Source organism: Pseudomonas gregormendelii (genome assembly GCF_017114825.1).
In the GTDB taxonomy this organism is placed as follows: domain Bacteria; phylum Pseudomonadota; class Gammaproteobacteria; order Pseudomonadales; family Pseudomonadaceae; genus Aquipseudomonas; species Aquipseudomonas gregormendelii.
In genome coordinates this window covers 1-111056 of record NZ_JADEVO010000018.1, presented here as the reverse complement: position 1 = coordinate 111056, position 111056 = coordinate 1, and the positions used below count along the sequence as shown (strand labels likewise).

Annotated in this window: 103 protein-coding genes and 4 pseudogenes; 54 read left to right on the top strand and 53 right to left on the bottom strand. The window is 59.6% G+C overall.

Annotated features, from left to right (window positions below):
* Positions 1 to 279: 279 nt before the first annotated feature.
* A complete protein-coding gene (locus IMW75_RS14605) occupies positions 280 to 1185 on the bottom strand; it encodes a TIR domain-containing protein (protein ID WP_205893022.1) in 906 nt (301 codons plus the stop codon).
* 902 nt (positions 1186 to 2087) lie between these two features.
* Between IMW75_RS14605 and IMW75_RS14600 the strand changes: the two genes are divergently transcribed.
* Together IMW75_RS14600 and IMW75_RS14595 are read left to right on the top strand one after the other, a co-directional pair.
* Positions 2088 to 2417 (top strand): hypothetical protein, encoded by a 330-nt coding sequence (locus IMW75_RS14600; protein WP_205893021.1) that lies wholly within the window; start codon positions 2088 to 2090, stop codon positions 2415 to 2417.
* A gap of 1785 nt (positions 2418 to 4202) precedes the next feature.
* Positions 4203 to 4484 (top strand): DUF3077 domain-containing protein, encoded by a 282-nt coding sequence (locus IMW75_RS14595; protein ID WP_205893020.1) that lies wholly within the window; start codon positions 4203 to 4205, stop codon positions 4482 to 4484.
* Between the two features lie 372 nt (positions 4485 to 4856).
* Here IMW75_RS14595 and IMW75_RS14590 read toward each other — a convergent pair whose 3' ends face one another.
* Positions 4857 to 5225 (bottom strand): PH domain-containing protein, encoded by a 369-nt coding sequence (locus IMW75_RS14590; protein ID WP_045062660.1) that lies wholly within the window; start codon positions 5223 to 5225, stop codon positions 4857 to 4859.
* A gap of 53 nt (positions 5226 to 5278) precedes the next feature.
* Positions 5279 to 5413 (bottom strand): annotated as a pseudogene (locus tag IMW75_RS14585) (potassium channel family protein); the annotation flags it as partial.
* A gap of 103 nt (positions 5414 to 5516) precedes the next feature.
* Between IMW75_RS14585 and IMW75_RS14580 the strand changes: the two are divergent.
* From IMW75_RS14580 to IMW75_RS14560, 5 genes are all read left to right on the top strand, one after another.
* Entirely contained in the window at positions 5517 to 7430 is a 1914-nt protein-coding gene (locus IMW75_RS14580; RefSeq protein ID WP_205893019.1) for an alkaline phosphatase D family protein, read from the top strand.
* A gap of 54 nt (positions 7431 to 7484) precedes the next feature.
* The gene (locus IMW75_RS14575) at positions 7485 to 7919 is read left to right on the top strand and encodes a bleomycin resistance protein (RefSeq protein ID WP_205893024.1); all 435 of its coding nucleotides are present in this window, start codon (positions 7485 to 7487) and stop codon (positions 7917 to 7919) included.
* Positions 7920 to 8109: 190 nt separating this feature from the next.
* Positions 8110 to 8364 carry a type II toxin-antitoxin system prevent-host-death family antitoxin gene (locus IMW75_RS14570; protein WP_205893018.1) on the top strand — a complete coding sequence of 85 codons (255 nt, stop codon included), beginning with the start codon at positions 8110 to 8112 and terminating at the stop codon, positions 8362 to 8364.
* The gene (locus IMW75_RS14565) at positions 8361 to 8615 is read left to right on the top strand and encodes a Txe/YoeB family addiction module toxin (RefSeq protein WP_205893017.1); all 255 of its coding nucleotides are present in this window, start codon (positions 8361 to 8363) and stop codon (positions 8613 to 8615) included. The genes IMW75_RS14570 and IMW75_RS14565 overlap by 4 nt, the downstream gene beginning before the upstream one ends.
* A gap of 161 nt (positions 8616 to 8776) precedes the next feature.
* The gene (locus IMW75_RS14560; RefSeq protein WP_205893016.1) at positions 8777 to 9274 is read left to right on the top strand and encodes a GNAT family N-acetyltransferase; all 498 of its coding nucleotides are present in this window, start codon (positions 8777 to 8779) and stop codon (positions 9272 to 9274) included.
* Positions 9275 to 9276: 2 nt separating this feature from the next.
* On the opposite strand, the gene msrA is transcribed toward IMW75_RS14560, so the two are convergent.
* Entirely contained in the window at positions 9277 to 9981 is a 705-nt protein-coding gene (msrA, locus tag IMW75_RS14555) for a peptide-methionine (S)-S-oxide reductase MsrA (RefSeq protein ID WP_205893015.1), read from the bottom strand.
* 24 nt (positions 9982 to 10005) lie between these two features.
* Positions 10006 to 10530 carry a peptide-methionine (R)-S-oxide reductase MsrB gene (msrB, locus tag IMW75_RS14550; RefSeq protein ID WP_205893014.1) on the bottom strand — a complete coding sequence of 175 codons (525 nt, stop codon included), beginning with the start codon at positions 10528 to 10530 and terminating at the stop codon, positions 10006 to 10008.
* 151 nt (positions 10531 to 10681) lie between these two features.
* On the opposite strand from msrB, the gene IMW75_RS14545 reads away from it, so the two are divergent.
* The 5 genes and pseudogenes from IMW75_RS14545 to IMW75_RS14525 all read left to right on the top strand — a co-directional run bounded on the left by IMW75_RS14545 (position 10682) and on the right by IMW75_RS14525 (position 16271).
* A complete protein-coding gene (locus IMW75_RS14545) occupies positions 10682 to 11398 on the top strand; it encodes a response regulator transcription factor (RefSeq protein WP_205893013.1) in 717 nt (238 codons plus the stop codon).
* A complete protein-coding gene (locus IMW75_RS14540; protein WP_205893012.1) occupies positions 11395 to 12909 on the top strand; it encodes a sensor histidine kinase in 1515 nt (504 codons plus the stop codon). Before IMW75_RS14545 ends, IMW75_RS14540 begins: the two co-directional genes overlap by 4 nt.
* 142 nt (positions 12910 to 13051) lie before the next feature.
* Positions 13052 to 13570: pseudogene (locus tag IMW75_RS14535) on the top strand (DUF6622 family protein); the annotation flags it as partial.
* 234 nt (positions 13571 to 13804) lie between these two features.
* A complete protein-coding gene (locus IMW75_RS14530; RefSeq protein ID WP_205893010.1) occupies positions 13805 to 14509 on the top strand; it encodes a hypothetical protein in 705 nt (234 codons plus the stop codon).
* Between the two features lie 340 nt (positions 14510 to 14849).
* A complete protein-coding gene (locus tag IMW75_RS14525) occupies positions 14850 to 16271 on the top strand; it encodes an aminotransferase-like domain-containing protein (RefSeq protein WP_045062680.1) in 1422 nt (473 codons plus the stop codon).
* 54 nt (positions 16272 to 16325) lie between these two features.
* Here the strand turns inward: IMW75_RS14525 and IMW75_RS14520 are convergent, their stop codons facing one another.
* The 10 genes from IMW75_RS14520 to IMW75_RS14475 all read right to left on the bottom strand — a co-directional run bounded on the left by IMW75_RS14520 (position 16326) and on the right by IMW75_RS14475 (position 25576).
* Positions 16326 to 17147 carry an N-acyl homoserine lactonase family protein gene (locus IMW75_RS14520; RefSeq protein ID WP_205893009.1) on the bottom strand — a complete coding sequence of 274 codons (822 nt, stop codon included), beginning with the start codon at positions 17145 to 17147 and terminating at the stop codon, positions 16326 to 16328.
* Between the two features lie 15 nt (positions 17148 to 17162).
* Complete coding sequence (locus tag IMW75_RS14515; RefSeq protein ID WP_205893008.1) at positions 17163 to 18122, bottom strand: diiron oxygenase; 960 nt, start codon at positions 18120 to 18122, stop codon at positions 17163 to 17165.
* Positions 18123 to 18189: 67 nt separating this feature from the next.
* Entirely contained in the window at positions 18190 to 18945 is a 756-nt protein-coding gene (locus IMW75_RS14510; protein ID WP_205893007.1) for a TauD/TfdA family dioxygenase, read from the bottom strand.
* A gap of 18 nt (positions 18946 to 18963) precedes the next feature.
* A complete protein-coding gene (locus tag IMW75_RS14505) occupies positions 18964 to 19839 on the bottom strand; it encodes a branched-chain amino acid aminotransferase (RefSeq protein WP_045062685.1) in 876 nt (291 codons plus the stop codon).
* A gap of 24 nt (positions 19840 to 19863) precedes the next feature.
* Entirely contained in the window at positions 19864 to 21204 is a 1341-nt protein-coding gene (locus IMW75_RS14500; protein ID WP_205893006.1) for a KamA family radical SAM protein, read from the bottom strand.
* A 29-nt stretch (positions 21205 to 21233) separates the two neighbouring features.
* Positions 21234 to 21878: a glutathione transferase gene (yfcF, locus tag IMW75_RS14495; protein ID WP_205893005.1), complete on the bottom strand. Its 645-nt coding sequence runs from the start codon at positions 21876 to 21878 to the stop codon at positions 21234 to 21236.
* 203 nt (positions 21879 to 22081) lie between these two features.
* Positions 22082 to 22549, bottom strand: coding sequence for a cupin domain-containing protein (locus tag IMW75_RS14490; protein ID WP_045062689.1), 468 nt, complete (start codon positions 22547 to 22549; stop codon positions 22082 to 22084).
* An 81-nt stretch (positions 22550 to 22630) separates the two neighbouring features.
* Positions 22631 to 23125, bottom strand: a complete 495-nt coding sequence (locus IMW75_RS14485) for a RidA family protein (protein WP_045062691.1) — start codon at positions 23123 to 23125, stop codon at positions 22631 to 22633.
* Positions 23126 to 23152: 27 nt separating this feature from the next.
* Entirely contained in the window at positions 23153 to 24433 is a 1281-nt protein-coding gene (locus IMW75_RS14480; protein ID WP_205893004.1) for an ATP-grasp domain-containing protein, read from the bottom strand.
* A 42-nt stretch (positions 24434 to 24475) separates the two neighbouring features.
* Entirely contained in the window at positions 24476 to 25576 is a 1101-nt protein-coding gene (locus IMW75_RS14475; protein WP_205893003.1) for a hypothetical protein, read from the bottom strand.
* Between the two features lie 149 nt (positions 25577 to 25725).
* Here IMW75_RS14475 and IMW75_RS14470 point away from each other — a divergent pair, with 149 nt between their 5' ends.
* On the top strand, positions 25726 to 27144 hold the full coding sequence (locus tag IMW75_RS14470) for an aminotransferase-like domain-containing protein (protein WP_205893002.1): 1419 nt from the start codon (positions 25726 to 25728) through the stop codon (positions 27142 to 27144).
* 136 nt (positions 27145 to 27280) lie between these two features.
* Here the strand turns inward: IMW75_RS14470 and srmL are convergent, their stop codons facing one another.
* Complete coding sequence (srmL, locus tag IMW75_RS14465; RefSeq protein WP_205893001.1) at positions 27281 to 28429, bottom strand: PheS-related mystery ligase SrmL; 1149 nt, start codon at positions 28427 to 28429, stop codon at positions 27281 to 27283.
* A gap of 283 nt (positions 28430 to 28712) precedes the next feature.
* On the opposite strand from srmL, the gene IMW75_RS14460 reads away from it, so the two are divergent.
* The gene (locus IMW75_RS14460) at positions 28713 to 30077 is read left to right on the top strand and encodes a hypothetical protein (protein WP_205893000.1); all 1365 of its coding nucleotides are present in this window, start codon (positions 28713 to 28715) and stop codon (positions 30075 to 30077) included.
* Between the two features lie 331 nt (positions 30078 to 30408).
* Here IMW75_RS14460 and cyoE read toward each other — a convergent pair whose 3' ends face one another.
* From cyoE to IMW75_RS14400, 12 genes are all read right to left on the bottom strand, one after another.
* Positions 30409 to 31296 carry a heme o synthase gene (cyoE, locus tag IMW75_RS14455; RefSeq protein ID WP_045062703.1) on the bottom strand — a complete coding sequence of 296 codons (888 nt, stop codon included), beginning with the start codon at positions 31294 to 31296 and terminating at the stop codon, positions 30409 to 30411.
* A gap of 11 nt (positions 31297 to 31307) precedes the next feature.
* A complete protein-coding gene (gene cyoD, locus IMW75_RS14450; protein WP_028623533.1) occupies positions 31308 to 31643 on the bottom strand; it encodes a cytochrome o ubiquinol oxidase subunit IV in 336 nt (111 codons plus the stop codon).
* On the bottom strand, positions 31644 to 32270 hold the full coding sequence (locus tag IMW75_RS14445) for a cytochrome o ubiquinol oxidase subunit III (protein ID WP_045062707.1): 627 nt from the start codon (positions 32268 to 32270) through the stop codon (positions 31644 to 31646).
* Between the two features lie 3 nt (positions 32271 to 32273).
* Positions 32274 to 34304 carry a cytochrome o ubiquinol oxidase subunit I gene (gene cyoB / locus IMW75_RS14440; RefSeq protein ID WP_045062708.1) on the bottom strand — a complete coding sequence of 677 codons (2031 nt, stop codon included), beginning with the start codon at positions 34302 to 34304 and terminating at the stop codon, positions 32274 to 32276.
* A 3-nt stretch (positions 34305 to 34307) separates the two neighbouring features.
* Positions 34308 to 35252, bottom strand: a complete 945-nt coding sequence (gene cyoA, locus IMW75_RS14435) for a ubiquinol oxidase subunit II (RefSeq protein ID WP_045062710.1) — start codon at positions 35250 to 35252, stop codon at positions 34308 to 34310.
* A gap of 825 nt (positions 35253 to 36077) precedes the next feature.
* Positions 36078 to 36587, bottom strand: a complete 510-nt coding sequence (locus IMW75_RS14430) for a disulfide bond formation protein B (protein ID WP_045062712.1) — start codon at positions 36585 to 36587, stop codon at positions 36078 to 36080.
* Positions 36588 to 37134: 547 nt separating this feature from the next.
* Positions 37135 to 37911 (bottom strand): ABC transporter substrate-binding protein, encoded by a 777-nt coding sequence (locus IMW75_RS14425; protein ID WP_045062714.1) that lies wholly within the window; start codon positions 37909 to 37911, stop codon positions 37135 to 37137.
* 296 nt (positions 37912 to 38207) lie between these two features.
* Entirely contained in the window at positions 38208 to 38660 is a 453-nt protein-coding gene (moaE, locus tag IMW75_RS14420) for a molybdopterin synthase catalytic subunit MoaE (protein WP_205892999.1), read from the bottom strand.
* A 3-nt stretch (positions 38661 to 38663) separates the two neighbouring features.
* Positions 38664 to 38906: a molybdopterin converting factor subunit 1 gene (gene moaD, locus IMW75_RS14415; protein ID WP_045062719.1), complete on the bottom strand. Its 243-nt coding sequence runs from the start codon at positions 38904 to 38906 to the stop codon at positions 38664 to 38666.
* Positions 38903 to 39376 (bottom strand): cyclic pyranopterin monophosphate synthase MoaC, encoded by a 474-nt coding sequence (moaC, locus tag IMW75_RS14410; protein ID WP_045062721.1) that lies wholly within the window; start codon positions 39374 to 39376, stop codon positions 38903 to 38905. The genes moaD and moaC overlap by 4 nt, the downstream gene beginning before the upstream one ends.
* A gap of 235 nt (positions 39377 to 39611) precedes the next feature.
* On the bottom strand, positions 39612 to 41006 hold the full coding sequence (locus tag IMW75_RS14405; RefSeq protein ID WP_045062722.1) for a PhoH family protein: 1395 nt from the start codon (positions 41004 to 41006) through the stop codon (positions 39612 to 39614).
* A gap of 337 nt (positions 41007 to 41343) precedes the next feature.
* Positions 41344 to 42468, bottom strand: a complete 1125-nt coding sequence (locus IMW75_RS14400; RefSeq protein WP_205892998.1) for a polysaccharide deacetylase family protein — start codon at positions 42466 to 42468, stop codon at positions 41344 to 41346.
* Between the two features lie 242 nt (positions 42469 to 42710).
* Here IMW75_RS14400 and yaaA point away from each other — a divergent pair, with 242 nt between their 5' ends.
* The 15 genes from yaaA to IMW75_RS14325 all read left to right on the top strand — a co-directional run bounded on the left by yaaA (position 42711) and on the right by IMW75_RS14325 (position 62505).
* Positions 42711 to 43490: a peroxide stress protein YaaA gene (gene yaaA, locus IMW75_RS14395; protein ID WP_205892997.1), complete on the top strand. Its 780-nt coding sequence runs from the start codon at positions 42711 to 42713 to the stop codon at positions 43488 to 43490.
* Between the two features lie 800 nt (positions 43491 to 44290).
* The gene (locus IMW75_RS14390; RefSeq protein ID WP_205892996.1) at positions 44291 to 45607 is read left to right on the top strand and encodes a nucleotide sugar dehydrogenase; all 1317 of its coding nucleotides are present in this window, start codon (positions 44291 to 44293) and stop codon (positions 45605 to 45607) included.
* Between the two features lie 289 nt (positions 45608 to 45896).
* Positions 45897 to 47378 carry a mannuronan synthase gene (gene alg8, locus IMW75_RS14385; RefSeq protein WP_412548515.1) on the top strand — a complete coding sequence of 494 codons (1482 nt, stop codon included), beginning with the start codon at positions 45897 to 45899 and terminating at the stop codon, positions 47376 to 47378.
* 36 nt (positions 47379 to 47414) lie between these two features.
* The gene (locus tag IMW75_RS14380; RefSeq protein WP_205892995.1) at positions 47415 to 48584 is read left to right on the top strand and encodes an alginate biosynthesis protein Alg44; all 1170 of its coding nucleotides are present in this window, start codon (positions 47415 to 47417) and stop codon (positions 48582 to 48584) included.
* Between the two features lie 15 nt (positions 48585 to 48599).
* The gene (gene algK, locus IMW75_RS14375; RefSeq protein ID WP_205892994.1) at positions 48600 to 50102 is read left to right on the top strand and encodes an alginate biosynthesis TPR repeat lipoprotein AlgK; all 1503 of its coding nucleotides are present in this window, start codon (positions 48600 to 48602) and stop codon (positions 50100 to 50102) included.
* Complete coding sequence (locus tag IMW75_RS14370) at positions 50099 to 51586, top strand: alginate export family protein (RefSeq protein WP_205892993.1); 1488 nt, start codon at positions 50099 to 50101, stop codon at positions 51584 to 51586. The genes algK and IMW75_RS14370 overlap by 4 nt, the downstream gene beginning before the upstream one ends.
* Before the next feature lie 26 nt (positions 51587 to 51612).
* The gene (gene algG / locus IMW75_RS14365) at positions 51613 to 53187 is read left to right on the top strand and encodes a mannuronan 5-epimerase AlgG (RefSeq protein WP_205892992.1); all 1575 of its coding nucleotides are present in this window, start codon (positions 51613 to 51615) and stop codon (positions 53185 to 53187) included.
* 10 nt (positions 53188 to 53197) lie between these two features.
* Positions 53198 to 54646, top strand: coding sequence for an alginate O-acetyltransferase (locus IMW75_RS14360; RefSeq protein ID WP_205892991.1), 1449 nt, complete (start codon positions 53198 to 53200; stop codon positions 54644 to 54646).
* An 11-nt stretch (positions 54647 to 54657) separates the two neighbouring features.
* A complete protein-coding gene (locus IMW75_RS14355) occupies positions 54658 to 55788 on the top strand; it encodes a mannuronate-specific alginate lyase (RefSeq protein ID WP_045061378.1) in 1131 nt (376 codons plus the stop codon).
* 125 nt (positions 55789 to 55913) lie between these two features.
* On the top strand, positions 55914 to 57479 hold the full coding sequence (locus tag IMW75_RS14350) for an MBOAT family O-acyltransferase (protein WP_205892990.1): 1566 nt from the start codon (positions 55914 to 55916) through the stop codon (positions 57477 to 57479).
* Between the two features lie 11 nt (positions 57480 to 57490).
* Positions 57491 to 58666: an alginate O-acetyltransferase gene (locus tag IMW75_RS14345; protein WP_045061380.1), complete on the top strand. Its 1176-nt coding sequence runs from the start codon at positions 57491 to 57493 to the stop codon at positions 58664 to 58666.
* Between the two features lie 17 nt (positions 58667 to 58683).
* The gene (locus tag IMW75_RS14340; protein WP_045061381.1) at positions 58684 to 59340 is read left to right on the top strand and encodes an alginate O-acetyltransferase AlgF; all 657 of its coding nucleotides are present in this window, start codon (positions 58684 to 58686) and stop codon (positions 59338 to 59340) included.
* 146 nt (positions 59341 to 59486) lie between these two features.
* The gene (locus IMW75_RS14335; RefSeq protein ID WP_045061382.1) at positions 59487 to 60938 is read left to right on the top strand and encodes a mannose-1-phosphate guanylyltransferase/mannose-6-phosphate isomerase; all 1452 of its coding nucleotides are present in this window, start codon (positions 59487 to 59489) and stop codon (positions 60936 to 60938) included.
* 244 nt (positions 60939 to 61182) lie between these two features.
* Positions 61183 to 61647, top strand: a complete 465-nt coding sequence (locus IMW75_RS14330) for a multidrug transporter (protein WP_205892989.1) — start codon at positions 61183 to 61185, stop codon at positions 61645 to 61647.
* A gap of 33 nt (positions 61648 to 61680) precedes the next feature.
* On the top strand, positions 61681 to 62505 hold the full coding sequence (locus IMW75_RS14325; protein ID WP_205892988.1) for an SDR family oxidoreductase: 825 nt from the start codon (positions 61681 to 61683) through the stop codon (positions 62503 to 62505).
* A 178-nt stretch (positions 62506 to 62683) separates the two neighbouring features.
* Here IMW75_RS14325 and IMW75_RS14320 read toward each other — a convergent pair whose 3' ends face one another.
* Complete coding sequence (locus IMW75_RS14320; RefSeq protein WP_205892987.1) at positions 62684 to 63565, bottom strand: LysR family transcriptional regulator; 882 nt, start codon at positions 63563 to 63565, stop codon at positions 62684 to 62686.
* Positions 63566 to 63675: 110 nt separating this feature from the next.
* Here IMW75_RS14320 and IMW75_RS14315 point away from each other — a divergent pair, with 110 nt between their 5' ends.
* Together IMW75_RS14315 and IMW75_RS14310 are read left to right on the top strand one after the other, a co-directional pair.
* Entirely contained in the window at positions 63676 to 64896 is a 1221-nt protein-coding gene (locus IMW75_RS14315; RefSeq protein ID WP_205892986.1) for an MFS transporter, read from the top strand.
* Positions 64893 to 65291, top strand: a complete 399-nt coding sequence (locus IMW75_RS14310) for a DUF4440 domain-containing protein (protein WP_205892985.1) — start codon at positions 64893 to 64895, stop codon at positions 65289 to 65291. The genes IMW75_RS14315 and IMW75_RS14310 overlap by 4 nt, the downstream gene beginning before the upstream one ends.
* Positions 65292 to 65349: 58 nt before the next feature.
* Here IMW75_RS14310 and IMW75_RS14305 read toward each other — a convergent pair whose 3' ends face one another.
* From IMW75_RS14305 to IMW75_RS14290, 4 genes are all read right to left on the bottom strand, one after another.
* Positions 65350 to 66207 carry an efflux RND transporter periplasmic adaptor subunit gene (locus IMW75_RS14305; RefSeq protein WP_045061385.1) on the bottom strand — a complete coding sequence of 286 codons (858 nt, stop codon included), beginning with the start codon at positions 66205 to 66207 and terminating at the stop codon, positions 65350 to 65352.
* Positions 66208 to 66231: 24 nt separating this feature from the next.
* A complete protein-coding gene (locus IMW75_RS14300) occupies positions 66232 to 66432 on the bottom strand; it encodes a DUF1656 domain-containing protein (protein WP_205892984.1) in 201 nt (66 codons plus the stop codon).
* Entirely contained in the window at positions 66422 to 68614 is a 2193-nt protein-coding gene (locus IMW75_RS14295; protein WP_045061387.1) for an FUSC family protein, read from the bottom strand. The genes IMW75_RS14300 and IMW75_RS14295 overlap by 11 nt, the downstream gene beginning before the upstream one ends.
* 168 nt (positions 68615 to 68782) lie before the next feature.
* Positions 68783 to 70294 carry an efflux transporter outer membrane subunit gene (locus IMW75_RS14290; protein ID WP_205892983.1) on the bottom strand — a complete coding sequence of 504 codons (1512 nt, stop codon included), beginning with the start codon at positions 70292 to 70294 and terminating at the stop codon, positions 68783 to 68785.
* A gap of 259 nt (positions 70295 to 70553) precedes the next feature.
* On the opposite strand from IMW75_RS14290, the gene IMW75_RS14285 reads away from it, so the two are divergent.
* Together IMW75_RS14285 and IMW75_RS14280 are read left to right on the top strand one after the other, a co-directional pair.
* On the top strand, positions 70554 to 71522 hold the full coding sequence (locus IMW75_RS14285; protein ID WP_045061389.1) for a LysR family transcriptional regulator: 969 nt from the start codon (positions 70554 to 70556) through the stop codon (positions 71520 to 71522).
* 76 nt (positions 71523 to 71598) lie between these two features.
* Positions 71599 to 72573 (top strand): 2-hydroxyacid dehydrogenase, encoded by a 975-nt coding sequence (locus IMW75_RS14280; RefSeq protein WP_045061390.1) that lies wholly within the window; start codon positions 71599 to 71601, stop codon positions 72571 to 72573.
* Between the two features lie 73 nt (positions 72574 to 72646).
* Here IMW75_RS14280 and IMW75_RS14275 read toward each other — a convergent pair whose 3' ends face one another.
* Entirely contained in the window at positions 72647 to 73549 is a 903-nt protein-coding gene (locus tag IMW75_RS14275) for a DMT family transporter (protein WP_045061391.1), read from the bottom strand.
* Between the two features lie 136 nt (positions 73550 to 73685).
* Here IMW75_RS14275 and IMW75_RS14270 point away from each other — a divergent pair.
* Positions 73686 to 74558: pseudogene (locus IMW75_RS14270) on the top strand (helix-turn-helix domain-containing protein); the annotation flags it as partial.
* Positions 74559 to 74595: 37 nt separating this feature from the next.
* On the opposite strand, the gene IMW75_RS14265 reads toward IMW75_RS14270, so the two are convergent.
* The 8 genes from IMW75_RS14265 to IMW75_RS14230 all read right to left on the bottom strand — a co-directional run bounded on the left by IMW75_RS14265 (position 74596) and on the right by IMW75_RS14230 (position 82826).
* Entirely contained in the window at positions 74596 to 77025 is a 2430-nt protein-coding gene (locus IMW75_RS14265) for a TonB-dependent siderophore receptor (RefSeq protein ID WP_205892981.1), read from the bottom strand.
* A 166-nt stretch (positions 77026 to 77191) separates the two neighbouring features.
* The gene (locus IMW75_RS14260; RefSeq protein WP_205892980.1) at positions 77192 to 78181 is read right to left on the bottom strand and encodes a FecR domain-containing protein; all 990 of its coding nucleotides are present in this window, start codon (positions 78179 to 78181) and stop codon (positions 77192 to 77194) included.
* Positions 78178 to 78744: an RNA polymerase sigma factor gene (locus tag IMW75_RS14255; protein WP_205892979.1), complete on the bottom strand. Its 567-nt coding sequence runs from the start codon at positions 78742 to 78744 to the stop codon at positions 78178 to 78180. The genes IMW75_RS14260 and IMW75_RS14255 overlap by 4 nt, the downstream gene beginning before the upstream one ends.
* A 4-nt stretch (positions 78745 to 78748) precedes the next feature.
* Complete coding sequence (locus IMW75_RS14250) at positions 78749 to 79075, bottom strand: DUF3325 domain-containing protein (protein ID WP_205892978.1); 327 nt, start codon at positions 79073 to 79075, stop codon at positions 78749 to 78751.
* Entirely contained in the window at positions 79076 to 80656 is a 1581-nt protein-coding gene (locus IMW75_RS14245; RefSeq protein ID WP_205892977.1) for a PepSY-associated TM helix domain-containing protein, read from the bottom strand.
* Positions 80653 to 80958 carry a DUF3649 domain-containing protein gene (locus tag IMW75_RS14240; RefSeq protein WP_205892976.1) on the bottom strand — a complete coding sequence of 102 codons (306 nt, stop codon included), beginning with the start codon at positions 80956 to 80958 and terminating at the stop codon, positions 80653 to 80655. The genes IMW75_RS14245 and IMW75_RS14240 overlap by 4 nt, the downstream gene beginning before the upstream one ends.
* A 311-nt stretch (positions 80959 to 81269) precedes the next feature.
* A complete protein-coding gene (locus tag IMW75_RS14235; RefSeq protein WP_045061399.1) occupies positions 81270 to 81677 on the bottom strand; it encodes an HPF/RaiA family ribosome-associated protein in 408 nt (135 codons plus the stop codon).
* 201 nt (positions 81678 to 81878) lie between these two features.
* A complete protein-coding gene (locus tag IMW75_RS14230) occupies positions 81879 to 82826 on the bottom strand; it encodes a LysR substrate-binding domain-containing protein (protein ID WP_045061400.1) in 948 nt (315 codons plus the stop codon).
* Positions 82827 to 82961: 135 nt separating this feature from the next.
* Between IMW75_RS14230 and IMW75_RS14225 the strand changes: the two genes are divergently transcribed.
* The 3 genes from IMW75_RS14225 to IMW75_RS14215 all read left to right on the top strand — a co-directional run bounded on the left by IMW75_RS14225 (position 82962) and on the right by IMW75_RS14215 (position 86304).
* Positions 82962 to 84338: an L-serine ammonia-lyase gene (locus tag IMW75_RS14225; RefSeq protein WP_205892975.1), complete on the top strand. Its 1377-nt coding sequence runs from the start codon at positions 82962 to 82964 to the stop codon at positions 84336 to 84338.
* A gap of 63 nt (positions 84339 to 84401) precedes the next feature.
* Positions 84402 to 85703 carry a serine/threonine transporter gene (locus IMW75_RS14220; RefSeq protein ID WP_205892974.1) on the top strand — a complete coding sequence of 434 codons (1302 nt, stop codon included), beginning with the start codon at positions 84402 to 84404 and terminating at the stop codon, positions 85701 to 85703.
* Between the two features lie 283 nt (positions 85704 to 85986).
* Positions 85987 to 86304, top strand: coding sequence for a DUF3509 domain-containing protein (locus IMW75_RS14215; protein ID WP_045061402.1), 318 nt, complete (start codon positions 85987 to 85989; stop codon positions 86302 to 86304).
* On the opposite strand, the gene IMW75_RS14210 is transcribed toward IMW75_RS14215, so the two are convergent.
* On the bottom strand, positions 86301 to 86801 hold the full coding sequence (locus IMW75_RS14210) for a phosphate-starvation-inducible protein PsiE (protein ID WP_045061403.1): 501 nt from the start codon (positions 86799 to 86801) through the stop codon (positions 86301 to 86303). The genes IMW75_RS14215 and IMW75_RS14210 overlap by 4 nt on opposite strands.
* Positions 86802 to 87566: 765 nt before the next feature.
* Between IMW75_RS14210 and IMW75_RS14205 the strand changes: the two are divergent.
* Positions 87567 to 87821 (top strand): annotated as a pseudogene (locus tag IMW75_RS14205) (YebG family protein); the annotation flags it as partial.
* 158 nt (positions 87822 to 87979) lie between these two features.
* On the opposite strand, the gene IMW75_RS14200 reads toward IMW75_RS14205, so the two are convergent.
* Positions 87980 to 88999, bottom strand: a complete 1020-nt coding sequence (locus tag IMW75_RS14200; RefSeq protein ID WP_045061405.1) for a Glu/Leu/Phe/Val dehydrogenase family protein — start codon at positions 88997 to 88999, stop codon at positions 87980 to 87982.
* Between the two features lie 175 nt (positions 89000 to 89174).
* Between IMW75_RS14200 and IMW75_RS14195 the strand changes: the two genes are divergently transcribed.
* Positions 89175 to 89978 (top strand): SirB1 family protein, encoded by an 804-nt coding sequence (locus IMW75_RS14195; RefSeq protein ID WP_205892973.1) that lies wholly within the window; start codon positions 89175 to 89177, stop codon positions 89976 to 89978.
* A gap of 133 nt (positions 89979 to 90111) precedes the next feature.
* Here IMW75_RS14195 and maiA read toward each other — a convergent pair whose 3' ends face one another.
* From maiA to hmgA, 3 genes are read right to left on the bottom strand one after another with little or no spacing between them, the layout of a single operon-like run.
* Positions 90112 to 90747: a maleylacetoacetate isomerase gene (gene maiA / locus IMW75_RS14190; protein WP_205892972.1), complete on the bottom strand. Its 636-nt coding sequence runs from the start codon at positions 90745 to 90747 to the stop codon at positions 90112 to 90114.
* Positions 90748 to 90759: 12 nt separating this feature from the next.
* Positions 90760 to 92064, bottom strand: coding sequence for a fumarylacetoacetase (fahA, locus tag IMW75_RS14185; protein WP_205892971.1), 1305 nt, complete (start codon positions 92062 to 92064; stop codon positions 90760 to 90762).
* 3 nt (positions 92065 to 92067) lie between these two features.
* Positions 92068 to 93378: a homogentisate 1,2-dioxygenase gene (gene hmgA / locus IMW75_RS14180; RefSeq protein WP_205892970.1), complete on the bottom strand. Its 1311-nt coding sequence runs from the start codon at positions 93376 to 93378 to the stop codon at positions 92068 to 92070.
* A 164-nt stretch (positions 93379 to 93542) separates the two neighbouring features.
* Between hmgA and IMW75_RS14175 the strand changes: the two genes are divergently transcribed.
* Both IMW75_RS14175 and IMW75_RS14170 read left to right on the top strand, forming a co-directional pair.
* Positions 93543 to 94334 (top strand): IclR family transcriptional regulator, encoded by a 792-nt coding sequence (locus tag IMW75_RS14175; protein WP_205892969.1) that lies wholly within the window; start codon positions 93543 to 93545, stop codon positions 94332 to 94334.
* 209 nt (positions 94335 to 94543) lie between these two features.
* Positions 94544 to 94714 (top strand): hypothetical protein, encoded by a 171-nt coding sequence (locus IMW75_RS14170; RefSeq protein WP_205892968.1) that lies wholly within the window; start codon positions 94544 to 94546, stop codon positions 94712 to 94714.
* A 167-nt stretch (positions 94715 to 94881) separates the two neighbouring features.
* Here the strand turns inward: IMW75_RS14170 and IMW75_RS14165 are convergent, their stop codons facing one another.
* The 4 genes from IMW75_RS14165 to IMW75_RS14150 all read right to left on the bottom strand — a co-directional run bounded on the left by IMW75_RS14165 (position 94882) and on the right by IMW75_RS14150 (position 98211).
* On the bottom strand, positions 94882 to 95793 hold the full coding sequence (locus IMW75_RS14165; RefSeq protein WP_045061411.1) for an SDR family oxidoreductase: 912 nt from the start codon (positions 95791 to 95793) through the stop codon (positions 94882 to 94884).
* A 175-nt stretch (positions 95794 to 95968) separates the two neighbouring features.
* A complete protein-coding gene (locus IMW75_RS14160) occupies positions 95969 to 96871 on the bottom strand; it encodes an alpha/beta fold hydrolase (protein WP_205892967.1) in 903 nt (300 codons plus the stop codon).
* Complete coding sequence (locus tag IMW75_RS14155) at positions 96871 to 97653, bottom strand: class II aldolase/adducin family protein (protein ID WP_205892966.1); 783 nt, start codon at positions 97651 to 97653, stop codon at positions 96871 to 96873. Before IMW75_RS14155 ends, IMW75_RS14160 begins: the two co-directional genes overlap by 1 nt.
* A 102-nt stretch (positions 97654 to 97755) precedes the next feature.
* Entirely contained in the window at positions 97756 to 98211 is a 456-nt protein-coding gene (locus IMW75_RS14150) for a flavodoxin (RefSeq protein WP_045061414.1), read from the bottom strand.
* 102 nt (positions 98212 to 98313) lie between these two features.
* Between IMW75_RS14150 and IMW75_RS14145 the strand changes: the two genes are divergently transcribed.
* Positions 98314 to 98772, top strand: coding sequence for a PAS domain-containing protein (locus IMW75_RS14145; RefSeq protein ID WP_205892965.1), 459 nt, complete (start codon positions 98314 to 98316; stop codon positions 98770 to 98772).
* Positions 98773 to 98844: 72 nt separating this feature from the next.
* Positions 98845 to 99450 (top strand): hypothetical protein, encoded by a 606-nt coding sequence (locus IMW75_RS14140; RefSeq protein WP_122837544.1) that lies wholly within the window; start codon positions 98845 to 98847, stop codon positions 99448 to 99450.
* A 1-nt stretch (position 99451) separates the two neighbouring features.
* Here IMW75_RS14140 and IMW75_RS14135 read toward each other — a convergent pair whose 3' ends face one another.
* On the bottom strand, positions 99452 to 100411 hold the full coding sequence (locus tag IMW75_RS14135) for a MerR family transcriptional regulator (RefSeq protein ID WP_205893023.1): 960 nt from the start codon (positions 100409 to 100411) through the stop codon (positions 99452 to 99454).
* 211 nt (positions 100412 to 100622) lie between these two features.
* Between IMW75_RS14135 and IMW75_RS14130 the strand changes: the two genes are divergently transcribed.
* From IMW75_RS14130 to IMW75_RS14080, 11 genes are all read left to right on the top strand, one after another.
* Entirely contained in the window at positions 100623 to 101192 is a 570-nt protein-coding gene (locus IMW75_RS14130; RefSeq protein WP_045061418.1) for an antibiotic biosynthesis monooxygenase, read from the top strand.
* A gap of 225 nt (positions 101193 to 101417) precedes the next feature.
* Positions 101418 to 102128, top strand: a complete 711-nt coding sequence (folM, locus tag IMW75_RS14125; RefSeq protein WP_205892964.1) for a dihydromonapterin reductase — start codon at positions 101418 to 101420, stop codon at positions 102126 to 102128.
* 21 nt (positions 102129 to 102149) lie between these two features.
* A complete protein-coding gene (gene folE, locus IMW75_RS14120; protein WP_205892963.1) occupies positions 102150 to 102725 on the top strand; it encodes a GTP cyclohydrolase I FolE in 576 nt (191 codons plus the stop codon).
* Between the two features lie 2 nt (positions 102726 to 102727).
* Entirely contained in the window at positions 102728 to 103099 is a 372-nt protein-coding gene (gene folX, locus IMW75_RS14115) for a dihydroneopterin triphosphate 2'-epimerase (RefSeq protein WP_045061421.1), read from the top strand.
* 96 nt (positions 103100 to 103195) lie between these two features.
* Positions 103196 to 103492, top strand: a complete 297-nt coding sequence (locus tag IMW75_RS14110; RefSeq protein WP_045061422.1) for a DUF1244 domain-containing protein — start codon at positions 103196 to 103198, stop codon at positions 103490 to 103492.
* Positions 103485 to 103823: a HopJ type III effector protein gene (locus tag IMW75_RS14105; RefSeq protein WP_045061423.1), complete on the top strand. Its 339-nt coding sequence runs from the start codon at positions 103485 to 103487 to the stop codon at positions 103821 to 103823. The genes IMW75_RS14110 and IMW75_RS14105 overlap by 8 nt, the downstream gene beginning before the upstream one ends.
* 175 nt (positions 103824 to 103998) lie before the next feature.
* Positions 103999 to 105249 (top strand): 2-aminoadipate transaminase, encoded by a 1251-nt coding sequence (locus tag IMW75_RS14100; protein WP_205892962.1) that lies wholly within the window; start codon positions 103999 to 104001, stop codon positions 105247 to 105249.
* 189 nt (positions 105250 to 105438) lie between these two features.
* Positions 105439 to 106413, top strand: a complete 975-nt coding sequence (locus tag IMW75_RS14095) for an amino acid ABC transporter permease (RefSeq protein ID WP_045061425.1) — start codon at positions 105439 to 105441, stop codon at positions 106411 to 106413.
* Positions 106414 to 106419: 6 nt separating this feature from the next.
* Positions 106420 to 107211, top strand: coding sequence for an amino acid ABC transporter ATP-binding protein (locus IMW75_RS14090; protein WP_045061426.1), 792 nt, complete (start codon positions 106420 to 106422; stop codon positions 107209 to 107211).
* Between the two features lie 45 nt (positions 107212 to 107256).
* Complete coding sequence (locus tag IMW75_RS14085) at positions 107257 to 108090, top strand: transporter substrate-binding domain-containing protein (protein ID WP_082069232.1); 834 nt, start codon at positions 107257 to 107259, stop codon at positions 108088 to 108090.
* Between the two features lie 161 nt (positions 108091 to 108251).
* Positions 108252 to 109535 (top strand): NAD(P)/FAD-dependent oxidoreductase, encoded by a 1284-nt coding sequence (locus tag IMW75_RS14080; RefSeq protein ID WP_205892961.1) that lies wholly within the window; start codon positions 108252 to 108254, stop codon positions 109533 to 109535.
* 184 nt (positions 109536 to 109719) lie between these two features.
* Here IMW75_RS14080 and trxB read toward each other — a convergent pair whose 3' ends face one another.
* A complete protein-coding gene (gene trxB, locus IMW75_RS14075; protein WP_122837533.1) occupies positions 109720 to 110682 on the bottom strand; it encodes a thioredoxin-disulfide reductase in 963 nt (320 codons plus the stop codon).
* Positions 110683 to 111056 lie beyond the last annotated feature (374 nt).

The following is a 111056-nucleotide window of genomic DNA, read 5'->3' as shown; positions in this document are numbered from 1 at the left end:
GACTCAGTTCAATTTGTTCGTCTTCACTGAGCACGATGTCCTGAGAGTTCATGTGATCACTCCAAGCACTGACTGACCACATAAGCATAGCTCAGGTTAGAAACTTATTTCAGAGACAGCACACTAGCAAAAGCAACGTAAGTTTTATTTCGGTACGCCATAAAATCTCCATTCACAACGAATACAAAAAGCGTTATTAATTAAATGCTTTTATGCGCAACAACGCGCTGCGACTTCACTGATTAGCTTGCCTTACTTCACTGCATGACTCTTAAAGCTTTAGACTTTGTATTGAAGGCTGCGCATTTCTTTAATAAGCTCTTCTTTCCAGTTCTCTTGATCATCAAGCGATACATATACAACACCGCTAATATCATTAGGCGTTTCAGTGGCACCTTTGACCACTGCCACCACCCGATCTCTGCCAAGCTTACCAATTAAGTAGCCATGCTCAAAAACTACATTTTGACGGGCCCTGTAATTACTATTCAAGTTACCGACTTTATATCCAATATCGCATGGCGTATACAAAACAATACCAAATCCAACATTTGAATAATGCTCTATTTTTTCGATGATTGTACGGCCCGAACTCGCTTGCATATGTAAAATAATAGGCTCTAGCCCTAAAGCCGTCACAAAGCTTGCCATTTCTAACTTGGCAATTTCGTCGTGCCCATGAACGATAAACACTTGCGATCTGTTGAACGGCTGCTCTCCTTCAGCGGAGACTGGGGGCGGAGGACTTTCGAGCGCCTGCGAGGCAGTGAGTTGAGCGTTTGTTATAAGACCTTTGTTTAGTAGCAACTCAAAAAGCTGCTCATCTTTTACGGCCCAATGTGTGCGGTATAGCTCTAATTTACCAAGGCCTATTTCCTCGCGTAAATCCTCAATAGCGCCCCGCTTTAAAGGTGGGATTTTTTCGTCAAACTTAAACTCTATAGTTACTGTAGATACTTCAGAGTGAATATTAGTTATATATCCAACCCTAGATTCAGCAGCTTCGTTTTCGATAGCAAATATACAAGGAAAGCTTTTAAGCTCTTGAATCGCATTTTCATCGAAATCTTTGTATCGCTCACTAATTTCAACGTCTGTATATTCTACAATTGCTCTTCCTTTTTCAAGCTCGTAAGTTCCGGAATCCCAGCTATCTCGGCTTGCTGATATCAATAAATTAAACATTTTTTTATCCAAGTCATTATTTACGTAGAAAACGGATTATTTCAGGCCTGCGATACTTCAAAAACAGTCAGCAGAGTGGTCATTTAACTATTTAAAAACCCATTTCCTCTGCTGCGGTTCAAATTGCATGACTAACGCTAATACAGGCGTAACGCTACTACGCAGTGGCACTCGATGAATACTGAATACTTGTCCATGCTGGATGCATATACAGAGCTCTTCGCGAAGCCTAAACGGCCCGGGGTAGACCTTATGCCGCAGCAATATCTGCCGTAGCCGTCCTAAGCCACACACAAGCGAGATTTTGTGGGCGTATCTGGGGGAGAAGCAGATAAATGGCGACTTCGTAATGTGAAGCCTGCGGCTAAGAATTCGATTCCGTCTCCTCCCTTCACGGACAACGCTACAGCGTGCTGCAAGCTAAACACCACTTTGGGTACGACACACTGAAATCGCTCCTTCAGTCTGGGTGCCCGCCTTCTGTACTTGGGCCGATCTGAGGCACCCTGCAAGTTGTGCCCACCTCTTTACACAGGCGCGACTGGCAAAAAAGGACGTGAGTAGATAAAATTGTTCCATGCATGGCTGACCAGCCCACTCGCAATCTGTGGGTAGGAAGTTTGAACAAAACCGAATGTGAGTAGGAATGTGAGTAGGAATTTCCTCTACGCTGAGGCCATCCCCGGAATGCATGGCCTACAGGTTAAAGTTCGAGTCTCCCTCGGGCACCAAATTAAGAAAGGTCTTGCTTAGCAAGGCCTTTTTTTTCGCCTGCGATAAAGCACCTGACACCCCACCACCGCGTAGGAGCTGCCGAAGGCTCGGGCCGCGATCGGACGATCTTTTGATCCTGCTCCTCTCGCCCCCCTCCCACACCCGGTGAAAAATTCAAGGATTCCCCCATGGAATTGCTCCTGGAAACCGTCGCCCTGTTCTGCCTGAAGCTCGCACATGAGACGGAAGACTCGAGCCCGATTCTGCGCGACGATCCGATCATGAGCGATTACGAGCGCGAGGTTTTTGGTTTACTGGTGCGCCAGGGGGATGTCGCGGCGATCCAGTTGAGGGTGAACCAATGCCTGGCGTTGGCACTGAATGCCTTGGGGGGCGTGGATAAACCCTTGGGGCGCGAGCTGCAAAGGTTGTCGGTGGACTTTTATGACGCGCAGACTTTGCAGCAACTGGAAGCGCCGCTTCTGCTGCTGCAGAACTATCTGAAAGACATTTATTGAGCGCCGAAAAGTCATCAGAAGTATTGCAAAGTTCAAGCGTGCCACCGAGTCGCTGTTTACGTGTTGCAGGACCCGCCAGCGACACAATAACTCTGGCTTGTCGCTCTCTATGACTGCGGCTGCTCCCATGGAAACAAACCGAGCCCACGGACAATTTTTATCACTCCACACTTGAATCCGTTTTTCATAATCTTGGCCGCATAAAGTTCCATGATCATGCAACTGACGGCGTTAGCTTCAAGAGACCTTTGTAAATCTCTTTCCAACTCGGCAACCTGCAATCCTAACAATGGAATAAAAACCAATACCAGACTCGCCGAAACCTAGCACAAAGCAAGCAACCGCTGACTAGCGGGCCACGCACAGGCACTTCACAGTACAGCAGAAGACTTGTGGGCTGCGCAGGCGATAGAGCAACTTTACAGCCTAGCTCGTCGCACCCAACAATTGCGTGAAAGATATTCAATAAATAAACAATTTGCATAACAAGCTCCAAACTTCGCTTACTGTGCTCAATCACTAATTGACAGAGTCTGCTTGAGTCCGGAGTTGCCGGTGCGCAAAAATAGATCGAGAGAGGCAAATCCTTTGCCCCTAAAACAGTACGAGAATGTTTTTTCGCGAAAAATGCCCACGAAATATTTTTGTATTGGAAAAATAGAACTGAAAACTGGCGCTATAAAATTCCAACCCAGCAAATACCAAAATATTTCATACCGAGCACCTCGCCCGACCACATGACAAAAGAACTATCAATCAAAGTGGCGCTTCCACAGTACTGATTCTTGCCCCGCGATGCATGCACAACTTCGCAGCTATAAAATAGCTATTTTTAATCTTGACCCCCTCTACCGAACACACTAGGTACTTTATCAAAAGTAGCGTTATTCTTCGATATTAATTCTTTACAACTTTCGGACATTTTTTGCAGCTGCTCGCCCTTAAAACGGGCATGATTGTATGAACTACTTTCTATCTTACCCATAAGCCCGCTGACTGCTTTAAGCTTAGATTGTAACGTCTCTTTCATTGTTTCCGATTGTTGGCGACAGGCATGTCTTTCAGTAGGACGCGCTGATTTCCTACCAGCGACTTGTTCAAGTTACTTAACAGTCTGCTTGCATTTTTTTATCTGCCTCAACAACATATTTACATCTTTTTTGTGCACCACCTTTTGATCTATCGAGGCACACGACACAGTTGAGGTAGGACCAATGGAATTACTCATATCAATATCATCCTAAATTCAATTTTCAGATTGCCAACACTTGGTGAACATTTGCCCAATACAGCACTGTCAAATCATTACGCACTGAGCAAACACTATAATTATAAGCGTGCCGTGCGCGCCTGCTATCACAATGCGCTCCTACGCCATAGTCACCTGCCTATCCTGTTAACGAGCCTAAGGCTACTGGCTTCAACGAAAGAGCGTGAAACAGGATGCTTTCAAAGGTTGCAGGATAAAAGCCTGCACGCTACCCTCCCACCGTCGCTGCCAACTCAGCGGCCGGGCTTGGAAACCCGATCAAATCTGGAAGTGCATCAGTGCCTTACTCACGTTTGCAGGAGTTTTTACTCTCGCAGTCGTGATCTATGGCGGCTGTGCGTGGGACGTCTTCGGACGTGCCGGTTTACTGGATTTTCGGTTTTCCAACCTTGGAGCTTTATCATGCGCAGCATCAATCCGTACAAAATTTGGCTTTCACCTCTACGCGGTTCCCAGTTGCGTAACGCCCCACCATCCAATCTCCCACATGCCCTCTCCATCACCGGAGGTGGCAAATGACCGACAATCCAGAACTGAAAACCATCGGCTTCACACCCGCGATCTACCTCGGTAATCAAGCGATGTTTCACGTCATTGGTGGCGTGCCCATTGCCGATGCGTTATCGATGGCTTCGGATTTTCTTTGCCTTGCCAAGTCGCTGACTGAGGATGCCGCTTATGCGAAAGACAATGGGCGGCATGCTTGGGCTGCGCATTATCTGGTGGCTATGGGTAAGGCGTTGGTTGATGATTCGGTGAAGGTTTTGATGCGGGAGCGGGGGAATTCTGGGGGTTAGTCTGAGGGTGGGCTTGCGATGGTGCTGGGTCATCTGGATTTGTTGTGGATGATCTGGCGCTATCGCGGGCAAGCCCGCTCCCACAGGAGTGTGTGAGGGTCTGGATTTTGGTTGTCTGCCAGGCACTGAGGACTGGGGGATTGGGGGTGGCTGGGCTGGCGCTATCGCGGGCAAGCCTTGCTCCCACAGAGATAACTTTCCCAGAAATAACTTCCACGGGGTAACTTCCACAGGTCTCCCACCGGGGGGGCTTCCACAGAGGTAACTCCATGGGGGGGGGTCCACAGCGGGCTTTTTGGAGCGGGGCTCCCGCTGGTTCGAGGTCGGTGCGAATGAGGCCAGGCCCGAGCTTATCGGGGGTTTGCCCCCGCTTCAGAGCAGGTGCTGGGAAATCAACTTGGAGATTTCCACCATAGAAGTCCGGCCAGTGAATTCGAATTTCACTCTGCCCAGCGACGAAAAATAGATTTCCAGTTCGGAGTCCAGATCGAAGGTTCCCGACGTTTCCACCGAATACGCCACGATGTTTTTGTACGGCAATGAAGTGAAGTCTTTCTTGCTGCCCGTCAGACCCTGGACGTTCACTGCGATGATGCGTTTGTTGGTAAACACCACGCCGTCGCGCATGGATTTGTAGGAGTCGATGACCTGCTCCCCCTCCAATAGCAGTGCGGTAACCCGTTCGGCGTATTCGTCGTTTTGCTTGAGTTTGAAGAAGCCTTTGTTGTTGAAGTCGATCATGTGCCATTCCCTATGGGTTAAATGCCTATCTAAGCATGTTGCCGCAGGCTTACCTACTCCTCCCCCGCCGTGGCCTTCACGGCCACTTCGATCGCCCGAACGCTGACCGCCGCAAATATCGCGGTCATCAACACGCCGTTGAACCCGGGCAGGATCGCCGGAATCCGCGTTACGCCAAGTTTGGGCACGCAGCACAGCAACAAGTGCCCCCGGCGATACCGCGATGCTTTCGCTGTGCGCCGCCACCTGCGTTATCATCGCCCGCCTCTGCGCACAAAGAGCCTTGACCGGATGTCCGTAACGCTGCTACCAATCGCCGATCTTCACTCCCTGCCACCGGTTCTCGCCGGCCCGCTATTGCGGCGTCTGGAGCCCACGCGGCTGGTGCTGTGGCTGGTGGGGTCGCGGGAGCTGGAGCTGACCCTGCGTTTGCAGGGTGTCGCCGACATTCGCCTCGACGCCACGCAGTGCACGGTGATTGCCGTGGGCAGCCATGCTTTCGTGCATTTGATCGATGTGCCCCTCGACAGCGCCCTGCCCTGCGACACGCTGACCGAATATGACGTGTTGATTGACGGGGCCGGCATTGCCGACTGGGCGCCGCATCTGTTGTATGGCGACGCGCTGCGACCGAATTTTGTGCTGCGCTCGCGGGTCGATCAGTTGCTGCACGGGTCCTGCCGCAAGCCGCATCATCCCGCTGCCGACGGTTTGCTCTGCGTCGATCAGTTGCTGGCGACCGAACACGAGCCGCAGCAACGTCCCGCGTTGCTGATGATGACGGGCGACCAGGTGTATGCCGACGACGTCGCCGGGCCCACGCTGCGGGCCATTCATGCGCTGATCGAGCGGTTGGGGCTGTTCGAGGAGCACCTCGAAGGCGCGGTGGTCAGCGACAGCGCCAAGCTCTATGAGCACCCGGCCAGTTATTACCACCGTGCGGATTTGTTACCGGCGCTTGAGAGCAACGAGACGTTGCGTGAGCGATTTTTCGGTGGGGCGCGCAAGCCGATTTTCACCAGCAGCAGCGCCGATAATCATTTGGTGACGTTTGCCGAGGTGATGGCGATGTACCTGCTGGTGTGGTCGCCGACGGCCTGGACGCTGATTGCGCCACAGCCGCCGGTGCTGACTGCCGAGCGCCGTGAACGGTATGCGCTGGAGCAGACGCGCATCGATGGTTTCAAAGCTGGCTTGGGGCGTGTGGCCCGGGCGCTGGCGCATTTGCCGAGCCTGATGATTTTCGATGACCACGATATTACCGATGACTGGAACCTTTCCGCGCAGTGGGAGGAAACGGCCTACGGGCATCCGTTTTCCAAGCGGATCATCGGCAATGCGTTGATCGCCTACATGCTGTGTCAGGGTTGGGGCAATAACCCGGACGCGTTCAAGGATCTGCTGAAGAAAACTGCGCAGTTCAGCGCGACCGGGCAGGACCGTTACCTGGACAGCCCGGTGCAGGACGACCTGATCGATGACCTGCTGAAGTTTCAGCAGTGGCATTACGTGCTGCCCACCAGCCCGGCGCTGGTGGTGATCGATACGCGCACCCGGCGCTGGCGCAGCGAGATGACGCTGAAGCAGCCTTCGGGTTTGCTCGATTGGGAAGCGCTCAGCGAGTTGCAGCAGGCACTGCTGGATCACCCCTCGGCGATCATCGTCTCGCCGGCGCCGATCTTTGGTGTGAAGTTGATCGAGACGGTGCAGAAAGTGTTCAGCTGGTGCGGTTTTCCGCTGCTGGTGGATGCGGAAAACTGGATGGCCCATCGTGGCGCGGCGCAGGTGATCCTGAATATTTTCCGACACTCGCGCACGCCGGGTAATTACGTGGTCCTGTCGGGGGATGTGCATTATTCCTTCGTCTACGAGGTATTTATTCGACACCGCAAGGGTGGGCCGCGTATCTGGCAGGTCACCAGCAGTGGCATCAAGAACGAGTTTCCGCCGAGGCTGCTGGAGTGGTTCGACCGGCTCAACCGCTGGCTCTACTCGCCGCGCTCGCCGCTGAACTGGCTGACCAAGCGTCGGCTGATGCGCATTGTGCCGCATGTGCCGGAGCATGCTGAAGCGGGTGAGCGGCTGTGGAATTCGGCGGGGATCGGGCAGGTGTTCTTTAACGAACAGGGTCAGCCCCAGGCGATTTATCAGCACAATTCAAATGGCCTGCCGAAGACGCGGATGGTGGCGCCGCAAGAGGACTGACGGGGCGCGGGTCGCTTGTATCGCGAGCAGGCTCACGCCTACAAAGGGATATGTATGTTTGCACGGAGCAAGTTGGTACCTGAACTGATGGTCAGCGATATCAGGAAAAGCCTGCATTTCTGGACGGTATTGGTCGGTATTCCGATTGCCTACGAGCGTCCTGAAATCGGGTTTGCCTACCTTGACTTGAACGGCGCGCAGCTGATGCTGGAGCAATACGATCCCGGCGAGGGGCAATGGCTCAGTGGAGCGCTGCAGGCGCCGTTTGGTCGGGGGATCAATTTCCAGATTACTGTTGAATCGGTTGAACCTGTTTTGCGGCGGCTGGCTGAAGTTCAATGGCCGCTGTTTCGAGCCTGTGCCGACACTTGGTATCGCGCGGGTGAGGTTGAAGTGGGCCAGCGGGAGTTTCTGCTGCAGGATCCGGATGGGTATCTGGTGCGGTTGGTGGAAAGCCTTGGGGAGCGTACCAGTCAAAAACCGACCTGATCCTGGCGGAATGCAGGATGGCGCATTTATCGGAAAAGGCCTACATCACTAACAGAAACGTCTCGGCGGCTATCGAGTGATACTCAGCTCATACGCAAATGCACCGTTTGCGTAGCGACCACTCAGAGGTATTGCCTTGCCATCCTGTACTCATTTCTGTACGTTCTTTGCTTCAGGCGAGGACTACAATATGCAAACCATCAACTATACGACAGCTCGAGCGCACTTGGCCGAAACAATGGATCGAGTGAACGAAGACCGTGCTCCACTGCTGGTGACTCGTCAAAAAGGTGAGCCGGTGGTGATGATGTCCCTGGCGGAATACAACGCTTTGGAGGAGACGGCATATTTACTGCGCTCTCCAGCCAATGCCGAGCGCCTGATCAAATCGATCGGCAGTTTGCGCGCAGGAAAAACCAAAGCCAGGCAACTCATTGAAGAATGAATATCGAGTTCACTCCTGAAGGTTGGGACGACTATCTGTGGTTCCAACACAATGACAAGGCAGGCCTCAAGCGAATCAACCTGCTGATCATATCAATTCAGAGCGAGCGTTTCACCGGACTTGGGAAGCCTGAGCCGCTCAAACACAATTTGAGCGGCTTTTGGTCACGGCGAATCACCGCAGAACATCGCCTTGTGTACGCGGTTGAGGACGGAGAGCTTCGGGTTGTGATGTGCCGGTATCACTACTGATTTTGGCTTGGTAGGCGATGCGCCATGCAGCGATGGGGCAAGCAGTAGCCAGTCAAGCCCGGCATGCACTAGTCTGCCCGGGGACATGATCGACATGGAGAGCGACGATGTTTAGTGTCTGCGTCGAGCATCTCGCTTCATCAACACGCCAAGGACAGCCAATGACATCCCCTACCCTTTACCGCCGAGCCACTTCCCAGGATTTGCTGGCCATTTGCAGATTGGGCCAGCAACTCAACAGCCTGCACCACCAGCACCGGCCGGACATCTACGCACCCTCTACCGGGGATTTCGCCCGCGACAGTGACTTCTGGCGACCCAGCCTCGAGGGCGAAAATCAGGCGGTGTTCCTCGCCGAACAGGCTGCCACCGTGACGGGTTTCATCACCGTGCAAGTCACCGAGTCGAAGGGCTCGCTGATGCAACCGCAGCGAGTCGGGCGCATCGGTTCGGTCTGTGTTGACCAGGCGGCCAGAGGCCAGGGCGTTGGCCGCGCATTGATGGCGCAGGCGCAAGCCTGGGCGCTCGACCAGGGCGCGGCGGATTTGCGTTTGACCGTGTGGGGCTTCAACGCGCCGGCGCAGCGCCTCTATGCAGAACTGGGGTTTGAAATGCGCGCGTTCGAAATGGGCAAGCGCCTGACCGATGTGCAGGCCTAAGGTTATGACCCGCCCTTGATCAGCACCGGTTTCTCCTGGTATCGATCCGCAAACAGCTGCTTCAGCTGCGCCACTTTCGGCAAGTCGTTGATGACGATGTAGGGATAGGTGGGATGGTCAGTCAGGAAGTCCTGATGTTCATCCTCAGCCGGGTAGAAACCGTTGTAACTTTCCAGCTTGGTCACGATCGGTTTGCTGAACGAATGCGCGGCGTCGAGCTGGGCGATGTACGCCTGGGCGACCTTTTGCTGCTCGCCGCTGCGGGTAAAAATCGCTGATCGGTACTGAGTGCCGCTGTCCGGCCCCTGGCGATTGAGTTCGGTGGGGTTGTGGGCCACCGAGAAGTAGATTTGCAGCAGGGTGCCGTAGCTGACCTGAGTCGGGTCGAACGTGACTTCGACGGCTTCCGCGTGCCCGGTGTCGCCGTCGCTCACTCGCTCGTAGCGAGCGGTATCGGCCCTACCACCGGCGTATCCCGACTCGGCTTTTTGCACGCCCTTGACGTGCTGGAACACACCCTGCACGCCCCAGAAACATCCGCCGGCGAATACCGCGGTTTCACTGCGGGCCTGGGTGGTTGGGTCGAGTGCCGGAGGTGGAATGACCACTGCGTCCTCGGCGCCCAGGGAGAAGGCCGAGCATTGACCGATAACGCCAGCAGCCGTCAGGGCCAGCAGTGTGCGACGCCAGGTGAAGGATAATTTCATGGGTCTTGCTCCAGAAACGAAAGATCAAGCCGGCGTGAACTTCATCGCCAGGCCGTTCATGCAGTAACGCTGGCCAGTGGGTTTGGGCCCGTCATCGAAGACATGGCCCAGGTGACCGCCACATCTTCGGCAGTGCACCTCCTCGCGCACCATGCCGAATGAACGGTCCTGACGAATGCCCACCGCGTTGTCCAGCGGCGCCCAAAAACTCGGCCAGCCGGTGCGGCTGTCGAATTTGGTGGCCGATGAAAACAGCGCCAGGTCACAACCGGCACAGGCGAACGTACCGTCCCGGTGCTCATCGTTCAGCGCACTGCTGTAGGCGCGCTCGGTGCCCTCTTCGCGAAGGATTTCGTATTGCTCGTCGCTCAGCAGGGCGCGCCATTCACTGTCGCTGTGCGTCACTTCGAAGACCTCTGCGGCATTGGCATCGCCAATGAAATCGCCAATGAATGAGCAGCGCCCGGCAAATGTCGGCAATACACCGATCGCCAGGGCTGCAACCCCCAGCCCGCCGCTCGCTACGAGAAACTGTCGTCGTGAAAACATGCTCGTCTCCAAAAATCCAGGGGGCCTTTCATGGAACACAGCCTAGGCTGAGTGTGATCGCCAAATCCTCACGGAGAGTTAAATAAATCGTGATAACTCGATGGGCGAAAAACCCGCACACTACGCACACCGCGCTGAAGGATTAAGCTTGATGGAACAGACCAAACGCGTCCTGGTGGTCGAGGACGACCTGCATATTGCCGACCTCATCTGCCTGCATCTTCGTGATGAACATCTCGAGGTGGTGCACTGCGCGGACGGGAACGAAGGCATGCGCATGCTGCAGCAGGGAGGCTGGGATGCGCTGATCCTCGACCTGATGCTACCCGGGGTCGACGGGCTGGAAATCTGCCGTCGCGCCCGTGCGATGGCGCGCTACACGCCGATCATCATCACCAGCGCCCGCTCCAGTGAAATGCACCGGATCCTGGGCCTGGAGCTGGGTGCCGACGATTACCTGGCCAAGCCCTTTTCCATGCTCGAACTGGTGGCGCGGGTCAAGGCGCTGTTGCGGCGAGTGGATGCGATGGCGCGCAACCTGAAAATGGACGCCGGCAGCCTGAGCCTCGATGGCCTTTCCATTGACCCGATCACCCGCGACGTCGCCCTCGATGGTCGGCGCCTGGACCTCACGCCCAGGGAGTTCGACTTGCTGTACTTCTTCGCCCGCCAGCCCGGCAAGGTGTTCTCGCGCATGGACTTGCTCAATGCGGTGTGGGGCTACAGCCACGAGGGTTACGAGCACACGGTGAACACTCACATCAATCGCCTGCGGGCCAAGATCGAGGCCGACCCGGCGCAGCCCGTGCGCATCCTCACGGTGTGGGGCCGTGGCTACAAGTTCGCGGCGCAAGAGGACCAGCCATGAAGCTGACCCTGACACAACGCCTGTCACTGGTGTTCGCCGTGCTCCTGCTGGTGTGCTGCGGCACGTCGGCGTGGATGCAGGTGCGCGCCAACCAGATCCATGAGCAGGAGGTGGTGCAAGGGTTGTCGAGAAACCTGGCGCAACACATTGCCAATGACACGGTGCTGATGAACAGCCAGGGCCTGATGCCCGATGCGGTGCGCAACCTGTTCAGCCAGTTGATGCTGGTGAACCCCAGCGTCGAGGTGTACCTGCTGGACCCTGCAGGCCGGGTTGTCGGCAGCGCAGCACCCGAGGGTCGGATTCGCCGCGAGCAGGTGGACCTGGCGCCCATCCAGCGCCTGCTCGCTGGCGATGCCCTGCCGATACTGGGCGACGACCCGCGCAGCGCCGATACACGCAAGGTGTTCAGTGCCGCGCCGTTGACGGTCGATGGCAAGCCGGTTGGCTACCTCTATGTAGTGCTGCTCGGCGAGGAACATGACCGCTTCGCCGAACAAGGCGCGACCAGCGCGGCGCTGAACACGGCCCTGTGGTCAATCGGGCTGGTGGCGTTGTTATGCCTGATTGCCGGTCTCGCGGCCTTCTCGCTGATCACCCGGCCCTTGAGGCGCCTGACCGCGAACGTCAGCCAGTTCGATATCGATGGCATGCCGCAAACACCCCCGGCGCCGGTGGAAAAAGCCGCCAGCCAGGACGAGATCGCCGTACTCGACGCCGCCTTCCGCCAGATGCAGGCGCGCCTGAGCGAACAATGGCGCTCGCTGACTCGCCAGGACCAGGAGCGGCGCGAGCTGGTGGCGAACATCTCCCACGACCTGCGCACGCCCCTGGCGTCGTTGCATGGTTATCTGGAAACCTTGTCGCTCAAGGACGCGACCTTGTCCGTGGCCGACCGCCGCCGTTACCTGGGCATCGCCCTGGATCAGAGCCGCAAGGTTGGCGGGCTGGCACAGTCGCTGCTGGAGCTGGTGCGGCTGGAGCATGGATTTGTGCAGCCCGTGCTGGAGCGGTTTTCCCTGACCGACCTGGTGCAGGACATATTCCAGAAATTCGAACTGACCGCCGAAGCGCGCCAGGTGCAGCTCAAGGCCAACTTTGCGCCAACGGTGTCCGGGGTGTTTGCCGACCTGGGGCTGATCGAGCGGGTACTGACCAACCTGTTTGACAACGCCCTGCGCCATACGCCGGTGGGCGGAATCATCAGCATCAGCCTGGTGCCGCAGGGTGGGTTCGTCGAGATCACGGTCAGTGACAGCGGCCCGGGGATTGCTGCGCAGTTGCGTGAGGGGTTGTTTCTGCGGCCGTTCAATATTGGCGGCGCACGGCGCGATGGCGGGTTGGGGTTGCGAATTGTGCAGCGGATTTTGCAGTTGCATGGCCGCGAGATTCGTTTGCTGGATGTCCCGGGGCAAGGGGCGACCTTGGTGTTTTCGTTGCCGGTGGATGAGGAAGTTGCCACGCAATTGGCGGTGCGGTCGATGAATCTGAATACGCCGGGAAAGGTCTGACGGACCGCGCTGCCTGCATCGCGGGCAAGCCTTGCTCCCACAGGGCTCTAAGGCGGGCAAGACACGTTCGGATAGTTCACCCCCTGCGTGAAAATAGGCCAATGCACAGAACCCGACAGGACTACTATCCACGCTCGCTTTTCGACACGGACACGTCAAGATGCTCAACGCCCTGCAAAACACCCCACCGTGGGTCTACGCGCTCTTTGTGCTGCTTTGCTATTTCGGGATCAAGGCCCTCTCCCCCACCCGGGAAAGCAAAATCTCGCTGCTGATCACGCCGCCGATCCTGCTCGCCTGGTCCCTGTATTCGCTCAATCTGGCGCTGCATCCGTTGTTGTCGCTGGGCTTCTGGCTGGTCGCCGTACTGGTGGGCAGCGCCGCTGCACTGCTGATTTTTTCCAGCCAGGACGTCAGGCTGGATGCCTCGAGAGCCGGGCTGATCCTGCCCGGCACCAGCAAGACCTTGGTGCTCTACCTGCTGTTGTTTGCGGTCAATTACTACTTCGGCTATGAGGCGCAGGTTCACCCGCAACAATCGAACACGCTGCCAGTCATGTTGCTCAAGGCCTGTGCGTCCGGGATTGCCAGCGGTCTGTTTTGCGGGCGCTCGATCAGGTTTTATCAGGTGTTTCGCGGCCTCAAGGCAACTCATGCGTAGGAGCTGGCGAAGCCTGCGATCTTTTGATCTTTGGCTAGGTGGGGGCCGCCAGGATCAGGATCAGGATCAAAAGATCGCAGCCTGCGGCAGCTCCTACGGGGCACCGAGGTGGATGTTTTGGCCGCTGGCCTGTTCGTCCGTGACAACACGGCGCCGGTCCAATAGATTAGGCGGCCTGAAAAGGCCCCGGGCTTTCTCGCCTCATCCCAAGTTAAAAGAAGTAGTGAAATTTCAATGTCCGATTCCAGTACCGCTGAATCCGTAGTCACCTTGTCGTCCAAAGCGGAATACGAAAACTCCATCAATCTTTCACAACACCTGCCACAGGCCAAGACCATCGCCGAGATGGTCCTGGACTCGTTCCAGTCGACCCGTGAAAGCGACCAGATCCGCGAACTGCGTGCCGCGATCCGCCAGGCTCACGACAGCTTCGACGATGACAAGGCCTACGAACTGATGGGCGAACTCAAGCAGCTCAAGGACGCCGAGGCCGCTGATATCGCGGCACTGGAAGACCTCAGCAGCAAGTTCCCGATCAGCCGCATCCTGTCCAGTTTCAAGGACGACCCTGCGTTCCAGGAAATCGTCTACGGCCTGGCGCTGAAAGTGCTGAACCAGACTCATCAGGCCATCAGCAATCCGGGCAGCAGCAAGGGCAAGACCGTGCGGGCGAAGAAAGAAGTCGAAGTGTTCACCATCAGCAAGGACGGCGTGAGCGTCACCTTGCCGCTGCGCACGCCGCGTTCGCGCCTGAACCTTGATCGCCAAGCGCTGGAGTTCCTCGGTTTCGCGTTCGTCGGTGACGGCGATGAAGCGGAGCTGGAAAGCGAAACCTTCCTCGACAACGCCGGGACTGAACAGGCGGTCAACCGCAAGAACATCATCACTGCGCTGCAGCAACAGACCGCGTTCGATGGCTTCAGCATCGCTGCCCAGTAACACACCTCCCGCAGCGCAGCGCCCTCCCCGTGGGGCGGGAGCTCGCTCCCCCTGGACTGCGTAGCGGCCGCGGAATAGTGGCAGCACCGCTTCTTTTGTGAGTGCTGCCCACTCAAGCGCGAGCAAGCCACAGGCTCTTTCGCCAGCTCGTGTTTCTCCCAAGCCCCGCCCTTGTGCGGGGCTTTTTATTGCCTGCGATTCAGGCAAGTCCGCGACTACTGTTCCAGTATCGAAACAGCACTAACACTTCCCTTAACCCTCGAGCACCATGGGTCCGCCTGCGGGGAGCGTCTACTCACTGTCCAGCCCAGACCTCAGTGGTGCAACTGCTGAGGCCTGCATGAACACACTTCCCCTGTACCGTCAGTTAGCCAATCACTACCTCGACGCGATCCGCAGCGGCACCTTGAAAAACGGCGAACGCTTTCCGTCCATCCGCCTGATGATGGAGAAGCACGCAGTCAGCCTGTCGACGGCGGTGCAGGTGTGCCGGGAGCTGGAGGGTCAGGGGGTGCTGGAGGCGCGCCCGCGCTCGGGCAACTATATTCGCCAGCCGGAACCCCTGCCGCACCCCCTGCCACCGGCACCGCTGGCTGCCGATGCCTATGTCGGCATTCACCAACAGGTGTCTTCGGTGCTCAAGGCCAGCCAGCGAGCGACGATCAAGGTCAATTTCGCCAACCCCTATTGCGCACCCCAGCTCTACCCGCTGAAGACCCTGCAGGACCACATGGTCAAGGCGTTGCGTCAGAACCAACAGCTGCTGGGCACCACCGCGCCCACCAGCGGCAACCTCGCACTGCGCAACATCCTTGCTCGCCGCGCCCTGACCAGCAAAACCCACCTGAGCGCCGAGCAGATCGTGATCACCAACGGCGCCACCGAGGCGCTTAACCTGGCCCTGCGCGCCGTCACCCAGCCCGGTGATACGGTTGCCGTCGAGTCGCCAACCTTCCACGGCCTGCTGCAGATTCTCGAAAGCCTTAATCTGCGGGTGTGCGAGGTGCCGGCAGCGGCGCACTGCGGGATCAATCTGTTCGCCCTGGAACAATTGCTGCGCGGCTCTGAACCGATCCGCGCCGTGATCGTGATACCCAATTTGCAAAATCCCCTGGGCAGCATCATGCCCGACTCGCACAAGGCCCGACTGGTGCAACTGTGCGCCGAGCACGCCACGGTGCTGATCGAGGACGACACCTACGGCGACCTGGTAGACACCGAGCAACCGTTGTCCACGCTGAAACACTGGGACCGCAGCGACAACCTGATCTACTGCGCCTCGCTGAACAAGACCCTCGCGCCGGGGATGCGCCTGGGCTGGATCAGTGCCGGCCGCTGGCACGACCGGGTGGAGATGCTCAAGCACAGCCAGTCGAGGGGATGTGAGGCGCTGTCGCAGTTGGCGGTGAGTGCGTTCATGAAGACACCGTCCTACGAGCGTTACCTGCGCCGACTGAGGAACACCCTGACCCAGCAGCGCCACGCGATGCGCACCGCGATCCTGCGCCACTTTCCCCAAGGCACCCGCGTGACCGAGCCGCAGGGCGGCACCCTGTTATGGGTGGAACTGCCGCCTGGGTATGCGTCGATGCGTTTGTTTCATGAGGGGTTGAAGGTGGGTATTCAGATTTTGCCTGGGGATATCTTTTCCAATGGGCCGGGGTTTGGGCACTGCCTGAGAATCGCGTGTGGCGCGCCGTTTACGCCGAGGATTGAGGAGGCGCTGGCGACCCTGGGCCAACTCCTGAAAAACCAGAAGTAAAGCCTGTTTGCTGGAGATCCCCGGGATGTATACGTACCCCGTAGGAGTTGTATTTCAGCTCGGGTTTGGGTGCAGCCCCAGGGCGTTTTCATGCAGGCAAATGATGTGCGGGTCATCATTCCAATGCGGAAAACGCTCGGCGATCAGGGGGTCGTGGCCAGGGATGATGTGCTCCTCGCCGTCCGCCAGACGCTCGATTTCGTTGAAGGCTTCCAGCGTTTGCGCCAGGTCATCGATAATCGGAAACGGACTGCGCTGGCGAATGTTCACCCACAAATGCGCAGCGTCCGAAGCCAGCACAATCCACCCACGCCGGGTATTGACCCGCACCACCTGGCTGCCCGGCGTGTGCCCGCCCACCGGATGCAGGGTCACGCCGGCGGCGACCTCGACGGTACCCGTGTGCAAACGCATGCGCCCCTCGAACAGCGGCGGCAGCGCCGACATCACGTCATCGACCTCGTAGGTTTTGTTCACCGTGCGATGGGCCATTTTCGGCCCGGTACAGAAGCGCAGTTCCGCCTCCTGCAGATGCACGGTGGCCTTGGGAAACAAACCCAGGTTTCCGGCATGGTCCCAGTGCAGATGAGTCAGGATCAGGTTGTCGACCTGTGCCGGATCAATCCCCAGCTGGCGCAGGGACTCTTCCGGCAGGCGATACATCTGACGGTTGCGCCGATCCGCAGTGGCCGGCTGGAAACAGGTATCCACCACGATCACGCGTTGCTCATGGCGAATCACCCAGAAGTAATAATCCAGCGGCATCGGCGCGTTCGGATCACCACAGCAGGCGTCGTACAGAAAATTCTCCCGGGCCGTGCGCTGGGCATTGGCACCGACACGGATGGCGAACACTTCGTACTCGGGAACGGACATGGGGCAGCTCCTGGTTCAGGCCACCGAGGCGTTCTTGAGCGTCGGTCGGAAGTCGAAATCGATTTGCCCGGTGATACCCAGGTCCTCGGCCAGACGCTGGAGCCCGCTGTAGTCGCGCATGATGGTCGCGTTACGGTTGCTCTCACGGGTGTCGGCGATGATCAGCGCCGCGTCCTCAACCCCCAGTTGAGTCAGGATCGCTTCCCACATCGAGTAGTCCTGGGCGACAAAGGCACTCAGGGCCACGGACAACGTACGGGCGAAAAATTCCCGCTGCGGCGGCTGCATGTTCCCGTACATGACCTTGGCCACCTCGGCCAGGACCTTGCTGTGGGCATACTCGTCACGATTGTGCAGCTCGGCCACGCGACGGTTTTGCGGCTGGATGCTCTGATCGTCCGCCAATAGATCCAGGTAGGCATTGACGCTGATTTCGGCCACCACTGCAAAAGTGATGGAGGCCAGGTCCCGCTGCCACTGTTCGGGCAACGCTTCGCGCAGCGCCAGCAGCCGCAGATAGGTGACCGACGGCGGCAAGTCCAGCGTCTGGTCCAGCGCGCGGTCGACCCGGGTGCGCTCGATCGCACGCAGGTGCATCAGCGTGTGGTAGTGCTCGTCGATCAGCGTCTGCTGCATCGCCTCGCGAAAATGCCAGTCATGCTGCCCCAGGTATTGATTGGCGATGACGCTCAATGCTGGGTTTACCACGTGCTCTTCGGCAGTGACCGTGCGCAGGTTGTAGCCGATCCAGCCCCAGGTCAGCACGCTGCTTTTGAGCTCGTCGCTCAGGGCCTGGAATTTCGGGTGCTGGAAAAACGGCACCATGCACTCCGGGTAATCCGGACGCGCAGGGTCGAAGGCTTCGCCGGCCTGCCACTTGTCCGGCGCACACACCGTGGCTCGTTTGGTCCACGCCTGGTTGAGCCGCACGATCAATTGATGATCGACTTTGGCGATCTCGATGGCTGTTTGCATAACGCGTTACCTGTTGTACGCGTACCCACCCAGGGGTACGCAAATAGAATGAATGGCGCCGGAAAATTCAGGCCAGCCAATAGCGGGTCAGGTTGCGCGCCGGGTCATTGTATCGACTGCGGGCGTGGATCATCCGCCAGTTGTCCCAAATCAGCAGGCAGCCGTCAGGGATCAACACCGGGGTGTTGTGCTCCAGAAAGTACGCTTCCCCCAGCACCGCGAACCGCGCCAGCGGCGAGGGGCTGTTGGCCACCAGCGACTGCTGCAGATCCTCTTTGCAAGGATTGACGTCGCCGTAGTGAAACTGGTTGTAGCTGAAGCGCAAGATGTCACCGTCCTGCGTCGGCGTCAGGATGTATTCCTTAACCCGCCGTTGCGCGGCCTCCCCAGGCTTGGCCGTAGCCACGAACTCCACTGGCGTCTCGACAAGCCACTGGTGCAACTGCGGCTCGGTGCGTTCCAGCAATGCCAGGAACTGGTAGCCGTCGACCAGCCCCGTATGGCCGCCGCCGCAGGTCGCCTGTTGATGACAATGCAATGCCAGGTAACGTGGCGGCGGAGCATAGACCGGCGCCTCGGTGTGCGGGCCGATACCGTTCATGCTCTGGGAGTACGGCAGGTCTTCGTAGCCCGGCTTGCGCGTGATCGCGAACGCCGTCTGGCCGTTGAACTGCGGAATGATCGGACCGAACTGCTGCAGTGTGCCGACCACGTCATCGTCAAATTCGTCGGCGGTCAGTACTGTCCAGCCCCGTGCCGATAATTCTTCGTGGCGGTGGCCCAGTGAAACATCAGCTTTGAATGCAATCCCTTGATCGGACATGGTGAGATTCCTGGCGGTTTATCCGGCGTTGACGGTGGCGGTGTAGGCGGCAATGAATTCGCGACAGGCGTTGCCCGGGCGATAGCGCTGCTCATCAATGCTGCGCACGGGGGTGATTTCGGCAGCGGTGCCCGTCAGAAAACACTCCTCGAAGTCGCCGAGCTCGGTAGGAAGAATCGTGCGCTCGACCACCTGGTAATCCAGCGCCCCGGCCAATTCGATTACGGTCTGGCGGGTGATTCCGTTGAGGAAGCAGTCGGGCAGCGGGGTGTGCAGCGTCCGGTCCTTGACGAAAAACACGTTGGCGCTGGTGGCCTCGGCGACATGGCCGCGCCAGTCGAGCATCAGCGCATCGTGAAAGCCGTTGTTTTCTGCATCGTGTTTGCTCAGGGTAGCGATCTGGTAATGCCCCGAAGCCTTGGCTTCGAACGGGCTGCTGCTGGGGGGCGGCCGGCGCCAGTCGGCGGTCTTCAGGCGAATGCCGCCCATGTGCCCTGCCGGGTCGAAGTAACTCGGCCATTGCCAGCAGGCGATCGCCAGGTGCACGCGGTTGAAGCGAGCCGAAGTCGAGATCATTTCGCTGCCACGCCACGCCACCGGCCGCACGTATCCGTCGACCACGTTATTGCGCTGCAGCAGCTCATGGCTGGCCGCTTCCAGTTCGGCCAGCTCATAGGGAATCACGAAATCCATCAATTGTGCCGAGCGATACAACCGCTCGCTGTGTTCGCGCAGCTTAAAGATCCTGCCGTTGTACACACGCTCGCCTTCGTACACGGTGCTCGCGTAATGCAAACCATGGGTCAACACATGCAAGCGCGCCTGGGACCATTCGACGAACTCGCCGTCGAGCCAGATAAGCCCTTCGCGCTGATCAAACGGGATGCCACTCATGTCCATATCTCCTGGTGAATCGTCCTACGCCGTTTCCAGCAGGACCGGTATCAATTCGGGCGCAGTCAGCGGCTCGTCCTGAAAAAAGAATCGCTGCTCGCCAAAGGCTGGGCGCAGGTCATCGAACCAGCTGGCGTGGGGATCGAATTGCGCATGAAAGGTGCGCAGCACCCATTGCGGATTTCGGGCCTGGAGAAACTGCAACACGAAGACTTTTTCTCCGGCCACGGTTTCAATCCCGTTGATCAGAACCTTGCCGTAGAAAGTGCTCATGGAGGGCCCCCGCACCGTACGGGCCAGCCCGGACACGCTGCGATAGGCCGCCTGGAATATCTCGAAGGCCCGGGCCAGCGGCATCGCGAAGTAATGACGAGGGCCGGTGTCGCGCTCGACGAACATGTAATAGGGCACCGCGCCAAGTCGCACGCCTTCGGTCCAGAGCTCGGCCCAATCGGCGGGGTTTTCGTTGATATGGCGGATCACCGGCGCCTGCATGCGCAACACGGCGCCGGTGGAGCGAATGCGTTCGACGGCCTGGCGGGCGATGTCCTGGCGCAGCTCGACCGGGTGGTTGTAATGCCCCATCACAGACAAGTGCTTGCCTGCCGCGACGATTCGCCGGAACAGTGCCAGCAGCTCGGGGGCATCCTTGTCGCTGACGAACCGCTGCGGCCAGTAAGCCACCGACTTGGTACCGATGCGGATACTGCGCAGGTGCGGTAACTCCAGCAGCGGCTCGATGTAGCCGGCCAGCGAGCGAGTGTTCATGATCATCGGGTCACCGCCGGTGATCAGCACGTCAGTGACTTCGGTGTGCACCCGCAGGTAACTCACCAGTTCCTGGGACTCACGGGCGTTGAACTTGAGTTCTTCTTCACCGATGAACTGCGCCCAGCGAAAACAGAAGGTGCAGTACGCGTGACAGGTCTGGCCGGCGCCAGGGAAGAACAGCACGGTTTCCCGGTACTTGTGCTGAATGCCCGGCAGGACTTTACCGCCCAGGCTTGCGCCGTTATGGGTCAACTGGCCGGCTGGATGGGGGTTCATGCGCAGCCAAATCGCTTCGATCCGGCGCTTGATGGCCGCAGCGTCGTCCTGCTCGATCAGTTGCTTGAGCGACGCATACTCCTGCGGCAACAGCATGTCCGGGTGGGGGAAAGTCATGCGCAAAATCGGATCGTCGGGAATGCTGTCCCAGTCGATCAATGTTCCGAGCACGTATTCGTTGGTGCGAAATGGCATCACCCGCGCGACCACGTCCATGGCTTCCCGTAACGCTGGCGTGAGCCTGTGCCAGTACGGCGTCTCGCGGATGGTCCGGGCGTTATAGGGCTTGTATCTGTGCAGCTCCGACATTCCCTGCATGGCCGCGCTCCCGATGAATTCCTGACGAGTTAATGGGCAGTCGGTGCTGTGCGCTCGATGTCCAGCCACGCCCGCACGCTGTCGCGGTCCCACTGCCGGCGAACATAGGCGGCAAGTCGCGCTGGCACATGATCGCCATTGGCAAGCAAGCGGTTGAGCATGATTGCCAGGTCGGTGTCAGCGATGCTCCAGTCACCGAACAGGTGATCAGCGCCGCCTTTGAGCAGGCGATCGGCCACGAAGTACAATCGATCCACAGCCACCAGGGCCTCCTCGGACAGGGGCGTGTCTTTTGTTCCGAAGTAGATGAGATCTGCCGGACGCTCCCGGCGAATGATCAGCAGGTCGCTGCGTAACCAGGCTTGAAGCTGGCGGGCCCGGGCGCGCAGCCGGGTGTCTGCAGGGAACAGTTTTCGGCCCTCGGGCGCGACTTCGTCCAGGTATTCGGCAATGGCCGAAGACTCTGAAAGCGCGAAGTCTTCGTGGACCAGGGTAGGTATCTTGCAAGTCATCGACAGGTCTCGATAACTCGCCTGATAGTTCTCTCTATTTTTCAAATCGAGGGTTACACATTCAAACGGAAGTTGTTTTTCTTTCAGCGCCACAAATGCCGACATGGCAAAAGCACTGACAAAATCCGCCCCTACGTACAACTTTATCTTTGCACTTTCCATGGACCACTCCCTTGCATCAAGACTATTAATCCGTTGCACTGGAGTCGATGCTAGATAGTTGCTCACGCACTGAACAGATACAGAAATTATCTGTTTACACGGATACAGAAATCGCGCATCGGACAATACAAAAACAAAAAAAGGGAGTCGGCTAATGCGGACTCCCGGAAGGACAGCAAACAGAGTATGGGGGTTGTCGTGGCTCAGCTCACTGCGGTAGCCATACTGGAAAGCAACGCCAACTGCGGCATATTGCTCATGTTGAGCATGGCCATCGACTCGGTGGCGCTGGTGTTGACGAAGCCATGTCGGGTCCAGGCGGGCACCAGCAGGACGTCGCCGGTGCTGGCGCGCACCTCGTCATCCTCGCCCATGGTCAGCAGGCCGCTGCCGGCCTGTATGACAAACAGATGCCACCAGCCATGGGCGTGGCCATTCAACACAGCGCCGGGTTTCAACCATTGCATGGACACCGCCACACCCGGTGTCAACTTGCAGCCTTCGAGGCTGTTGTCGTGGGCCAATGCGACGATATCGACTTCGCTGCCCGCAAGACTTTCGCGCATTGCAGCAAGTTTATCGCTCGTCCATACCCGCGCACTCTGGGGCGGCTGATGCAAACTCTGACGAAACTCGTCATATGAAAAAAACGCACCTTGAACATTATTCATTCGCGCATTCCAACTTGATGTCGACGTCATTCACCGAACAATAGGTGAAGCCATCGACACTGTAAACCCAACACGCCGCGCTTATAACGCAGAAGGCCGCAAGGCTGCGATCATGTCCACTTCCACCGCCGCATTCTTTGGCAACTGATAAACCCCAACTGTGGTTCTTGTATGTTTACCCGCATCCCCCAGCACATGACTGAAGACGTCCGATGCGCCATTGGCCACTTCACTTAGGTCGACAAAGTCCGCAGTGGATTTCACGTACACAGTGACCCGCACCAGCGACTTGATTTTATCCAGCGAGCCGATGGCATCCACTATCAACGCCAGCCCGCGCATGGCACTGATGCTGGCGGCTGCCTGGGCATCACTGAGGCTGAGCTCCAGGCCAACCCGTCCGGGGTATTGGATCTTGCCATTCATGCGCGGCACCATGCCGCTGATGTACAGCTCATCATGGTGCCGGACCAAGGGCGCGTAGTGGCCGCCGGCGGTGTTTTCGCCATAGATGTCGTAACCCAACTCCTTGGCGAGGGTGAGGAAGCGCTCATCACAGGTTGTGTGTTCAAACATGGGTATTACCTCTCAATCAAATCGTGTTCAGCCCATCGCTCTGGCGGGCGGCGCCAGACAGGCGACTTCCATGCGCACTTCAACCGCCTCGGCCAGACGCAACAAGTCACTGGTGAGTTGCTCGTAGTCCTTGTTGAACAGGACGATGTGGCCGATAAATGAAGTGTTGTCCTTGACCAGCGCCGACACCGAGTCGCCGATGCGCCGCTCATACACGGCCGCCACCAACTCGATGCCGAGCATCCGTGCCACGGCGTCGATGTCTGGCAGGTCACGTAACAGGCCACCGCCCGGCGCCCTGAGCAGGCGAATGCCGCAATAACCCCGCGCGACCGGATCCTGTCGCTCGCACTGGCCCTCCACGGCCCACCTCACCCAGCGCTCCCATGGGTCGAAGTCGACAAAGGCAATGCGCGCCAGGTCCCAGATGTGCATGCCGCCAGGGCGCATGTTGGTTTCTACCGCCGAAGTGAGTTGCTCAGGGCGCAGGAAGATTTCGTTGTGGTAGGCACCGTTGTCCAAGGAGACCAGCCCCGACATGTGCCGCCCCGCCGCTGCCAGGCGAGCCTGGGCATCACCCTGCAACGGCGCAGGCACCACCTGCTGGATCTCGGCCCGGAAGGCGCCTTCGGTCGTGGTTTTTTCGGTGATCCAGGTGCTGCCGGCCACGTAGTCCCAGCTGTACTCCCGAGCATCGCGAACCAATTCTTCAAGCACGATGCCGCCACTGCGATAAGACTTGAGTGCCTGCCACGCCTCGTCGCATTCGGACGGGTGATGGATCACCCGGCAGCCGCGACTTGCACCTTCACAGGCGGGCTTGATGAACGCCCTGCCGCCCAGTTCGACGACCCGCTGGCGCAGTTCTGCCAGGCTCTCGACACGGGTTGAAAATACGGGACGGTAATCTTCGGGAGCTGTGCTGGAGGTTGCTTCGAGCTTGCGGAAAATCTGCTTGTCCAGCCCCGCCCGTGCTTCGTTGGGCGTGATGCCCGGGAGGCCGTAATGACTGGCCAGGGCCGCGCCGAGCAACACCCCGCGGTCGGAAAACGGCAGCACGCCGATCAGTTTCCAGCGATCGACCGCCAGGCAGCCCACCACCAGTTCCAAGGAATCGGTTACATCCTCGGGCGCCATTGAAGCGCTGCAGACGTGGTCCGCCACCTGGTCGTCATCAGGGGCAATGCGCTCGACCACCAGGATCAGCCTTGCGTTGTAGAGCGTCTTGCAGAGGTCGCGCAGCTTCTGGATATCGTGAACCCGGTTGCCGTTGTACCCGACCACTACTACGCATGACGTCGTCTTCATGAAACCTCCTGCCTGTGAAGCAAAAAAAGCAACCGCAATGGCTCAGTCGTGCAGCGCCGCGTTGGATGTGCGGTTGAGCCAGTACCACGCCAGAATCCCGCCCGCGCCGATGGCGGCCAGCAGCAACGCGTTATGGGGCGCCGGCACCACCCGCATGATCAGCACCGTGAGCCCGGCGCCGACGCCCAGGGACACTTCCTTGACGAACATGTTGTTCTGCTTGACCGAGAAGTAATCGAGGTAGCTGAAGGCGCACTCGGCGATGGACAGCAAGGCCACCCAGATCAACGCGCCGATCAGGGTTTCCACATGAAAGGCCGCGGGAGACGAGAGCACCGCGAAGCCCGCGACGATGATCCCGATCACGGCGAGCACCTTGAAGCGCCCCGTGCGCTCGATGAGTTTCATCACCGGCACCTGGGCAAACACCACGACCGCGCTGTTGAGGATCAGCATCAGGCCGTACCAGGCTGGCAACTCACCAGTTTCGAGCAAGATCGCTTGTGGAAGAATCGAGAACACAGCAAACAGCTTGATGCCCATGATGATGCCGGCGATCGCCCACGGCAGTTTGTTGCGCCAGCCGCTGCCGTCCTGTGTCACCGGACTCGCCGCTGCTGACTGGGTGGTGAAGGTCGCGCCCATGGCAATTGGCACGCACAGCAGGACAAAGCTGGCGGCACCGAGGAAAAACAGGGGCGGGGTCAGCAGTGGCGACAGCAGGATCAACCCGGCCAGCAGGCTGCCCATGTTCATCGCCACACGGTTGTAGGCCGCGCCCTCCTTGGTCTGCGCCGCTTCGCTCTTGATCAGGTACCCGGCAATCGCGATGCCATAGGCAAACAGCGCCGCAGCGAACATCACCATGCCCTGATTGCTGGTGACGGCCAGCAGCACCAACCCCAGGGCGGCGCACAGCAAGGTGACGCTCAGGGAACGACGACCCAGCACCAGCAACGTCAACGGCAGCAGCAATAACAACGCCCGATAACCCAGGGCAAGGATGCTGTTGGTGGCGGTGTCGAGCCAGACGTTGGCCTTGCCCAGCACGGCAAACAACGACACGGCGGTAATGATCCGGATCGTGAACAGACGGATGTTAATCACCGGTTTGGCGATGGCGGCCGTTGTCTCGATACTCATGCAACACCTCTGGAACCAAATGATTGTGCGAGCAAAAAACGCCGACAATCAGGAAAGACTGTAAGGTGATGGTAGAGAGAGACGGGTGTCTTGATCAGAGCAAGTTCGTATAGAATCAAACGAACTTTACTGCCGGAGAGACCAGTAAAATGCAGGTTCAACGCGCAGTCATCGCGGCCATCGAATTCCAGCCCGGCGTACCGCTGGTGCAGCAGATCGTCGATCAGCTGTCGGTGGCGATCAACCAGGGCGGCCTGCCCCACGGCTCCCGCCTGCCGCCCATTCGCGAGCTTTCGGACCTGATGAATGTGGGCAAGTCCACGGTGGTCGATGCCCTGGATAGGCTGCGTGCCAAGGGCCTGGTGGTTTCCCGCCAAGGCTCGGGGCATTTCGTGCACCGCTCCAGCGCCATGCCCAAACTGGATGCCGGCCCCGACCTGCTGCCCCAGGACACGCTCAGCGTGGTCCGCCGCGCGGTGCTGCAGGACAACGGCGCACTACGTCCTGGCGCAGGTTTCCTGCCTTCCTCATGGCTACCGGCCGATGAATTGCTCAAAGCCGTTCGCGGAACCCTGCGCGACGCCTCCCTGCGCATGGGTGAATACGGCGTGGCCGCCGGTTATCCGCCGTTGCGCGAAGCCTTGCGGGTCAAGCTGACAGCCATCGGCATCGAGGTGCCGGTGGAGCAGATCGTCACCACCGCCAACACCGTGCAGGCCATCGATATGCTGATGCGCCTGCTGATCAAACCCGGCGACACCGTGCTGCTCGACGACCCGTGCTACTTCACCATGCACACCAACCTGGCCTTGCACGGTGCCAAGGTAGTGACCGTCCACCGGGGTGTCGAGGGCATGGACCTGGAAGCGTTCGAGCGGACAGTCATTGCCCATCGGCCTGTGCTCTACATGACCAACAACAGTCTGCATAACCCCACCGGACACTCGTTCTCGCCGGCTCAGGTCTATCGCTTGCTGGAGTTGAGTCACCGCTACGGTTTCCACATTGTCGAAGACGATTTGTATTGCGACCTGCAACAACGAAGCACCCCGCGCCTGGCGGCAGGCGGGCTGGACAACGTCAGCTATGTGTCCGGTTTCTCCAAGACCCTGACCGCCAACAGTCGCGTCAGCTACGCGGTGCTTGCGCCGCCACTGGCCGCACGCATGATCGGGCTCAAGATGGCGGCCGGCGGCATGACCTCGGAACTGGCCGAGCAGATCATCTGCAACATGCTCAGCGACGGCAGCTACGCCAAGCACACCCGCCGCACCGTGGACCGGCTCTACGACTCGAGCAACCGAGTGACCCGCTGGCTGGAAGAGGCCGGTTGCTCGGTGTCATCGTTGCCCCATGAAGGGTTGTTCATCTGGACCCGATTACCTGATGGGTTCCACGCCGAGACACTGGCCAGAAAAGGCCTGGAAATCGACCTGGTCCTGGCCCCCGGCACCCTGCTCAGCAAAGCCCCGGACGCCTGCCAGCACCTGCGCTTCAACGTCGCCCACAGCGACAGCAGCCAGGTTCGCGAGCGCTTTTTCCGGTTGCTGGATACACCCAAAAAATAGCCGACCACCACCCTCCCCGTAGGAGCTGCCGCAGGCTGCGATCTTTTGATCTTTTGCAAAGTCCGCCTTTAAAACAAAGATCAAAAGATCGCAGCCTTCGGCAGCTCCTACAGGGGTTCGGTTTGCCTACTCGGCATCAAACATTCGAAACATCCATCTTGTACCCCGCCCCGGGTGCGCCCTCGTGCAACGTGCACTGGATATCCGCGTACAAGGCATTCGCCTCAGCCGTCGTGATCGATCGCGAACAATCTCGAAGCACCACCCGGAGCAGTACATTCTCCTGGCCCGGCAACAGCCCGAGACGCTCGACGGCCTGCACAGGCAAGTCAGCAAATCCCCAACGTCGCTTGACCTGCATTTCCTCAATCCATTCGGCGCAGTCACCGGCCGCGAGTAACATTTTTTCGGTCAACACTTCTTCGCTCAACCCCGGTGTAACCGCCAGCGAAATATCACGAGCAATCGACGGCAAACGCGAAACCGCACGCCATGGATTCAAATCATGCATCTGCGCCTGCACCCTTACATTCTGATCCCGCAGCAAGCGAATATCCGGAATGCCTTTGCGCAGCATCGTCAGCCGATCCAGCCCCATCCCGAGCGCCAACCCACCATGACGCGATGGATCTATCTGCAACCGTTCCAACAACGATTGCGCAATACGACCGCACTCCAGGACCTCGACGGGAGCGCCGTCATTTATCACGTTCACTTCGATTCCACCCTCGGTGTAGTGATGCGGGCTGTCACTGTAGACCCATGGTTTTTCAGGCACGGCCGCCTGAAGAATATCGCCGACCAAGCGCAGCAAATGCTCGTGCGTCGACAGCTGCGGATCACCGAGGACCCAGATATCCATTTGATGCGGCTCCGCGCAATGCCAGCGGTCACGACTGTCTCGGCGAAAAGTGATACCGGGCGCGGCCAGCAATATCGTCTCGCCCGGCTGCCGACTACCAGCCGCACGCTGCAACGCCGAAGGAATCTGACTGGTGGTTTGCGTACGCAACAGAGAGTGCTCATCGACCCAACGGGTATGTTCGCTGCCCAGTGTGATTTCAGCGGGGTCATAGCCGAGCAACCCGTAGTTTTCCTCGGCAGACACAACGCGTGGGCCTGTCTGTAGTTGAGCCTGGGGCCAGCCGCTTTCAGCCAGTCGCTGAAGGATTTCATTGAGCAATAGTCGGACGGCATGCTCCGGAGCGCTTTTTTCGGTGAGATCAACCAGTAACAGAGCCTGGTGGACAGCCGCATCGGTTAGGTATTTTTTTGATGCATTCACGCTAACAGCCCTCTAACGACAGTTGACTTCAGGGCTCTTAAAAACCACCCGACAAGGAAATCTAACGACAGAAGTTGAGTGCTCACAACCCTACGAACACCGCATTCCAGATTTTCAGAACACTCCTTCAGAGACTTCCTACGGACTATCAAGCGCGCCATGAGCGAAAAACAGAATCGCCGGTCAACGACTGCCTGCCACCCTGCACCTTTTTTGAGTTCTCGTAACACGCATCACATACCCGCACAGGTAATCAAACCGTCGTTCAAATGAGGTCAGTCACATGCTCAAATTATTTCTTTTTCCAACCGCCAGGCATACAACTACTCCAGATATTGAATCAGCCTTTCCTCCTGTGAACTCCATGCAATCGGACTCAAAGCCTTACGTCGTCGACTTCAGTAGTGCAGTTCCGGTGGCAGTGGAAAACGGAATGGGAACCAGCGCGAACCTTGGCAAGGTTGTATCGTCCGAGGGTGAACGTTTTTATCTGAAAGACGCAGTGAGTTATGACTCAACCAGTCCTGTAGTGAGCAATGCAATCACTTCACGAGAAGTGGTCAGCACCGAGATTTATAGCTTGTTCTTGCCAGCACCGAAAGCACGTATGGTTAATGAATGCAGCTGCATAATGGAGGGCGCAGACAACGAGAAGATTTTTATTGCTTCCCGACTTGAAAACTACCAGGATTTCGGCGATTGCTTGATCAAGGAAGAATTAGCGGATGACCTCGAACGGCAATTCAAGGCATTCACACATGAAGATGCTGCCGCCTTCAAACACAATGCGATCATTGCGAAAACGCTCACTGGCGAATTGTCCGAATTGCGTGCTCAAAACCCCAACTGGTGGGTAGGCGTCGATCGGAATCCGGATCAAGAGCTTGTTCAAGTCTACAGAGCCAAAGCACTACAACTTGAAGAAGTGATGCAAAAGCAATTTCATATATTGCCAGAGGCCTTGCAACGGCAATCGCAGGATAGTCTGGGTGTATCGCAACTGCTGGGTGACTGGGATCCCTTCAACGTGTTTTACAAGAACATGGGTATTGTCAAAAAGGGTGACGGGAGCCTGCACGTCATGCGCCTTGATTTTGGCAGCTGCCTGGATGTTGGCTTTCAAGGGCAAACCAAAGAAAACGGATATGAAACAGCAGTCAGTCAACGACCGGCCATTTTCCCGGAACTGAAACATCGTTTCAAAAGGGAAGATGCAGTCTTTTCAGAAAAACTCCCCCTGCTTGCGCAAGAGTTTCATACCTTTCCTTACGCTGACCATGCCCAATCCATAGCAGGAAAAACCGAATGGGCGCATACCACGCGCATGAAGATTGGTTACCGGTGCAGCCTGTTGATGCATCAAAAGGGCTCCGCACAAAATGCTTTTGAGACCATTATCAAAACACAGTTGATGAATGCGTCAGGTTTTAAATCGGCAGACGACCTGATCCAGGTTCTACACGCCCGCATGGATGCACTCATCGATAAGCAATGTGGTGGAAGTCACAAAATTATGGAGTGGGAGCAGAACAACCCCGAGCTTTCAGGCGCCATAAGAGCAGATCTTTTATCCAGACTGAGCATCCCAACAGTACCGCTAGGGAAGACCCAAACCCACTCCTATCCTATTGGTTTCATCAAAAGCTGAATGTCAAATAACTGATCGCCAGCACCGCCGATCTACCGACGACCTCCCCTGCCAGCAGATCGCTACAATGGTGTAACGCCGTACCCACAGGCTCATCCTCAAAAATATCAGCGTCAAGCATGAGGTCTCTGTAGGAGCTGCCGAAGGCTGCGATCTTTTGATCTTCAGCTATGTCTGTTCCTGCCAAAGATCAAAATCAAAAGATCGCAGCCTGCGGCAGCTCCTACAGGGGTTCGGCGTTGTACTCACTGGCGCGGGTAGCGGAACTGTCGCCAATAAAAAACCCCGCGCTTCTCTCGAAGGCGGGGTTTTTCTTTACGGCAGTCGACGCTTAAGGCGCGTACGTCAGCAACAACTCACTCGGCACTTTGAAGTCCAGGGACATCATCACGCTCAACGCGGTAATGGTGAAGATCGAGAACACGAACAGCTTGCGTGCCCAGACCGTGTCATCCACTGCCTTGTAGCCGGTCCAGGCCATGTACAACCAGTACATGCCCATGGCCGCGGCGACGGCGAGGTAGCTCATGCCGGCGTAGCCGCTGAAGGTCAGCATCAAGGTGGCCACGAGGAAGGCCAGGATGTAGAGCAGGATGTGCTTCTTGGCCACTTTGATCCCGCGCTTCACTGGCAACACCGGAATCGATGCGGCCAGGTAATCGTTAAAGCGGAAGATCGCGATGGCGTAGGAATGCGGCATCTGCCACAGGCTGAACATCACCAGCAGCGTCAGCGCTGCCATGTCGAAGCTGTTGCTGACGGCCACGTAGCCGATCACCGGCGGCATCGCCCCCGACAGACTGCCCACCAGCGTGCCGTGAACCGACTTGCGCTTGAGGTACAGGCTGTAGAAACCGACGTAGATGACAAAGCCGATCACCGCGAACAGCGCCGCGAGCGGGTTGGCCACCTTGTACAACAAGGCAACGCCGGCGACACCCAGGACGGTCGCGTAGATCAGGGCCAGTTTCAGGGAGATCAAGCCCTGCACCAGCACCCGGTTCTTGGTGCGCTCCATCTTCACGTCAATGTCGCGGTCAATGCAGTTGTTGAACACGCAACCGGAAGCGACGACCAGGGACGTGCCGATCATGGCGGCCAGGAAGATGGCCAGATCGACATGCCCTTTGGAGGCCAGGAAAAATCCGCCTGCCACTGAAAGCACGTTACCGAAAATGATCCCCGGTTTGGTGATTTGGATAAAGTGCTTCAAGGACATCCGGATTTACCTCAGTGCGCCATCATGTTGGTGTGGATGCTGAACATGATCCACAGCGACAGGCCAACCAGCAGGACGATAACGATCGCGGCGAAAACAAACGCAATGACGTTGTTACGCTGGGCGGCCGAGCGGTCCAGGTGGAGGAAGTACACCAGGTGCACCAGCACCTGGACGACTGCGAAGATCAGTACGATCCACAGGGTCATGGCTTTCGGCAGAGTCGGGTACATCACCAGGCCGAATGGAATGACGGTCAGGATCACCGACAGAATGAAACCGATAGCGTAGGACTTGACGCTGCCGTGGCCGGCATCGTGGCTATCGTGGGAATGAGCGTTAGCCATTTACATAGTCCCCATCAGATAAACAACGGTGAATACGCAGATCCACACCACGTCCAGGAAGTGCCAGAACAGGCTCAGGCAGCTCAGACGAGTCTTGTTGGTCGCCGTCAGGCCGTTTTTCTGCACCTGGTACATCATGATCGCCATCCAGATCAGACCGCTGGTCACGTGCAGACCGTGGGTGCCGACCAGGGTGAAGAACCCGGACAGGAAGCCGGAACGGCTAGGGCCGTAGCCTTCGGAGATCAGCAGGTGGAACTCGTTGATCTCCATGGCGATAAAGCCGGCGCCCAGCAGGAAGGTCATGGCCAACCAGCCCAGGACCTGAGTCTTCTTGCCCTTGAACAACGCCAGCATGGCGAAGCCGTAGGTGATCGAGCTGAACAGCAGCAGAGCGGTTTCGCCCAGTACGTACGGCAGCTCGAAAATGTCGGCGCCCGACGGGCCACCGGCTACGTTGTTAACCAGTACCGCGTACACCGCGAAGATCGACGCAAACAGGATGCAGTCGGTCATCAGGTAGAGCCAGAAACCGAATACGGTCATCTCGCCCGAGTCGTGGTGATGGTCATCGTGCCCATGTCCATCGACATGGGTGTGTCCAGCATTGGTCACTAAGTTCGACATGGTTTAAGCCTGTTCCAACGAGGTTTCAACACGGGTGGCGTTGGCTGGGATTTTCCCGGCCGCTACCAGACGTTTGTGCTGCTCGGCTTCGATGCGCTCGATGACATCCACCGGCACCATGTAGCCCTGATCGTCACGGGCGGCATGGATAGTGAAATACACCACGGTGCCAACCAGTCCCACGATTGCCAGCCACCAGATGTGCCAGATCATCGCGAAACCGAACACGGTCAGCAGAGCACCCATGACCACACCGGTAGCGGTGTTGTTTGGCATGTGGATCGGCTCGTACTTGGCCGGAGCCTGGTACGCGGTGCCGTTTTCCTTGGCTTCGGTGAACGGGTCGATGGTTTGCGCTTTCGGCAGCACGGCGAAGTTGTAGAACGGAGGTGGCGACGAGGTCGACCATTCCAGGGTATGGGCATTCCACGGGTCACCGTGTTCGCACATGTTTTCCGGCTTGTTGCGGTCACGCACACTGACGTACAGCTGGATCAGCTGGCAGGCGATGCCGACAGCGATCATCACCGCACCGAACATGGCGACGTACAGGTACGGCACCCACTCAGGATTGGTGGTGGCGTTCAGGCGACGGGTCATGCCCATGAAGCCCAGTACGTAGAGCGGCATGAAGGCGACGAAGAAGCCGGTGATCCAGAACCAGAATGCAGCCTTGCCCCAACCTTCGTGCAGCTTGAAGCCGAACGCTTTCGGGAAGTAGAACGCGAAGCCTGCGATGTAGCCGAATACCGCGCCGCCGATGATCACGTTGTGGAAGTGAGCGATCACGAACAGGCTGTTGTGCAAGACAAAGTCAGCACCCGGAATGGCCAGCAGTACGCCGGTCATGCCGCCGATGGCGAAGGTCACCATGAAGCCCAGGGTCCACAGAACTTGGCTGGTGAAACGCAGACGACCCTGGTAGATGGTGAACAGCCAGTTGAATAGCTTCACCCCCGTCGGGATCGAAATCAGCATGGTCGCCAGGCCGAAGAAGGCGTTGACGCTCGCACCCGAACCCATGGTGAAGAAGTGGTGCAGCCAGACCATGAAGCCCAGGATCGAGATCGCGCCAGAGGCGTAGACCATCGAGTGATGGCCGAACAGACGCTTGCCAGTGAAGGTCGAGATGACTTCGGAAAAGATCCCGAACGCCGGCAGAATCAGGATGTAAACCTCGGGGTGTCCCCAGGCCCAGAACAGGTTGACGTACATCATCGGATTGCCACCAAGTTCATTGGTGAAAATGTGGAAATCCATGTAACGGTCAAGCGTCAGCAGTGCCAGGGTAGCGGTCAGGATCGGGAACGAAGCCACGATCAGGACGTTGGCCCAGGTGCAGGTCCAGGTGAAGATCGGCATGTCCATCAGCTTCATGCCAGGGGTACGCATTTTCAGCACGGTGGCCAGGAAGTTGACCCCCGTTAGCGTCGTACCTAACCCGGATAGCTGTAGCGCCCAGATGTAGTAGTCCATCCCTACGCCAGGACTGTATTGCAGGCCCGACAGCGGTGGATAGGCAACCCAGCCGGTCTTGGCGAATTCGCCGACGCCCAGGGACAGGTTGATCAGTACGACGCCCGATACCAGCAGCCAGAAGCTCAAGGAGTTCAGGAACGGGTAGGCAACGTCGCGCGCGCCGATCTGCAGCGGCACTGCAAGGTTCATCAGGCCGGTGAAGAATGGCATCGCCATGAAGATGATCATGATCACACCGTGAGCGGTGAAGATCTGGTCATAGTGTTCAGGCGGCAGGTAGCCAGGCGAACCCTCTGTGGCCATGGCCAGCTGGGTACGCATCATGATGGCGTCGGCAAAGCCGCGCAGCAGCATGACCATGGCGACGATGATGTACATCACGCCGATTTTCTTGTGGTCAACCGAGGTCAACCACTCGGTCCACAAGTAGGTCCACTTCTTGAAGTAGGTGATTACAGCGAACAGCGCCAGGCCACCGAGTGCGATCATGGCGATGGTAATCATCACGATCGGTTCGTGGAACGGGACCGCTTCCCAACTTAATTTACCAAACATCGTTTACTCCTCTGCCCCGGCAGCTGAATGCGAACTCATGTCCATCCCTTCCATTTGGGCCACTTCTTTCTCTTTCTTCTCGTGATGCATCGGCTTGCCCGGTTTCATGCCTTCGTACTTGTCGACGATGATCTGGAACAGGTTCGGCGTCACCGAGGAGTAGAGCTCGACTGGGTTGTTCTGGCTTGGCTTGGTAAGGGCTTCGTATTCAGCTTTTTCCAGCTGTTTAGGTGCCTTTTTGACTTCGCTTACCCAGGTGTCGAAATTCTCCTGAGAAGTTGAGATCGCTTTGAATTTCATGCCGGTGAAACCTGCGCCGCTGTAGTTGGCAGAGATGCCTTCCATTTCAGCGTCACGGTTGGCAATCAGGTGCAGCTTGGTCTGCATGCCGGCCATCGCGTAGATCTGGCCGCCCAGGCCCGGAATGAAGAACGAGTTCATCACCGAGTCCGACGTGACCTTGAAATTGACCGGGGTATTGGTCGGGAACACGATCTTGTTAACCGTTGCGATGCCCTGCTCCGGGTAGATGAATACCCACTTCCAGTCCAGTGCGACCACTTCGATAGTGATCGGCTTGACGTCGGATTCCAGCGGACGGTACGGGTCAAGTTCGTGGGTCGACACGTAGGTGACGTAACCCAGGGCAATGATGATCAGGATTGGAACAGCCCACACCGCGATTTCGATCTTGGTGGAGTGCGACCACTTGGGCGTGTACACGGCGTCAGTGTTGGTCGCGCGGTATTTCCAGGCGAACAGGAAGGTCATGACGATGACCGGGACCACGACCAACAGCATCAGCAACGTTGCGGTGATGATCAGGTTTCGCTGCTCCAGGCCCACCTGGCCCGTTGGATTGAGCAAGGTCATGTTGCAGCCTGACAGCAACAACGTGCCGATCAGCGGCAATAAGCCTAGTAGTCTGGGGTACCTGTTTTTACTCATCTCACGACCTCTAAAGCAGCTTGCGCAATGCAGTTGGGTTTTGATCGCCAACACTTCACCCTGCCAAGGGTTGGCATTTTTCTTGGATTGAATAAGGGCTGCCCGTCGCGCGTCAGACGCTGTTCGACAAATCCTGGGCCAGCGGTGAGTTCTTATTCGAATTCGTGGTCAAAGGCCTTGTTACAGACCAATTCCATTTGGTGCGGATAATTGGAAGGCACCGACACCTGGGGAGTCGCACGAAGCTCTGGAGCTTCTCGACGCCCTGTTCTGCTCTGGGGTGAGCAGTGCCGGGAATTCAGTGGTGGCGATTGTAGATATGTAACGTTTTATAAACCATGTCTTATCCCGAAATAATTTTTATCCATTCCGGCAACAATCATTCATGATTTTCGCAAAAGTGCGCCATGGTATCGAAAATAATTCTCAACAAAAACACCAAAAATAGTAGGTCTACCGGGCGCAGTTCAGACAGTGTCGAAGGCTTTTCAGCCTCGGTCTACCCCGCCGTAGCCCCTATATGACAAGGGCTCCGGCAAATCGCCAGGGCCTGTTAAAACTGCCTGTTCGAGGTTTTTCGGTAGTACGGCGCGTACCTGAAACTAGAGCCAATTTCGTCGCGCAGAACTGCGCCAATCAGTCACTTTGAAACGCCCTGCGACACTTGCTCTGTGACAACATGTCGCACACCTGTCGCACCCTCGACTGTCACACATCAGGCTGTTTTTACTTCAGGGCTGAAACAGGCTTTTTACCCACAAAAAAATACCCCGGCCTTCTCAACGAAGGCCGGGGCGTCTCAGCAACCCTGGCAACAGCGGCGAGTTAGCGCAGCGCCCTGCGGTTACGCACTGTCAGCACCGGCACCAGCACCACGATCATCACGAACGCCACCAGCGCCCACTGGGCCAGGGACAGCCCCAGGATCGGTGGATACGGGGTGGAACAGAAGCCGTCGACCTGGAACCCCAGCGGGAAGATCTTCGCCAGCGGCAGCCCGTCGACAATCGGCTGCAGTACGTCGATACCGCAGCTGACCGCCGGGTAGAACTGGGTGTAGACGTGATGCCCGGCCACTGCCACACCGGCCAGCGCGCAGATCACCACCAGGGTTTCCAGGATGGTAATGCTGCGCCGGGTGCTCATTGCCGCGCCAATGAAGGCAAACACCGCGACCAGCAGCAATGCGTAACGTTGCAGGATGCACAGCGGGCAAGGCGCCTCGCCCAGGACGATTTGCATGTACAGCGCGCCGCCGATCAGCGCCAGGCAGATGATGCCCAGCAATACCAGGTAGCGCCGCTCACGGCCCAACCGCATCGTTTCCTCGCTCATTGCGTTTCCCTTCTGAATTCGATTGACCGGAAGTCTACACGCTGGCCCCTGGCTTGGAGAGCCCCGGGGCGCATGGAATAGATGTCGGGGAATAAACGACAGGGCGGTTAAGAAGTGATTAACTTGGGCTACTTACACAGATGTGCATGTGCTTGCGACCGAATCGCCAGCAGGCTGGCTCCCACATTGAAATGCACTCAACTGTGGGAGCCTCGGACTGCTGTCCCGCTCTGGGATGCATTCAAACTGTGGGATCCAACCTGCTGGCTCCCACATTGAAATGCTCTCAACTGTGGGAGCCTCGGGCTGCTGTACCGCTCTGGAATGCATTCAAACTGTGGGATCCAACCTGCGGGCTCCCACATTGAAATGCTCTCAACTGTGGGAGCCTCGGGCTGCTGTACCGCTCTGGGATGCATTCAAACTGTGGGATCCAACCTGCGGGCTCCCACATTGAAATGCTCTCAACTGTGGGAGCCTCGGGCTGCTGTACCGCTCTGGAATGCATTCAAAACTGTGGGAGCCAGCCTGCTGGCGATGCTTTTGCTCAGTCGCCGTAAATATCCGACTTGAAGTACTTCTCGGAAATCTTCAGGTATTCGCCATTGGCGCGAATGCCGTCGATGGCGCTGTTCAGCTCGCTGACCAGTTCGGTGTTGCCTTTGCGCACGGCAATCCCGGCGCCCTCGCCCACATATTTCGGGTCCTTGAGTTCTGGCCCAACGAACGCATACCCCTTGCCGCGAGGCATCGAGAGGAAGTCACTGAGCGGGATGGTGTCGGCAAAGATCGCATCGAGGCGACCGGCTGCCAGGTCCATGTAGATCTCTTCGTTGTTGCTGTAGCGCTTGACGTTGACGCCCTTGGGTTCAAACACCTCGGTGGCGTAACGGTCAGTGGTGGTGGCGCGCTGCACGCCGACGTTCTTGCCTTTGAGGCTGGCGTACTGATCATCCACGACTGCGCCATCCTTCATCACCAGGCGCGAAGAGGTGAAGTAGTACTTGTGGGTGAAATCCACCGACTTCTTGCGATCTTCGTTGATGGTCATAGACGACAGGGCCATGTCGATTTTCTTCACTTTCAGCGAAGGAATCAGGCCATCGAACTCACCTTCGACCCAAACGCACTTGGCCTTCATCTGCGCGCACAGGGCATTGCCGATGTCGTAGTCGAAACCGACGATCTCGCCCTTGTCGGTCTTGGAGGCAAACGGCGGGTAGGCGGCTTCAATGCCGATGCGCAGGGTTTTCTCGGCGGCGAACACAGAGCTGCACGCCAACAGGCTCAGGGCCAGACCGGTGATGAGGGGGAATTGCTTCATATTCGTTCTCTCGCGGGTTGTTGTTGGTTTGGCAAGACAGAAGAAAAAGCTGGAACTGGGGGGACGACTTTTTTGTACTTATAATTCCATACTGGACTTTTGTGTACTGGTCGTCAATTGGGGGATCGGCCGGTGGTCGGGAGGAGTGCCAAGCTGAATTCATTGGCGAAGCTGATGGCCTCTTCGCGGGCGAGCCCGCTCCCACAGGGATGAACGTCGCTCACACATTGTGCAAGCAACACAAGACCTGTGGGAGCGGGCTTGCCCGCGATGGCGTATCTGAGGACGACGAGGATCTACCGCTTCCAGCGATCCGCCGCCGCATGGTCACTGTCCCGCCCTTCCACCCACCGCGGCCCGTCGCTGGTGTTTTCTTTCTTCCAGAACGGTGCACGGGTCTTGAGGTAGTCCATGACAAAGGCGCAGGCGTCGAACGCCGCCTGGCGATGGGCACTGGCGGCCCCGACGAAGACGATCGGCTCCCCCGGTTCCAGCGCGCCGATACGGTGCAGCACTTCCAGCTTGAGCAGTGGCCAGCGCTGTTCAGCCTCCAGGGCAATCTTGCCCAAGGCCTTTTCGGTCATGCCCGGGTAGTGTTCAAGAAACATCCCGGACACGTCGAGCCCGTCATTGAAGTCGCGCACGTAGCCGACAAAGCTCACCACTGCGCCCACACCCACGTTGGCAGCCTGCATGGCATTGACTTCAGCACCCGGATCGAACGCCGCGCACTGCACGCGAATGGCCATGGTTCAGCCTCCGGTCACAGTCGGAAAGAACGCCACTTCATCGCCATCGACCAGCGGTTCATCAAGCTGGCAGAGGTCTTCGTTGCGGGCGCACATCAGGTTCTGCTCTGTCAGCACAACCGCGCCGTCGCGCCGGGCGACACATTCACGCACGTCATCGACAGTGGCGAAATCCCCTGAGACCTGCAGCGAATCGACCCCCATCGCCTCACGATAACGGGCAAAAAACTTCACGGTGATGTTCATGTCGGCTCCGCCTGGAAATGTCCGCTCTTGCCGCCGACTTTTTCCAGCAGCCGAACGCTTTCGATGGTCATGCCACGGTCAACCGCCTTGCACATGTCATAGATCGTCAGTGCCGCGACGCTGGCTGCCGTCAGGGCCTCCATCTCGACACCGGTCTGCCCGGACAACTTGCAGCGCGCGACGATGCGCACGGCGTCGTCGCCCTCGGCACTGAGCTCCACCTTGACGCCGGTGAGCATCAGCGGATGGCACAGCGGGATCAGATCGCTGGTTTTCTTCGCCGCCTGAATGCCGGCAATGCGCGCCACGGCAAACACATCACCCTTGGGGTGACCGCCGCTGACGATCATTTGCAGGGTTTCGGGCAGCATGCGCACCAGCGCCTGGGCGGTCGCTTCACGGAAGGTCACGGCTTTTTCAGTGACGTCGACCATGTTGGCGCGACCTTGGGAATCGAGATGAGTCAGCACGGGGTTACTCCTGATCAGGAGTGGCGATTGTAAACCTGCGGGTCAATTTTTCGCACGCAAGATTGCAAGGCTGCCGCCAAACACCGTAGGAGCTGCCGAAGGCTGCGATCTTTTGATCTTCAATCTGAAAATCAAGATCAAAAGATCGCAGCCTTCGGCAGCTCCTACGGGGCGTTCGGCGCGAAATTCGGGTAACAAAACGGGCGGCTTAGGGCCGCCCGGTTTGGGTGAGGGGTTACAAATGCGTCTCTGCGTATTCAGCCAGAATCGAACGGGGCACCCCTTGCAGGGTGATGTGCACGCCATTGGGGAAGTCTTTGAAGCGTTCGGTCAGGTACGTCAGCCCGGAGCTGGTCGCGGACAGGTAAGGGGTGTCGATCTGTGCCAGGTTGCCCAGGCACACCACTTTGGAACCGGCGCCCGCACGGGTGATGATGGTCTTCATCTGGTGCGGCGTGAGGTTCTGGCATTCGTCGATCAGAATCAGGCTTTGCTGGAAGCTGCGACCCCGGATGTAGTTGAGGGATTTGAACTGCAACGGCACTTTGCTGAGGATGTAGTCGACGCTGCCATGGGTGTTTTCGTCATCCATGTGCAAGGCTTCGAGGTTGTCGGTGATTGCGCCGAGCCACGGTTCCATTTTTTCCGCTTCGGTGCCAGGCAGGAAACCGATCTCCTGGTCCAGGCCCTGCACACTGCGGGTGGCGATGATGCGGCGATAGCGTTTGCTGACCATGGTCTGCTCGATCGCAGCGGCCAACGCCAGAATGGTCTTGCCGGAACCAGCGGCGCCAGACAGGTTGACCAGGTGAATGTCCGGATCGAGCAAGGCGTACAGCGCCAGGCTCTGGTAGATGTCACGCGGTTTCAGGCCCCAGGCTTCCTGGTGCAACAGGGGTTCCTGGTGCAGGTCAAGAATCAGCAGCTTGTCTTCGTCGATCTCCTTGATCCAGCCTACAAAGCCCTGCTCGTCGATGATGAACTCGTTGATGTGGACCGCTGGCAAGTTGTCGATCATCCGCACCTGATGCCACGTGCGGCCATGGTCCTGGCGGGTTTCGACATTTTTCACCAGATCCCAGAAGGAGCCGGTCATGTTGTGGTAACCATTGGGCAGCAGCGAAACATCGTCGACCAGTTGGTCAGTGCTGTAGTCCTCGGATGCGATCCCACAGGCCCGGGCCTTGAGGCGCATGTTGATGTCTTTGGTGACCAGCACCACTGGCAGCTTGGGCTCGCGCGCATGCAGGTCGATCAGCTGGTTGATGATGATGTTGTCGTTCAGGTGTTCAGGCAGGATGATGTTTGGCTCAGCCCGCTTGCTCATCAGAATTGACAGCAGACCCTTCGGCCCACTTTTGCCCCGCTGGATCGGTACTCCCAGTTCGACGTCTTCAGGGCTGGCTTCACCCAGTGTCTTGTCAATCAGGCGAATCGCCTGGCGACATTCCGCGGCCACGCTGTGATGCCCGCTCTTGAGCTTGTCCAGCTCCTCAAGCACGGTCATTGGAATGGCGACGTGGTGTTCTTCGAAGTTGAGCAGTGCGTTTGGATCGTGAATCAATACGTTGGTATCGAGTACATAAAGGATAGGCTGGTTGGAGGAAGAACTACGTCCGTGATCATCCATACTCGGTCACCTTTGTGGGAGCCAATCGACGCAATACCATGACAGTGCTGCGCCTCGAAGTAGCCACCGAATTCACCTGCGAGGGATCAAGTGAACTGCACACACAATTGGGTCTTGGGAGACGCCACCTGTGTTGCAGGTTTCGGCGGTCTGTCTTCGTAATACTCCAAAACAGGTGACAGGAAAAAGTACTTTGACGCTTTTTTGAAGTTTATTTTTCAGAGTGACGAAAAGCCCTTGGCGTGCAGGCAATGTGCCGTTAAAGTCGGAAGTCCGCCTGCATCGAAATCTCTCAAGAATTCGCCCCTCGCCCAATGTTTACGGGCTTTTGTCCTGTTCAGCGAAAACCGTCCTGACAGTCGTCCCAACCGATCCCGCTGGCCGCCGTTTGCGTGATCAGCCAGGGCAGCGCAGTTTTCACTGCATCCTGTTTCACATTGAAATTGATCACCCCGTGGCGCCACAGCAGCATCAGCGTCAGCACCCGTTGTGAGGCCTGATTGGCCTTGAGCTTGCCCGCGCCGTCCTGGGCGTCGATGTCCCACAGCGCCACCTGCAGGCCCTGCGCCTTGAAGAAGGCTGCCGCGTCCGCGCGACGCTGGCCGTCCGGCGGGCGAAACAGCGGCACGTAGTTTTCCGGCAGCTTGCTTTTGACCAGGTCGGCGCTGCGCCTTACCGAGTCCTGCCAGTCCTGCCAGTGGCTGTGGGAGCGAAACTCCCAACCCTGCATGCCGATGCACTGTTGTGAGTAAGTCGCTTGCAGGCTGGACACCGAACGCTCGGCGAGTCGCGCCTGAATGTCCTTGCCCAGCACGAAGAACGTGGCGCTGATGTTCGACTTGCGCAGGTACTCGGTCACCCAGGCGGTATTGTCCGGCACCGCGTTGGCGGCGCTGTCGAAGGTCAGCAGAAACAGCCGGTCGTGCATGCCCTCGCCGTTGCGCTCATAGTCGCCAAAACGATCGACTTCGCTGGTGGTTTGCGGGAACAGCGCAGCCTTGCGCAAGAGTTCGTCGAGGTACTGAGCGTGGAACAGGCGACTCGGTTCGGCCCATTTGATGTAGTAGCTGTCATCGCTGACCTGGAACTTGGCGGCCTGTTCGCGCAGCGTCGCCATGTCCTCTACCAGAAAGCAGAACGAGGCGTCCTGATCGCAGCTTTGCTGGGCGAAGTTGTAGTTGGCCAGCAGGCGCTGCCACAGGCGCTCGCGCAGTTGATGGACGGCGTCCGAATTGATCGTGCGCAGGCCCAGGCGTTGGGTCAGGCTGGCGTCGTCCATGGACTCACTGGCCAGCAGCACCCGCGCGAACATGAGGATTTCGGCGCGCGACGCGACGTCGAACAGGGTCGGGTTGCCGAGCTGTTCGGGCCAGGTGCTGCGGTCGAGCGTCGCCACCTCGCCGGGTGCCGCTGTGGCGCCGAGGCTTAAAAGGCAGGCGAGGGCCAGAAAAACGATACGCAATGGGATGTCTCCATAACAAAACCCGCGCGGCACTATATATCGGGAAGATCAAAAGATCGCAGCCTTCGGCAGCTCCTACAGGAGCACACCCAATCCCCGGTGAACCCGATCCGTAGGAGCTGCCAAGTGAAACGAGGCTGCGATCTTTTTCCATGACACCACCGATCACCTATCACACCCATAGCTGGAGTCAACGCAGACAACCCCCTAGAATCGCCCCCACGATTAAAGGAGACGACTTCATGCTGATGGTGATTTCCCCCGCCAAGACCCTCGACTACGAAACACCGCCGGCCACCCAGCGCTTCACCCAGCCGCAGTACCTCGACCATTCCCAGGAACTGATCCAGCAATTGCGCGACCTCACGCCCGCGCAGATCAGTGAGCTGATGCACGTCTCCGACAAGATCGGCGGCCTCAATGCCGCGCGCTTTGGCAGCTGGACGCCTGCATTCACCCCGGAAAACGCCAAACAGGCCTTGCTGGCCTTCAAGGGTGATGTCTACACCGGGCTGAACGCGCAAACCTTCATCGAAGCCGATTTCGATTACGCCCAGGAACACTTGCGCATGCTCTCGGGTCTGTACGGCCTGCTCCGCCCCCTGGACCTGATGCAACCGTACCGGCTGGAGATGGGCACCAAACTGGCAAACGCCCGTGGCAAGGACCTGTATGCCTTCTGGGGCACGCGCATCAGCGAATGGTTGAACGAAGCCTTGGCCGACCAGGGCGATGACGTGCTGCTGAACCTGGCCTCCAACGAGTATTTTTCGGCCGTCAAACGCAGCGCCTTGAACGCACGCATCATTAATACCGAGTTCAAGGACCTGAAAAACGGCCAGTACAAGATCATCAGTTTCTACGCAAAAAAAGCCCGCGGAATGATGAGCCGCTTCGTCATTGAAGAGCGCATCAACGATCCGCTGGCGCTCAAGCAGTTCGACGTCCAGGGCTATCGGTTCAGTGCCGAGCAGTCTAAACCGGACAACATGGTATTCCTTCGCGATCACGCTCCCGAGTGATGCACCGGCTCGGCGCACGATCTCCGTGCGCCGGCGTTTGATCGTCTGACAATCCCTCACCGAATCGCCGACATTCTGGCGTCAAAAATACAGCGCACTCTCCCCTAACTTTTGTTTCACTCGACGTCGACGTTTTTTTTCAGTAGTGGCACCGAAAATTTTTCTCTGTAGTGGCACAAAACTATCTCCGGCAATTATACGCCTATATATAAAGGGCGAGACGGCAAGTGCTATCAATATGAGAGCAGTGCCATCTTTCTCTATATTTCAAGAAATTTCAGATTTCGCGATGGGCGGACAGGAACTATGTCCAAATGCGTCGCTCATACCACCGGTAACGATTATCCGTGAGGTTGTACGAGATAACTTACGCAGATAAGGGATTCATGCAGCGAAGTTGTCACATGAACTAGCGCTAACTAATCGCTCATTTGGGCAACACTGAAAGGACTGGAGATAAGCCACACTGCTATCCCCTGAAAGGCCAAGGCTGCGCCCCTATAAACGTGCTCGCCTGAGCACCCAACCGCTTGATCTACGGGCCTTTCGCCTGGCATCGAGCGCGCAAGACCTTTGCACGAAGGTCCTCTGAGCCGAGGATCCGCTGCATGACAGGGCAAGCCATAACAATAAAGCCTAGTTACGCACACCTTGAGTGCACTTATTTAGACACTCGGAACTTATATGCCTGTACGCGGCACGGCGGCGCTTGTATGCCGTACTTCCGAGTGCACTTTGACCGCTGAACACCATTAACTCCGGCCATGTAATGGCTTGATAAAACACTGAGGTAATTTGCGATGCGCATCAGCATATTTGGTTTGGGTTACGTGGGCGCTGTCTGTGCCGGCTGCCTGTCTGCACGGGGCCACGACGTGGTTGGCGTCGATGTTGCCAAAGACAAGATCGATATGATCAACGCCGGCAAATCGCCGATCGTTGAACCGGGTCTGGGCGAACTTCTGCGCAAGGGCATCGATACCGGCAAACTGCGCGGCACGACCGACTTCGCCGAAGCGATTCGCGACACTGACCTGTCGATGATCTGCGTCGGCACACCGAGCAAGAAAAACGGCGACCTGGAACTTAACTACATCGAGGCTGTGTGCCGCGAGATCGGTTTTGTCCTGCGTGACCAGACCACCCGCCACACCATCGTGGTTCGCAGCACCGTACTGCCGGGCACTGTCGCAAACGTTGTCATCCCGATCCTCGAGGACTGCTCCGGCAAGAAAGCCGGCGTCGACTTCGGCGTTGCAGTGAACCCTGAGTTCCTGCGTGAAAGCACCGCGATCGCCGACTATGACCTGCCGCCCATGACGGTCATCGGCGAATTCGACAAAGCCTCGGGCGACGTCCTGCAATCGCTGTACGAAGAGCTCGACGCCCCGATCATCCGCAAGGACATCGCCGTTGCCGAGATGATCAAGTACACCTGCAACGTCTGGCACGCCACCAAGGTGACCTTCGCCAACGAGATCGGCAACATTGCCAAGGCCGTCGGTGTCGATGGTCGTGAAGTGATGGAAGTGGTCTGCCAGGACAAGACACTGAACCTGTCCCAGTACTACATGCGCCCTGGCTTCGCCTTCGGCGGTTCCTGCCTGCCCAAGGACGTGCGCGCCCTGACCTTCCGCGCCGGTTCCCTGGACGTCGAAGCGCCGCTGCTGAACTCGCTGATGCGCAGCAACGTGTCGCAGGTACAGAACGCCTTCGACATCGTTTCCAGCCACGACAAACGCAAAGTCGCCCTGCTGGGCCTGAGCTTCAAGGCCGGCACCGACGACCTGCGCGAAAGCCCGCTGGTCGACCTGGCCGAAATGCTGATCGGCAAGGGTTACGACCTGAGCATTTACGACAGCAACGTCGAGTACGCCCGTGTCCACGGTGCCAACAAGGACTACATCGAATCGAAGATCCCTCACGTCTCGTCCCTGCTCAACTCCGACTTCGACGATGTGATCAACAACTCCGACGTGATCATCCTCGGCAACCGTGACGAGAAATTCCGCGCCCTGGCGCAGAACGCTCCGCACGGCAAGCAAGTGGTCGACCTGGTTGGCTTCATGTCCCAGGCCACCAGCGTCAAAGATCGCACCGAAGGCATCTGCTGGTAACCGCAAGGCATCTCTTCGGCGCCGCGCAACAACTGTGCGAACCCGTCGTAGGAGCTGACGAGTGAAACGAGGCTGCGATCTTTTCAGGGTCACTTGAGTTCTGAGCGAACCCTGAAAGATCAAGATCAAAAGATCGCAGCCTTCGGCAGCTCCTACACAGGTTCACCCGGGTTTCGAGTGAACCCGAAAAGATCGGTGTCACCCGTAACCTTGCAAGTTTTTTGTAAGCCTGCCTTAACCCCATCGGGCCACCCCACAGGCTCGCCCGAGATCGAGACGGATGCAGATTATGCACAGGCTAAAGCACGGCCTACTTCAGGCCGCCGGCTGGCTGTTTTACCTCACTATTTTGATGGGCATCGCCATGGCGCTGCCTGTGTCCACGTTCGACTCCGAGTCGAAGGACTTCATCTTCCTGATCGGTATCGTCGGTATCTGGCGCTACTCGATGGGTGCCACGCACTTTCTGCGCGGCATGCTATTTCTGTACGTGGTCTACCCGCACCTGCGCCGCAAAGTGCGCAAGCTGGGCAAGGCGGCGGACCCGTCCCACGTCTTCCTGATGGTCACCAGTTTCCGTATCGACGCGCTGACCACCGCCCAGGTCTACAGCTCGGTGATTCGCGAAGCGATCGACTGCGGCCTGCCGACCACCGTGGTCTGCTCCATCGTGGAAATGTCCGATGAGCTGCTGGTCAAAAGCCTCTGGTTGCGGATGAACCCGCCAGAGCGGGTCAAGCTCGACTTCGTGCGCATTCCGGGTACCGGCAAACGTGATGGCCTGGCCTACGGTTTCCGTGCGATCTCCCGGCACATGCCGGACGACCGTGCGGTTGTCGCCGTGGTCGATGGCGACACCGTGCTCGCCGAGGGCGTGGTGCTCAAGACCGTGCCGTGGTTCCAGCTGTTTGGCAACGTCGGCGGCCTGACCACCAACGAGTTCTGCGAAGTGCGCGGCGGCTACATCATGAGCGAGTGGCACAAACTGCGCTTCGCCCAGCGCCACATCAACATGTGCTCGATGGCTCTGTCCAAGCGCGTCCTGACCATGACCGGCCGGATGTCGGTGTTCCGCGCCACCGTGGTGACCGACCCGGACTTCATCGCCGACGTGGAAAGCGACTCGTTGCAACACTGGCGCCTGGGCCGCTTCAAGTTCCTCACTGGTGACGACAAGTCGAGCTGGTTCAGCCTGATGCGCCTGGGCTACGACACGTTTTACGTGCCGGACGCGGCGATCCACACCGTGGAACACCCGCCGGAAAAGAGCTTCATCAAGGCCAGCCGCAAACTGATGTTCCGCTGGTACGGCAACAACCTGCGCCAGAACGCTCGCGCCCTGGGCCTGGGGGTCAAACGCCTCGGCCTGTTCACTTCGGTGGTGCTGTTTGATCAACGCGTATCGATGTGGACCTCGCTGCTGGGCCTGACCGTGGCCATCATCGCCAGCTTCAAGTACGGCACCGCGTTCATCCTGGTCTACCTGCTGTGGATCGGCATCACCCGCCTGATCCTGACCCTGCTGCTGTCGTGCTCGGGTCACAAGATCGGCCCGGCCTACCCGGCGATCCTCTATTACAACCAGATCGTCGGCGCGCTGGTGAAGATCTACGTGTTCTTCCGCCTCGACCAACAATCCTGGACCCGCCAGGACACCAAACTGACCCGTGATCTCGCCAGCTTTCAACGTTGGTTCAACACCTGGTCGTCTCGGACCATGACCTTCTCCGCCGGCAGCATTTTTGTCGCCGTGCTGCTGATGATGGTCTGACCGCCCCCTTATTGAATTAACCAGGAAATCGCCTATATGAATACCGCCGTCAACGCCAACGTAGTGCACGAATCAGAAGCCCAGCGCCAACACGCCCGCGTGAAAATCCCGGCAAAGCTGCGTTTCTTCGGTCCCGACCGGACCCCGATTGAAGCCCGGGTCCTCGACCTTTCCGCCGGAGGCCTGGCCTTCAACGCCGGCCAGCTGCCGCTGAAGATCGGCGACGTGCACAAGGCTCGCCTGCAATTCGTGATCGACAACCTCGGCCTGGCCATCGACGTGGAACTGCAAGTGCGCTCGTTCGATCGCCAGACCGGTCGCGCCGGTTGCCAGTTCCAGAACCTGGAACCGCAGGACATCTCGACTCTGCGTCACCTGATCACTTCGCACCTGTCCGGCGACATCGTCAGCATGGGTGAAGTACTGGCGACCCTGCAGCGCGACAACTTCACCAAGGCGCGCAAAATGAAGGACGGCGGCCACGGCATGACCCCGTTCGGGCGTTTGCGTGCGGTGACGTTCAGCCTGGCGATTTTCCTCGTCGGCCTCACGGCGTTCGGTTTCATCTTCAAGTCGGTGTACGGCATGTACTTCGTCAGCCACGCCCAGGCGGGTCTGGTCAGCGTGCCGGGCATGAACATCACCATGCCCCGCGACGGCACCGTGCAGAGCCTGATCAAGGCCGACGGCATCGCCGCCAAAGGCGCCCCACTGGCGACTTTCAGCACCAGCATGCTCGATGTGCTCAAGGGCCATCTGGAAGAAGACCAGCTGCAGCCGGCCAAGGTTGAAGAGCTGTTCGGCAAGCAAATGACCGGCACCCTGACCTCGCCGTGCGACTGCACCGTGTCGCAGCAACTGGTTGCCGACGGTCAGTACGCCAGCAAGGGTGACGTGATCTTCCAACTGGTACCGCGCAACAGCGAAGCCAACGTCGAAGCGCGGTTCTCGTACCGCCAGTTCAGCGACGTGCGCCCGGGTACCCAGGTCAACTTCCAGATCGCCGGCGAAGACAAATCCCGCACCGGCAAGATCGTCAGCAGCACCAGCCTGAAAAGCGCCGACCTGTCCTCCGACATCCGCGTCCTGATCCAGCCGGACGAGCCGCTGGACAGCAAGTTCGCCGGTCGCCCGGTTGAAGTGAACAGCGACCGTGGCCCCAACCTGAACTGGCTGATCGACAAAGCCATGGCTGCTGGTTTGTAACCGGAGGACATGCCCGTGACGATTCCACTTATCCTCAGAACACCGCAATCCCTGTGGGAGCGAGCCTGCTCGCGATGGGATCGCTGCGGTTTGTCTGATGCACCGAGCCGCTTGAATCGCCAGCAGGCTGGCTCCCACAGGGGTGCGATGTGTGCACTGGCCCTGGCGGTCAGCCTCGCTGGCTGCGCCGGCCTGCCCGACCAGCGCCTGGCCAACGAAGCCCTCAAGCGCGGCGACACCGCCCTGGCCCAGCAGAATTACAAGCAACTGGCCGACCTCGGCTACAGCGAAGCCCAGGTAGGCCTCGCCGATATCCAGGTCGACAGCCGTGACCCGGCGCAGATCCGGCAGGCCGAGGCGACTTATCGCGCGGCCGTCGATGTCTCGCCGCGGGCCCAGGCGCGCCTGGGTCGCCTGCTGTTGGCCAAGCCCGGTTCCACCGAAGCCGAACAGCACGAAGCCGAAGGCCTGTTGAAGAAAGCCTCGGCCAATGGCCAGGGCAATACCCTGATTCCACTGGCCATGCTGTACCTGCAATACCCCCACAGCTTCCCGGACGTCAACGCGCAACAGCAGATCAGCCAATGGCGCGCCGAAGGCAAGCCTGAAGCCGGTCTGGCCCAGGTGCTGCTGTATCGCACCCAAGGCACTTACGACCAGCACCTGGACGAAGTCGAGACCATCTGCAAAGCCGCGCTCAATACCACCGAAATCTGCTACGTCGAGCTGGCCACGGTCTATCAGAAACAGGCCAAGCCCGAGCAACAGGCCGAGCTGATCAAGCAGATGCAAGCCGCCCATGCCCGCGGCACGGTTTCCGCCCAGCGAGTGGACAGCGTCGCCCGCGTCCTCGGCGATGCAACCCTTGGGACTACCGACGAGAAAACCGCCCAGTCGCTGCTCGAAGGCATCGCCCCCGGCTACCCCGCTTCCTGGGTCAGCCTGGCGCAACTGCTCTACGACTTCCCGGAACTGGGCGACGTCGACACGATGATGAAGTACCTGGACAACGGCCGCGCCGCCGATCAGCCGCGCGCCGAACTGTTGCTGGGCAAGCTCTACTACGAAGGCAAGATGGTCCCGGCCGACGCCAAGGCAGCCGAAGAACACTTCCAGAAAGCCGTCGGCCGCGAAGTCGCCGCCGATTACTACCTCGGCCAGATTTATCGCCGTGGCTACCTGGGCAAAGTCTATTCGCAAAAGGCCCTGGACCACCTGCTGACCGCTGCGCGCAATGGCCAGAACAGCGCCGACTTCGCCATCGCCCAGCTGTTCTCCCAAGGCAAGGGCACCAAGCCTAACCCGCTCAATGCCTATGTCTTCAGCCAGCTGGCCAAGGTTCAAGACACTCCTCAAGCCACCGAGCTTGCGCAAACACTCGAAGCCCAACTGCCGCCTGCCCAGCTCGCCGAGGCCCAACGCCTGTTGAAACAGGAACAGGCCGTTCGGGGTGCCTTGAGCCAGAACACGCTGCAACTGCACGCCCTGCAAGAAGAAGACGGCGAGGAATCCCTATGAAGTTGAATCCCTTTGTGCAGGCCGGCATTGGCCTGACGTTCGCCTTGCTGTGGTCGTGCCCGACCCTGGCGGCACTGACTGAAACCCAGAACTACGGCCTGGACGTGAAAATCACCGGCCAGTCCGAGGACGACCGTGACCTGGGTACCGCCAGCGGCGGCGACGTCAGCGGTGTGGGCCTGGACCTGCGACCCTGGATCTACGGCGAAAGCGGCGCGTGGAGCGCCTACGCCATGGGTCAGGCGGTAACGTCCACCGACATCATCGAAACCGACACCCTGCAGCAGTCCGATAGCGACGGCACCCAGACCACCGACAACAGTGATCGCAAGACCAAGAAGAACTACCTGGCCATGCGCGAGTTCTGGGTCGGCTACAGCGGCCTCACGCCTTACCCGGGCGAGCAGTTGAAGCTGGGGCGCCAGCGCCTGCGCAACGACGACGGCCAATGGCGCGACACCAATATCGAAGCGCTGAACTGGACCTTCGATACCACCCTGTTGCGCGCCAACGTTGGCGTTGCCGAACGCTTCAGCGAATACCGCACCGACCTCAAGGAACTCGCGCCCAAGGACAAGGATCGCCTGCACGCCTATGCCGACGCGGCCTATCAGTGGACACCGGGCAACTGGGTCGGCGTTCGCGGTCACCACACCCACGACGACGGCAAGCTCGACTACCCGGAACCGGGTGTAGCGGGCGACTCGCTGGACAAGCAGCAGAACGGCGACATCAGCTGGCTGGGCCTCACCGCCGACAGCGACGCCTATAACTACCGCAACACCAACACCCTCAATTATTGGGGCAGCATCACCGGCATGAGCGGCGACACCGACACGGTCAATGCGCTGAATGCCGACGGCACCCGTCCGGCCGAAGCCAAGCGTGGTGAAGACCTCAACGGCTGGGCCACCGACATCGGCGTGCGCCTGCGCCTTGATCAGCAATGGCAAGTGGGTGCCGCCTACGCCCGCGCCAGCGCCGATTACGAACAGAACAGCCTGGAAAGCAACCGCTCGAACTACACCGGTACCCGTTCGCGCGTGCACCGTTTCGGCGAAGCGTTCCGCGGCGAAATGAACAACATGCAGACCGCCACCTTGTTCGGTTCCTGGATGCTCAACGACGAATACGACGCCAGCCTGATCTACCACAAGTTCTGGCGCGTCGACGGCAACAAGCCGGTCGGCAGCAACGGCATCAATGCCGTACAGAACGACACCGACGACGTCACCGGTGCGGTGCTCTCCAGCACTTCCCTGCCACTGGAAGACGGCACCAAGGACCTGGGTCAGGAGATGGACCTGGTGGTCACCAAGTACTTCAAGCAAGGCTTGCTGCCAGCCTCCCTGAGCCAGTCCATCGACGAGCCTTCGGCCCTCGTGCGTTTTCGTGGCGGCGTGTTCAAGCCGGGTGATGCGTATGGCAAGGACGTCGACTCGTACATGCACCGTGCGTTCATCGACGTGATCTGGCGCTTCTGATGCCAACTGCGAAGGGAGTGCCCGACATGAACAATCCGAAGCGAGGTTCAATCACCTTGCTGGCCGGCGCGATGCTGCTGGCAAGCGCGGCCGCCTTCGCCAACGTGGAGCCGGCGAGCAAGCCGGTGACCATGGGCAAGGAACTGCAACAGGCCAAAACCTACACCGTTACCAGTGCGCCGACTGCGCCGCTGGAGCTGGCAAAACCCAAGCTGCCGGACACCTCCGGCTACACCGCCGAAGCCATTGCCGCCAAGATCGTTCGCACCAAGGCCGGCAAAGTCAGCGTGCGCCGGATGATGCAGGAAAACGCCCTGAAGGATTTCATCGGCGGCGATAACAAGATGGCCGAATGGGTAGTGCGCCAGCACGGCATCCCCCAGGCGATCTTCATCGACGACGGCTACATGAACCTCAAGGACCTGGCGAAGAAGCTGCCCAAGCAGTACTTCAGCGAAACCTCGCCGGGGGTTTACCTGGCGAAGTTGCCGATCGTGGTCGGTGAAAAAGGCATCCTCGAAATCGACCAGCAGACCCAGGAACTGCGCCTGTCCCAGGAGGCCGGCTCGTTCCTGGTCAACGACGGCCAGCTGTTCGTGCGTGATACCAAAATCACCGGCTGGCGCGAGAAGGAAAATGGCCCGGCGACCTTCAAGTCGCCCAAGGAATTCCGTCCGTTCCTGTTGTCCTGGGGCGGCACCGAGACCTACATCGCCAACAGCAAGCTCGCCAGTTTCGGCTACGCCAACAGCAAGTCCTACGGCGTGAGTATTTCCCAATACACGCCGAACATGGCCAAGGTGCTCAAGCGCGCCGAACCGACCGGCTGGATCGTCGGCTCCGAGTTCTCGGACATGTGGTACGGCTTCTACTGCTACGAAACCGAAGGCTTCGTGGTCAAGGGCAATACCTACAAGGACAACATCGTCTACGGCATTGACCCGCATGACCGCTCCCACGGCCTGATCATCGCCGACAACACCGTGTACGGAACCAAGAAGAAGCACGGGATCATCATTTCCCGTGAGGTCAACGACAGCTTCATCTTCAACAACCGCAGCTACGACAACAAGCTGTCGGGCCTGGTGATCGACCGGAACAGCGTCAACAACCTGGTCGCCTACAACGAGATCTACAAGAACCACACCGACGGCATCACCCTCTACGAGAGTGCCGACAACCTGCTGTATGGCAACAAGGTGATCAGCAACCGTCGCCACGGCATCCGCATTCGTAACAGCGTGAACGTCCGCCTCTACGAAAACCTGGCCATGGCCAACGGCCTGACCGGCGTGTACGGCCACATCAAGGACCTGAGCGATACCGACCGCGACATCAAGCTCGACCCGTTCGACGCCCAGGTCTCGCTGATCATCGTTGGCGGCGAACTGGCCGGCAACGGCAGCGGCCCGCTGTCCATCGACTCGCCCTTGAGCGTCGAGTTGTATCGCGTATCGATGCTCGCCCCGACCAAATCCAGCGGCATCAGCTTCAACGGGATTCTTGGCGAACGCCAGGATGAAATTCTCGACCTGCTGGTACGCCAGCAGAAAGCCGTGCTGATCGACCCTGTCGAACGCCAGACCGAACTGCAGGACTGAGGATAATTTTATGCACCCACACTTGATCAAATTACTCAGCCTGTCGGGCCTGACCCTGGGGATTCTCGCTGCCAGCAACGGTGTGCGCGCCGACGAGCTCAAGGCGCCGGATTTTACTGCCGAACCTTGCTGCAACCTGTGCCCCGAAGCCCATGACGCGAAGAACTACACCACGCGTTACCAGCAGAACTTCACCACGCTGGTGCAGGCCCAGGGCGACTGGCTGTTCCGTACGCAGGAAGACTTGCGCACCGAGTTCGACACCACGCCAGCCGGCTACAAGCGCATGCAGCAACTGCACGATGCGTTCAAGAGTAAAGGCGTCGAGCTGGTGGTCGTGTACCAGCCCACCCGTGGCCTGGTGAACCGCAACAAGCTCAATCCGCAGGATAAAGCCCAGTTCGATTTCGACAAGGCGCTGAAAAACTACAAGACCATGCTCGGGCGTTTCGCGCAGATGGGCTACGTAGTGCCGGATCTGTCGCCGCTGACCAACGAATCGCTGCCCGACACCCTGCCCGCCCACGATTTCTACTTCCGCGGCGACCAGCACTGGACCCCGTATGGCGCCCAGCGCACGGCGAAAATCGTGGCCGAGAAGGTCAAGCAGATTCCTGCCTTTGCCGACATTCCCAAGCGTGAATTCGAGACCCATAAGTCGGGTCGCATGGGCAAGACCGGAACATTACACAATATGGCCGGTCAACTCTGCGGCACCAGTTACGCCATCCAGTACATGGATCAATTCACCACGGAACCCAAAGGCGAAGCCGCCGATGGCGATCTGTTCAGCGACTCCGGCAATCCGGAGATCACCCTGGTCGGTACCAGTCACAGTGGCAAGAACTACAACTTCGCCGGTTTCCTTCAAGAGGCCATCGGCGCTGACATCCTCAACGTAGCGTTCCCTGGCGGTGGCCTGGAAGGTTCGATGCTGCAGTACCTGGGCAGCGAAGAATTCCAGACCAAGCCACCGAAGATCCTGATCTGGGAATTCTCGCCGCTCTATCGCCTCGATCAGGAAACCATCTACCGCCAGATGATGGCGCTGCTGGATAACGGTTGCGAAGGCAAGGAAGCACAGATGACCGGCAGCACTACATTGAAGCCGGGCAAGAACGAATTGATGGTCAACAGCAAGAACCTGAACCTGCAAAACAGCAGCCACCAGGTTGACATCCGGTTCGCCGATCCATCGGTGAAAACTCTGCAAGCCACCCTCTGGTACATGAACGGTCGCCACGAGGACATCAAGATCGACAAACCGGAAACATCCGACACCGACGGGCGTTTCGCCTTCGAGTTGCGCACGGACGAAGACTGGGCCTCGCAGAATTTGCTGGCCGTCGAAGTTCAGGGCCCTGAAGCAGGTGCCGCGCCGCAGAAAGTCGAAGCGAAAATCTGCAAACGCAACGTGTTCCCTGGCGCTGGGCAGCGTACCGCTCAAGCCGGGCAATGAGGTTACCTCTTATGACATGCATGCAATCGCGAACGTTGAAGAAGTTGCTCGCACCTTCTCTGCTGACGCTGGCGATGTTCGCCGGCGCCACCCAGGCCGCCGCACCACTGCGGCCGCCCCAGGGTTACTTCGCGCCGATCGAGAAAGTGAAGACCGGCGACTTCAAGGATGGCTGTGATGCCATGCCGACGCCCTACACCGGCTCGCTGCAATTTCGCAGCAAGTACGAAGGCTCCGACAAGGCCCGTTCGACCCTGAACAAAGCATCGGAAAAAGCCTTCCGCGACACCACTGCAGATATCACCAAGATCGAGCGCGGCACCAGCAAGCGCGTGATGCAGTTCATGCGTGACGGTCGCCCGGAACAGCTCGAATGCACGCTCAACTGGTTGACCGCGTGGGCCAAGGCCGATGCGTTGATGTCCAAGGACTTCAACCACACCGGCAAGTCCATGCGCAAATGGGCGCTGGGCAGCATGGCGTCTTCGTACATCCACCTGAAATTCTCCGACTCGCATCCGCTGGCGAACCATCAGCAGGAGTCGCAGTTGATCGAGGCCTGGTTCAGCAAGATGGCTGATCAGGTGGTGAGCGACTGGGACAACCTGCCGCTGGAAAAAACCAACAACCACTCTTACTGGTCCGCCTGGTCGGTGATGGCAACTTCCATCGCCACCAACCGCCGCGACCTGTTCGACTGGGCCGTGAAGGAATACAAGGTCGGTGCCAATCAGGTCGATGCCGATGGCTTCCTGCCTAACGAAATGAAGCGTCAGCAACGCGCCCTCGCCTATCACAACTACGCCCTGCCGCCGCTGTCGATGATCGCCAGTTTTGCGCTGGTCAACGGTGTGGACGTGCGTCAGGAAAACAACGGCGCGCTCAAACGCCTGGGTGATCGAGTGCTCGCCGGGGTTGAAGACCCTGAGGCATTTGAGAAGAAGAACGGCAAGGAACAGGACATGACCGACCTCAAGGTCGACTCGAAATTCGCCTGGCTGGAACCGTTCTGCACGCTCTACACCTGCTCCCCTGATGTGCTTGAGAAGAAGCGCGAGATGCAACCGTTCAAGACGTTCCGGCTGGGGGGTGACCTGACCAGGGTCTACGACCCGGCCAGCGAAAAAGGCAAAGGCTCATAGAGCCGCACATAGCCCCGTAGGGTCAGTGTCGAGTTTGGGTTTTTTGGGTTAACCCCCCGGTTGTTCGTGGGGGGTTTGGGGGGGCCGTTGGCCCTTGAATGTTGGTTAAACACGGAGAGATCGGGATGGTATTTTCATCCAATGTGTTCCTGTTTCTGTTCTTGCCGATCTTTCTCGGCATGTACTATCTGAGCGGAATACGCTATCGCAACCTGCTGCTGCTGCTCGCCAGTTACGTGTTCTATGCCTGGTGGCGCGTGGACTTCCTTGCACTGTTCGCAGCCGTCACGCTGTGGAACTACTGGATCGGCCTCAAAGTCGGCGCCGCCGGCGTGCGTACCAAACCGGCACAGCGCTGGCTGCTGCTCGGCGTGGCTGTCGACCTGTGCATTCTGGGCTACTTCAAGTACGCCAACTTTGGCGTCGACAGCATCAACGCGATGATGAACTCGGTCGGCCTGTCGCCCTTCATCCTGACCCACGTGCTGCTGCCGATCGGTATCTCGTTCTACATCTTCGAGTCCATCAGCTACATCATCGACGTCTATCGCGGTGATACCCCGGCGACACGCAACCTGATCGACTTTGCCGCTTTCGTGGCGATCTTCCCGCACCTGATTGCCGGCCCGGTCCTGCGTTTTCGCGACCTCGCCGATCAGTTCAACAACCGCACCCACACCCTCGACAAGTTTTCCGAGGGCTGCACGCGGTTCATGCAGGGTTTCATCAAGAAAGTCTTCATCGCCGACACCCTGGCAGTGGTCGCCGACCACTGCTTTGCCTTGCAGAACCCGACCACCGGCGACGCCTGGCTCGGCGCCCTGGCCTACACCGCGCAACTGTATTTCGACTTCTCCGGCTACAGCGACATGGCCATCGGCCTGGGCTTGATGATGGGTTTCCGCTTCATGGAAAACTTCAAGCAGCCGTACATCAGCCAGTCGATCACCGAGTTCTGGCGGCGCTGGCACATCAGCCTGTCCACCTGGCTGCGTGACTACCTGTACATCACCCTGGGCGGTAACCGCAAAGGCACGCTGACGACCTATCGCAACCTGTTCCTGACCATGCTGCTCGGTGGTCTGTGGCACGGTGCGAACATCACCTACATCATCTGGGGTGCATGGCACGGCATGTGGCTGGCGATCGAAAAGGCCCTGGGCCTGAATACCTCGCCACGCAGCATCAACCCGATCCGCTGGGCCCTGACGTTCCTGCTGGTGGTCATGGGCTGGGTCATCTTCCGCTCGGAAAACCTGCACGTCGCCGGTCGCATGTACGGCGCGATGTTCAGCTTCGGCGAGTGGTCGCTGTCGGAACTCAACCAGGCCAGCCTCACCGGCCTGCAAGTGGCGACCCTGTTCGTGGCCTACGCCACCCTGGCGTTCTTCGGCATTCGTGATTTCTACAGCAACCTGCCGCCTGAAAAGTCCAAACCTGCGGTGGACGCTACGGCCGAAGGCCCAGCGACTGCCACCCCTGGAATGATCAAGGCCGTACCGGGCGACAACCCGGCCAGCATCCACGAACCGGGCTACACCGTTGGCGTTGAAGCCACCGTGCAACCGGCCTACTGGACCGCTGACTGGTCGCGTTACGTGATGCGCACCCTGGTACTGCTGCTGTTCATTGCCTCGATTTTCAAACTGTCGGCGCAAAGCTTCTCGCCGTTCCTTTACTTCCAGTTCTGAGGGATCTGACCATGACCCGCTCATTACGTCTGTTCTACATCGCCCTGTTCATGGTGATCCTGGTGGTCCTGGGGCTGTGGTCCACGCGCAGCTTCCTGGGCTTCAGCACCAACGCCGAAACCACGGTACTCAACGGGCGCTGGGCCAAAGCGGTCGAGACGCACTACGACGAAGAGTTCCCGATCAAGCGCCTGGGCACCAACCTGTGGGCTGCGCTGGACTTCAAACTGTTCAACGAAGGTCGTCCGGGCGTGGTGCTCGGTCGCGATCAATGGCTGTACAGCGATGAAGAGTTCAACCCGATCGTCAACGAAGAGTTGAACCTGCAAGGCAACTACGCGCTGGTCGAAGGCGTACGCCAGACCTTGAAAGACAAAGGCGTGAAACTGGTGATGGCGATCGTGCCGGCCAAGGCGCGCCTGTATCCGGAGCACCTGGGTGACGTGAAGCCTTCGAGCATTCACGGCAACCTGTACCAGGACTTCCATGCCCGCGTGGCAGCCAACAAGATCCTCGCCCCGGACCTGCTCGGCCCGTTCAACCAGGCCAAGCTCAGGGGTGAGCAAGTGTTCCTGCGCACCGACACTCACTGGACGCCGGAAGGCGCGCAAGTGGCTGCCGAAACCCTGGCCAAAACCATTACCGCCAAGTTCCCGCTGAGCGGCGAACCGCAACACTTCGTCACCCAGCCTGGGGAGAAAGTCACCCACAAAGGCGACCTGCGCCTGTTCCTGCCGCTGGACCCGCTGTTCGAAAACCTGATGCCGGCACAAGAGCCGTTGCAGAAGCGCAACACGGTCGCCACTGGCGAGCAGCCAGCCGGTGATGACGCCCTGTTCGCCAACACCGAAGTTCCCGTGGCGTTGATTGGCACCAGCTACAGCGCCAACCCGAACTGGAACTTCGTCGGCGCGCTGAAACAGGCGCTCAACAGCGACGTGGTCAATTACGCCGAAGACGGCCATGGCCCGATTCTGCCGATGCTCACCTACCTCAAAAGCGACGCTTTCAAGAACAGCCCGCCACAGGTGCTGATCTGGGAGTTTCCTGAACGTTATCTGCCTGTGAACAACGAAATCGGTGACGCCGACCCGCAGTGGGTCGCAGAGCTTAAACAAGCCGGCGCCCGCCAACAAAACGTAGCCGCAAACACTAAATCCGAGACGCCCGACCGGGCGCAAAACTGAAAGAGAGAGGTACTACCATGACTTTCACTACAACTCCTCGTCGTCTCGCCAAGACCTTTGCACTGGCCGCGACCTTCAGCGTCCTGTCGATGAACGCATTCGCCGGTGGCGACTCCGCGCTCTACGGCCCGACCGCACCGAAAGGCTCGAGCTTCGTGCGTGTCTACAACGCAGGTAATGCTGAAGTCAGCGCCACCGTCGGCAGCACCAACCTGGCCGAAGTCGCGCCGCTGTCCAGCACTGACTTCAGCTTCATGCCGGGCGGCGACTACAGCGCCAAGGTCGGCAGCCAGTCGCTGCCGGTAAAACTGGCCGGTGACCACTATTACACCCTGGTCAACAACGCCAGCGGCGCGCCGCAACTGATCGAAGAACCGCCGTTCAAGAACAAGCAGAAATCCCTGGTACGCGTGCAAAACCTGAGCGACAAGGCCCTGACCCTGAAAACGGCTGACGGCAAGACTGAAGTTGTGCCGTCCGTGGCGGCCAAGGGCCGTGGCGAGCGTGAAATCAACCCGGTCAAAGTCAGCCTGGCCCTGTACGACGGCGCCACCAAAGTCGGCGACGTGAAACCGGTTGCCCTGGAACGCGGTGAAGCCGCCGTGCTGTACGTCACCGGCAAAGGCAGCAGCCTGTCGCCAGTCTGGGTAAAACGCCCGGTTTCGACGCGCTAATCATTTTTTCGGAAGGCTGACACCCACCGGGGCCTTGAAACGGGCCCCTGTAGGAGCTGCGTCGACCTTCTGACACGGAACAAAAACAAGAGTGAAACGACACAGCGTTCGTAGCTCTAACCAAACGATTTTCAAGGAGTAACAACATGATTCCGGTGATCTTGTCAGGTGGTAGCGGCTCACGTCTTTGGCCGCTTTCGCGTAAGCAATTCCCCAAGCAGTTCCTTGCCCTGACCGGCGAGCACACGCTGTTCCAGCAAACCCTGGAACGCCTGGTGTTCGATGGCATGGACACCCCGATCGTGGTCTGCAACAAGGACCACCGCTTCATCGTCAACGAACAGCTCAGTGCCCGCAAGCTGGAGACCCAGCGCATCCTCATGGAGCCGTTCGGTCGCAACACCGCGCCTGCGGTAGCCTTGACCGCGATGATGCTGATCAACGAGGGTCGCGATGAGTTGATGCTGGTGCTGCCGGCCGACCACGTGCTCGAAGACCAGAAAGCCCTGCAGCGAGCCCTCGCCCTGGCGACAGTCGCTGCGGAAAACGGCGAAATGGTGCTGTTCGGCGTGCCGGCCACCAAACCGGAAACCGGCTACGGCTACATCAAGTCGACCAATGATTCGCTGCTGCCCGAAGGCGTCAGCCGCGTCTCGCAATTCGTCGAGAAACCGGACGTGAAACGCGCCACCGAGTTTGTCCAGTCCGGCGGTTATTTCTGGAACAGCGGCATGTTCCTGTTCCGCGCCAGCCGTTTCCTCGAAGAGCTGAAGAAGCACGATCCGGACATCTACGACACCTGCCTGCTGACCCTTGAGCGCAGCGAACAGGACGCGGACACCATCACCTTCGACGAAGCCACCTTCGCCTGCTGCCCGGACAATTCCATCGATTACTCGGTGATGGAAAAAACCCAACGCGCCTGCGTCGTGCCACTCACGGCCGGCTGGAGCGACGTCGGCTGCTGGTCGTCGCTGTGGGAGGTCAACGAGAAGGACGCCAACGGCAACGTCACCAAAGGCGACGTGGTGATCCAGGACAGCAAGAACTGCATGATCCACGGCAACGGCAAACTGGTGTCGGTGATCGGCCTGGAAAACATCGTGGTGGTCGAAACCAAGGACGCCATGATGATCGCGCACAAGGACTCGGTCCAGGGCGTGAAACAGATGGTCAATACCCTCAACGAGCAGGGTCGCAGCGAAACGCAGAACCACTGCGAGGTCTATCGCCCGTGGGGTTCCTACGACTCGGTGGACATGGGTGGACGCTTCCAGGTCAAGCACATCTCGGTCAAGCCGGGCGCGTGCCTGTCGCTGCAGATGCACCACCACCGCGCCGAACACTGGATTGTGGTCAGCGGCACGGCGGAAGTGACCTGCGACGACAACGTGTTCCTGCTGTGCGAGAACCAGTCGACCTACATTCCGATCGCTTCGGTTCACCGCTTGCGCAACCCGGGCAAGATTCCACTCGAGATCATCGAAGTGCAATCGGGCAGCTACCTGGGCGAAGACGATATCGAGCGGTTTGAAGATATCTACGGTCGCTCCACCCCGATCGAGCGTGGCGTGTCGGTGAAAACCATCGCGCAGTAAGCGTTCAGCAAAACAGGAAGCCCCCGCCCAGACCGCTACGAATCCCCATCCGCAGCGGGTTGGTCGGGGGCTTTTTTGTAATCCATCAAGATCAAAAGATCGCAGCCTTCGGCAGCTCCTACAGGGTGCGCGCCGCCATATAGGAGCTGCCGAAGGCTGCGATCTTTTGACTTTGGCACTGCCCATCGCCAACCTCCCCTGCGCTTAGGTAGGATGACGTCCTCTAACCCTGAGGTTTCGCGTCATGTTTATCGGCGTCCTGCTGGTCATTACCTGGCTGGTCCTGCTCCTGCGCTACCCCGCCAAAGCCTTGCCGGTGTCCCTGGCGGCCGCCGTTGGGCTGGGCCTCGTGGCCACCTGGGTCATCTGGATGGATCATCGCGAGCTCAAGCAACTCGAACGCCTCGAGCTACGTATCAGCTATGCACCAAAGAGCTGCCCCGCAGACCGGCCGTTGCACCTGACCATGAACAACGCCAACGACGTGCCGCTGACCGAACTGCGCTGGCGCGTCGGCGCCTATGCGCCGGGCGATACGGTCAACCTCGCCGACAACCAATACACCGCACCGCGCTACCGTGGCCCTGGCGAACTGCAGGCCGGTGGCAACTGGGAAGACTGTTTGCCCATGCCGCCGTTGCGTCCCGGTTATCGCCCGGAAACCCTCGAGTTTCGCGCCGAGCGTCTGCAAGGCAGTTTCTCCGACTGACCTCTCCATTTTCTCCTGCACAAGGACTGCGCCATGCCGATTGCGTTGATTACCGGTTGTTCCAGCGGCATTGGCCGCGCCCTGGCCGACGCCTTCAAGGCGGCCGGTTACGAAGTCTGGGCCAGTGCCCGCAAACCCGAAGACGTGGCCGCGTTGAGCGCTGCCGGCTTTACCGCCGTGCAGCTGGACGTCAACGACGCTGCGGCGCTGGAGGTATTGAGTGCACGGATCAACCAGGAGCGCGGCGGCCTCGATGTGCTGATCAACAACGCCGGGTATGGCGCCATGGGGCCGCTGCTCGATGGCGGTGTGGCGGCGATGCAGCGCCAGTTCGAAACCAATGTGTTCGCGATTGTCGGTGTCACCCGCGCAATGTTTCCGGTGCTGCGTCGCACCAAAGGCCTGGTGGTGAATATCGGCAGCGTATCCGGGGTGCTGGTGACACCATTCGCCGGCGCCTACTGTGCGTCGAAGGCCGCGGTACATGCCTTGAGCGATGCGCTGCGCATGGAACTGGCGCCGTTTGGTATCCGCGTCATGGAAGTTCAGCCGGGCGCCATCGAGTCCAGCTTCGCGAAGAATGCCGGCCATGAAGCCGAACAATTGATCACAGAGCAATCACCGTGGTGGCCGCTGCGTGAAGGCATTCGTGCGCGGGCCAAGGCCTCGCAAGACAACCCGACTTCGGCCACTGAATTTGCGGCGGGGTTGCTCAAGGCTGTGCAACAAAACAAACCACCGCGACTGCTGCGGTTGGGCAATGGCAGCCGGGCGTTGCCGTTGCTGGCGGGGTTGTTGCCCAAGGGATTGCTGGAGTCGGGGTTGATGAAGCGGTTCGGGTTGCGTGGGCAGCTCTGATACCGAGTCGACCTGCCTCGCACCGTATCTGATACCGAATCGACCTGCCTCGTACCGTAGGAGCTGCCGAAGGCTGCGATCTTTTGATCTTGCCTTGGCGGCACAACAGTCGCCGAAGAGCAAAAGATCGCAGCCTTCGGCAGCTCCTACAGTTCGGCACCCTTCACGATCCGCGACCTCACCGCCACTCCTTCATGAAATCAATAAACGCCCGCACCTTCAGCGGCAGATGCCGCGTATCCGGATACAGCGCATACACCCCCTGCTGGCTGAAGGCATGATCCGCCAGCAAGCGCACTAATCGTCCCGCCTGCAAATCCTCCTCAACCAGCCACTGCGGCAAAATCGCCACGCCCTGCCCGCTCATCGCCAACGCCCGCAGGGTGATCGAGTTGTCGGCGACGATCGTCGTCTTCCCCGGCGCTGGCTGATACAGGTGCTCGACTCCCTCAGGGTCCTTCACCGCCAGCTCCCCTACCCGCCCATGCCCCAGCGCCGGCCAATGCGCCAGCGCGGCCAGGGTCAATGCTGGGTCGAAGGCGTCGATCAGGGCCGGTGAAGCCACCGCAAAAATCTCGAAGGTGGACAACTGCACCGCGCGCAGATTGGAGTCGTGCATGCGCCCCAGCCGGATCGCCAGGTCGAAGCGCTCGGAGATCAGGTCGGCGTGGGTCGAGGACGTCGACAGGTGCACGTTCAACTGTGGATGCTGCGCGCGAAACACCTTCAACGCTGGCACCACTTGCGCCAGTGCAAACTCCACCGTGGTGGTAAGTCGCAAGGTGCCGCGCAGCTGCGTGTGCTCGGAGCGCGCATCCTCGACCGCCATGCGCGCCTCATCCAGGGTGCGCACGCAGCGTTGGTAAAAACGCTCTCCGGCGTCGGTCAGGGCGAGCTTGCGCGTGCTGCGGGTCAGCAGCGTGACCCCAAGCTCGGCCTCCAGACGCTTGAGATTGAAGCTGACCACTGCACGGGTCTGCCCCAGCAGATTCGCTGCGGCGGTCAATGATCCGGCTTCGACCACCGCCTTGAAGGTATCAAAACGGTCCAGGCTAACCATGCTTGTCAGTGCTTCTTGTCAAAATAATTTTGACAAACTAGCAGTCAAAACCGCGTTTCCCTAGGGCTTTAGCCGCCTTACCCTGCACGTCTCACTACAGGGAAGTCGCCATGGCTTATCGCTCGAAAGTTGCATTGGTGTATTTGTTGGGCTTTGCACTCGACCTGCTGAACATGTTCAGCGCCAGTATCGCCTACCCCGACATCGCCCGGGAGCTGCAGGCGTCTGTCAGCGAACTGGCGTGGATCAGCAACGCCTACATGCTGGGCCTGACACTGATTATTCCGTTGAGTGTGTGGCTCGCCGCAAAGGTCGGCGAGCGACGGCTGATTCTCGGTTCGCTGGCGTTGTTCGGCCTCGCCTCGTCACTGGTGGCTGGGGCGGATTCGATAGAAGCACTGATCGGCTGGCGCCTGCTCCAGGGCCTGGGCGGTGGCTTGCTGATTCCTGTCGGCCAGGCCATTGCCTTCCGGCACTGCCCCTTGCCTTTGCGCAGTCGCCTGACCGCCTGGGTATTGTCCGTAGCCCTGCTGGTGCCGGCGCTGTCCCCAGCAGCGGGCGGGTGGATCGTCGAGACGTTGTCCTGGCGCTGGGTGTTCCTTCTCAACCTGCCGCTGACGCTGTTGACCCTGCTGCTGGCGGCGCTGTGGCTACAGGCAGATGGCGTACCCGACGGCAAACAGCAGCGCGGCCCCCTGCTGGATTTGCAGTTGCTCAAGAGCCCGTCGCTGCGACTGGCCATGGGGGTGTACCTGTTCGTGCCCGGCGTATTCATCGGCACCAGCCTGATCGCGGTGCTGTACCTGCACCTGCTTGGCTTCGCCACCACACGAATCGGCGCCCTGATGTTGCCCTGGGCCTTGGGCTCGGCGGTGGCGATAGTCCTGGGCAAACGCGGGTTCAATCGCTTTGGCCCAAGGCCGTTGCTGATCGCCGGCATGCTCATGCAAAGCCTGGGCATCGCGTCGCTGGTGCTGATTGATCAATCGCAAGTCTGGCTGCCGATCGCCGCCTACGCCCTGATGGGCCTGGGCGGCAGTTTTTGCAGCAGCAGCGCGCAGACCCTGGCATTTCTCGAAGTGCATCCACAGCGTATGAACCATGCCAGCGCTTTGTGGAACATCAATCGTCAGCTGAGCTTTTGCCTCGGCACGGCGGTGTTGAGCGCGTTGCTGGGTGCCCTGGGTGCAGATTCACTTCGGGCTTTTGAGCACTGTTTCCTGGTCGCCGCCGTCCTGACATCGCTGCCCCTGATTGCCGTGCTGAGATTTAATGCCGCGCAGGTGCAAGCGCTGGCTCGTCCCTCTACCCTCAAGGAAACAACTGCATGAATGATTACCGCGAGTATTTTGATGAAGTCATTGAAGCTCATCGCCAGATCGAACAATGGTTTGCCGGCCCTCAGCCTCCTGCCGTAGTGGAAAACCTGCTGATGCGTTTTTCGCCGCAGTTTTCGATGATCACGCCGGCTGGCAGGTTCATGGATTTCGAGCAGTTGGGCGAGTTGTTCCGCAAGGCCGGCGGGGCCCGAATCGGGCTGCGCATTGAGCTTTGCGAGATGCACGGGATTGACCTGCATGAGCGCGGGGCGACCCTGAGCTATCGCGAGCTGCAGAACGATGCGACAGGGCTGCAGACGGATCGGCGTTCGACTGTGGTGTTTGAAAAGCTGGAATCAGGGCAGGTGGTTTGGCGGCATTTGCATGAGACCTTTTGCCCGGCCTGATTTCATAAACGACCGAACTCCCACAATGATCAGGTTTCTACCGGCAATACGTAGCGTTTCAGAGTCCGTTGTTGACGATCACCGTACAGGTAATCCCCGCCGCCAACAGCACCCCCTCCGGTACCTCGTCGATGTGAATCCGTACCGGCACCCGCTGGGCCAGACGTACCCAGTTGAAGGTCGGGTTCACATCGGCGATCAGCTCGCGGCTCTGCGGGTTGTCCCGATCGTAGATGCCGCGGGAAATACTCTCGACATGTCCCTTGAGCACTTCGCCGCTCATCAACTGCATGTCCGCCTTGTCGCCCACCCTTACGTGGGGCAGCTTGGTTTCTTCGAAGAAGCCGTAGACCCAGAACGAGTTCATATCCACCACGGCCATTTTTGCTTCGCCGATGCGCGCATAGTCGCCACGATGCACGTTGAGATTGGTGACATAACCGTCGACTGCAGCACGTACTTCGGTGCGCTTGAGATTCAGTTGCGCCGCTTCCAGTTGCGCCTGGGCGTGCTGGTAATCAGCCAGGGCCGAGTCGGCGATGTTGCTGGCGTCGTCGCGGTTCTCTTTGGAGATCACCAGCGCGTCCATGTCGGCGCGACGATGGGCGTTGACCTTGCGCATTTCCCAGGTCGACTTGCGTGAGGCCACCAGCGCCTGGGCCTGTTTGACCGCGATGCGGTAGTGCTCGGGATCGATCTGCATCAACAGATCGCCTTTGCGAACCAACTGGTTGTCGCGCACCGGCACATCCACCACTTCCCCGGTGACATCGGCGGCAACGTTGATGATGTCCGCGCGCACCCGGCCATCGCGCGTCCAGGGTGTGTCCATGTAATGCACCCACAGGGTCCGGCCGATCCATATTGCAAGCGCCAGCACCAGCAACGTGGCGAGCAGGCTGAAAAGCTTTTTCATCAAGGCATTCTCTAAGGCAGAGAGTCAGTGGTAGACAGTCAGCGCCAAGGCGCCAAACAGACAGGTAAACAGGCTCAGGCGCAGCAACGCCGGGTGCCAGAAAAAACGGTAGAGGTCGAACCCGGACAGGAACCGGTCCAGGGCCCAGGCCAACGCGACGGTGAGGAAGAACATCAGCGTCATGGTCGGCATGTACACGCCGTGGAAGGCAATTTCACGAGGCATGATCAAGTCCTTGGGGCCGGGTGGCGGCATACGCGGCCAATGGCGATTGCGGGTCCAGCAGCGAGGTGCGGATGAAGTGCAGGTAGCTCTTGACCCGACGTAGCGCCGAGGTATCAAAGTGCGGCGCGAAAGGTTCGTCGGTGGCCTGTACGCGACTGATGGCGTGGTCGACGGCGATCAGGCCGCGCTCCAGATTGCTCTGGCTCGGCTGCAGGAACAGGCGCACCAGGGAGCGACCCATCACGCGAATCGCCTGGCGCCACGGCTGGGACTCGGCATAGGCCGGATGCACCGGCAGGATCGCCTGCTCCTTGCGCAACTCGATGATCGCGTGGCCGACTTCCAGCACCACGAACATCCAGCGCAACAAGTCTCGTTGCACCTGAGGCTGACCCGCCGCGAGCCCGTAGGCCTGGTGCAGCAGGTCGCGGGTGCGGCTTTCGAAACTGGAGGCCAGGCCCTTGAGCTTGCCGCTGATGGCGAACACCACCTGGCCGCGCAGGTCCTGCTCCAGCCGGCGCCACAGCCAGCGGCTGTTGGGCGGTAAAATGATCGCCCCGGCGGCCGCGCACACCAGCATGCCCAACACCATGGCGATGTAGTCGTTGATGAAAGTGTAGGGGTTGTAGACCGTGAGGTTATCGGGGACAGATCCAGTGCTGAAGAAGATCAGCAGGCCCAGGCCCACACCGGCATATTGCGGCCGCGACGACAGGAACGAGCCCAGCACGATTACTGGCGCGAGCATCACGCACAGCAACGGGAAACCGTCGATCCAGGGGAAGATGAAAAACATCTCGATGAAACCGATCAGCGCGCCGAGGAGGGTCCCGCAGGCCATTTGAAACGCCATGCGCTTGGGGTTCGCAGTGGCAGCGGACAGGCCAATGGTCGCGGCGGCAATCAGGGTCATGGTCGCCCCGCTCGGCCAGGCCGTGGCCACCCAGTAACTGCCCAGCACCACCAGCACAAACGCCGCGCGAATGCCTGATGCGGCCGCCGCCAGCCAGTTGGTCTGCGGGGTGAACGGCTCGTCCCACTGCTCCCGCGCATGGCGGTGCTCGGCCAGCGAGGCGTGTGTCTGGGCGTACCCGTGCAGGTCGTCGACGAAGCGATACAGCAACTCGTACGCGGTATGAAAATCCAGCTGCTCGGAATCGCTCGGTTCACTCTCCTGGAATGTTGCCCGCAAGCTGCGCACCCGGGCTGGCAAATGCTCCTTGTAGGTCGCCAAAGCCAACGCCAGGCGTGCGGCATCGGGGCTGGTCAGGGCGCGACCGCTGAAGTTGTCGAGCAGTTCGGCCAGGTCCTGCAGGCCCGGGGTGATGGCCGCCACCACGTGATCGGTGCCACTGCTGCGCAGCCGTTCCAGCAACTGATGCAGGGCATTAAATCGGGTGGTGATGCCCATGAACTCGCTGTTCAGGCGATTGAGGCGGCCATTGCGCCGGCGCATGTGCGGGTCCTCGAATACGGTGACACTGCGCAGGCCTTCCAGGCCGACCGCTTCAGCAATAAACCGCACGTTGCTGGCTTCAAACGCGTCCCGCTGGCTGCGGCCGCGCAAGCCATCGGTGACGAACAGGGCAAACACGCCAAAACGTTGATACAAGGCATTGCGCATTGCCGCACTGGCGGTTTGCGGCAAGATCGCGGCGCTGACCAGGGTGGCGCAGAGAATCCCCAGGGAGATTTCCAGCACCCGCCAGACGGCCGCCATGAAGGCGCCGTCCGGATGGGCCAGCGCCGGCAGGCCGACCATCGCGGCGGTGTAGCCGGCCAGCACAAACCCGTACGCGCGAAAATTGCGGTAACGCGCCGCCCCCGCCGAACAGATGCCGACCCAGATCGCCAGCGAACCCAGGAACAGTTCGGTGTTCTGCCCGAACAGGGCAATCAGTGCGACCATCACCGCCGAACCCGTCAGCGTACCGAGGAAGCGATAGAAGCTCTTGGCGAACACCTGACCACTCTGCGGTTGCATGACGATAAACACGGTAATCATCGCCGTGCGCGGCTGCGGCAGTTCCAGGCGCATCGCCAGCCACAGGGTCAGGAAGGCGGCGAACAGCACTTTAAAGATGTAGACCCAGGTCACGCCATCGCTGCGCGCCCAGTCAAAAAAGCCCCGGCGCCATTCGAGGGAGTACAGCCAGCGCAGCGGTGCGGGCAAGGGTGTCATGGTGTCCTGCTCAATGAAATTTTGTCGGACGCAAGCCCTGCAGGCGACTTGGAACCTGTGGGCGCGAGCCTGCTCGCGATGGCGCTTTGTCAGGCAACACACTCATTGACTGATGCGCCCTCATCGCGAGCAGGCTCATTCCCACAGGGTCTGCCGCAGGTGTGGTGATCAATGGGAGAGGCTCCTGAGCAGGGCCGGGGTTTTCGGCGCCTGGGTCTGGCTGTCTTGCGGCACATCCGCGCCCGCCCCTAACCCGCCGCCCAGTGCTGTCACCAGCTCTGCGTGGGCACTCAGTCGCGCGGCCTGGACCTGCTGCTGCACTTGCTGCTGTTTGAACAGCAACGTCTGGGCATTGAGCACATTGAGGTAATCGGTGAGACCGCGCTGGTAGGCGATCATGGCGATGTCGTAGGTCTTCTGCGCGGCGGCCACGGACTCGGCGGCGAACGTCTGCTGCTTGTCCATGGACTCGCGGCGGATCAACTGGTCCGAGATGTTCTTCAGGGCGTTGACCAGGGTCTGGTTGTAGCGGGCCACGGCGATGTCATAGCCGGCCGATGCTTCACCCAACTGCGCCCGCAACCGACCGCCGTCGAAGATCGGCAACGAGAGCGCCGGACCGACGCTGTAGTTGAGTTTCTTGCCGGTCAGGAACTCCAGTGCCGCACCGCCAGTGGCCATGTAACCGAGGCTGCCGACCAGGTCGACGTTGGGGTAGAAACCCGCATGCGCGACATCGATGCCCCGCGCCTGCGCCGCCACTTGCCAGCGACTGGCAACCACGTCCGGCCGTTGCCCAAGCAACTGCGCCGGCAGCGCCGATGGCAGCTTCAACGCCGCCCCCAAGGACAAGGTCGGCCGCTGCAATTGCGCCCCGTTACCAGGCCCAAAACCTGCCAATGCCGCCAGCTGATTGCGGCTGAGGGCGATCTCCTCGTCCAGCGCGTCGAGTTGGCGATGGGTTTCGGGCAGCGGGGTTTCGGCCTGGCTGACTTCAAAGTGCGTACCGATGCCGGCGTCCAGGCGCTTTTGCGCCAGTTCAAGAATCTGCTGTTGCTGCTGCAGCGTCGCGGCCACGATGTCGCGCTGGGCGTAATGCAGCGACAATTCGATATAGGCGCGCACGACGTTGTTCTGCAATTCGAGCTGAGCCTGCCTGGCCTCGGCGGCGCTCATGTGCGCCAGGTCCACGGCGCGCTCGCTGGCATTGCGCTCGCGGCCCCAGAGGTCGAGGGCGTAGCTGAAGCCCAGCGCGGCGTTGTTGTCCCAGGTCGTGGTATCGGCCAGTTCGCCCGGCCCGTAAAACTGATCGGAAGGCCAGTTGTGGCGCTTGAGGGTCGACTCGGCGTTGATCTGCAGTGACTCGGCGGATTCGGCGATACCCGCCATGGCCCTGGCCTGACGTACCCGTGCGGCTGCGATGGCCAGGGTCGGGCTGCCCTGCAGGGCCAGGTCGATCCAGTGATTCAACTGAGGGTCGCGGTAGGCCTGCCACCATTGAGCGACAGGCCAGTTGGCGTCCTTTGCAGCGTGTTGGATAGCTTCGTCGGTGGCCAGGGCATTGGCCTGCAGTGCCTCGCCCTGCGGGGCGATGCCTGCGGTGCCGATGCAGCCGCTGATGACCAGGGAAAGGGCGAAAACACTGAACGTCTGAAGCGCTCTGCTGATGCGACGCGGCACTGCGGATATTCCTGAAATAAGGGAGATCCCCGTAGGAGCTGCCGCAGGCTGCGATCTTTTGATCTTGAATCTTAAGATCAAAAGATCGCAGCCTGCGGCAGCTGCAACCAGGGTGGGCGCAATTCTAGAGGCGGGTTTTGTTGGCGATAAGCTGGGATTCTTGTGAATCTTTGTTACCGTTAACGCGATAATCCCTTGGTCGGGGTCTCGGACTCTGAAACGTTGTGTCACAATTTGTCATTCGCCCAGAGAGCACCCCATGGACACTTTGCAAAACATGCGCGCCTTCAGTTACGTGGCCGAGGCTGGCAGCTTCACCGCCGCCGCCGTGCAACTCGACACCACGACGGCCAACGTCTCGCGCGCGGTCTCCAACCTGGAGGCCCACCTGCAAACCCGACTGCTCAACCGCACCACCCGCCGCATCGCGCTCACCGAGGCCGGTAAGCGCTACCTGCTGCGCTGCAAACAGATCCTTGCCTACGTCGAAGCAGCCGAGGCCGAAGCCAGCGACGCGCACGCCCGCCCTGCCGGCCAGCTCAAGGTGCACACCATGACCGGTATCGGTCAGCACTTCGTGATCGACGCCATCGCCCGCTACCGCAAAACCCACCCCGACGTGACCTTCGACCTGACCCTGGCCAACCGCGTGCCAGACCTGCTCGACGAGGGCTACGACGTGTCCATCGTGCTGGCCAGCGAATTGCCAGACTCCGGCTTCGTCTCGCAACGCCTGGGCATCACCTACAGCATCGTCTGCGCCTCGCCGGCCTATGTGAAAGCCAATGGCTGTGCGCACAAACCCAGCGACCTGCTGAACCACGCCTGCCTGCGCCTGGTGAGCCCGGTGATACCGCTTGAGAAATGGACGTTCGATGGCCCGGAGGGCCAGGAAATGGTCACCATCAATACCTCGCCGTTCCTGGTGAATTCAGCGGACGCCATGAAAACGGCAATCACCAGCGGCATGGGCGTGGGCGTTCTGCCGGTTTACGCGGCCATTGAAGGCCTGCGCAACGGCACGCTGGTGCGGGTAATGCCCAATTACCGCTCACAGGAACTGAACCTGTATGCGATCTATCCTTCGCGGCAATATCTGGACGCGAAGATCAAGACCTGGGTCGAGTACCTGCGTGGGTCGTTGCCGGAAATATTGGCGGCGCATCAGGCGGAATTGGCGGCTTATGAATTGAGCGGCAGCCTGGCCGGTGTCCGGCTGGCGAATTGACTGCCCAGGCTCGCCCGGTACCGGAAAAGAATGTTAGCGTGCTTGGCATTCTCACCGCCCGACGAGCCCTCCACCCATGAAAAAGACCGTACTCGCCTTTAGCCGCATCACGCCACAGATGATCGAAGACCTGAAGCAGGATTTCGACGTCATCGTGCCCAACCCGAAAAACGGCGATATCAACGCCCAATTCAATGAGGCCCTGCCCCACGCCCATGGCTTGATTGGTGTCGGACGCAAGCTCGGGCGTGCGCAGCTGGAGACCGCAGCCAAGCTGCAGGTGGTGTCCAGCGTCTCGGTGGGCTACGACAACTACGATGTGGCGTATTTCAACGAGCGCGGCATCATGCTCACCAATACCCCTGACGTCCTGACCGAGAGCACGGCGGACCTGGCGTTCGCCCTGATCATGAGCAGCGCCCGCCGGGTAGCTGAACTGGATGCCTGGACCAAGGCCGGCCAATGGCAGGCCAGCGTCGGCGCGGCGCTGTTCGGCAGCGATGTGCATGGCAAGACCCTGGGCATCGTCGGCATGGGCAATATCGGCGCCGCGATCGCTCGGCGCGGCCGCCTGGGCTTCAACATGCCAATTATCTACAGCGGCAACAGCCGCAAGAGCGACCTGGAACAGGAACTCGGCGCGCAATTTCGCAGCCTCGACCAGTTGCTGGCCGAAGCCGATTTCGTCTGCCTGGTGGTGCCGCTCAGCGAGAAGACCAAACACCTGATCAGCCATCGTGAACTGGGACTGATGAAGCCGGGCGCAATCCTGGTGAACATCTCGCGCGGGCCCGTGGTGGATGAACCGGCACTGATTGAAGCGCTGCAGAACAACCGCATTCGTGGCGCGGGCCTGGACGTCTACGAGAAAGAGCCGCTGAGCGAGTCGCCGTTGTTCCAGTTGAAGAACGCCGTCACCCTGCCGCATATCGGCTCGGCCACCCATGAAACCCGTGAAGCGATGGCCAATCGCGCCATTATTAACCTGCGCAGCGCCCTGCAGGGCGAACGCCCACAAGACCTGGTCAATCCGCAGACCTGGAAAGGCTGATTGTGACCTGGCACGCCTTCACCGGCGTGCCATGTATCTGACAGCAGTGAAAGACTCGTGAAGGCCCTGCTGCTTATGCCAATTTGCCGGCCATGGGTCTGGTCGTCGCGCGAGGCTTACGGAACACCAGCACGTTGCCCAGCATGACCAAAACCAGCCCGACGAGTGCCGGAGCGGTCCACTGATAACCTTCGGCAAATGCCGAAACATTCAGTGCAACCACCGGGAACAATACGGTGCAGTAAGCGGCTCGTTCCGGCCCCATGCGGCCGACCAATGTCAGGTAGGCGGTGAAGCCAATCACCGAACCTGGAATCACCAGATAGAGCAATGAGCCGATGTAACGGCCATTCCACTCCATGTCGAACGGGATGCCCCTGACCAGGCACCAGGCCGACAACATTGCTGCGCCATAAGCCATGCCCCAGGCATTGGTCGTCAGCGGCTTGAGGCCAGCTTTCTGCTGCAGGCTCGACAACATGTTGCCGGCAGAAAAACACAGCGTGCCGCATAGCGCCAACCCCAGGCCCAGCAGGGTTTCCGGGGAGGCGGTGTGGCCCGCAAGCTCTGGCCAGAACAGTAAACCGAGCCCCATCAGGCCCAAAGCACCCCCCATCAAGACGTTACGAGCGATTTTCTGACCGAAGAACACCCGGGCATTCAAGGCGTTCCACAAGGTGGCCGTGGAAAACACCACCGCCACCAGACCGCTGGGGATCCACTGGCTGGCGGTGAGGAAACACATGAAGTTGACGCAGAACAGGCACAGACCCTGCGCCAGGCAAATCAGATGGCCGCGGCGATTCATCACCTGCAGGCGTCGGGTGAGCAGCAACATCACGAACAGCACCAGCGCGGCGAGGCCGAAGCGATAGACGATCGACACCGGGATAGCGACCACGCCCAACTGCCATTTCAAGGCAATCCAGGTGGTGCCCCAGATCAGCACGGTCAGCAAATACAACGAAAGGTTCATGGTCAAAACTCCTGAATAGGAGCTCAGTGTCCTGCGTCGGGTTTCGGCGCACTTGCATAAACTTGCGCTTTTGTCCGGCCACGGGCTGGCAGGTCACGTGCTACGGAGTAGGATGCAAGGCGTTGGAGAATCGATAATGCCCGCACTGGAATCCCTGCAAGTCTTTCAAGCCCTTAACCGTTCGGCCCATGCTCGCCTTGAGCACAGCGCCGAACTCGGTGACGGCATGGCGGCAGCCCTGTGGAACAATCATCACGACGCTCAGGATTACGAAGCGCCCAGTCACCACACCTTGTCCTGCTACATCGGCGGCGGTACCGGCACCTTTCGCCGTGATCAGCCCGGCATCATGGGCGGCCCGGACAAGCTGTGCATCCTGCCTGCCGAACATCCCTCGGCCTGGGTGATCAATGGCGATATCCGCCTGGCTCATGTGTATTTCAGCCCTGAGCAGTTTGCCCTCGGTTGCGTCACCCTGCTCGACCGCGAACCTCGCGAATTGCTCCTGCGCGAGCACACCTTTCTCGACGACCCGATCCAGGTCCGGCGCTTTCGCCAGTTGATCGCGCTCAACTGGGACGAGCCTGGCGAACGCCTGCTCACCAACAGCCTGGCCCACGAGATGCTCAGTCACGTATTGCTTGGCCAGGTGGGCAAGCGCGAAGGATTGCGGCTCAAGGGCGGACTGGCGGCGCATCAGCGGCGGCAACTGGTCGAATTCATCGACAGTCAGCTGGCCGAGCCCATCAGCCTGGGGCAACTGGCCGGATTGTGCGCGTTGTCGGAGTATCACTTTGCGCGGATGTTTCGCCAGAGCTTTGGCTTGCCGCCGCACCAGTATGTGCTGGCGCGGCGCTTGCGTCGGGCGCAGGACCTGTTGCGCACAAGCGCACAGCCCCTGGGGGAGATTGCACTGGCGTGCGGGTTTTCCAGTGCCAGTCATTTCACCAACCGGTTTCGCCAGGCGTTGGGGGGAACACCTGGGGATTATCGGCAGGCTTTTTTACGCCAGGCTTGGGGGGTTGGCGCCTGTGCTGCCGCCTTCGTCAGAACTCCAGCGTACTCGACAGCGTCACCTGCCGCGAATCCCCCATCGAAACGAAGAACCGGCTCGCCGCCGAGGTGTAGTACGTGCGATCAAACAGGTTCTTCACGTTGAGCTGGAACTTGACCGTCTGCCCCTCGACCTTGGTGTCATAGGTAGCAAACGCATCCGCCACCGTGTAGCTGGGCAGGTCAAAATCATTCACCGCGTTGCCCGCCCTCTCGCCGACGTAACGTGCGCCGGCGCCCACCCGCAACTGGTCACCTCCGACTATATTGCCGAAGTCATACACCGCCGACAGCGAACCGCTGTTCTTCGCCACATTCTGCAGTTTCTTACCCTTGTAGGTCGGGTCTTCAGTGACCTCGGCGTCGGTGTACGCGTAACTGCCAATCATGCTCCAGCGGTCACTGAGCTGGCCGCTCAGATCCATTTCCAGGCCACGGGATCGTACTTCGCCAGCAGCGCTGTAGAGGGTCACCGGCCCTTCGGAATTGGCGACCAGCACATTGCGCTTCTTGATGTCGAACAACGCGATGTTGCCGGTGACGCGCCCTGGCAGATCCAGCTTGGCGCCGACCTCCCATGACTTGGCCTCTTCGGGGGCGATGCTGCCATCGAGCACCGTGCTGCTGCCGCTCAGCGGCGCAATGGTCGAGTTGGGCTTGAACGATTCGGTGTAGCTGCCATAAAACGACAGGGCATCGGTGTAGCGGTACACCAGGCCGGCGCGGGGCACCCATTTCTGGCCGTTGCTGTCGGTGTTGGCCTGGAACGGCACGCCTTTGCCGGCGTACTGGTCGTACGCCTGGAATCGCGCGCCACCGACCAGAATCCACTGCTCGTTCAAGTGAATCGAGTCCTGCAGGAACATCGAATCGCTGCGCAGCAGGTCGGTCTGTGCGCTGTCCGCCGGGCTGACGGTGGTGCCTTCCACTTCGCGGCCGTATACCGGATTAATGTAGCTGAAGGTGCCCAGGCTTTTCTGGCGGATCAGGTCGGCGCGGTAGATCTTGCGGTACTCGTCGTCGATCCCGAACACCAGGTCATGCTGCATGCCTGCCACATCGACGCGCCCCTCCACGCTGGCCGTGGCGAAGCGATCGGTGCTGATCGCGTTGTGCGTGCCGTCCATGCTGCGGGTCAGCGTGCCGTTAGTGGTATTGATGGCCGTGACGCGGACCTGGCTGGCGTCGTAGGTCTCGCGGTTCCAGCTGTAGCCCAAGTGCGCGCTCCAGTTGTCATTGAGCTGGTGATCGGCCTCGAAATGATAGAGATCCGACCGGCCTTCCATGTCGTTGAACGGCTCGTCCAGGCGACGCCCGCGGGAGATGTCCAGCGGATGATTGTCCCGGGGATCGATCACCGTGCCGCGGTCGAACGGGGTGAGAAATTCCCGGTGTTCATAGGCGAACAACAACGTGGTGTTGTCACCGAACCATGCCAGCGACGGCGCTACCAGGGTCTCGCGCTGCACTCCGTAATTGCGCCAGTAATCCTCGTCATCGTGGTCCAGCACCATGCGGTACGCGAACCCGGAATCACCCAGGGCACCGGTGCTGTCGAGGCCGCCGCCGCTGCCGTTCTTGCCGTTGCCGTAGGTCGAGCCGCGCAGGTTCAGGGCGTTGTATTGCTCAAGCTCGGGCTTCTTGCTGACCATGTTGACGACACCGCCGGGGTCTTGAATCCCGTACAGCAGCGAAGACGGGCCCTTGAGCACTTCGACCCGGTCCACCGTGGCGTTGAGGCCCCTGCCCTGTATCACCGGCATGCCATCGCGCATGATCGAGCCATTGCGGTTATCGCCGAAGCCGCGGGTCATCACCGAGTCCTGGGTGCTACCCAGCGTGTTGCCTTGGGTGATGCCGCTGACGTTGGCGAGTGCATCATCCAGATTGCGCGGTGCCTGATCGCGGATGACCTGGGCCGGGATCACGTTGACGGTCTGCGGGATTTCCTGGAGCAACGCCTGCGAGCGCATCACCGAACTGGTGGGCGGCGGCTGATAGCTGGTGGATTGATCCAGCACCGAGGTGATGGTCGTCGCGCCGAGGTTCACAGCGCCCTGGGTGGGCAGCGGCTCCAGCGCGAGGGTATGAGCATCCGTTCGACGGAAGGTGAAGCCCGAGCCGCCCAGCAAACGCTGCAATGCCTGCTCGGCACTCATCTGCCCGCTGACCGCCGGGGCGCTGATACCGTAGGGCGCTTCGTCGGTGTAGACCACGCTCAGGCCGGTGATCCGGCTGAAGTCGGCCAGGGCCTGGGGCAACGGTTTGGCGGGCAGGGCGAAAGTGAACTGGGAATGTTGCTGGGTTGCCCCGGCGTCAGCGCCCAGGGCAACGCCCGACGGCAGCAAGGCCGACGCCGTCAAGCCCAGTGCAGATGCACCCAACCAATGTTTGACCGAAACCAATTTTGCCCTGGACTTCATTGCTCATGACCTGTGTAGAACCGCAACGGATGCGAATGACTCGCAGTTTCAGTCACTACACGGATGGCGCGGGGTTTTACCTCACCTTGATTTTTGAAATATTTCTAGAAGATCAAAAGATCGTCCGAACGCGGCCCGAGCCTTCGGACGATCTTTTGATCTTGCTCTACCGCAAAATAATCAGATGCCCGAACACCTGGGTCTGCTCAAACCCCAACACCCCCTGCAATGAACTCAACACCGCCTGCGGATCCTTGCTTGGGAAGCTGCCGCTGACCCGGCGTGCCGCCAGTTCATCGTTCAGTAACAGGATCCGCCCCGGGTAATAGCGTCCAAGGTCTTTCACCACATCCGCCAGTGGCGCCCTGTAGTAATTGAGCCAGCCCTGGCGCCAGGCCAGTTGCGCTTCACTGTCCACACCATGGAGTGTCTGCGCTGCGCCGGCGCCGTAAGTCAGCTGCTGGCCCGCGCCGACAATCTGCTGCGCAGCCTGCCTGTGCGCCGTGACACCGACGCGCCCCGACAGCACCGTCACCTGAGCGCCAACGGGTTGCAGGCGTACCTCGAACTGCGTGCCCAATACCCGCGCCTGGCCTTGTTCGGCGTCGACGACAAAAGGCTCGCCGGTATGAACGACACTGAAAAAACCGGCGCCGCGACGCAAATGCACGTGCCGTTCACCACCAGTGAAATCCACCGCGATGGCGCTGTCTGCATCGAGCGTCACCTGGGACTGATCAGCCAGCGTCACCGTGCGGATCTCCCCCGGAGCCGACACATAGTCCGCCCCCAGGTCATCCAGCCAGCGCATCGGCTGCCACCCGACGCCCATGCCGACCATCAACAAAAGACAAGCCGCCACTGCCAAGCCACCGGCCCAGCGCCGCACAGGGTACTGGCCGGAACGACTCATCGCATCGAGGTAACCCTTCAAGGCAAGCGCATCTTCGGCGGCCAGGGTGCGTGCCGGTGCTTCGCTCAGTTCCCACACCACCTGGGCCTGGGCATAGGCCTCCGCGTGGGCGGGATCGGCTTGCAGCCAGTGACTGAAGGTCACTTGGTCGCCACTGCTGGGATGGTCATGCAACAGGCTCAGCCAGGCGTAGGCGGCCTGCTCCTGAGCCGGCGTGGGAATGATACGTTCAGCGTGGTTCACGGTGCTTTCCCTGGCGTGCGCAATTCGGTGTCCCGCAAGCTTGCCTTGCAGACGTCGAGTGCGCGCATCATATGTTTTTCCACGGCACTCTGGGACAGGCCCATGGCCTTGGCGATCTGCGCATATTTGCGCCCATGGAGGCGATTGAGCAGAAAAATCTGCCGCGTGCGCTCGGGCAATGCGCGCAACGCTGCCTCGACGTGGCGCAAATCATTGCCGGCTTCCAGCGCCGCCTCGGGCTCGCTGCCATGGCTGTCCGGCTGTTCCGGCAACCAACCCTCGTTGCTGCGCACCCGCGCGCCTTCGCTGCGCAAATGGTCGATGGCAATGTTGCCGGCACAACGCAGCAGGTAGGTACTCAGTTCCTCGACCTGCACCAATGGCCGCTGCCAGAAACGCAGGAACAAGTCCTGCACCAGATCGGCGGCCGTCGCCCGACAGCCCACCCGCCGGCTTACCAATGCCTCCATTTGCGAGCGCTGGGACAGGAACACTTGCAGGAAATGCGCGCGTCCCCCGCCTCGTTGTTCGTCTTCACTGGATTCGGGCGGGAGGCCGATCATCGAGTCATGACTGCGCGAGTACGGCAACAGGGCTGGCGAGCAGACTCAGGCCTGCGAGCGCCAGCACCAGGCGGGGGCGGTACGGCAACAAAAGCACCAGCAACAAGGCGCTGAGCATCAGTACTGCAAACCATTCGACCAGGCCCAGGCCCCAACCGATCCGGCTCACCAGCACCCATGGCGAAACAGCCAGCAGCGACCAACCGGCCAGCTTCAGGAGCTTGCGGCGACCCGCCGTGGGCTTGTGACCGAGCAGTTCGGCGTGATGCCGGTCCATCGACAGACACAACGCGGTAAAACCGCTGTAGCAGAGCAACAGGGCCAGCAGCATTCAGTTCGCCTCTCGCTTGAGGGTGACGGCAGGTACACGCTGGCGGGTAGTGGTTGCAACCCGGCCGCTGCGGCGCATTTTCCATGCGGCCCAGGCCAGGAACAGGCCGCTACCCAGGCACGCCAGGTCAAATCCGGCCATCGCCCAATCACCTTGGGTCAGGGACGCTACGAGGTGATGCGAGGTGGTCAGCGCATTGAGCAGTGGAATGCCGCAGAACAGCAGCGCAGCCAGAATCAGTTGCTCAACCCAGGCGGTGCGCCCGGGGCGGGTCCCGGCATGAATCACACTCAAGCCCCACAGGATAAAGAAGCTGTTGATCTCCCAGTCCGCTCGGCCAGTCATTTGCACTGGCAGCAGGCGGTTGGCCCAGAAGAACGCCGCCACCGCGACCGTCAGCCCGGCCATGCTGGCAATGTTCAGGACTTCCACCAGCCGCAACTCGAACGGCATCACGCCACTCTTTGCATGCTTGAGTTGGCGCTTGCCTAGCCAGATCACCAGCCCGGTGCCAATCACCGCCGTGCTCGCCAGGCCGCAGATAAAGTACAGCCAACGCAATACCGGGCCGGCAAAACGGCCCATATGCAAGCCGTAGAAACTCCCGGCGACAGCCATCGCCGCCGGTTGCTCAGGCGTGGCACTGAGCAGTTGGCCGGTCACACCATTGAAGGTCACGGCACTGCTCACATCGTGCACTACCCGATCGGCAGCGTCTCGCACCAGCACTACCGAGGCATTGGCATCTCCCGGATTATTCACCGTCAAGCGCGCCACACGCCCTCCGGCCCACTGCTCCCGCGCCCGCTCCAGCAGCGGCGCCATCGGTGCCAACTGACCGGGGGCACCGGCGAGCTCCGGCGTGCTGGAGGCAGGAAAGACCTCATCGTAGAACGCCCGCACATCACCTTTATAGGAAGCGAGAATGCTCGCCGGCATGACCATCGCCATGAAAATCACCAGGCTGCTATAGCTGATCATCAGGTAAAAAGGCAGCACCAGCACACCCACGGCGTTGTGGCCATCCAGCCACGAACGCTGGCCCTTGCGCGGGCGGAAGGTGAAGAAGTCCTTGAAGATTTTCTTGTGGGTGATGATCCCGGTGATCACGCCGACGAACATCACCATGGCCGCGATCGTCGACAACCAGCGGCCCCACGGATGGGGCATCTGCAGCTGGAAATGGAAGCGATAGAAGAAGTCGCCGCCACGGGTCTCCCGCTCCTGCACTTCTGTGCCGGTTTGGGGGTCGAGGCTTTTTTCACTGAACTGGCCACGCTCACCGCGCTTGGCGGGCGACTGTTGCCAGCGCACCGTCAGTGCCGGTTGACGAGCGCTCGGCAGGTCGATCAGCCAGCGCGAAGCTCCCGGTGCGTGCTCCTGCAGGTAGTGCTGGGCAAGATCGAGGCTGTGTTGCGACGAGACCGAACGCGTCGGAATCTCCGGCTGCATCCAGTGACTGATCTCGTCGTTGAAGTAAGCGAGTGTGCCGGTCAGGAAAATCGCGAACAGCAGCCAGCCGAAGAGCAACCCGGTCCACGTATGGACCCAGGCCATGGCCTGACGAAAGCCTTCCTTCATGCTCGCCCCATCCAGTAAGCCACACCGGAAACTGCCGCCAGCACCAGGGCTGGAACAATCAAGCCGTACCAGGCCTGCCACGCACTGCGGCAGGCAAAGCACCACAGCACGGCGCACAGGTACACCAGAAACGAGATCATCATCCCGGTCACCACCGCTTCGGCGCGCGGCATCGGCAGCCAAAGGGTCACGCTGACACTGGCCAATGCGGCGACCACATAGCCACCCACCACGGCGGCAAGCACCCGCGAAGTGACCGCCAGTCGATAGGAAACGGGGAGCGCTCTGGTTTTGACTTTCATGTTTCGGCCTTGAAACAGTGGAGCTGCGCGATCATCACGCGGCTAAGCAGGCGCCAATAATAATGATAAATATTCTCATACGCAAAAGAGTTCGATGAGACTTGAGTCTGCTGTGTGCTTCTGTAGGAGCGAGCTTGCTCGCGAAAAACCTGAGAACGACACGGGATAACAGATCCCTCACCTTATCGCTAACGCCCGGACCGCCCCCGAAGCAAGCTCACTCTCAGAAATGTCCGCGCCCCACCCAAATAAAAACGGGCCTGCATATGCAGGCCCGTTTGTCGTTGGCTGGAAAAAGATCACATCAGGCGTCAGCCGTTTTGCGCAGCCTGTTCGTTCTCGAGAAACTCGTCTTCGAGCAGTGCATCAGCCTGAACCCTTTCGAACGGCACGATCGCGGCGCGTGGTTTGCCCCGCAGTTTGCCGAACAGGTGCTCGAGCGCATGTTCGAGTTTTTCCGCCGCACCATCGATGGCTTGCTCCAGGGTGTCGGCTTTGTGGGTTACGGAAATCGGTTGATGGCCTTTTGGCCGCGCTTCCAGCTGGCAGCGCATATCGTGGGGACCGGGCTTGTCGCCGTTCTCGTCCCGCAGATGAACCTCGACACGGGTCAGGTCCTCTTCATAGCGTTCGAGCGTGCTCTCAATGGTAGTACGTACCCACTCCTCCAGTCGGATGCTGCTTTGAATATGGTTATCACTGTTGACTTGGATTTGCATAGTTCATCCCTTATTTCAGCTAGCTCGCGAGAGGCCTTGGGCGTCATCACCGTGACCTCTTACTTATACAATCAGGCTGGCGGAAGAACATTTCAACCCCTAAAAAAAGATAAATATCTATTCGCAAAAAAAGCCGGACAACCGCCAAAAGCACTGTTAAGGTCGGGAGTTGGGTAGCCAGGCTCCAGCCCCCCAGGCTGTTCACATCTGCCGCTCGCCCAGCGGGTGCAGGCTTCGAAAGACCCCCGCCTCTTCCACCAGCCAGTCATGTACCGCCCGCACGCCCGGGTGACTCAGCGCCCCAGGCGCATAGAGCAGCACGTAGCGTTTATGGTTGGGCACCGCCAGACCAAACGGCACGATCAAGGTGCCGCGTTCCAGTTCGTCATTGAGCAAGGTACGCCGCGCGATCGCCACGCCCATGCCGGCAATCGCCGCTTCGATGGTCAGGTGGTTGCGGTTGAAGGTATGCCCGCGCCGCACGTCTGCGCCTTCAAAGCCGATGGCGTTGAGGTAAAACTCCCATTCCGCGTATTCATAGCTGCCGCGCCAGGCGGTGATGTCGTGCAGCAACGGAAAGTGCAGCAGGTCCGCCGGGCCGTGCAGCGGCGGGCGGCCGCGCAACAGGCCCGGGGCACAGACCGGGAAAATCTGCTCGTCCAGCAGAGTTGTGGATAACAACCCCGGGTAGCTGCCGTCGTTAAGGTCGATCGCCAGGTCGAAGTCGCCTTCGTGCAACGGCACGCTGCTGTCCTCGGCCACCAGCCGCAGCTGAATATCCGGAAAGCGCTGCTGCAAACGCGGCAGCCGAGGCGTCAGCCATTTGCTGAGGAACGATGGAATCGAGCGCACCCGCAGGATGCCACTGATCATTCCGGCGTCCAGTCGTCGCAATTCCGCATCGATGCTGCCGTACGCTTCGTTCACGGTAATGGCCAATCGCTGGCCTTCTGCGCTCAATTCAACGCCCCGGGCACGTCGATGAAACAGCCGGAATCCGAGGCGCTCTTCCAGTTGCCGAATCTGCTGGCTGACTGCACCCGGCGTGATATGCAGCTCTTCGGCACATCGGGTAAACGACAGGTGCCGCGCGGCACAGGAAAATACGTGCAACCAGACGTAAGTCTGAGCATGCAATTGACGACTCATCGTTTAGTCCTGCTAAAGGCTTGAGTAGGAAATTTCGTTGGTCTTGTAGGACCGAGGTGGGCAGTATCGCCGACATTGCGCTTGTCCTACAAAAATGGCAGCGATTTCTCTTCCATTGCTTGTATAGGCTTTAGCATGGCTATCAGTGTATTTGATCTCTTCAAAGTCGGCATCGGCCCGTCCAGCTCCCACACCGTCGGTCCCATGCGCGCTGCGGCAACCTTCGCCCAGAGCCTGCAGGACCAGAATCTGCTCGACGCCGTTCGTCGTGTGCAAATTCGCCTCTATGGCTCCCTGTCGGCCACCGGCGTCGGCCATGCCACCGACCGCGCGTGCGTGATGGGGCTGATGGGCGAGTGGCCAGACAGCATCGACCCGAACTGCATCGAAGACCGGATCAACACACTGTTGAAAACCCGCGAGCTGAAGCTGGCCGGGAAAACCACCATAGCCTTCGACTGGCAAACCGACCTGCTGCTGCTCGACGAGAGCCTGCCTTACCACCCCAACGCGATGTCCCTGACCGCCTTCGGCGAAACCGGCGAACTGGCCGAGCAGACGTATTACTCGATAGGCGGCGGTTTCATCATCGAGGCGGCCGAGGCCGAGTCGGGCATCGCACCGTCCAGCGACGTCGTATTGCCTTACGACTTCTCCAGCGCCGCCGAATTGCTCAAGCTGTGTAACCAGAACGGCCTGCGGGTTTCCGAGCTGATGATGGCCAACGAACTGGCCTGGCGCAGCGAAGCCGAGATTCGCCAGGGCCTGCTGCATATCTGGTCGGTGATGCGCGAATGCGTCGAGCAGGGCCTGCGTCACGAGGGCATCCTGCCGGGCGGCCTGAACGTGCCACGTCGGGCGGCGAAATTGCACCGTGCCCTGCTGGAAATCGGCAAGCCCAATGTCATCACTTCCACGCTGTCCGCCATGGAGTGGGTCAACCTGTTCGCCCTCGCCGTCAACGAAGAGAACGCTGCCGGCGGGCGCATGGTCACGGCGCCGACCAATGGCGCGGCGGGGATCATCCCGGCGGTGCTGCACTACTACATGAAATTCAATCCGGACGCGTCCGATGACGACGTGGTCGCCTTTTTTCTCGGCGCGGCCGCGGTAGGCATTCTGTGCAAGAAAAATGCGTCCATCTCCGGTGCCGAAGTCGGCTGTCAGGGAGAGGTCGGATCTGCCTGCGCCATGGCGGCTGCCGGCTTGGCGGACGTGCTGGGCGCGACGCCGGAGCAACTGGAGAACGCGGCCGAAATCGGTCTGGAACACAACCTTGGCCTGACCTGCGACCCGGTGGGCGGACTGGTTCAGGTGCCCTGCATCGAACGCAACGCGATCGCCGCCGTCAAGGCGATCAATGCCACGCAAATGGCGCTGCGCGGTGATGGCAAGCACTTCATTTCCCTCGACCGGGTCATCCGCACCATGCGCGATACCGGCGCCGACATGCACGACAAATACAAAGAGACTTCACGGGGCGGCCTGGCCGTGAGCTGGGTGGAGTGCTGAGGAGCATTCCCTGACCGCCCGTACCACGTGAGCCCGAGCAAGAACAATAACGAGGCCAATACGATGACCGATGTACGTACACCTGCTGCCGAAAATCCTGCTGTAGAAGTAACACGCGACACCGCGACAGTCAGCAAAGGCTGGAGCAAACACGACACCACCTGGATGCTCGGCCTCTACGGCACGGCGATCGGCGCTGGCACCCTGTTCCTGCCGATCAACGCCGGCGTCGGTGGTTTCTGGCCCCTGCTGATCCTCGCAGTGCTGGCGTTCCCGATGACCTTCTTCGCACACCGTGGCCTGACCCGCTTCGTGCTGTCCGGTCGCTCTGGTGACATCACCGAAGTGGTGGAGGAACACTTCGGCATTGGTGCCGGCAAGCTGATCACCTTGCTGTACTTCTTCGCGATTTTCCCGATTCTGCTGGTGTACAGCGTCGCGCTGACCAACACCCTGAGCAGCTTCATGGAACACCAGCTGCACATCGCCCCGCCGCCGCGCGCCATCCTGTCGCTAGGGTTGATCCTAGGCCTGATGGCCATCGTTCGCTGCGGCCAGGGCGTGATCGTCAAATGCATGAGCGTGCTGGTCTACCCTTTCGTCGCCGCATTGCTGCTGCTCGGTATCAGCCTGATTCCGAACTGGAACGGCGCGTTCTTCGCCACCGCCAGTGAAGGCATGCCGATGCCGCTGTTCTTCAAGACCCTGTGGCTGGCAATCCCGGTGATGGTGTTCTCGTTCAACCATTCGCCGATCATCTCGGCTTTCGCGGTGGATCAGAAACAGCGCTACGGCGAACAGGCCGAAGCCAAGAGCAGCGGCATTCTCGCCATTGCTCACGCAATGATGGTCGTGACGGTGATGTTCTTCTGCTTCAGCTGCGTGCTGGCGCTGTCCCCGGCTGACCTGGCGGCGGCGAAGGCACAGAACATCTCGATCCTGTCTTACCTGGCCAATCACTTCCAGACGCCAGTGATCGCTTACGCGGCGCCATTGATTGCCTTGGTGGCGATCACCAAATCCTTCCTCGGCCATTACATCGGCGCCAGCGAAGGTTTCCAGGGCCTGATCGTGAAGAGCCTGCGCGGCCGTGGCAAGGTCATGTCCGCCAGCTGGCTGAACCGCGCGACGGCGGTGTTCATGATCCTCAGCTGCTGGGCAGTGGCGACGTTCAATCCGAGCATCCTGGGCATGATCGAGACACTCGGCGGCCCCATCATCGCGTGCCTGCTGTTCCTGATGCCGATGTACGCCATCCGCCGCGTACCGGCATTACGCCAGTATTCGGGCCAGGTTTCGAATGTGTTCGTGGTGTTGATCGGCTTGATTGCACTGTCTGCGATCATCTTTTCATTCCTGCCCTGAATCGGGCGGAAATCGCCTGAGGCTGCAGGTGCGCGCTTGCTCCGGGCGGCGATCAAGGATGATCGTCAACGCGGGGGAAAGCTTGCAGCCCGCGCCGTTCTCGGGTTCTTCGCGAGCAAGCTCGCTCCTACACGGTTGTGCTTTTGTTCGACAATCTTTCCGGCATGCCGCTTGCTACGTTCCCCGAGAGAGATCGCGAGCGGCCAGCCGATGGTCCGGTAACGCGAACCAACCCGATCATGGTCGGTCAACAACTGCACGTTCAATCAGGCGGTGACGCATCATGGACAATCCTTTTCAGCTCATTACCGATGCCTTCGCGCCGGATTACCAGATCAACCTGAGCATTCAGGGGCTCGACGGCAGCATCATGCTGACGCTGTCCAACAGTGGTCGCGTGGTGGCCAAACGGATGATCAGTGCCGAACAGCGCAATGATCCCAAGCGCCTCAAGCGCCTGGTGCAAAGCATTCAGTTCGGCATCGCCATAGAGCAGGGCCACAGTGCCGTGGCCATTCTCGAAGCGATGACTGACGGCGACAACCGGACGCTGCCACCGCCACCAGCCAAGGGCTTGCCGCGTCCGGCGATCGGGCTTTAAAGCTCGCCCTTTTCCACTTCGGGATGCTCGCTGGAACCCGCGCCGACCTTGCGCTGCGGGTGCTCGATCTTCACCGAAGGGAATTGCGAGGAGGCGTACCGCACCACCAGAATCGCGAACGCCAGCAGCAGGATGCCGCCGCACAGGTAGATGATGCCGATATCCGGTGGGTTGTGATGCGACACGTTGGAAATCAGCAGGCGAGTCAGTGCGGTGATGGCCACGTAGATCAGGAAGCGTACCGGCATGTGGTTGGTCTTGAAGTAGATCCCGACCATGGCGCCCAATTCCAGGTAGATGAACAGCAGCAGGATGTCATCGATCTTGATGTGTCCCTTGTCCAGCATTCCCAAAAATTCCATCACCGCCGCCCAGGCGGTTACTGCTCCAATGGCGAACAGTGCCAGGTAGTGGAAGCTTTCGACGAACAGGTTACCCAGGGATTCGGCCAGTTGGTGCACGTTCTGCCGCAGTTTCTCGGCCCAGTTGATTTTCACGGTGGTTCTTCCTTAGGTCGGTTTGACCGGATGATGCGGTTTTGACGTGACGGTTGTTTGGCATGCAGAAAAAAGGCCAGGGGTGAGAAGTGAGATGTTGGCTGGGGGATTTGAGGCACTTTGGGCGTCGGAACGCCGCCCGGGCAATGTGTGTATATCCGTTTCTGGGTAACGGCGGCTTATGGTTCCGCCCTTACGGCGGGTTACTTTGAAAAGCGCAAAGTAACCAAACGCTTTTGCCCCACCACTCGGCACCTCGCCTAGGCTCGGTGTGCTCTCACTCCGGCATTGCTCCGCGGGGCGCCGCGATGGGCCATCCCTGGCCCAGCGCGGCTAAACCGGCATCCTTGCCGGTTTCCCCGCTGCGCAATGCCTGCGTTCGGCCAGCGTGGTTAACGGGGCGCCTGCAATCCACAGCTCGCCGTGGCGGCCTTCGGGCCGACCAAGGTGTCAACCCGGCGCGCTGCGCTTGTCTGGTCGTGCACCGTTCCAAATTGAAATGAAGACTTGTAGAGGGATCTCAGGCAAAGGTAACCCTGGGGGAGATGATCACGTGGGAGCAAAGCTTGCTCGCGATGGCGATTTGGCATTCAACACTGATGAGGACTGGTATCTCAGAGACCTCCCAATAGCCCACCTCCAGCCAAAACGCAGCTACAGTGAAATGTCACTACCCAAATCGGCAGGATTCGCTTATCCTTTTAGCTGTATATAAATACAGTGGTCGAATACGACAACTTAATGTGAAGGCATGTGAGGTGGTGAATGGCCGTCGAAGTGGTATACCGCAGCAGCCGAGATCTGGAGCGCTTGTTCATGGATAAAGCCGAAGCTGACCGTCATGACAAAATGCTCGAACTCGCCGAATTGCTGGCTGAAGTGTTGCAAAAAGCCGTTCCGTCCCTGACCGAACAGCAAGTGGAAGAAGCCGGGATCTACATGGCGAAGAACCGCGACGTGTTCGCCAAGGCCTTCAAGAGCCAACCGGACGCCCTGTCCGAACTGTTGAGCGCGCCTGCCGAAGTGGTTGCCCCCGTTGAAGTAGCGCAAGAACCTGAAGCGGTTGAACCCGATGCCCCCGCCAAACCTGCAAAGGCGGCAAAAGCACCAAAGTAAACAGCGCCCGAATTGAACAGGCCCTGAGTCCAGCGACTCAGGGCCTTTTTCATGCCTAGGCATCAGCGATACAACACCCGCTCCGCCAGCTCATCCGCCACCCGCGCAGGGGAACGCTTTTCCGCCTGGGCATGGGCGAACACCTCGGTAAGACGGGAGCTGATTTTCGACAGGTGCGCAGTGATGGTGGTCAGCTCTTCACCACGGTGCTTGAGCGAGACGTAGATCAAACCGCCGGCATTGATCACATAATCGGGGGCGTACAAAATCCCCCGCCGCTCAAGCAAGTCGGCGACTTCGACATGGGTCAGCTGATTGTTCGCCGAGCCCGCCACCGCCGAGCAGCGCAATTGCGACACGCTGTTGCTGTTAAGGACGCCGCCCAGGCCGCATGGCGCGAGGATATCGCAGGGCGTACTGAGCAATGCATCGTTGGCGATTGGATGAGCGCCCAGTTGCTCCATCGCAAGCTGGACCTTGCCGTGGTCAATGTCGCTCACCAGCAGTTCAGCGCCGGCCGCATGCAGCTGTTCCGCCAACGCGTAACCCACATTGCCCAACCCCTGGATTGCCACGCGCAGGCCTTCAAGGTTATCGCTGCCCAGGCGTGCCATTGCCGTGCTGCGAATACCGGCAAACACCCCCATTGCAGCATGTGGCGCGGGATCACCGGCCGAGGTGGTGCTGGTGACATGCTGGGTCTGTTGGGCGATGCAATCCATGTCGGCTACCGAAGTGCCGCTGTCGATAGCGGTGATGTAGCGCCCGTCGAGCTGGTCTACGCAACGACCGAACGCTTCAAACAGCGCGGCGCGGCTTTCCACGTGCATCGGCCGGATGATCACGGCGACTCCGCCACCTTGGGCCAGGCCGGCAAGCGCCGCTTTGTAGCTCATGCCCCGGGCCAGGCGCACAGCGTCCTCGACGGCGGATTCGTCGTCAGGATAGGCAAGGTATCGACATCCGCCAAGGGCCGGGCCCAGACGGCTGTCATGAATGGCAATGACCGCCTTCAACCCGGTGACCGGGTCGACGCTCAGATGCAGCGATTCAAGGCGATTGCTTTGCATGAGAGCGAACATCGTAAGGCTCCCGAAAATCACTTCTTGTAGTCGCCAGTATAGGCTCGCGCCTGAATTTTGCTGAAGCGCGCCGGAATAAGCAGCGCTGCGGCTCAGGCATTCGGACATAACCTTGCGGGGCACTGGACGAATGAGGGAGACGGGGCTAAAACGAGGCATGTCCCGGGAGATTTTGATGACGCCCCGCCAATGCTTCTTCGAGTGCCTGCAACGATCACCGCCCGCGCTGTTCGAAGCGGCGCTGTGGATCTGTGTCGAGCATGACCAGAAGCTGAACGTCGAATCCCTAATGGCTGAGTTCAGGGATCTGCAGCAACGGGTTAGCCATGGTTTGCCAATGTTGCCTGTGAGCGAGTTGGCGCAACCGTTGCTGCGCCGCATGAATGACCTGGGGTTTGCCCAGGACGACTTCACGCCGCTGCGTCCGCAGGCGGCATTGCTGGACAAGGTGCTGACACGCCGACGCGGACAACCCCTGGCGTTGGGCTTGATCGCGCTTGAGCTGGCCCGGCGCCTGGAAATACCGATGGTCGGGGTCAATTTCCCGGGGCATTTTCTACTGCGGGTTCCGGGCGCCGACCACCTGCTTGATCCTTGCGGCGGGCGGCGTCTGTACCCGAATGATTGCCGGGAGTTGCTGCATCGCCAGTACGGTCCGAACATGAAGCTGAGCGCCGAGCATCTGGTCACCGCCGAACCGTTGCAGATGCTGCAACGCCTGTCCCGCAACCTGCGCCAACTGCATCTGGCTCACGATGATTATATCGGTGCCCTGATCGACGCCGAGCGGGTACTGGAACTGGGCAACGCCAGCGCCGCCGACTACCTGGCCCGGGCGAGCCTGTATCAAAGACTGGACTGTCCCAACGCCGAACGCTTCGACCTGGAGCATGCATTGATGCTCAGCGAAGATCCGATCCAGCGGATTCGCCTGACCGAACGGCTGGGGCACTTGCCGCCGAACACCATCGTCCACTGACACCCAATCCTGTGGGAGTAAAGCTTGCTCGCGATGGCGTCGTGTCAGTAGACATTGATGTTGAATGACACCCCGCCATCGCGAGCAAGCTGTGCTCCCACAGGTTGCAGGATGCTTATATTGGCGTGTGCAGTCAGGGAGTATCCGGCTGATTGGCCGGGTGTGCCTTGATGAATGCCGGGTGAGCCGCTGCCAGCGCCGCCACCCGGCGAATACGTGGCCAGGCCTGCGGGGAGATGTTGAAGCGCTCAGCCGCATACAGCTGCGGTATCAGATAAACATCCGCCACCCCAGGTTGCGATCCGAAACAGTACCCCTCGTCACCAATCAACTGTTCAACGGTCCCAAGCCCCTGGCTGATCCAGTGCCCGATCCACTCGACTACCTGCTGTTCATCGTGACCCAAATGCCGAAGCATGTTGAGCACGCTGACATTATGCAGCGGGTGCACATCGCAGCCGATCAACGCCGCGACCCCGCGCTCATGAGCGCGAGTGGCCAGATCGGTGGCCAACAGCGGCACCTGTGGATACCGTTCCTCAAGGTACTCAATGATCGCCGGTGACTGGATCAACAGATCGCCTTCATCAGTGCGCAAGGCCGGCACGCGGCCTTGCGGGTTGATGCCCAGATACGGCGTCTGGCGGTGCTCGCCCCCCGCCGGCGCGATCAGATTGACCGGCAGCGCCTGATAGTCCAGGCCCTTGAGTGCCAGGGCAATCCGCACCCGGTAGGACGATGTCGAACGGTAATAGGTAAAGAGTTCCATCGGCCGATCCTCTTAACGCGCCGGCAGCACTTTGCCGCGGCACTCGCCAAAACCGATGGAGGCAAACCCGTCGCGGCTGCAACGGGCGCGCAGGATGATCTCGTCACCGTCCTCGAGGAATTTACGCACCTCACCACTCGCCAGTTCAATCGGCTTTTTCCCGCCTTCGGTGATTTCCAGCAGGCTGCCGAACTGACCGTTCTTCGGGCCGGACAATGTGCCCGAACCGAACAGGTCGCCCGCCTGCAACTGGCAGCCGTTGACGCTGTGATGCGCCACCATCTGCGCCACAGTCCAGTACATGTGCCGGGTGTTGCTCAGGGTCAGGCGATGGGCCGGCAGATTCTGCTCGCGCATCGCTTCGGTGAGCAGCAGGACTTCCAATTCAATGTCGAAAGCCCCGGCGGCCTGGTCACGCGGGTCGTACAGATACGGCAGCGGTTGCGGATCGCCTTTGGGACGTGCGGGCTGGGCACGGCGGAACGGCTCCAGTGCTTCAGCCGTCACCACCCAGGGCGAGATGCTGGTGATGAAACTTTTCGACAGGAATGGCCCCAGTGGCTGGTACTCCCACGCCTGGATGTCCCGCGCCGACCAATCGTTGAGCAGGCAGAAACCGGCGATGTGATCGGCGGCGTCAGCGATGGCGATCGAGTCGCCCATCTCGTTGCCCTGGCCGATCCAGATGCCCAGCTCCAGCTCGTAGTCCAGCCGTGCGCACGGACCGAACACCGGCTCGGCCTGCCCGGCAGGCAGGGTCTGGCCTTTCGGGCGCCGAACGTCGGTACCGGAGGGGCGAATGGTCGAGGCTCGACCGTGGTAGCCGATTGGCACGTACTTGTAATTCGGCAGCAGCGGGTTGTCCGGGCGGAACAGTTTTCCGACGTTTTGCGCATGCTCGATGCCCACGTAGAAGTCGGTGTAATCGCTGATTTTCGCCGGCAGGTGCATCACGCAGTTTGCCGCCAGCGGCAGCAGCCTAGCGCCCTGGGCTTCGATTTTGCCGTGCAGGGTGCTGCCTTCTGCCAGCAACTGCAGCAGCCGCTCGCGCAACGCCTTGCGCGCTGGCGTACCGGCCTGGAAAAAAGCATTCAGTTGCCCGCCGCAGGTGGCTTCGGCCGCCGCTTTGGCAGCGCCTTCGAACAGACCGGCATCCAGCGCCGCTTCCAGATCGAAGATGTGATCGCCGATGGCCACGCCACTGCGCGGTGCCCCGCCGTCAATGCTGAACACGCCCAGTGGCAAGTTCTGCAGCGGAAAATCGACATGGCCGTTGGCCGAAGCAACCCAGCTGCGAGTAGTGGAAGTCTGAGTCATGGGTTATCTCCGGGTCGGGTCGAAAGTGGCGGGCAGCGTGGCCCAGCAAGTGTCGTAGTTTTTCTGTAATTGCGGGCACTCCAGGGCGAACCGGCTCGGGCGCAGGACCTGGCAGGTTTCGAACATGAAGGCCATGGTGTTATCGATTTTCGCCGGCGCCAGTTCAGCGTTGATTGCCCTGGTGCAGGTTTCGCCGTCGGGCCCATGGGCGCTCATGCAGCTGTGCAGGGACGCACCGCCCGGCACGAAACCTTCGGCCTTGGCGTCGTACTCGCCCTTGATCAGCCCCATGAACTCATTCATCAGGTTGCGGTGGAACCAGGGCGGACGGAAGGTGTTCTCGGCCACCATCCAGCGTGGCGGGAAGATCACGAAGTCGAGATTGGCCAGGCCGTGGGTGCTGGTGGGCGATGTCAGGACGGTAAAGATGGAGGGGTCCGGATGATCGAAACTGACGGTGCCGATGGTGTTGAACCGGCGCAGATCATATTTGTACGGCACGTTGTTGCCGTGCCAGGCGACCACGTTAAGCGGCGAATGATCGAGCTCGCAGCCCCACAGCTGGCCGAGGAATTTCTGCACCAGGGTAGTCGGCTGCTGGAGGTTTTCGTAATGCGCGACCGGCGCCAGGAAGTCCCGAGGGTTGGCCAGGCCGTTACTGCCAATAGGCCCGAGGTCCGGAAGGCGCAGCGGCGCCCCATGGTTTTCGGCAATGTAGCCACGGGCCTGTGGGTCCAGCAGTTCGACGCGAAACTTCATGCCCCGGGGCAGCACGGCGATTTCCAGTGGCTCCAGCTCCAGCACCCCCAGCTCGGTGGCGATGCGCAGGCGACCCCTCTCGGGGACCAGCAGCAACTCACCATCAGCATTGAAGAACACCCGCTCCATGGAACGGTTGGCACGGTAGCTGTAGATGCTGATGCCGGACGGTTTTTCCGCCGCCGAGTTGGCCACCATGCAGACCAGCCCGTCGATGAAATCGGTCGGCTCATCCGGCATGTCCAGCGGGTTCCAGCGCAGGCGATTGGGCGTCACCTCGCCCAGCGGGCCGCCCGCCAGTTGGCGTTCAAGCTTGACGAATGCGGGATGATTGGCCGAGGGCTGGATGCGATACATCCACGTGCGCCGCGACTCGGCGCGGGCCATGGTGAAGGCCGTGCCAGACAGCAGTTCGGTGTACAGCCCGTACGGGGCTTTCTGCGGAGAGTTCTGCCCGATCGGCAAGGCGCCAGGCAGGGCTTCGCTGCTGAATTGGTTACCGAAACCGGACTGGTAGGCAGGCCCGGCGGCGGACGCGGTTGAATCGAGGTTCATGGAGCCTCCTGAACAGGGAGCAGGCCGTGGCCAGTCCTGCTTCGCAGAAATCTCGGCACGCCCGGGTTATTTTTATCGTAATTCGATTACGCATAACGTAATTTGATTGGTTTCTACCGTCAAGCTATAAAGACGCCCATTCGTAACAGGATCAGATCGCCTTCATGGAAACGCCGCGTAGCAACGACAAGCAGAAAGTCCGCTCGGCCGAGGTCGGCACCGACATCCTCAAGGCGCTCGCCGAGTTGTCGCCTTCGACTTCGCTGTCACGCCTGGCCGAACACGTGCAGATGCCGGCGAGCAAAGTGCATCGCTACCTGCAGGCGTTGATCGCCAGTGGTTTTGCCGAACAGAACTCCGCGACCAACCATTACGGCCTGGGCCGTGAAGCTCTTCGCGTGGGCCTGGCAGCCCTGAACAGTATGGACGTGCTGAAAGTCGGCGCCCTGCCCCTGGCCGACTTGCGCGACGAACTGAACGAAACCTGTTTCCTGGCGGTGTGGGGCAACCAAGGTGCGACGGTTGTGCACATTGAGCCCGCGGTTCGTGCCGTCACGGTGGTGACTCAACTGGGATCGGTGCTGCCACTGCTCAGTTCGTCCACCGGCCTGGTGTTTGGTGCCTACTTGCCCAAGCGCGAAACCGTGGATCTGCGCGAGATGGAGCTACAGGCAGGCAAGCCCCACCCGCTGGCGGACGATCAGGCCTACGTAACGCTGTGTGAACGCATCCGCGACCGCGGCCTGCATCACGTGCACGGGTTATTGATGCCCGGCGTCGATGCATTGTCGGCGCCGGTGTTCAACGCCGTGGGCCAGGTGGTGGCGGTGATGACCATTGTCGGCCCGGCGTCGTTGTTCCACGCCGATGAAGACGGCCCCGCAGCGCAGCGATTGCTGGCCGCTACCCGCGCCGTCAGCTGGCGCATGGGCTTTGAGCCCGCCCCTGCCCTGTGACCTCAGGATGAGGCAACCAGACTGACTGCTGACCTGGAACCGTACTCCAAGTTAAACGATGTCGGCGATCTGCCGTTGCTGCATCAAGCGCTGCGCATCGCGCAGCAGCACGAACGCCTGGGCGTCATCCGCCAAAAAGGATGGGTGGCCTGAGCGCCCAGGCTCCGCGCGGGGTATGCGGGGTGTATGGGGCGGTATCAGGGGCGTGGATGCGCCGCGCAGACACTGTTGCCGATGCTGCAACAGTGCATGTCGATAATCGCTATTTTTCCTTTGGGAACAAGGCTTTATTCTGGGTGGGCTTTCAGGGGAACAGGCTGGAGGCGCGGATCGATGGCGGTGTGTTGTTGTCCACTGCATCGTTGACCGGATTCAGATGAATTGAAGATTTTTCGGTTCATTGCACTGTGTACACAGACGTTGATTTGTAGCTCCTTGATCGAACGTCTTACTTTGGCCGCTGCGTTTGCAGCGGCCTTTTTTATGGCGTTTTTGTGGGAGCAAAGCTTTGCTCCCACAGGTGTGGCCACAGAGAAACAACCTGCGTTTACAACGAGTACTTCTGCAAATTCCCCATCATCTCCTTCAGCGCCTCGATATTATCCTTGGGATGTGCCGCCCCCTCGAAATCGCAAATCTGCTGCCAATTCGCCGCCACATCTTCCGGCGAGAACCCCACCCGCGGATCAAACCCGACGCCCAGGCTGCGTTCCCAGCGAACTTTGCCCATCCAGCCACCCCCTACCTCGAACAGCCCTGAAGTCTCCTGGCAGTTTTCACTGGCGAGGTACACCACCAGCGGGCTGACCAGCTCCGGCTTGAGTTGTTCGAACACTTGCGGCGGGATCAGGCCTTCGGTCATGCGGGTGCCGCCGGTGGGGGCGATGGCGTTGACCAGAATATTGTTCTTGCGACCTTCAATGGCCAGGGTGCGGGTCAGGCCGTAGAGGCCGAGTTTGGCCATGCCGTAGTTGGACTGGCCGAAGTTGCCGTAAATGCCGGAAGTCGACGCCGTGAAGATCACCCGGCCGTAGTTTTGCTCGCGCATGTGCGGCCAGGCCGCGCGGGTCACCTTGTAGGCGCCCTCGACGTGGACGCGGTAGACCAGGTCCCAATCGGCGTCTTCCATTTTGTGGAAGGTTTTGTCGCGCAAAATCCCGGCGTTATTGACGACTACATCGACCCGGCCGAAGGCGTCCATGGCGTGCTGGACGATTTTGTCGCCGTCAGTGACGGAGTCGTGGTTGGCTTCGGCGATGCCGCCCGCTTCGCGAATTTGCGCGACCACTCGATCAGCCGCCGAAGCGTTGGCGCCCTCCCCCTGGGCCGAACCTCCCAGGTCGTTAACCAGAACCTTCGCGCCCTGACTGGCGAACAGCAACGCGTGGGCGCGACCGAGGCCGCCGCCGGCACCGGTAATGATCACGACTTTATCTTCGAAGCGCACAGACTCACTCATGGGGGACAACTCCAGGCCAAAGGGACATGAGCCCGAGTGTCAGGCACGGGGCTGCGGGTCACAATGAAAACGGCTGGGGCTGAATAGTGCTCGATAAGGCAGGGGGATGATGCGTTAAAGCTCGCAGCCTTCGGCAGTTCCTGCAGAAACGCCGACAGCGATATTTACCGCAGATTTACGAACAGGCGACCTTGCGCGGCAGTAACACGCAATTGTCGCGGAACTCCAGGTAGTGCTTGAGCACCTGCGCAGGCGCTTCGATTTGTGGATAGTGACCAATACCGGGCAGCACGACCGTGTCGGGGTTGGGTATCAGCTGGCGATAGCGTTCGACCATGTGCCCGCCGGAAATGGGATCGGCCTCGCCATCGATCACTCGCATGGGCACTTCGTTGCGTTGCATGGCGGCGACCCAGCGATCACGCTGCGCGCGGCGCTCGGGAATGTAGCCAATGAGTTTGTGCATGATGCGCGGGCCACGGTTGCTTTCCACCAGACTCCAGAAGTCGTCCATCTCGCTCTCGCTCGGGCCACTGTGAGGGCCGAAGACATGCCGGAAACTCTTCACCAGCGCGTCCCGGTTAAAGGCCCGCCCGATCATCCAGCCCAACGGGCTGAGCAGCAGTTTCTGTACCAGCAAGGCACGATGGGTTTCAGGAAACAGGCCGCCATTGAGAAATACGCAGCTGGCCAGCTCGATGCGCGTCTCGTGGTGCCGCGCCAACAGTTCCTGGGCAACGCTGTCACCGTAATCGTGGGCAAGCACATGCACCGGGTCTGCGACTTGCAAGTGCGCGAGCAGCGCTTGCTGCAAGTCGGCTTGCTCCAGCAGGCTGTAGTCATGCTGGGTGGGCTTGGCAGAATCACCGAAGCCGAGCATGTCGCAGGCAATCACCCGGTAACGCTGGGCCAGTGGCGGCCACAGGCAATGCCAGTCCCAACTGGCGGTGGGAAAACCATGGATGAGCAGCAACGGCTCACCCTGCCCCGCCGTCCAGTAACGGATGTGCTGGCCACGGAAAATGAAGGTCTGGCCACGTTTGCGCCAGACGCACAGCGGAATCTCGGCGAGTGCCATCAGAGTTTATAACCCGGGTCGAGTTGATCGAGTTTGCGCAGCAACGCTGGCCAGGCCAGTGCACCACCCATCCCTTGAGCACTTTTGGTCACACCCGCAATCATCGCCTTGGCCCCAGCCAGAATCTGCGGCTCGATGGCGATCAACTCGGCCCCACCGTTTTGCGCCAGCACCTGGATATCGCAGGCGCGCTGGAAGATGAACATCATCAGGAAGGTATCGGCGATGCTGCTGCCACAGGTCAGCAGGCCATGGTTGTGCAGCATCAGGAAATTGTTCTGACCAAGGTCGGCTTGCAGTCGCGCTTTCTCCTCATGGTTGAGCGCGACACCTTCGTAAGCGTGATAGCCCAGGCTGGACAAGACGAACAGCGACTGCTGGCTGATCGGCAAAACGCCCTGCTTCTGCGCCGACACCGCGACACCGGCCGCCGTATGGGTGTGCAGCACGCACACTACGTCGTGACGCACTTCATGCACGGCGCTGTGGATGGTGTACCCCGCCGGATTGATCTCGTAGGGGCTGTCCATCAACTTGTTGCCGGCATGATCCACCTTGACCAGGCTCGACGCAGTGATCTCGTGAAACATCAGCCCGAAAGGGTTGATCAGAAAATCTTCAGTGCCAGGCACTTTGGCAGAAATGTGCGTGAAGATCAGGTCATCCCAGCCATGCTGGGCGACCAGCCGATAACAGGCGGCCAGATCAACGCGAGCCTGCCATTCGGCGGCGCTGACCTGATCTTTGACGTTAGGCGGTGACGAGACGGGGGCTACGCTCACGACAAGGAACTCCTGTTCTTATTGTTCTGCACGTGACAGCAGTCTAGTCAGCCTCCGGGATTCGCGTAGTTGCATTGGCAGCCAGCTTGATGGCCGAGCGAGTCAGTTACGTAACGCCACCACCAGTTCTGCCAACCAGGGCTCGGCATCGGTTTCCGGGGTCACGCTCTCGCTGGCGTCCAGGCGCAGCATCGGCAGTACTTCACGAACGCCCAGCTCGCCGAACAGTTCACGCATCAGCTCACCACCGCCGCAAAAAGTATCGCCGTAGCTCGCATCGCCCAGGCCGATGACCGCACCCGGCAGACCGCGCCAGGCCGCCGGCAGCTGGTCGCGAATGGCGAAATAAAGCGGCTGCAGGTTGTCTGGCAGCTCGCCCATGCCAGTGGTCGAGGTTACTGCGAGCAAGGCTTCGGGGGCGAAAGCCTGCACATCAGCAAGCGTTGCCCGAGGGTTGTGCCAGGTGTCGAAACCGGCCTCCTTCAAAATGCCTGCCGCGTGACGAGCGACTTCTTCGGCAGAACCGTAAACCGAGCCGGAAAAAATGGCGACTTTCATCAATCTGATCCTAATGCTGAGTAATTAAGGAGGATATTACCAGCAGGCCCACAATGGTTTCTTTTAGAATGCGAAGGTCAATCAGAGAGGAAAGGATTCTCAATGATCAACGCCAAGCTGCTGCAACTGGTCATCAACGCCTCCAACGACGGTATCGTGATTGCCGAAAAAGAAGGCGATCAAGACACCATCCTGATTTACGTGAACCCGGCATTTGAACGCCTGACAGGCTATTCCAGCGAGGAAGTCCTGTACCAGGATTGCCGCTTCCTGCAGTCCGGCGACCGCGACCAAGACGCACTGGCGGTCATTCGCGAGACCTTGAGCACAGGTGGCTCATGCCGGGAAACGCTGCGCAATTACCGCAAGGACGGGACGCCCTTCTGGAACGAGCTGTCGCTTTCCACGGTAAAAAGCGAAAGCGACGGTATAACGTACATCGTTGGCGTGCAGAAGGACGTCAGCGCTCAGGTCAAGGCGCGGCAGCGCATTGCCCAACTTGAGACCCAACTGGCTGAAGTCCAGGCCGAGCTTGCCGCGCTGAAAGCGACGAACGGTTAAAACAAAAAGGCGAATTAATTGTCATTAACTACAATCACCGATGACTTTGTAACTATTTCTTTCGAGTAGATCATGCAACGCGACGCGCTCCTGACGCAGGATGAGCTGGATTTCATCCAGACCATGCAACACAACCCGCAACTGAACATGCGGGATGCGACGTCGAGCCTGTTGGTAAATGGTGGTTCGCAAATCCGTGATCTGCTCACGCGCCTGGCTGCGCACGAGCAAGTCACCATCCAGGCCAATTTCGAAAATCAGCAGATGACTTTTCCGTTGCACCTGGTCGAAGACGAATTCCATGCGCTTCACCTGCGCCTCGGCGTGCCCAGCATCTACGAAGACGGGCCGATGGTGAGGCCCTGGCGCCTGGTGCTTGAGGAGCCGGTAGCACTGGAAAACGCCAACGGCCAGCCAGGTACCCTGTGGGTACATGAGGTGTCGTTCAAAGGTGTTCTGCTGGAAGTGCGCAACAAGACCAAACCGCCGAAACACTTCGCCTTGTGGTTCAGCCCGTCCGGCTATGAACGGATCGCGTTGCGCGGAACATTCGAGAAAGAAACCGAAAGCGGCTTTTTTGCTTATCAGCTAAGTCAGAGCGACAAGGACGAAACCGAGCGGCTGCGTCAGTTCATCCTTCAGCAACATCGCCTGACCCACCCCGCCCTGCACCTCTGATTTAAGTATCGAGATTGCCCGCCAGAAATTGTTTCAGGCGCTGGCGCATCACCACACCTTCACTGCCCAGGCAACCGATCGACGACTCGGCCAGGCATTCTTGCGCCAGGTCAGACGCATCACCGGCGAGGAACAACTGACAATCCAGGCTCAGGGCCAGTCGATTCAGACGTCGAGGAAAGTCGGGGGCTGGCGCGTGATTAGACACCAGCACCGGTGCCTGCGGCTTGACCCGTTCGCAGACCAGGGTGAGTTCGTCAAAAGGCTGACCGATCGACAGGAACTGAATGGCCGAGTCGACATGGCTGAGGTACAGCGCCGTCACCAGTACCTCAAGCTCACGGGCCTGGTCGCCCAAGGCGCAGACAATCACCCGGCGCGGTTGCATGACGCGCATCAGTTGCATGCGCTGCAACACCCGGGAGCGCAGGAAACCGTCGAGAAATAGCCATTCGCTGGTTTGCCCGAACCCATCATGGCGCAGCAGCAACTGTTGCCACAGCGGCATGAGGATGTCCTGAAAGACCACCGCCAGTGGATAACTCGAAAAGATCTGGCCGTAGATCTGTTCCAGCAGCACTTCATCAAAACCACTGACCGCCGCCTGCACTTGCTGCTGCCACTGGGCATAGTCGGCGAGCACCAGTTCGTCAGGGATGATGTTCGCCAGGGCCTGGAGAGGTTCGGCCTTGGCCAGTATCTTGCCGACCTTGCTGACGGCTACACCGCGCTCGATCCAGCCGAGGATGCTGCGAACTTTTTCGATATCGGCCATGGAATACAGCCGATGACCGCTTTCGGTGCGCGTGGGCTGAAGCAGCCCATAACGGCGCTCCCAGGCACGGAGGGTCACCGGATTGATTCCGGTCAGGCGACAGACCTCCCGAATGGGAAACAGGTCTTCGCGCTCCAGCGAACGCGCTTGCAGCGTAGAAGCGGCGATGTCAGTCAATACAGGCATTTCGCGGCCCACGTCCTTGCAAGAATAGGCAGTCATCTTAGCTCTACTGCCCCCTGACCATTCAAGAAATTCATGAATGACCAAAGGCGCTGGTGAATTATCCAGAATCAGGAATAATCCTTGCTTGATTCAACGCGCAGCCCATTACCCCGGTGCTGCGCCTGGCGAATCTCCTACCCGGAGAGACGCATTTGTCTTACGGAGATACACAATGTCTACTTCCCCAGTCACGCTGATGGTTGCGCGTCGAGTCGCCGATGGGCGCTATCAGGACCTGATGGACTGGCTGCGCGAAGGCGAACAGCTGGCCACCGACTTCAAGGGTTATCTTGGCTCCGGCGTGCTTGCTCCGCCGCCCGGCGATAACGAATTCCAGATCATCTTCCGCTTCGCCGACGAGCAAACCATGCACGCCTGGGAGCATTCCGCCTCGCGTACAGCCTGGCTGGCGCGTGGCAGCGACCTGTTTGCCCACCCCAAGGAGCATCGGGTCAGCGGTATTGAAGGCTGGTTCGGCGCCGCAGGTGTACGTCCGCCGCGCTGGAAACAGGCGGTGGCTATCTGGCTGGCGTTCTTTCCGGTGTCGTTGTTGTTCAACTTTGTGCTGGAGCCGTTGCTGGGCGAGCTGAGCCTGTTGCCGCGGGTGCTGGTCAGTACGCTGTGCCTGACGCCGTTGATGGTTTATTTCTTCATTCCGCTGTCGACGAAGGTACTGGCGGGATGGCTGAGTGGTGATTCTGCTCGGCGGGTGGCGGTGAAGGCTTCTGCGCAGAATCATTGAAGCCACCACCACTCCCCTGTAGGCGCGAGCTCGCTCGCGATGGTGGCCAACGATGACGCGGGGCAACAGGGTGGCTGCCGCGACGTGCAGACCATCGCGAGCAAGCTTTGCTCCCACAGTGCTCAGGTCTCAGTACTCAGGCCTCAATCCCGGAGCCTCACAGGACGGAGGTAGATCCACCCCGGCGCTGGTATAGTTTGGCTCTTACCGCAAAGCGAGCCCGACATGACCTCTTGCGCAGCCCCAATCCTTATCACCGGTGCCGGCCAGCGAGTCGGCCTGCACTGTGCGCAGCGATTGCTCGAGGAAGGTCAGCCGGTCATCTTCAGCTATCGCACCGAACGCCCCGGTGTGCAGGCCCTGCGCGATCTGGGCGCCACGGCGGTGTTCGCCGACTTCTCCAGCGAAGCCGGGATTCTCGCCTTCATCGCCGAACTGAAAACCCATACGCACAGCCTGCGGGCCATCGTGCATAACGCCTCCGAATGGCTGGCTGAAACCCCCGACACCGACGCGCTCGCCTTCACCCGCATGTTCAATGTACACATGCTGGCGCCCTACCTGATCAACCTGCATTGTGCCGACCTGCTTGAACGCTCGAGCCCGGCAGACATCGTGCACATCAGTGACGACGTGACGCGCAAGGGCAGCAGCCGCCACATCGGCTATTGTGCGAGCAAGGCCGGGCTCGATAGCCTGACGCTGTCCTTCGCCGCGAGGTACGCGCCGACCATCAAGGTCAACGGCATTGCGCCGGCCCTGCTACTGTTCAACCCTGAAGACGACGCAGCGTACCGCGCCAAGGCCCTGGCCAAGTCCGCGCTGGGGATTGAACCCGGTAGCGAAGTGGTCTATCAAAGCCTGCGCTACCTGCTCGACAACCCTTATGTCACCGGCACGACCCTGACCGTCAACGGCGGACGGCACGTCAAGTAGACGGCCCCGCGAGGATGTTCCATGACTCTAACGCTACCCCGCAACGCCCTGTCCCAGAGCTATCGCGAGATCCTCATCGGCATTGGTGAAAACCCCGACCGTGAAGGCCTGATCGATACTCCTACGCGAGCAGCCAAGGCCATGCAGTACCTCTGCCATGGCTATGAACAGAGTGTCGAGGACATCGTCAACGGCGCGCTGTTTTCCTCGGATACCGACGAGATGATCATCGTTGCCGACATCGAGCTGTACTCGTTGTGCGAACATCACCTGCTGCCCTTCATCGGCAAGGCCCATGTGGCTTATATTCCGAATGGCAAGGTGCTGGGCCTGTCGAAGATCGCGCGGCTGGTGGACATGTTCGCCCGCCGCCTGCAGATCCAGGAAAACCTCACCCGGCAAATCGCCGATGCGGTGCAATCTGTGACCGATGCCGCCGGCGTCGCAGTCGTTATCGAAGCACGGCACATGTGCATGATGATGCGCGGCGTCGAGAAACAGAATTCGACCATGAACACTTCGGTGATGCTCGGCGCCTTTCGCGAGTCGAGCAATACCCGCCAGGAGTTCCTGCAATTGATTGGACGGAGCAAGTAGCAATGCCACAACTTCAGCCAGGAATGGCACGCATACGGGTCAAGGACCTGTGTTTGCGCACCTTCATCGGAATCAACGAGGATGAGATCCTCAACAAGCAGGACGTGCTGATCAACCTGACGATCCTGTACGCGGCCCAGGAGGCGGTGCGCGACAACGACATCGATCACGCGCTGAACTACCGCACCATCACCAAGGCGATCATCGCTCACGTGGAGGGTAATCGCTTTGCCCTGCTCGAACGCCTGACCCAGGAAATCCTCGATCTGGTGATGCTCAACGAATCGGTGCTGTACGCCGAGGTCGAAGTGGACAAGCCCCACGCACTGCGCTTCGCCGAGTCAGTATCGATAACGCTTGCAGCCAGCCGCTAGCTGCAAGTTGCAGGCTTGAAGCGGTAAACTGCGAGCCAACGCCATCCACTTTTTACAGCTTGAAGCGTGCCGCCTGGAGCTGCCTCAGAGATTCCTATGACCGATCAACAACGCCTCGAACTCGAAGCCGCCGCTTTCCGCCGGCTGGTGGCGCATCTCGATAGCCGCAAGGATGTGCAAAACATCGACCTGATGAACCTCTCCGGGTTCTGCCGTAACTGCCTGTCCAAGTGGTACAAAGCCGCCGCCGATGAACGCCAGATCGACGTCAGCCTCGATGACGCCCGCGAAGTCGTGTACGGCATGCCGTACGCCGAGTGGAAAGGCCAATACCAGCAAGAAGCCAGCGCCGAGCAACAGGCGGCGTTCGCCAAAGGAAAACCCAATGAGTGACTTGAACACCCTGCGCGCCAGCCTGCAGAGCGGCGAACACGTTTTTGCCGACACCCTGGCCTTTATCGCAGCGGGCTACGACTACCAACCCCAGGCCTTCAGCAACGGCGGCGTGGACAATGCTGCCGGCCAGAACGAAGGCTCGTGCAAGACCCTGGGCCTGGCGCTGCTGGAAGGCCTGAGCGATGAAGAGGCTCTGCTGGCGTTCGGTGAACATTACCGTTCGGTGCTGGCGACGCCCGAGGGCAGCGATCATGGCAATATCCGGGCGTTGATTGCCCACGGGCTGGCGGGTGTGAAGTTCAGTGCGCAGCCTCTGACTCGTCGCTGACCTGAAATCAAAATCAAAAGATCGTCCGGAGGCTCGGGCCGCGTTCGGACGATCTTTTGATCTTAAAAAACATCCCGACTTTTAAGATTAACCCGGCGACTTTATTTCGTTTGCCCGCCACCACCGCTCACGGCTTAGATAAAAAGAAGCATCCCTTCTTCAGAGTCGGTCACCCATGAGCAGCGAAAGCATCAGCCGTTCGATCAATGTGGTTCATCCCGTCACCCTCAGCCATGGCAAAAATGCCGAGGTCTGGGACACCGAGGGCAAGCGCTACATCGACTTCATCGGTGGTATCGGCGTGCTCAACCTCGGTCATTGCCACCCGCGCATCGTCGAAGCCATTCGCGATCAGGCCACACGGCTGACCCATTACGCATTCAACGCCGCCCCACACCAGCCCTACATCGATTTGATGGAGCGCCTCAGCGCCTTCATCCCCGTCGACTACCCCGTCAGCGGAATGCTCACCAACAGTGGCGCAGAAGCCGCAGAAAACGCCTTGAAGATCGTCCGCGGCGCCACCGGGCGTAGCGCCGTGATTGCTTTCGACGGCGCGTTTCACGGCCGTACCCTGGCCACCCTCAACCTCAACGGTAAAGTTGCGCCCTACAAGCAAAAAGTTGGCGTGCTGCCCGGGCCTGTTTACCACTTGCCCTATCCGAGCCACGACAATGGCGTGACCTGCGCTGAAGCCCTCAAAGCCATGGACCGTCTGTTCAGCGTGGAAATCGACATTGCGGACGTCGCCTGTTTCATCTTCGAACCGGTGCAGGGCGAAGCGGGCTTTCTCGCGATGGACCCGGCGTTTGCCCAGGCGCTGCGGCGTTTGTGCGATGACAAGGGTATTGTGCTGATCGCCGACGAGATCCAGTCGGGCTTTGGCCGTACCGGCCAGCGCTTCGGGTTTTCGCGCCTTGGCATCGAGCCGGACCTGATTCTGCTGGGCAAAAGCATCGCCGGCGGAGTGCCACTGGGAGCGGTGGTCGGGCGCAAAGCGCTGCTGGACGTGCTGCCCAAGGGCGGGCTGGGTGGCACCTATTCCGGCAACCCAATTGCCTGCGCGGCTGCGCTGGCGACCCTTGACGAAATGACCGACGCCCGGCTGCACAGCTGGGGGGCGCAGCAGGAAGAAGCCATCGTCAGCCGCTATCAGTCCTGGCACACCCGCCAGCTGTCGCCCTTCCTCGGGCGCCTGACCGGTGTCGGCGCCATGCGCGGCATCGAGCTGACTCATCCTGACAGCAGTCCGGCTGCAGCGCAGCTCACCCAATTGCTGGCCCTGGCGCGTGATGCCGGCTTGTTGCTGATGCCCAGTGGCAAGTCGCGCCACATCATCAGGCTGCTGGCGCCATTGACTACCGAGGCCGCCGTGCTGGAGGAAGGCCTCGACATCCTCGAGTCCTGCCTGGCACTACTGACCTGATGGCAAAATGAGCTCAGGGACTGACGTAGCGAATTATGGTCGCTTGCAGTCCCTGAATGTGCGTCGCAATACTCATTGAACACACCCGATTTCGAATGGTGGGAGCCGGCTTGCCGGCTCCCAAAGTTCAAATCCTGACCAACCTCATCTTATCAGCGAGATCATCACCATCTAAACGCCGAGGCATGCATGTATCACGACAATATAATTTATAAGAAGAAGTCCAACGATCCTCAATTCCTGCTCGGCGTAGCCGTTGTACTGTTCCTCGGCGCCTACCTGATGAACCTGGGCAACAGCGCCCTCGGTAACTTTCTGCATCCACTGCTGGGCAATGCCCCCGACAGCCTGACTACCCGCAACATCGCCATCGGCCTGGCCATCGCCGCGCTGGGGACGCTGAACTTCCACATCCTCGGACGCCTGAAGTTCAAGGTGCAGACCACAGTGGTCTGGATTGAACTTCTTATCCTGTTCCTAGCGTTCTTCGACACCTTCGACCTGTCCTACAGCTTCATCCTCGACAAGGTCGGTTTCCTGATCGTCCAAGGCGCTGCCACCACGCTGTACATCTCGGCGGTGGCGATCGTGATTGCCTTCGTGCTGGCGTTGATCGGCGCGGTCGCCAAGCTGTCGAACAACGGCCTGGCCAACGCCCTCGCCTCGTTCTACACCTCGTTCTTTCGCGGCGTGCCGTTGCTGATCCAGATTTACCTGATCTACCTCGGCCTGCCGCAGCTGGGGTATGTGGTCGACGCAGTCCCGGCGGGCATCCTCGCCTTGTCGCTGTGCTACGGCGCGTACATGACCGAGATTTTCCGCGCCGGCATCCAGAGCATTCCGGTGGGTCAGTGGGAAGCCTCCCGGGCGCTGAATATCAGCCCGTTCAAGACCTTGAGCCGGGTGATCATGCCCCAGGCGCTGCGCGTGATTATCCCGCCCACCGGCAACCAGTTCATCGCCATGCTCAAGGACAGCTCCCTGGTTTCGGTGATCGGCGTGTGGGAGTTGATGTACCTGGCCAAGACCCAGGGCCGGGCTGACTTCCGCCACCTGGAAATGCTGATCACCGCCGCGATGATCTACTGGGCGCTGTCGTTCATTCTCGAGCGGGTGCAGGCGCGAATCGAAAAACGGGTCAACCGATCCACGGCAAGAGGTTGATGGCTGATGACTCTCACCAGTACCGCAGAACGTCTCGACCTGGCCCCTGCTGCGCCAGCCAATCCCCCGATGATTTCCATCACCGGCCTGAACAAGTGGTACGGCAATTTTCATGCGCTACGCGATGTCGACCTGACCGTCGCCACCGGTGAAATCCTGGTGGTGTGCGGGCCCTCGGGCTCGGGCAAGTCGACGATGATTCGCTGCATCAACCATCTGGAGAATTTTCAGAAAGGCCAGATCAAGGTCAACGGCATCGTCCTCACCAGCGAGGCAGAAAGTGTCAGCGCCGTGCGCAGTGAAATCGGCATGGTGTTCCAGAGCTTCAACCTGTTCCCGCACCTCAGCGTGATGGACAACCTGACCCTGGCGCCGCAACTGGTGCAAGGCGTGTCGGCTGGCGAAGCGAAGAAGCGTGCGCAGGTTTACCTGGAGCGGGTGCGCATTGCCGAGCATGCCGACAAATATCCGTCGCAATTATCCGGCGGCCAGCAGCAGCGAGTGGCGATTGCCCGGGCGCTGTGCATGAATCCCAAAGTGATGCTGTTCGATGAACCGACCTCGGCCCTGGACCCGGAAATGGTCCATGAAGTACTGGACGTGATGGGCGAATTGGCTACCGACGGCATGACCATGATCTGCGTCACCCATGAAATGGGCTTTGCCAGCAAGGTCGCCGATCGCGTGCTGTTCATGGATCAGGGGCAGGTGATCGAACAGGCCACCCCGGCCGAATTTTTCAATAACCCGCAGACCGAACGTGCGCAGAAGTTCCTCTCGCAGATTATCGGTCACTGAACACCGCTTCGCCCGCCATAACAATAACGAGACATGGAGATGGATATGGTCAGAAGTAAACGCGTACTCACCCTCGCCGCCGCAATGTCGCTGTTGTTTGTCGGCGCCGCCAATGCCGGCGCGGTGCTGGACAAGATCCAGAGCAGCAAGACGATGACCGTTGCCACGTCGGCCACCTGGCCGCCACAAGGCTTCATCAACGACAAGAATGAAATCGATGGCTTCGATATCGATGTTTCGAAAGAAATCGCCAAGCGCCTGGGCGTCGAGGTCAAGTTCATCACGCCCGATTGGGACGTGATCACCGCCGGCAAGTGGAACGGACGCTGGGACATGTCCGTGGGCTCGATGACGGCAACCAAAAGCCGCGCGCGCATCCTCGACTTCCCGGGCACTTATTACTACGTGCCTTATGTCTTTGCCGTGCATGATAAGTCCACGGTCACGGACCACAAAGCCTTGAACGGCAAGACCATCGGCGTTGAAGGGGGCACCACTTCCGAGGACTTCCTCAACCAGGCATTGGCCATCGAAACCAGCGATGTGCCGCCCGTGGTGTACGACGTCAAGACCGAAAAAATGAAAACCTACGCCGGTTCCGTCGGGCCGCTGGACGACCTGCGCCTGGGCGATGGCGCTCGCCTGGACGCCATCCTTACCCAGCGCAGCACCCTGGATGCGGCGGTCAAAAAAGGCTACCCGCTACGCGCCGTGGACAACGTCGTCGCTTTCTATGAACCGCTGGCCGTGGCTACCGACAAAGGTGATCCGGAGTTGAAGGCCAAGCTGGGCACCATCATCGACGAAATGCACAAGGACGGCACGCTGACGAAATTGTCGACCAAGTGGTACGGCGTCGATTACTCGACCGTCAAGTAACCCGCTTCCCTTGTAGGAGCGAGCTCGCTCGCGATGGGCGTCAACGATAACGCGGGCAGCCTGAATGAACGCGGTGTCCATGGTTTCTCGCGAGCAAGCGCGCTCCTGCAGGGTTGAATGTGTGCGTGCATGTGCAGTCAACTATTTTCAAGGATCGACCCATGTCCTTCCCCAACACCTGGTACTCCCAAACCTCGCTGCCCCGCGCGGCCAGGCCTGAACTCAATACCGATGAAAACTGTGACGTGTGCATCATTGGTGCCGGCATCGCCGGCCTCACCGCGGCCCTGGAACTGACCCGACGCGGCAAAAGGGTGATCGTGCTGGAAGCCCATCAGGTGGCCTGGGGCGCGTCCGGACGCAATGGCGGCGTGGTCTCGCCGGGCTGGGCTGAAGGCTCGGGGGCCATTCGCAAGAAGCTAGGCCTGGATCAGGCCAGGGCACTGTTCCAGATGTCAGTCGAAGGCGTACAGATCGTGCGCAACAATATCGCCGAATTGGCGCTGGGCGGTTGCGAGCCGTCCGCCGGCACGATCCGGGTCAAGCGCTACGACGACGGCGCTGGCGTCAAGTCTCACATCGAAACGATGCGCCGCGACTTCGGCTACGAACTCAATTACCTAAACACCGCGCAGGTTCGAGAACGGGCTCACACCCAACGCTACTTCCAGGGCGTAGAAGACCCGAACGCCCTGCATTTTCACCCGCTCAATTACTGCCTGGGCCTGGCCTTGGCGATTGAAGCGGCGGGCGGCAAGGTTCACGAACACTCGAAAATGCTGGCCTGGCATCACGAAGGTGCGGACAAGTTGATCCGCACGGCTCGCGGCAGCGTACGCTGCCAGCACCTGGTGTTCTGCGCGGGCGGCTACGGTGGCCCGGAGCTGCAGAAGCTCAGTCGCGCCTACCTGCCGATTGCCACTTACGTGGTGCTGACCGAGCACCTGGGCGATTCGATCAAATCGGTGCTCGATTCCGGCGCGGCGTTTTCCGATGACCGTCGAGCTTCGGATTATTATCGGGTAGTGGAAGGCGATCGCCTGCTCTGGGGCGGACGCATCACCACCCGTAACGAACAGAATGAGCAAGCCCTGGCCGCCATGCTCAAGGCAGACATGGTCTCGGTCTACCCACAGCTGGCCCCCGTGAAAATCGAACTGGCCTGGTCCGGGCTGATGGGCTATTCAACCAACAAGATGCCCAACCTCGGGTGGCTGGAACGGGGTGTCTGGGCCTGTACTTCATTTGGTGGGCACGGGTTGAATACCGGTTCAATTGGGGGCCGCGTCATCGCTGAAGCGGTGTGCGGGGAAAGCCGGCGGTATGAGCAGTTCAAACCCTACTTGCTGGACTGGAACGGCGGGCCGTTTGGGCGGGTCGCGGCGAATGCGATTTATCAGTCGTTGAAGGTGATGGATTTCGTGCAGGAACGAATCAAGGGTTGAATTTGTAACGGATCTGCCTGTGGGAGCGAGCCTGCTCGCGATGGACGTCAACGATGCTGTGGGCTTCCTGGATAAACGGGTCGCATGGAGGTTTTTCGCGAGCAAGCTCGCTCCTACAGTTGAGTGTTGACAGGATTCACGGACAAAAAAACCGGCCGAAGCCGGTTTTTTCATTTCAACGCTCTCAGAACTTGGCGTTCTGCAGGTCGTCCAGGTAGCGCTCGGCATCCAGTGCAGCCATGCAGCCGGCACCGGCGGAGGTGATGGCCTGGCGGTAGACGTGGTCGGCCACGTCGCCAGCCGCGAAGATACCTTCGAGGTTGGTCGCGGTAGCGTTGCCTTCACGGCCGCCCTGCACAACCAGGTAACCATCTTTCATGGTCAACTGGCCTTCGAACAGCGAAGTGTTCGGCGTATGGCCGATAGCGATGAACACGCCGTCGACTTTCAGTTCGTCGAAGCTGCCGTCGTTGTTCTTCAGGCGCGCACCGGTCACGCCCATGTTGTCGCCCAGCACTTCGTCGAGCGTCGAGTTCAGCTTCAGCACGATCTTGCCTTCGGCAACGCGAGCGTTCAGCTTGTCGATCAGGATCTTCTCGGCGCGGAAGGTTTCGCGACGGTGGACCAGGGTCACTGTGCTGGCGATGTTGGCCAGGTACAGCGCTTCTTCCACCGCAGTGTTGCCACCGCCCACTACCGCCACTGGCTTGTTGCGGTAGAAGAAACCGTCGCAGGTAGCGCAGGCTGAAACGCCCTTGCCCATGAACGCTTCTTCCGATGGCAGGCCCAGGTAACGAGCGCTGGCGCCAGTGGCAATGATCAGGGCGTCGCAGGTGTAAGTCCCGCTGTCGCCGGTCAGGCTGTAAGGCTTGGAAGCAAAGTCCACGGCATTGATGTGATCGAAGACGATCTCGGTCTCGAAGCGCTCGGCGTGTTCTTTCATCCGCTCCATCAACGCCGGGCCGGTCAGGCCGTGGACATCGCCCGGCCAGTTGTCGACTTCGGTGGTGGTGGTCAGCTGACCGCCAGCCTGCATGCCGGTGATCAGCAGTGGCTTGAGGTTGGCACGTGCGGCATAGACCGCTGCGCTGTAACCGGCAGGGCCGGAACCAAGAATAATCACTCGCGAATGACGGACTTCAGACATGACCTGCTCCTGTTGACCGGCCTAAACAACTGGCGCGGAACGCCGGGTTGCCGGCGGGAATTAAAAAGGACCGTTGAAAGCACTTGGGGAAGGCTTGGGCTCGACAGTCCTGTAAAAAGAATGGGTGCAGCTTATCGAGGGGGCGAAGATTAAGGAAATACGCAATAACAATCCAGCTCATAGGTGGTCTCTATCCGGTACCGCGACTGTATAGACTAATTTGTTAAAGCTGATGTCGACGCTGACATGTAGTGGTCTAATGAAACCGGACACCCATTTAGGCGAGAATGCTCGCCAGATCGAGGTGTCAGATGACCAAACAACGCCGTTCCTTTTCCGCTGAATTCAAGCGCGAGGCTGCCGACCTTGTGCTC

What these genes read in the sequence shown, in the direction of transcription:
- IMW75_RS14605 (WP_205893022.1), bottom strand. Translation starts at nt 1,185, where the DNA reads ATGTTTAATTTATTGATATCAGCAAGCCGAGATAGCTGGGATTCCGGA.
- IMW75_RS14600 (WP_205893021.1), top strand. Translation starts at nt 2,088, where the DNA reads ATGGAATTGCTCCTGGAAACCGTCGCCCTGTTCTGCCTGAAGCTCGCA.
- IMW75_RS14595 (WP_205893020.1), top strand. Translation starts at nt 4,203, where the DNA reads ATGACCGACAATCCAGAACTGAAAACCATCGGCTTCACACCCGCGATC.
- IMW75_RS14590 (WP_045062660.1), bottom strand. Translation starts at nt 5,225, where the DNA reads ATGATCGACTTCAACAACAAAGGCTTCTTCAAACTCAAGCAAAACGAC.
- IMW75_RS14580 (WP_205893019.1), top strand. Translation starts at nt 5,517, where the DNA reads ATGTCCGTAACGCTGCTACCAATCGCCGATCTTCACTCCCTGCCACCG.
- IMW75_RS14575 (WP_205893024.1), top strand. Translation starts at nt 7,485, where the DNA reads ATGTTTGCACGGAGCAAGTTGGTACCTGAACTGATGGTCAGCGATATC.
- IMW75_RS14570 (WP_205893018.1), top strand. Translation starts at nt 8,110, where the DNA reads ATGCAAACCATCAACTATACGACAGCTCGAGCGCACTTGGCCGAAACA.
- IMW75_RS14565 (WP_205893017.1), top strand. Translation starts at nt 8,361, where the DNA reads ATGAATATCGAGTTCACTCCTGAAGGTTGGGACGACTATCTGTGGTTC.
- IMW75_RS14560 (WP_205893016.1), top strand. Translation starts at nt 8,777, where the DNA reads ATGACATCCCCTACCCTTTACCGCCGAGCCACTTCCCAGGATTTGCTG.
- msrA (WP_205893015.1), bottom strand. Translation starts at nt 9,981, where the DNA reads ATGAAATTATCCTTCACCTGGCGTCGCACACTGCTGGCCCTGACGGCT.
- msrB (WP_205893014.1), bottom strand. Translation starts at nt 10,530, where the DNA reads ATGTTTTCACGACGACAGTTTCTCGTAGCGAGCGGCGGGCTGGGGGTT.
- IMW75_RS14545 (WP_205893013.1), top strand. Translation starts at nt 10,682, where the DNA reads ATGGAACAGACCAAACGCGTCCTGGTGGTCGAGGACGACCTGCATATT.
- IMW75_RS14540 (WP_205893012.1), top strand. Translation starts at nt 11,395, where the DNA reads ATGAAGCTGACCCTGACACAACGCCTGTCACTGGTGTTCGCCGTGCTC.
- IMW75_RS14530 (WP_205893010.1), top strand. Translation starts at nt 13,805, where the DNA reads ATGTCCGATTCCAGTACCGCTGAATCCGTAGTCACCTTGTCGTCCAAA.
- IMW75_RS14525 (WP_045062680.1), top strand. Translation starts at nt 14,850, where the DNA reads ATGAACACACTTCCCCTGTACCGTCAGTTAGCCAATCACTACCTCGAC.
- IMW75_RS14520 (WP_205893009.1), bottom strand. Translation starts at nt 17,147, where the DNA reads ATGTCCGTTCCCGAGTACGAAGTGTTCGCCATCCGTGTCGGTGCCAAT.
- IMW75_RS14515 (WP_205893008.1), bottom strand. Translation starts at nt 18,122, where the DNA reads ATGCAAACAGCCATCGAGATCGCCAAAGTCGATCATCAATTGATCGTG.
- IMW75_RS14510 (WP_205893007.1), bottom strand. Translation starts at nt 18,945, where the DNA reads ATGTCCGATCAAGGGATTGCATTCAAAGCTGATGTTTCACTGGGCCAC.
- IMW75_RS14505 (WP_045062685.1), bottom strand. Translation starts at nt 19,839, where the DNA reads ATGAGTGGCATCCCGTTTGATCAGCGCGAAGGGCTTATCTGGCTCGAC.
- IMW75_RS14500 (WP_205893006.1), bottom strand. Translation starts at nt 21,204, where the DNA reads ATGCAGGGAATGTCGGAGCTGCACAGATACAAGCCCTATAACGCCCGG.
- yfcF (WP_205893005.1), bottom strand. Translation starts at nt 21,878, where the DNA reads ATGGAAAGTGCAAAGATAAAGTTGTACGTAGGGGCGGATTTTGTCAGT.
- IMW75_RS14490 (WP_045062689.1), bottom strand. Translation starts at nt 22,549, where the DNA reads ATGAATAATGTTCAAGGTGCGTTTTTTTCATATGACGAGTTTCGTCAG.
- IMW75_RS14485 (WP_045062691.1), bottom strand. Translation starts at nt 23,125, where the DNA reads ATGTTTGAACACACAACCTGTGATGAGCGCTTCCTCACCCTCGCCAAG.
- IMW75_RS14480 (WP_205893004.1), bottom strand. Translation starts at nt 24,433, where the DNA reads ATGAAGACGACGTCATGCGTAGTAGTGGTCGGGTACAACGGCAACCGG.
- IMW75_RS14475 (WP_205893003.1), bottom strand. Translation starts at nt 25,576, where the DNA reads ATGAGTATCGAGACAACGGCCGCCATCGCCAAACCGGTGATTAACATC.
- IMW75_RS14470 (WP_205893002.1), top strand. Translation starts at nt 25,726, where the DNA reads ATGCAGGTTCAACGCGCAGTCATCGCGGCCATCGAATTCCAGCCCGGC.
- IMW75_RS14460 (WP_205893000.1), top strand. Translation starts at nt 28,713, where the DNA reads ATGCTCAAATTATTTCTTTTTCCAACCGCCAGGCATACAACTACTCCA.
- cyoE (WP_045062703.1), bottom strand. Translation starts at nt 31,296, where the DNA reads ATGTCCTTGAAGCACTTTATCCAAATCACCAAACCGGGGATCATTTTC.
- cyoD (WP_028623533.1), bottom strand. Translation starts at nt 31,643, where the DNA reads ATGGCTAACGCTCATTCCCACGATAGCCACGATGCCGGCCACGGCAGC.
- IMW75_RS14445 (WP_045062707.1), bottom strand. Translation starts at nt 32,270, where the DNA reads ATGTCGAACTTAGTGACCAATGCTGGACACACCCATGTCGATGGACAT.
- cyoB (WP_045062708.1), bottom strand. Translation starts at nt 34,304, where the DNA reads ATGTTTGGTAAATTAAGTTGGGAAGCGGTCCCGTTCCACGAACCGATC.
- cyoA (WP_045062710.1), bottom strand. Translation starts at nt 35,252, where the DNA reads ATGAGTAAAAACAGGTACCCCAGACTACTAGGCTTATTGCCGCTGATC.
- IMW75_RS14430 (WP_045062712.1), bottom strand. Translation starts at nt 36,587, where the DNA reads ATGAGCGAGGAAACGATGCGGTTGGGCCGTGAGCGGCGCTACCTGGTA.
- IMW75_RS14425 (WP_045062714.1), bottom strand. Translation starts at nt 37,911, where the DNA reads ATGAAGCAATTCCCCCTCATCACCGGTCTGGCCCTGAGCCTGTTGGCG.
- moaE (WP_205892999.1), bottom strand. Translation starts at nt 38,660, where the DNA reads ATGGCCATTCGCGTGCAGTGCGCGGCGTTCGATCCGGGTGCTGAAGTC.
- moaD (WP_045062719.1), bottom strand. Translation starts at nt 38,906, where the DNA reads ATGAACATCACCGTGAAGTTTTTTGCCCGTTATCGTGAGGCGATGGGG.
- IMW75_RS14405 (WP_045062722.1), bottom strand. Translation starts at nt 41,006, where the DNA reads ATGGATGATCACGGACGTAGTTCTTCCTCCAACCAGCCTATCCTTTAT.
- yaaA (WP_205892997.1), top strand. Translation starts at nt 42,711, where the DNA reads ATGCTGATGGTGATTTCCCCCGCCAAGACCCTCGACTACGAAACACCG.
- IMW75_RS14390 (WP_205892996.1), top strand. Translation starts at nt 44,291, where the DNA reads ATGCGCATCAGCATATTTGGTTTGGGTTACGTGGGCGCTGTCTGTGCC.
- alg8 (WP_412548515.1), top strand. Translation starts at nt 45,897, where the DNA reads ATGCACAGGCTAAAGCACGGCCTACTTCAGGCCGCCGGCTGGCTGTTT.
- IMW75_RS14380 (WP_205892995.1), top strand. Translation starts at nt 47,415, where the DNA reads ATGAATACCGCCGTCAACGCCAACGTAGTGCACGAATCAGAAGCCCAG.
- IMW75_RS14370 (WP_205892993.1), top strand. Translation starts at nt 50,099, where the DNA reads ATGAAGTTGAATCCCTTTGTGCAGGCCGGCATTGGCCTGACGTTCGCC.
- algG (WP_205892992.1), top strand. Translation starts at nt 51,613, where the DNA reads ATGAACAATCCGAAGCGAGGTTCAATCACCTTGCTGGCCGGCGCGATG.
- IMW75_RS14360 (WP_205892991.1), top strand. Translation starts at nt 53,198, where the DNA reads ATGCACCCACACTTGATCAAATTACTCAGCCTGTCGGGCCTGACCCTG.
- IMW75_RS14355 (WP_045061378.1), top strand. Translation starts at nt 54,658, where the DNA reads ATGACATGCATGCAATCGCGAACGTTGAAGAAGTTGCTCGCACCTTCT.
- IMW75_RS14350 (WP_205892990.1), top strand. Translation starts at nt 55,914, where the DNA reads ATGGTATTTTCATCCAATGTGTTCCTGTTTCTGTTCTTGCCGATCTTT.
- IMW75_RS14345 (WP_045061380.1), top strand. Translation starts at nt 57,491, where the DNA reads ATGACCCGCTCATTACGTCTGTTCTACATCGCCCTGTTCATGGTGATC.
- IMW75_RS14340 (WP_045061381.1), top strand. Translation starts at nt 58,684, where the DNA reads ATGACTTTCACTACAACTCCTCGTCGTCTCGCCAAGACCTTTGCACTG.
- IMW75_RS14335 (WP_045061382.1), top strand. Translation starts at nt 59,487, where the DNA reads ATGATTCCGGTGATCTTGTCAGGTGGTAGCGGCTCACGTCTTTGGCCG.
- IMW75_RS14330 (WP_205892989.1), top strand. Translation starts at nt 61,183, where the DNA reads ATGTTTATCGGCGTCCTGCTGGTCATTACCTGGCTGGTCCTGCTCCTG.
- IMW75_RS14325 (WP_205892988.1), top strand. Translation starts at nt 61,681, where the DNA reads ATGCCGATTGCGTTGATTACCGGTTGTTCCAGCGGCATTGGCCGCGCC.
- IMW75_RS14320 (WP_205892987.1), bottom strand. Translation starts at nt 63,565, where the DNA reads ATGGTTAGCCTGGACCGTTTTGATACCTTCAAGGCGGTGGTCGAAGCC.
- IMW75_RS14315 (WP_205892986.1), top strand. Translation starts at nt 63,676, where the DNA reads ATGGCTTATCGCTCGAAAGTTGCATTGGTGTATTTGTTGGGCTTTGCA.
- IMW75_RS14310 (WP_205892985.1), top strand. Translation starts at nt 64,893, where the DNA reads ATGAATGATTACCGCGAGTATTTTGATGAAGTCATTGAAGCTCATCGC.
- IMW75_RS14305 (WP_045061385.1), bottom strand. Translation starts at nt 66,207, where the DNA reads ATGAAAAAGCTTTTCAGCCTGCTCGCCACGTTGCTGGTGCTGGCGCTT.
- IMW75_RS14300 (WP_205892984.1), bottom strand. Translation starts at nt 66,432, where the DNA reads ATGCCTCGTGAAATTGCCTTCCACGGCGTGTACATGCCGACCATGACG.
- IMW75_RS14295 (WP_045061387.1), bottom strand. Translation starts at nt 68,614, where the DNA reads ATGACACCCTTGCCCGCACCGCTGCGCTGGCTGTACTCCCTCGAATGG.
- IMW75_RS14285 (WP_045061389.1), top strand. Translation starts at nt 70,554, where the DNA reads ATGGACACTTTGCAAAACATGCGCGCCTTCAGTTACGTGGCCGAGGCT.
- IMW75_RS14280 (WP_045061390.1), top strand. Translation starts at nt 71,599, where the DNA reads ATGAAAAAGACCGTACTCGCCTTTAGCCGCATCACGCCACAGATGATC.
- IMW75_RS14275 (WP_045061391.1), bottom strand. Translation starts at nt 73,549, where the DNA reads ATGAACCTTTCGTTGTATTTGCTGACCGTGCTGATCTGGGGCACCACC.
- IMW75_RS14265 (WP_205892981.1), bottom strand. Translation starts at nt 77,025, where the DNA reads ATGAAGTCCAGGGCAAAATTGGTTTCGGTCAAACATTGGTTGGGTGCA.
- IMW75_RS14255 (WP_205892979.1), bottom strand. Translation starts at nt 78,744, where the DNA reads ATGATCGGCCTCCCGCCCGAATCCAGTGAAGACGAACAACGAGGCGGG.
- IMW75_RS14250 (WP_205892978.1), bottom strand. Translation starts at nt 79,075, where the DNA reads ATGCTGCTGGCCCTGTTGCTCTGCTACAGCGGTTTTACCGCGTTGTGT.
- IMW75_RS14245 (WP_205892977.1), bottom strand. Translation starts at nt 80,656, where the DNA reads ATGAAGGAAGGCTTTCGTCAGGCCATGGCCTGGGTCCATACGTGGACC.
- IMW75_RS14240 (WP_205892976.1), bottom strand. Translation starts at nt 80,958, where the DNA reads ATGAAAGTCAAAACCAGAGCGCTCCCCGTTTCCTATCGACTGGCGGTC.
- IMW75_RS14235 (WP_045061399.1), bottom strand. Translation starts at nt 81,677, where the DNA reads ATGCAAATCCAAGTCAACAGTGATAACCATATTCAAAGCAGCATCCGA.
- IMW75_RS14230 (WP_045061400.1), bottom strand. Translation starts at nt 82,826, where the DNA reads ATGAGTCGTCAATTGCATGCTCAGACTTACGTCTGGTTGCACGTATTT.
- IMW75_RS14225 (WP_205892975.1), top strand. Translation starts at nt 82,962, where the DNA reads ATGGCTATCAGTGTATTTGATCTCTTCAAAGTCGGCATCGGCCCGTCC.
- IMW75_RS14220 (WP_205892974.1), top strand. Translation starts at nt 84,402, where the DNA reads ATGACCGATGTACGTACACCTGCTGCCGAAAATCCTGCTGTAGAAGTA.
- IMW75_RS14215 (WP_045061402.1), top strand. Translation starts at nt 85,987, where the DNA reads ATGGACAATCCTTTTCAGCTCATTACCGATGCCTTCGCGCCGGATTAC.
- IMW75_RS14200 (WP_045061405.1), bottom strand. Translation starts at nt 88,999, where the DNA reads ATGTTCGCTCTCATGCAAAGCAATCGCCTTGAATCGCTGCATCTGAGC.
- IMW75_RS14195 (WP_205892973.1), top strand. Translation starts at nt 89,175, where the DNA reads ATGACGCCCCGCCAATGCTTCTTCGAGTGCCTGCAACGATCACCGCCC.
- maiA (WP_205892972.1), bottom strand. Translation starts at nt 90,747, where the DNA reads ATGGAACTCTTTACCTATTACCGTTCGACATCGTCCTACCGGGTGCGG.
- fahA (WP_205892971.1), bottom strand. Translation starts at nt 92,064, where the DNA reads ATGACTCAGACTTCCACTACTCGCAGCTGGGTTGCTTCGGCCAACGGC.
- hmgA (WP_205892970.1), bottom strand. Translation starts at nt 93,378, where the DNA reads ATGAACCTCGATTCAACCGCGTCCGCCGCCGGGCCTGCCTACCAGTCC.
- IMW75_RS14175 (WP_205892969.1), top strand. Translation starts at nt 93,543, where the DNA reads ATGGAAACGCCGCGTAGCAACGACAAGCAGAAAGTCCGCTCGGCCGAG.
- IMW75_RS14170 (WP_205892968.1), top strand. Translation starts at nt 94,544, where the DNA reads ATGCGCCGCGCAGACACTGTTGCCGATGCTGCAACAGTGCATGTCGAT.
- IMW75_RS14165 (WP_045061411.1), bottom strand. Translation starts at nt 95,793, where the DNA reads ATGAGTGAGTCTGTGCGCTTCGAAGATAAAGTCGTGATCATTACCGGT.
- IMW75_RS14160 (WP_205892967.1), bottom strand. Translation starts at nt 96,871, where the DNA reads ATGGCACTCGCCGAGATTCCGCTGTGCGTCTGGCGCAAACGTGGCCAG.
- IMW75_RS14150 (WP_045061414.1), bottom strand. Translation starts at nt 98,211, where the DNA reads ATGAAAGTCGCCATTTTTTCCGGCTCGGTTTACGGTTCTGCCGAAGAA.
- IMW75_RS14145 (WP_205892965.1), top strand. Translation starts at nt 98,314, where the DNA reads ATGATCAACGCCAAGCTGCTGCAACTGGTCATCAACGCCTCCAACGAC.
- IMW75_RS14140 (WP_122837544.1), top strand. Translation starts at nt 98,845, where the DNA reads ATGCAACGCGACGCGCTCCTGACGCAGGATGAGCTGGATTTCATCCAG.
- IMW75_RS14135 (WP_205893023.1), bottom strand. Translation starts at nt 100,411, where the DNA reads ATGCCTGTATTGACTGACATCGCCGCTTCTACGCTGCAAGCGCGTTCG.
- IMW75_RS14130 (WP_045061418.1), top strand. Translation starts at nt 100,623, where the DNA reads ATGTCTACTTCCCCAGTCACGCTGATGGTTGCGCGTCGAGTCGCCGAT.
- folM (WP_205892964.1), top strand. Translation starts at nt 101,418, where the DNA reads ATGACCTCTTGCGCAGCCCCAATCCTTATCACCGGTGCCGGCCAGCGA.
- folE (WP_205892963.1), top strand. Translation starts at nt 102,150, where the DNA reads ATGACTCTAACGCTACCCCGCAACGCCCTGTCCCAGAGCTATCGCGAG.
- folX (WP_045061421.1), top strand. Translation starts at nt 102,728, where the DNA reads ATGCCACAACTTCAGCCAGGAATGGCACGCATACGGGTCAAGGACCTG.
- IMW75_RS14110 (WP_045061422.1), top strand. Translation starts at nt 103,196, where the DNA reads ATGACCGATCAACAACGCCTCGAACTCGAAGCCGCCGCTTTCCGCCGG.
- IMW75_RS14105 (WP_045061423.1), top strand. Translation starts at nt 103,485, where the DNA reads ATGAGTGACTTGAACACCCTGCGCGCCAGCCTGCAGAGCGGCGAACAC.
- IMW75_RS14100 (WP_205892962.1), top strand. Translation starts at nt 103,999, where the DNA reads ATGAGCAGCGAAAGCATCAGCCGTTCGATCAATGTGGTTCATCCCGTC.
- IMW75_RS14095 (WP_045061425.1), top strand. Translation starts at nt 105,439, where the DNA reads ATGTATCACGACAATATAATTTATAAGAAGAAGTCCAACGATCCTCAA.
- IMW75_RS14090 (WP_045061426.1), top strand. Translation starts at nt 106,420, where the DNA reads ATGACTCTCACCAGTACCGCAGAACGTCTCGACCTGGCCCCTGCTGCG.
- IMW75_RS14085 (WP_082069232.1), top strand. Translation starts at nt 107,257, where the DNA reads ATGGTCAGAAGTAAACGCGTACTCACCCTCGCCGCCGCAATGTCGCTG.
- IMW75_RS14080 (WP_205892961.1), top strand. Translation starts at nt 108,252, where the DNA reads ATGTCCTTCCCCAACACCTGGTACTCCCAAACCTCGCTGCCCCGCGCG.
- trxB (WP_122837533.1), bottom strand. Translation starts at nt 110,682, where the DNA reads ATGTCTGAAGTCCGTCATTCGCGAGTGATTATTCTTGGTTCCGGCCCT.